Below are 115343 nucleotides of genomic sequence, written 5' to 3'. Positions count from 1 at the left end.
AGCCGGATGATGAAACAGGGATTAGACCCTAAAGCGCTCGACTTTGGCAACGAGCAAGCAGCATCGGGTAACATGATCCGTAAAAACATTAAAATTAAAGAAGGCCTGGATAAAGAGGCCGCTAAAAAAGTAGTAAAGAAGATTAAAGATAGCGGATTAAAAGTGCAGGCGGCTATAATGGATGACCAGATACGTGTAACGGCTAAAAAGATAGATGACTTACAGGCTGTAATAAGCCTTTGCCGAACGGAAGACTTTGGACAACCTTTACAATATATTAACATGCGGAATTAACCCTTAACAATTTAAACTAATGATAAACTCTCCCCAAAATGAAAAAGCTATTGTTTTTATTAGCCGTATTATCAATACAGCTAATATCCTCATGCAAAGCAGTTAAAGAAAAAGATGTTGTTGGCACCTATAATGCTGCCTTTTTACGGGCGCGGGACACACTAATAGTGAACCAAAACCACACGTACGTTTACCGCGATCAAAACCTTATTCATACCGGGAGCTGGGAATTAAAAGGCAGCTCGCTGTATTTTAACAACTTTAAATTCAGCACAAATGGTGATATAAATACCTGGGTTGCGGATGTAAAATTACAGGATAATGATGTGCGGATTATGTATGCCGAAGAAGATGGCTGTTATTACAAAAAAATAAAAAAAGCTAATTTGAGGACCGCTGCAACAAAATAAAAACAGCTCCCCATTACGGGGAGCTGTTTTAAACTAAACCAACACTGTTATGAAAACAAACTTTAATTATTTTACAGCGATTTCTCTTGCCTGAATTTTAGCTTCTTCTTTTTTAGCCACATTCAATTTCAAGATACCATCAACATATTCAGCTTCAATTTTTGATTGATCGGCACTTTCTGGTAAAGTGAATGACCTTACAAATGAATTGTAAGCATATTCTTTTTTACTGTATTTTTTACCTTCTTCAACGTTTTCAACTTTTTTCTCAGCCGAAACGCTTAAAACATTCTTGTCTAAGTTAATTTTAAAGTCTTCTTTGCTTAAACCAGGGGCAGCCAATTCAATTTCGAACTGATTTTCTGTTTCGGCAATGTTAACTGCAGGTGTTTTGTTAATTAAACGATCACTTATTGGCGAATCATTTAATAATGATTGAAAAACGTCGCTAAAAAATGGATTAACTGCGTTTCTGTGTCCGTTGTTGAATTTTACTAATGTCATTTTATGTTCCTCCAGAATTTTCTTTTATTATCTTCGTTACCTGTTAGGATCAACTCTTGTACCAATAGATAAAAACCGTTCATAAATGACTTTTTGTCGGTATAAAATAAACCAACAAGACAATTTGACGCATTATGCCTGAAAGAATAACCGATTATAACTTCAAAACGCCTATCCCCATCCGCTTCTCTGATATAGATGCTTATGGAAACGTGAGTAACACGATATATTTAACTTATTTTGAAATTGCCAGATTAAGCTACTGGAAAGAAGTTACCAACTGGGATTACTCTAAAGCAGGTGTGATACTGGGCCGTTCGGAGATCAATTACCTGAAACCGATTAACATTAACGATACCATTTATTGCTATGTACGTACTTCACGTATCGGCAACAGCAGTTTTGATATGGTTTACCTACTAACCCGCGAAACAGAAAACGGAGAGGAAATTTGTACCGTAGGCAAATCGGTATGTATCAGCTATGATTACGAAAGCAATAAATCTATCCCTATTCCAGTCAAAGAGCGTGAGAGCATGATTGAATATGATAAGCCGGGATTGATTACGAATACGCATTAAGAGAGAGCCAAGAAACGAGAATCAAGAGACAAGACAAAAAAGCACCGTCATTGCGAGGAACGAAGCAATCGCGAACTGTACAGAACGGCTCTTCAGATCGGGGATTGCTTCGTTCCTCGCAATGACGTGCTTTTTCTAAATCCGAAATCAAACATTCGAAATCCGAAATCAAAATATCTTCCCCGGGTTCAATATCCCATTCGGATCAAAAGTGTTTTTAATCCCTCTCCACAAGGCAAAATGCACATCGGTATATTTAATCTGCATATAATCTTTTTGTACCAGGCCGATGCCATGTTCGCCGGAGAGCGTACCACCGAGGCTTACCGTTAGTTCAAATATTTCACGGATACCATCTTTAAGCTTGGTGTTCCAATCCGCATCGCTCATATCGCCTTTAATAATATTTACGTGCAGGTTGCCATCACCTGCATGGCCATAGCAAACGGATTCGAAACCATAACGGCCGCCAATTTCTTTAATACCTTTTATTAATTGGGGTAATGCTGCGCGCGGCACTACAGTATCTTCTTCTTTGTAAACCGAATTTGATTTTACTGATACCGGCATGGTGCGCCTGATTTTCCAGAGTGCTTCTTTTTGATCAGTTGTATCCGCAAACAGAACATCTTTACATTCGAAGGTTTCGAGCACGGTATTGATTTGCTCACAGTTCTCCAAAATCACATCCTGGTTATTACCATCTACTTCGATGAGTAAAAATGCCTGGATATTATCTTTCAGATCGAATGCTAAGCCATCAAACTTAATCACCCACTCTATTCCCTTCCGTTCCATAAATTCTAATGTAGATGGAATCACACCGGCCTTAAAAATAGCAGATACAGCGCCACAGGCCAGCTCATTGGTTTCGAACGAAGCCAACATCAGCGCAGTATATTTAGGCTGAGGAATTAGCTTCACCACTATGGCCGTAACAATACCCAGTGTACCTTCCGATCCTATCATCAACTGGGTTAAATTATAGCCCGATGCATATTTGAGTGTATTGGCACCAGTCCATATCACATCGCCATTAGCTAATACTACCTGTAGGTTTAATACATACTCACGGATAGTACCATACTTAACAACACGTGGCCCGCCCGAACCATGCGATACATTACCTCCAATAAAACAACTCCCCTTACTGGCCGGATCAACCGGGTAAAGCAAGCCTTTTTCGGCAACGGCATCCATAAAAACTTCAGTAATTACGCCGGGCTCAACGGTTGCCTGTAGGTTATCTTCATCAATATTGATAATTTTATTGAAGCGCTCCATAGCTATAACCAAACCTTGATTTACAGGCAACGCGCCGCCACTTAAACCTGTCCCTGCACCACGTGGTGTAACCGGGATGTGATTTTCATTACAGAGTTTCAACAAAGCAGCTACCTGCTCGGTAGTTTGTGGTTTGGCAACTACCTGTGGGTAATAAACAAGATCTTCTGTTTCGTCGTGGCTGTATTTTTCCAGATCGTCGGCCTCTGTCAATACATAAGCTTCGCCCACAATGCTTTTAAATTGGCGTAACAGATCGGGGTTGATAGACTGATAATCCATACCCATTTATTTGGTATAAGTAATGGTAACCGATGATGCTTCTACTTTACCTTTTAAGGGAGGATTCAGTTTTTTTAACCGCACTTTAATAGTTTCGGCAAAGCTAAAATCAGTTTTAATTCTGTCGATGATCGATTGTACCACCGTTTCCAATAACTGGCGGGTAATTTTCATTTCCTCGCAAACTATGATGTACAACTGCTCATAGTTTAACGTATTGGCCAGTTCATCATCATTCAGATTATTGGCCGGGTTAAATCCTACCTCAACATCAACAACAAACTTATTGCCCATTAATTGCTCCTCCGGGTAATATCCGTGGCGGGCAAAAAACTCGGCTCCGTGTAATGCTACTTCCATCATGTTTCAAAAGTAAATTAAAGCATATTAATATAACCAATGAATATAAGCTTTGATTAGATTTGCTTTTGAAGTTATCCTAAAACTATGCCAAGAACCGACTTATTTGAATCGCCGGATTATTACCTGGTTGACGAGCTTTTAAGCGACGAACATAAACTGATCCGCCAATCGGTACGCGATTGGGTGAAGAAAAACCTCAGCCCAATTATTGAGGAGCATGCGCAAAATGCCACCTTCCCTAAACAACTACTAAAAGGATTGGCCGAAATCGGCGCCTTTGGGCCTACCATTCCCGAAGAATACGGTGGTGCTGGCTTGGATTATACCGCCTACGGTATTATTATGCAGGAGCTGGAGCGCGGCGATTCAGGCATCCGCTCTACTGCATCAGTACAAGGATCATTGGTAATGTATCCTATTTATGCTTATGGATCAGAAGAACAAAAACATAAATATCTGCCTAAACTGGCCAGCGGTGAATTGATGGGCTGTTTCGGCTTAACCGAGCCGGATCATGGATCGAACCCGGGCGGGATGGTAACCAATATTAAAGATACAGGCGATCATTATATTTTAAACGGTGCCAAAATGTGGATCTCGAACGCCCCGTTTGCTGATATTGCAGTGGTTTGGGCTAAGGATGAAAGTGGTAAAATTCGCGGAATGATAGTTGAGCGCGGCATGGAAGGTTTTACTACGCCCGAAACGCATAATAAATGGTCGCTCAGGGCATCGGCTACTGGTGAACTGGTGTTCGATAATGTAAAAATCCCAAAAGAAAACATACTACCCAATGTAGCCGGGTTAAAAGGTCCACTTGGATGCCTAAACCAGGCCCGCTATGGCATTTCATGGGGAGCGATAGGTGCGGCTATGGACTGTTATGACACCGCCTTACGTTATGCTAAAGAACGCGTACAGTTTGGTAGACCGATAGCAGGCTTCCAGCTGCAGCAAAAAAAACTGGCCGAGATGATCACCGAAATTACCAAAGCACAATTGCTGGTTTGGCGGTTAGGCACATTAAAAAGTGAGAACCGCGCAACAGCCGCACAAATATCAATGGCTAAGCGCAATAATGTAGATATGGCCTTACACATAGCCCGTGAAGCCCGCCAAATGCTTGGCGGCATGGGTATTACCGGTGAGTACTCGATCATGCGCCACATGATGAACCTCGAATCTGTAATCACCTACGAGGGCACACACGATATTCATTTACTGATAACAGGCATGGATGTAACAGGGCTTGATGCATTTAAATAATGAAACAAATCATTTTATAATGAAACACGTAATATAGCCTTACTTTTTTCTAATTATTATTATCTTGAAACACCGCAATCAGCATTTGTAATTAATTGATTTAAAGCCCTTGGGTTATAATAAAACATACAATATATTTTTTTCTAAGTATAGCCCTGCGCTGTTACTGGGCTTTATTTCTATTCTTTTTTTTATTTCATGCAAGCAGCAAGGCTATGAGCGCGATTATTCGGCTGGTTTTTCTAAATTATTGGATACCGCTAACCGTCAGAGCTATAAAGACCCTGAAGGCGCAGTAAAATTCCTGGATTCAGCATTCAGGCATCTCAATAACGTTACCATTAATGATAAATTCAGGCGCTTAGGCTTTCATTATGTGTTGGCTATGCGTATAAAGCATAACAATAAAGAAGGCCTTTTGTATGCCGACAGCATGCTGGATGTAATTAATAAAGACGGCGGCCAGCAAAAAAATCCATCACTTTTTTCTGAAGCTAACTTTGCCAAGGCCGACGCTTATTTTAATATGCACGATTATGCCAACGCTTATCCTTGCTATTTTACTGGTTACCAGATTGGCAAAAATCATCTCGATAAATTAGTGCTTACAGCTTATAGCTATCGTATGGGGATGATCACCTATCAGCAATCACATTATAACCTGGCTATTAATTACTTTAAGGACAGCTATAAGCAATCGCTTCCGCTCGATACCGACTTCGTGATATTTTATCGCAACCAGGAGATACTCGACAATATTGGATTGGCTTACAGGCATTTGAACAAGCCAGACAGTGCCTTAGCCTACTTTCAAAAATCAATTGATTATGTAAACCTTAAAGGCGGGAACTACACTAAAATTAAGCCCAATCTGATGGAAATTGCCAAAGCGGTAGTGTATGGCAACCAGGCCGATATTTATATTAAGCAACGCCAATACCCAAAAGCTACCGAACTTCTAAAGAAAAGTATAGCAGTTACCATTCAGAAGAACAATGATAACTATGATGCACTACTGTCGGAAATTAAACTGGCCAAAATATATGCCGATGAAAAGCAAGATGCTTTAATGCTCCCGCTTTTAGACAGTATCCATACACAGTTAAAAGTAATTGACAATAAACAAGCCGAATCTGACTGGAACAGCCTGATGAGTGATTATTATGCCAGGAAAAGCCAGCCAGTACTGGCATTGAGTTACAACAAACGCTACAATACGCTTAAAGATTCGCTGATAGAAAGTACCCGGCTGTTAAAAGAAACTAATGTTAACGACCAGCTAAATAATTACGAGAAAGAAAGGGAGATTATTAATCTCACTAATAACAACAAATTACAGCGTATCTATTTATCAGTTGCTATCCTGTTTGTGGCCATGGCGCTCATCATCATATTATTGATATTTGGTAACTGGAGGCGATCTAAAAACGAACTCAATACTGTAAATACGCTCAATGAGAAGGTAAACCAGCAAAAGATAAACCTGGAAAAAGCACTGGAAAGGCTCCACGAAAGCAACCAGGAAAAAGACCGTATTTTACACACAGTAGCGCACGATCTGCGTAACCCTTTAGGCGGTATTTCATCATTAACCAATATGATGATAAGCGATGATGATTTAACTGAAGAATTGAGGGATTACATCAACATCATTAAAGAAACAGCAGATAATTCGTTAGAGCTGATAAACGAAATATTTGAAGCTACCGACAGCACAATTGCAGACTCGAAGATGCAGTTGGTTGATATTAATACGCTCCTTAACAACAGCATTGAATTGCTTCGTTTTAAAGCAGCTGAGAAAAATCAGACTATTGAACTTACCGCGCTTGATTCACCTGAAATATTGTTAATTAGCCGGGAGAAGATCTGGCGGGTAATCAGTAATTTAATTATTAACGCCATTAAATTTAGCCCGGTTGGCGCAACCATAAAGGTTAATGTGGTGCGAAATGATAAAACCATTTGCATTGAAGTTAGCGATAACGGTATTGGTATCCCCGAAGCAAATAAAGCTAAAGTATTCAATATGTTTACCGAAGCCAAACGCCCGGGTACAATGGGCGAGAAATCATTCGGTTTGGGCTTATCAATCTGTAAGCAAATTGTAGAGAAACACGATGGCAAAATTTGGTTTGATAGCGGCGATAGCGGCACTACTTTTTATATGGAATTGAATAGAACGGAAGAAACGCCAGCTTCTACTTCTTTGTCATCCTGAGCGATAGCGAAGGATCTTCTTTGCCCTGTATAGTTATTTAACCTACTTCTTGAAGAAGATTCTTCACTTCGCTCAGAATGACAAGATCCTTTCAATAATGCTTAGCATTGACAAATCGACAAATTAGCTAATCGACAAATTAACTTCCCAGCAAATCCCTATACCAATACCCCGAATTCTTAACCGTTCGTTTCAACGTATCAAAATCGATATGTACAAGTCCGAAACGTGGATGGTAGCCTTCGGCCCACTCAAAGTTATCGGTAAGTGTCCATACAAAATAGCCTTTTACATTATAACTTTCGTTTTTAGCTTTCAGCACCTGCTCCAGGTAATCGTGTAAATAGGCAATCCGTTGCGAATCATCAACTTTGCCATCAACAAGGTTATCTTTAAATGCCACCCCATTTTCTGTAATAATGATTTTTTTTACCTTCGGATAGGAACCGAACTTTTTAATCATTTCATAAATAGAAGCAGGGTATACTTCCCAGCCCATCTCTGTAGTTGGCACGTTTCGTTTGGTTGCTTTTACCAAATTAGCGCCTACATAAGGTGTAAAAAAAGAATATTCAACCAACTCACGGGTGTAATTTTGTACGCCGATAAAATCAAAGTCGAAACTCATATTCTCAGCATCACCGGGTAACATTACTTTTTCGAGCCGCTTTAAAGCGGTAACCTCGCTGGTGGGATAACCCAAACCTAAAATAGGCTCAATAAATAACCGGTTAATTAAAGCGTCGGCTCGCTTTGCAGCAGCAATATCTCTCTTTGATTGCGAGTAAGGTTCAATAAATGAACAGGAGAATGTAGTGCCTATTTGTCTGTCGGCAGGTAACTTATCGCGTAATATTTTAGCCCCGGCAACAATACTTAGTACCGTGTGATGCACCGCAGGTACAAAGTTCTTTAAGCCACTCTTACCCGGCGCATGGATCCCCAGAAAATAGCCTGCACCGGTAAATACCGATGGCTCATTCATTACCATCCAGTGTTTTACTTTACTGCCGAAGGCCTCTGCACAAATAGTTACAAACTCAGAGAACCACTTAACAACCTCGCGGTTAGTCCAGCCGCCTTTGGCTTCTAAAATCTGAGGCAGATCCCAGTGGTAAAGCGTAACCCAGGGCTCAACGCCTTGTTGCAGGCAGTAATCAATAACCCGGTGATAGTAATCAATACCTGCTTGATTAACCTTGCCTGTACCTTCAGGCAAAACCCGTGTCCACGAAATAGAAAATCTGAAATTGGGAATATTAAGGCTTTTAACAATATCGATATCTTCCTGGTAACGATTGTAAAAATCGCAGGCAGTATGATGATGGTCGCCGTTTGAAATGGCGCCCTTTTTTGAAGAAAACACATCCCAGATGCTCTGGCCTTTACCTTCTGCGTCGCATGCACCTTCGGTCTGCAATGCAGCGGCAGATACCCCCCACTCAAAATCGTCACCGAAAAGCTTTCTGTTCAATTCGCCCATTTCTTAATATGCCTCCTTGTTTTTAGAGTACAACAAAGAAACAACAAACCAATGGAGCCACACTAAAGTTTTAAGAAAATATAAGCTATCGCTTAAATAAATTTTTAAGCGAGAAATGACAGGAAGCCTTTTTAAAGGCCCGGAAACAGAATAATAAAATAGCACCATTAATGCATGTAAACCGACTTAATGCGTTGCAGCATTACCCTTTCACGTAAACTGTTGAACAGTCTGTATATCCTACCAAGCAAGTTCATAACGTTGTATTTTGTTAATACTAAGTTACTGGTTGCCAGTTAAGTTAATGCGCGGTTAAGATGAAGTTTCTGTTAAGGATAAGAATGCAGAGAAATGGGTGTCATACTGAGCCCCGTCGAAGTATGGTGCAGAGAGCCGACGCTTATACTTCGACGGGGCTCAGCATGACAACGCTTTTTATCGGCATAAAAAAAAGAGACACAAAGTATTGTGTCTCTACGCATTTCATTGCTCCCTCCCCTTCGAGGAGGGGGTTATTCGCTATAAACACTCTCCACCTGATCGCGCAGGTTATAGTGCGATGCCATTACCTCACCATAAGCGCCCGCTGTACGCACAGCAATTAAATCGCCACGGAATGATTCGGGTAGTTCCACATCCTTACGGAAACAATCTGTGCTTTCACAGATCGGCCCTACAACGTCATATTGGGTTGGCTGTTGGCCTTCTTTTTCTTCTGACAACTGAGAACCGACAACTGACAACCGACTAATATTTTCTATTTGGTGGTATGCCTGGTACAACATCGGGCGGATTAACTCCGTCATACCAGCATCCAGGATTAAGAAGTTCTTCTTTAAACCATTCTTTACATATAGCACACGTGCTATTAATGAGGCTGATTGTGCCACCAATGCACGGCCAAGCTCAAAATGTACTTCCTGGTTTGGTTTTACATTCAGAAAATCGGCAAATACTTTAAAGTAAGCTTCGAAATTGGCAATATTATCCTGATCAGGCGAGTAATAATTAACGCCTAAGCCACCACCAACGTTAAGCACTTTTATGTTGAAGCCTTTTTGCTCAAACCATTCGCTTAACTCGTTAACGCGGGTACAAAGGGTTTTAAAAGTCTCCAGGTCTGTAATTTGTGAACCGATATGGAAGTGGATACCCAGTAAATTCAGATTTTTGCAATTACGTAAAGTATCAGCCACATCTGGCAGTTGCCATACGTTAACGCCGAATTTATTTTCTTCCAATCCGGTAGTAATGTAATGGTGCGTATGTGCATCAACATTAGGGTTAATACGGATAGCTACATTAGCAGTTTTTCCCTTCGCTCCTGCCAGGTCATTAATAACCAAAAGCTCTTGTTGAGATTCTACATTGAAGCAGAAAATATCTGCATCAAGGGCAGCATTGATCTCACGGTCCGATTTACCTACACCGGCAAAAACCACCTTATCTTTACCAAAACCGTATTCAATAGCAGCTTTAACTTCGTTACCGCTCACACAATCGGCACCAAAACCGTATGATTGAATGGTTTGCAGTACCTTGGGGTTAAAGTTTGCCTTCATGGCATAATGTACATGGTAGCCATACTTTTGGGCTGCGCTTTGGCAAGCCTGTAAGGTATTGCGTAATACATCAAGATCGTAGTAATAAAACGGTGTTTCTAATTGGCCAAAACGGCTTGTAATATCCTGGGTAAACATTAATTAATGCTTTAAAAAATCTTTCTAATTAAAATAATCTGCTGTGTAAACTTCTAAGAGCTTCTACCTTGTCTGCTGTTTTTACCAGCAAAGATAGGTTATGATCGCTGCCTCCGTACGAAATCATCCTGATAGGGATGTGCTTTACCGATTCCAGTACGCGTGCTGCATAACCATGCTTATCGGCACCAAAATCGCCAACCACACAAATAATAGTATGGTTAACATCCAGTTCTACTGATCCGAATGAGTTTAACTCTTTGGTGATCTCGCCCAAATGCGTGGTATCATCAATGGTTAAAGATACACCCACTTCCGATGTGGTGATCATATCTATCGAAGTCTTATAACGCTCAAATACCTCGAACACACGGCGTAAAAAGCCGTAAGCCAACAACATGCGGCTCGATTGGATCTTGATAGCTGTAATATCATCCTTAGCAGCTATTGATTTAATACCGTCTTTATCACTTTCATTGGTAATTAATGTACCGGGAGCTTGTGGGTCCATGGTATTTAATAACCTTACCGGGATCTTATATTTCTGTGCCGGGAACACGCTTTGCGGATGCAGAATTTTGGCACCGAAGTAAGCCAGCTCGGCAGCTTCATCAAATGATAACTGGCTGATTGGCTGCGTGCCTTTCACAATCCGCGGATCGTTGTTGTGCATACCATCAATATCAGTCCAGATCTGCACTTCTTCACTACGGATAGCTGCACCAATTAATGATGCTGTATAATCGCTACCACCACGGCGCAGGTTATCAATCTCGCCGAAAGAGTTTTTGCAGATATAGCCCTGGGTAATAAAGAGTTTATTGTCGCGATTCTTATTCAGTAATGGCGTAATATGGTCGTTAATGTAATCAACCATCGGCTCATGGTCTTCATCAACCTTCATAAAATCAAGCGCAGGCAACAGTACCGATGGTACACCAATTTCCTGCAGATACACATGATATAAAGTGGTTGATAGTAGTTCGCCCTGTGCCAGGATGATCTTATCTTCAATAGGCGTAAACAGATCGTTGCTCAGCATGCTTAGCAAACCGAAATGATAATCGATCACCTCTTTACCCCTGCTTAAATACTTTTCGTCGTTAAACAGTTCTTTAATAAACAATTCGTACTTATCCTTTAGTGCTGCAATCAGGGTTGCGGCCTTGGCCTTATCGCTTTTAAGATAAGCCTGCCCTATTTCGACCAGACTATTGGTTGTACCCGAAACGGCAGATAACACCACAATCTGGCGCTCATCAGCGTTTACAATATTCAGCAGCTTTTTCATCCGCTCGGGGCTACCTACAGATGTTCCGCCAAATTTTAAAACTTTCATTGTTTATTCTGTTTAAAAAGACAAATATTGATATTCTGCTGCCAATAAGCGGGTTTTGGATGCCCGAAGAAGTACTCAAATAATTGACCAGCTTAATTTTACGCAGCACCCGCTTTAGCGGCGCTAAAAATATGATTTTAAACAGGGAATAGCTAATAAAATCCAATTAAGTTCGTCATTGCGAGGTACGAAGCAATCCCCGACCTGCGGAACCGCTCAGTAAAGTTCGCGATTGCTTCGTACCTCGCAATGACGTAGTGTGAGTTTGTCTTGACTCTTGGTTCTCGATTCTTGACTCTATTTAGAGTGCTCTCCAATAGCCTTACCTAAATGCTGGATATGGTTTTCATCAAGCAATAAAGCGGCATTTAAATGCGGTTTATAAATCCATACATTATGTTCATTACAATACATATAACCGCATAAGCCATCGGCATAGTATAGATCATATACGCTGGCATTGGCTTCGGCACGGTGTTTAACAGTGATCACCAACGGGCGATCTATCATCGGGATTTCTACTTCGAAAGGATTCATATCGTAATAACTCATTTTAGGGCAAGTGGTTCTTGATAATTGCGCAAAGCACGTAAATTAGTTTAATGTTTTCAATAAATCATTGCTAAATTATGCAGGTCTCAAATTGCCTGACAATGATTACGTGATGTATCTTCGTAATAAATAATGATTTTAAACTGATTTTACTTTTGGTTGCTAATTGCGCTTAAATAGTACCTTTGGCAGCATAATACTTAATACTCATGAAAAAAGTTTGGTTAGCCGCCTTTGCATGCCTCACCGTTGTGGCCTGTAACAATGATAAAGCCGATGAGAAAAAACTGATGGACGATATTTTGGCAACACACGATAAAGTGATGCAAGCCGAAGATAAAGCCATGACCAACAAAATTGTAATTGACAGTTTGCTGAAGGTCGACAAGTTTGCACCCGTAGATGCTGTTAACCAAAAAGAGGAGTTTAAAACCCAAAGCGCCAAGCTTAGTGCTGCCGATGAAGCGATGGAGAACTGGATGCATAAGTTTGATCCCGAATATAAGGGTAAATCGCATGATGATGTGATGAAATATCTGGCGGAGCAGAAAAAACAAATCATGCATATCGATTCGTTGTTAAATACATCGATAACCCAATCTACCCAGGTATTGTCTAAATACAAAAAACCATGAGGAACTTATTTTACGCACTAATTTGTGTATTAACTATAAGCGCTTGCAGCAATTCTGCGAGTAACAAAACATTACCTATTCTGGGTAATCGCGAAGCTGATACCAAAACAGTTGATGGCAAAACAGTAACCGATACCATTTATCAAACCATACCCAAGTTTAATTTTATTGACCAGTATGGTGATAGCGTAAGCAATAAAACCCTGGATGGTAATATCTACGTGGCCGATTTCTTTTTTACCACCTGCCCAAGCATTTGCCCCGTTATGCACCGCAATATGCTGGCTGTTTACAAAGAGTTTAAAAATGTTGGCGACTTTAAAATCATCTCACACACCATCGACCCCAAACATGATAGTGTTGCTGTGATGAAAAAGTATGCTGATAATTTAGGCATCACCGGTAAAAACTGGCTGTTTCTGCAAGGGCAAAAAGAAGAAACCTACAAACTGGCCAAAAGCTACATGGTTGAAGCCCGTGAAGGAAACGTACACGATGGTTATTTTATCTTGATCGATAAGCAAAAACGCGTTCGTGGTTCGTATTTGGGTACAGACCCTAACGAGGTTACTAAAATGATAGCCGATATTAAAATACTGCAAGCCGAACCCGACCAAACCATTGTACAATGAAGCGGCAGCTAAGCGCCCTTATTTTACTAACTGCTTTTGTATCGATCATATCATCCTGTATGAACGATGAGGATATTGAATATAAACGCGCTTTCACAGCCGGTGCTGTGGTTTACCAAAACCATTGCCAAAACTGCCACGGTAATACCGGCGAAGGTTTATCTGCATTAATGCCCCCGCTTACAGATTCGGTTTACCTCAAACAAAACAAAGCTCAACTAGCCTGTATTCTTAAATACGGGCTCGCCGGCAAACTTATTATCGTGCATAATAAGCCCTATCAAAACCAAATGCCTCCTTCAGACCTTGCTCCTATTGAAATTGCGCAGGTATTAACCTATGTTAAAAATTCATTCGGCAACAAATTGGGTGGTGTTAAGGTTGAGGAAGTGAATAAGGATCTTTCAATTTGTCAATGAGACAATTCTAATTTAGCAATTAGATAATTTGTCGATTTGGCAATTAAGCTCACTCAGGATCATTGACAAATCAACAAATCACCTCATCAACAAATTCGCTTAAGCTGTTCGGCGGTAATGCAAATGTTTAACAACGCCCTTTTTCTTTTTTTCAACCTTTTCATCTATTTGCTCCTCCAATTGCATTAATTTTTCGAATGACTCCATAATTTCGAGGTCTGTTTCCAGGGAAGTACGCAGCTCTTCGGCATGGTTGTATGCCTCGGTCATTAATAATGATCTCATAATCCGATTGAATAAATCGAGCAGAATAACCGGCTTCTCATTTCCGGTAATTTCGCTCCGGGTTAATAATTTAGTTACTTGTTTAATTGGTATTTATAAAACGCTGTTTACTAAGATTTTGTTTACTATCAATACGATTTACTAAATTTATATTGAGATACCTTATTTGTTAATTTTTATAACAAAAACACGCCTATTTATTAGCGAAAACAAGCGCATTTTATTAACAAATCCACATTTCGTATACTTAACAAATTAAGAGTTGAGGCTTAACAAATTCAAAAAACGTATCTTTGTTGTTGCAAAACGTTCTATCGCTGCTTTGCCTTCGGGCGGGCGGAGGAAAGTCCGGGCAACACAGAGCGTCCTGCTTCCTAACGGGAAGGCATCGTACCAGCCGGTGACAGCAAGTGCCACAGAAAAAATACCGCCTCAACTTGTTGGGGTAAGGGTGAAAACGTGAGGTAAGAGCTCACGGCATTACCGGGCGACCGGGATGACGGTAAACCTCAGGAGTTGAAAAACCAAATAGGTCCCAAATTTAAAGCTGCTCGCTTTTATATGTTGCTTGCAACATGGTTGGGATGGGTAGGTTGTTAGAGCCTGGCAGCAATGTTCAGGAACAGATTAATGATAGAAATTGCCCATCAGGGCAACACAGAACCCGGCTTACAGCTTTGCTGCTGGTTAATACCCTTTCCGTTTTTCGGGAAGGGTTATTTATTTCAGTAAAACAAATAATCAAATTTTAAAACAAAAAGCGAAGTGTTTAATTTAGTATACAATAATATATATTAGCACCTCAATATAATACCTGCATACACCACAAATGGCTAAAGTTTTAATAATAGACGACGAGCGCGCGATCCGCAATACGCTCAGAGAGATTTTGGAATACGAAGATTATCAGGTAGAAGACATTGATAATGGCATCGACGGATTAGAACTAATCCAGAAAAACGATTACGACCTTGTACTGTGCGACATTAAAATGAACCGCATGGATGGCATGGAAGTACTAACCGAAGGTTTATTGATTAAACCCGACTTGCCATTCATTATGATATCGGGCCACGGTACGGTTGAAACCGCGGTTGAAGCCAGCAAAAAAGGAGCTTTCGATTTTATATCGAAACCACCGGATTTAAACCGCTTGCTGATTACCGTACGAAACGCCCTCGATCGTGGAAGTTTGGTAACCGAAGCCAAAACTTTAAAACGTAAGGTTTCGAAAGTACGCCCTATCCTGGGTAACTCACAAGCCATTGTAAAAATTAAAGAAACTATCGACCGTGTTGCCCCTACTGATGCCCGTGTATTAATTACCGGCGCCAATGGTAGCGGTAAAGAGCTGGTAGCCCGCTGGTTACACGAAAAATCTAACCGTACCAATGCGCCTTTAATCGAAGTGAACTGTGCTGCTATCCCTTCGGAGTTAATTGAAAGTGAATTGTTCGGTCACGAGAAAGGTTCGTTTACCTCTGCTGTTAAACAGCGTATCGGTAAATTTGAATCTGCCAGTGGCGGTACTTTGTTTCTGGATGAGATTGGCGATATGAGCCAGTCGGCCCAGGCTAAAGTATTGCGTGCCTTACAGGAAAGTAAAATTACCCGCGTAGGCGGCGAAAAAGAAATAGAAGTTGATGTACGCGTAGTTGCGGCAACCAACAAAGACCTGCTAAAGGAAATTGAAGACGGTAACTTCCGGATGGACTTGTACCACCGCCTGAGTGTGATCCTGATCCACGTACCGCCGTTGACCGAACGCCGTGATGATATCCCGCTAATCACCCAAAACTTCCTGGAAGAGATTTGCAGCGAATATGGCATGCCGGTAAAACGCTTCTCTGAACCTGCTATGGAGGCCTTAAAAGCCCTGCCATGGAGTGGTAACATTCGTGAACTGCGTAACATGGTTGAGCGTTTAATTATTTTAAGTGATAAAGTAATTACGGATAGCGATGTAAAAGCTTTCGCCAATCCATCCGCTCCGGTAGCCATTGGTGCAACAGGCACTACAGCTGCTGCCGAACCAAAAACAGATTTCGAACAGTTTAAAAACTTCCAGGAGTACAAAGATTTTGCCGAGCGCGAATACATCAAATTCAAACTCGAGAAAAACAACTGGAACGTATCTAAAACTGCTGATGACATCGATATACAACGAAGCCACCTCTACAGTAAAATAGAGAAATACGGATTAAAAAGGGGTGAATAACCCCTTTTTTTGTTAATGTTTTTAGGTAGAGAAAAGAGCTGTCACACTGAGCTCCGTCGAAGTGTCGCGCGCAGAGGCCTGCCCACCATGCTTCGACGGAGCTCAGCATGACAGCCTTTTATTTTCTTGCGCGATTGTATCTCCCTTGCGCGCGATTGCATCGCGTGCTTAAAACTTCATAGCGTTTGCAACGCCCCTACGCCCAGGTTGTAAAATAAACACAATTCCCTATTGCTTTTACTAAAAAAATTAGCAATTTTGTATTGTGAATCAAAACTCCATACATGCCAAAACCGAAGCCCGTGTACTCTTTGTAGACATGGACAGCTTTTTTGCGCGCTGCGAGCAGCAAACCAATTACTGGTTACGTGGCCGGCCGGTTGGGGTATGTGTTTATACTGGTAAATATGGTTGCGTAATTTCACTTTCAAAAGAAGCCAAAGCACTCGGCATCAAAGCAGGCACCCGCCTAAACGAGGTAATGGAACTTTGCCCCGATTTTGTGCCGATTGAAAGTAATCCTACCCGTTACCGCGAATTCCATGTAAAGATCATTTCTGTGTTGCAGGAGTACTGCCAGGATGTTGTGCCCAAAAGTATCGATGAGGCCATCATCAATCTCACCGATTATAAACTAGTGCATCCCGACCCGGTAGCTTTAGCCCGCAAAATAAAGCAGGATATTCTGGATAAGGTAGGCGACTTCTTAAGCTGCTCTATCGGCATTGCACCTAATGCTTTTCTGGCAAAGCTGGGTTCCGTGATTGGCAAGAAGAAAACAGGCGTGGATGCTGGTTTGCAATTGATAGATCAGAATAATATTGATAGTTTATTAGGGCAGCTTAAACTGGGACAACTGCCAGGTATTGGCAGGCAAATGTGCTATCGGTTAGAACGTGCAGGTATCAATACCCCATTAGAACTTCGTTATGCCGAGCCGCATAAACTGAAAGCTATATTTAAAAGCATTGAGGGCATTTACTGGCATTACCGGCTCAACTTTATTGAAACCAATATTGTAGCGCACGAATATAAAGGCATGCAGGCCATGCGCCAGGTATCAAAAGAAAAACGCGAAAATGCCGAGTATATGGAACAGCTTTTCTTAACACTATGCTGTACACTCGAAAAACGCATGGTTCGCCATAAATTCTACTGTAAGGCCATAGGCTTTAGCTGTCACTATGTAAATGGCACCCGTTGGGAAGATGGCTTTACCATTAGCACACCGATACAGGATGCCATTAGTTTAATGAACATGATTAAACTCCGCATCGCTAAGTTTGAGGAGACTACCCAATGTGCGCCGATCTTCAATAACCAGATCACCAGTTTGCGGCTATCAGTAACCAACTTTGTAAATAACGGCAATATGCTGTATTCGCTATTTGAGGATATGGACAAAATGGAAACTGCCCGCAAAACCATGCACGCCATTAAAGACCAGTTTGGCCATAATAAAATAATGCGCGCCGTTGAATTAACCGACAATAAAGTGATTAAAGATGTAATTGGTTTCGGCTCGGTGAAGGATTTGACTGATTTGGATTATGCAGCGATACCGAGGTATGATTGATTTTAAGAGAGGCAAGAATCAGGAATCAAGAAATCCGTAAGGCTTAAAAGAGCACGTCATTGCAAGGAACGAAGCAATCGCAAACTGTACAGAGCGGCTCTGTAGGCAGGAGATTGCTTCGTTCCTCGCAATGACGTGCTGGTGAAATTGTCCTTGCCGATCTGTATAGCTACGAGATTGTGCGTTATTGCAGGCAATGCTAATCGGTCTGAGATTGCTTCGTACCTCGCAATGACGTGAGTTATGAAAGAATTGTCATGGCCTATATTAATTCTCAAATATACTCCTCAACCCCTTCCCTAACCTGCTCCAGATACCCGGCACCAAACAAGTTTAAATGCAGCAATAACGGGTATAAGTTCCACAGATCAATCCGCTCATTCCAGCCCTTATTCAGAGGTAAACTTTCATTGTAAGCTGCATAAAATGATTCAGAAAAGCCACCGAACAAGGTAGTCATAGCTATATCGAACTCTCGGTTTCCGTAACTAACAGCAGGATCAATGAGATAAGGTTTTTCGTCTGTGCTGATGAGGTAATTGCCGCCCCATAAATCGCCATGTATCAAGGATGAAGGCTCTTCATTAAATAGGCGGCTTAATTTCGAATAAAGCTTATCAAAATTCTGAGCATCAGTTTTATTAAGCAACCTTTTATCAAAAGCTAATTTAACCATCGGTTGCAGGCGTTCTTCAATATAAAAGCCACTCCACGTATTGTGCTTCTTGTTACTTTGAGGCAATGATCCCATATAATTATCACTTTCGAAACCAAAGTAATCAGCGCTACTTTTATGCATTTGAGCCAATTGTCGCCCTAATAGTTCAGAAGCTTTTTCGGTTGGTTTTCGTGTTTCAATCCATTCCAGCACCAGGAAACTTTCATACTCCAAAGCATCCTGCAAAATTACTTCGGGCACAGCAATGGTATGGGTAGCTGCTATGGTTTTTAAACCAATACTTTCACAGGCAAACATCATTGGGTAAGCGCTTTTGCTGTTAAACTTCAGCATGTATTTACCGGTATTAGTATCCAGGCAATAAGTCTGGTTAATGCTGCCGCCGCTCACGGGTTTAGTACAATTGATTTGCACCGGCTGATTTAAAACCGACGAAAGTTTATCTTGCAAAAAGTCCTTTAAATCAGCTGATAAGCCCATATAACTAAGGTACAGCTTTTGTAGATAATTGATAACAAAATTCTCCGTCAAAAACCTTATTTTTGCGGCTGAAAATGCAGCACATACGTAATTTTTGCATCATTGCACACATCGACCACGGTAAGAGTACTCTTGCCGACAGGTTGCTTGAATATACCAACACCGTAACCAAGCGCGAATCGCAGGCACAATTGCTTGATGATATGGACCTTGAACGTGAGCGTGGTATCACTATTAAAAGTCACGCTATCCAGATGAATTATACACTGGATGGGCAGGAATATGTATTAAACTTAATCGATACTCCAGGACACGTTGATTTCTCGTACGAAGTTTCACGCTCTATTGCCGCCTGTGAGGGCGCATTGCTGATTGTTGATGCTTCGCAAGGTATACAGGCACAGACTATCTCTAACTTATATCTTGCTTTAGAGAACGATCTGGAGATTATCCCGGTACTAAACAAAATGGATCTTCCCGGCGCTATGCCAGAGGAAGTGAAAGACCAGATTGTTGACCTGATTGGTTGTAAACGTGAAGAAATTTTAGCTGCATCGGGCAAAACCGGTTTAGGTGTACACGATGTATTAAGAGCTATTGTTGAGCGTGTACCGCCACCTGTTGGCGATCCTGAAGCTCCGCTTCAGGCCTTAATCTTCGATTCGGTATTTAACTCGTTCCGCGGTATTATTGCTTATTATAAAGTGGTAAACGGCGAGATCAGGAAAAACACCCGTGTTAAGTTTATGGCTACCGGTAAAGAGTATTTAGCCGATGAGGTTGGTACCCTGAAACTGCAACCCGTACCTAAAGACGTAATTAAAACCGGTGACGTAGGTTATATCATCTCCGGTATTAAAGAAGCTAAAGAGGTTAAAGTTGGTGATACAATCACCTTGATAGAGCGTCCGGCTGCCGAAGGTATCCAGGGTTTCGAAGAGGTGAAACCAATGGTATTTGCCGGTATCTACCCGGTTGATACCGAGGATTACGAAGAACTGCGCGACTCGATGGGCAAACTGCAGTTAAACGATGCTTCGCTGGTTTTCGAACCGGAATCATCTGCTGCGTTAGGCTTTGGTTTCCGTTGCGGATTCCTGGGCATGCTGCACATGGAGATTATCCAGGAGCGTCTGGAGCGCGAGTTCGACATGACGGTTATTACTACCGTTCCCAACGTATCTTACCTCGCTTATACTACTAAAGGCGAAGAATTGCTGGTAAATAACCCTTCTGATTTGCCTGACCCAAGCAAGCTTGACTATGTAGAAGAGCCTTACATTAAGGCTAACATTATCAGTAAAGCAGAATTTGTGGGTCCGATCATGTCATTATGTATTCAGAAGCGTGGTGCTATTGTTAACCAGTCGTACCTAACGTCCGACCGTGTTGAGCTGATCTTCGAGATGCCGATGGGCGAAATTGTATTTGATTTTTACGACAGGCTGAAAACCATTTCTAAAGGTTATGCCTCGTTTGATTATACCCAGATTGGTTACCGCCAGTCGGACCTGGTGCGTTTGGATATACGCTTAAACAGCGAGCCGGTTGATGCCTTGTCGTCACTGATCCACCGCAGCAACTCTTACGATTTTGGTAAAAAGATCTGCGAAAAGCTGAAAGAGCTAATCCCTCGCCAGCAATTCGAAATTATTATCCAGGCTTCTATCGGTGCTAAAATTATAGCCCGCGAAACCGTGAAAGCTTTACGTAAAGACGTAACCGCCAAATGTTATGGTGGTGATATTTCGCGTAAGCGTAAGCTGTTAGAGAAACAGAAAAAAGGTAAAAAACGCATGCGCCAGGTTGGTAACGTAGAGATACCACAGTCGGCGTTTATGGCGGTATTGAAATTAGATTAAGAAATCCATTAAAGTTTAATGGATTTTTAATAGTACAAACACAATATTTGCACTAATCAAATGTCAATTACTGATTTTAAAAATGCTGTTAAAGCTGAGTTTGGTTCACAACAGAACTTAAGTAATATTATTGACTTAGATTCTTTGTATCCAATCAGTATGGCAAGTGCTCAACTTGATCCAACGCTAAAACGATTCTTTTGGTTAGATGAAAATGGGCCATTTAGTGAAATTACCCAACGTGGCCTACAATCTTTAAGAAAAGGCTTTTATAAAATAGTTAATCAACCTTACTATAGAACCACAATTACTCCGGGGACTTTTGCGGCCGATGTTTATTATTTGAATCAAGAAAATGACAACTTGATTAAATATCATGCTAACATTGGTCCGTTAACTAATACATCCATGGCTCCTTTTCCATTTGATAACACTATTAATAATTATTCTAAAATTCCAATTTTGAATAAATTTTATAATGATAAAGCACAATATGGATATGAAAAGGATTACTATGTTGCCAAAAAGAATTTTTATGATTCGGTTTATAAAGAGAATAGGATTTTCTTTGTAGCAGAATCTACTTGGGATCCAGCTTATCCAACTATAAATAAAAGAAAGCAAGTTAAATGGTGCTTCATTGATTATTGAGTATATGCAATTATTAGACGGAAAATACGTATCAGAAAAACTGAAGCTTGAAATAGCTGAAGAGGCAGCGAAAATATTAGCCAACACAGGCCGTAAACCACACCTGGTTGCAGTATTGGTTGGGCACGATGGCGGCAGCGAAACCTACGTAGCCAGCAAAATGAAAAATTGCGAGGCTGTAGGTTTTAAATCATCATTAGTACGTTACGAAAGTGATGTTACCGAAGAAGAATTATTGGCCAAAGTTGCTGAGTTAAACGCCGATGCTGATATTGATGGTATCATTGTTCAGCTGCCTTTGCCAAAGCACATCGACCCGGAGAAAGTAACCGAAAAGATTAATCCGGCTAAAGATGTGGACGGTTTCCACCCCGTTAACCTGGGCCGTATGCAGCGCAACCTGCCTTCGTTTATCCCGGCTACACCTTATGGCATTACTTTAATGCTGAAAGAGTATGGTATCGATACCGCAGGTAAACATTGTGTGGTAGTTGGCCGTAGCAACATTGTAGGCTCGCCAATGAGCATCCTGATGGCGCGCAACACCCAACCGGGTAACTGCACCGTAACTATTTGCCACAGCCGCACACCGGATATTAAGAAATTCACCCTTGATGCCGACATTTTGATCGTAGCCATCGGTAAAAAGAACTTCATTACTGCCGATATGGTTAAAGATGGTGTAGTTGTTATCGACGTAGGTATGAACCGCGAAACTTCAACCGTAACCAAATCTGGCTATAAGCTTTATGGCGATGTTGATTTTGAAGGCGTTGCCCCAAAATCATCGTGGATTACCCCGGTACCGGGCGGCGTTGGTTTAATGACCATTATCGGGCTACTGAAAAACACATTGGCTTCAACTAATAAGGAAGTATATCAATAGTTACTGGTTATTAGGTTATTGAGTTAATCAGTAAGATAAAAGCGAAAAGGGATCACAGTTGTGATCCCTTTTTGCTTTTACTGCTTTCGTCATGCTGAACTTGTTTCAGCACCCCACTTGCTAAGCTTTACAATTTTCCAAGTAGCAGACCTTTCCTGTGGGATCCTGAAACAAGTTCAGGATGACGTCATGGACTTAATAACTCAATAACCTAATAACTAAAAACTACCTTCCTATATGGTACTCATGCGGGATATGATAGTTTTCATTCTCATCCTGCCATGCCATTGACGCTATTAGCCATTTACCTTCGGTCTGGATGCATTGTACATAGTTAATACCGCGTGGTATCCGGCCCGATTCGTGATCGGTAAAAGAATATTCATAAACACTTACGCGCTGGGCAATTTTGCCGAATATCTCTGTTTTCGAGAATACCTCCCGCTGCATAAATTGTTGCATACTGCCATCGGCTACTTTGGTTTGTATGCCTTTGGCAAATTCCTCGGGTGTAAAACTTAATGGGCGGCCAAAAGTGTTGTTGATGAGAATTGCTTCATCAAAACAAAGGGCTTGTAATGCATTAAGATCGGGGGTTTCTCCGGGTTGGAAACTAAGGGTTTGATAAAAATCGGTTACTAAAAAGTCGATATCGCTGGTGCTCATAATTGTGTTATATACCTTTCAATTTATCCCAGAATGAGGGAATCCCTACATAAATATCATTGTTCCTGATTTCGACAGGATAAGTCGGAAGAAAATCATTTTGCCCCGCATTTCCCCGCCCCGTTTCCAGATCATAAGCATAACGGTGAAATGGGCATATCAGTTTTTTGCTTTCGCACCAGCCGTTGGTTAGGTCTGCACCGGCATGAGGGCATTTACTACCTAATGCAAAAAATTGGTTTTCATTATTTACTAAACATAACTTTTTACCGCCAGCACTAATTTTGCTAACCGGTACAGCAATATCACTTACCCCGGCAACTTTATACCACTTCATTTATCGTCTCAGAAATCAACCTTTAAATTCATTACCGATGGGTTTTTAATTACCTCATCCATACTGGTAACCAATGTAACAGTTTTCCTGTCTGCCGACAATACAGCTTTGTTATTATCTATTTTCTTTACCGGTTTAGCAAAGTTGAGGATTAGCTTATAAGGGGTTTCTATCAACAGGGCTTTAGCCATTACAAAGGTGGCCTGCGTTTTTTTGAGGAAGTTATTGAACTTGGTTTTATCGATAATACGATAAAATTTATGCGGGGTAATCTCATAATCGTAATAGTCCTGCCCTACTATCATCTGCCCGGCATCAATTCCCTTGATGCTTTTACTGTTTTTAGCAACGGCACTCAACTGACTATCAGTAGCTACTTTACTGATGTGTTCTACATAATATTTTAAATCGGCAGCATCTTTAGCCTGGTGGTTAATGCTGATTTTCATGATGCTTTTACGCAGGTTCATTTTAATATCCAGGTTACTGCTTTTAGCCAACTTAGCCTCTTCACTGCTTAGTTTACGCTGGGTAGAATCGGGTATGGCGCTATAAAAATTCATGCTGGTATCTTTCGCCATGGCAAACTGCGGGGTTGCAGCAACTGAGTCGGATACAAGGTTCATGAGCACAGCTACAGCATGGCTCATGTCGAAATTATAGACCACATTGCAGGAGCCATCCGTTTTAAAGTTGTATTGTTCTTCAATATCAACGCACGAACTAAGGCAGGTTATGCAGCCAAAAAGTATAATTAAAAAGTAAAGTTTTCTCATATACTGAATTTCAAGTAATTATAGCTATTAATATTAACATTTAAAAGCTCAAAAAGTTAAGGCATCAGTTTAGTTATTTTTATCTTTGCAGATTGAAAATGACAGCACAAGTTCCGGAAGATGGCACACTGCTCCCTTTGATGGAGGAGTTTTATACGATACAGGGCGAAGGGTATAATACCGGCAAAGCCGCATACTTTATTCGCCTTGGTGGCTGCGATGTTGGCTGCCATTGGTGCGATGTTAAGGAGAGCTGGGATGCGAGTATCCATCCACTTACCGCAGCAGATACCATCGTTAATAACGCCCTGCAATTCCCGGCTAAAACCGTAGTAGTTACCGGTGGCGAACCGCTGATCTATAACCTTGACTATCTAACCGCGCAGATGAAGGAAAAAGGTGTAACTACCTTTATCGAAACATCTGGCGCTTATCCCCTTTCCGGCCATTGGGACTGGATTTGTTTGTCGCCCAAAAAATTCAAAGCCCCGCAACCTGCTATTGCCAAACAGGCGCACGAGTTGAAGGTAATTGTGTTTAACAAGTCAGATTTTGACTGGGCCGAACAATATGCAGAGCTGGTTTCTCCTGGCTGTAAACTTTATTTACAACCCGAATGGTCTAAGGCTAAAGAGGTTACCCCGCTTATTATTGATTATGTAATGGCGAACCCGAAATGGGAAATTTCTTTACAAACTCATAAATATTTGAATATCCCATAAAAACTGTAAATTAGGCTCAACCGATACTAAACTTTAATGACCCGGGCTTTTTTTACAGTAATACTTTTTATCGCTTTTCCGTTGGTGATACTGGCTCAGCAACGTGCCTATACCACTAAAAACGAAACTGCCATAAAATACTATGCCCTGGCGGGATCAAGTTATGACTACCACAAATTTGATGAAGCCATAACCAACCTCCAGCAATCGATACAAGCCGACGATAATTTTATTGAAGCCCACATTTTTCTGGGAGATATGTACGGCCTTAAAAAACAGTATAAAGAAGCTACAGAGCAATACCAAAAGGCATTAACCCTCAATCCTGAATTTAGCCAGGCTGTTTATTTTAAAATAAGCGATGCAGAAATCAGTACAGGCCATTATAAAGATGCCCAGTTTCACCTGGTTAAATATCTAACCTACCAGTACATTACCGATAAAGACCGTTTCCGGGCAAAGAAGTTAATGGGCGATTGCGACTTTGCAATTCAGGCCTTGCAGCACCCTGTTCCGTTTACGCCGGTTAACCTTGGCCCCGAAATTAATACTGCCGACGACGAGTACCTGCCCACAGCCACCGCCGATGAAAGCACTCTGATTTTCACCCGCAAAATTAACAATAATGAAGATTTTTATAAGAGCAACAAGCTCAATAACAAGTGGCAAACAGCTACTTATTTAAGTAAGAACATTAACACACCAAATTACAACGAAGGCGCCCAATCGCTGTCGCAGGATGGCAAATATTTGTTCTTTACGGGCTGTAACCGACCCGATGGTTTGGGTAAGTGCGACATTTACGTTTCGCAAAAAAAGGGGGATGATTGGTCGACACCGTTTGACCTGAGCCGACCGCTTAATTCGCCGGGATGGGAATCACAACCCTCTATCAGTGCCGATGGCCGCACGCTTTATTTTGTGAGCAACCGCAAAGGCGGCTATGGTGGCTACGACATCTGGAAATCGACCTTAACTGCCAAAGGCTGGGGTGAGCCCGAAAATTTAGGGCCCAACATCAATACCGTTTTCGATGAGCAATCTCCCTTCATTCACCCCGATGATAGTACCTTATACTTTTGTTCAAACGGTTGGCCGGGCATGGGTAACAAAGACCTTTACATCAGCCGGTTAGGCCAGGATGGTAAATGGCAGAAACCACAAAACCTGGGCTACCCTATCAATTCCAGCGGTGATGAAAATGGTTTAACTATTTCTACCAATGGCAGTTACGCTTACTTTGCCTCTAACAACCTGAATAATGGTATTGGTGGTTATGATATTTACATGTTTGAATTACCCGCGGCGCTAAAGCCTAAACTGGTTACGTATGTAAAAGGGAAGATCACTGATGCTTTAAATAAAAAGCCTATTGAGGGTATTGTAGAAATTATCGACCTCGAAAAAAATGAGATTGTTTATCATGATGTAAGTTCTGCAACCGACGGCGACTTTTTGGCTACCCTTACCAGCGGTAAAAACTATGGCCTAAACATTTCTAAACAGGGTTATTTATTTTATTCAGAGAACTTCTCGTTAGAAGGCCATGCACCTACGCAGCCTTTTATTGTCAACGTAGCCCTGTCCCCTATTGAAATTGGCAAGAAGGTAATTTTGAAGAACATTTTCTTTAACAGCAATCAATACGAACTCAAAGCACAATCGAAAGCCGAACTCCAAATCATTGCCGAGTTCCTGAATGCTAATCCTACCGTTAAGATTGAGATCTCAGGTCATACAGATGATACCGGCAACGATCAACTAAATCAAACCCTCTCAGAGAACCGTGCTAAATCTGTTTATCAATATCTGGTAACTAACGGTACAAACCCGGCTAAACTGGTATTTAAGGGCTATGGTAAAACCCAGCCTTTAGCACCTAATACATCGGAGGAGAACAAGGCTAAAAACCGCCGTACCGAGTTTAAGATTATAGCCAAATAAAAAGGCTTCCTGATTGTCTCAGAAAGCCTTTTGATATGCTTGAATTGTAAAAGCTATTAGTTACCTAATTCACTCATAAACTTAATACGCATCAGCTGAACTTCTTCCTGGGTATAATCTTCATTCCCAAGCTCTGCCATGGCATGTTCAATTGAATCATCTTCGGCCGATCGGAAATAATCAAATACTTCGTCCTGCCTGTCTTCATCAATTACTTCGTTAATGTAGTAATTGAGGTTCAGTTTGGTACCAGAGTTTACAATGGTTTCAATCTCCCGCAAAATATCTTCATACGATAAGCCTTTCGAGCTGGCAATATCTTCGAGGTCCAAATGGCGGTCGATATTCTGAATGATATATACCTTCAGTGCCGATTTATTGGCAGCGCTTTTAATCACCAGGTCAATCGGGCGATCAATATCATTTTCCTCTACGTATTTCTTAATCAGTTCGATAAAACTTGCACCAAACTTGGCAGCCTTACCTGCACCCACGCCCGAGATCTGTTTCAGCTCATCCATTGTAATTGGATAATGCGTACACATTTCCTCCAGAGATGGATCCTGGAAAATAACAAACGGAGGTAAACCCTTTTGCTTAGCCAGCTTTTTACGCTGGTCTTTCAGCATTTGCAGCAATTGGGTATCCAATGCGCTGCCGCCGCCTTTGCCGCCTTCTTCACTATCATCATCATCCGCATTTTCAATCGGGCGGTTCATGATAAAGCGGATACTGTGCGGGTTATCTATAAAATTTTGGCCTTTTGCCGTTAAATGCAATAAACCATATTGGTCAATATCTTTCGATAGGTAATTATCCAGCAAAGCCTGGCGTAACAGCGATTTCCAAAGATTTTCGCCTTGTGCCTTGCCTGCACCAAATTCGGGAATTAAATGATGCTCATAATGATGCACCTGCGGGTTATCTTCGCCCAATAACACACCCAAAATGTGGTGGTCATCAAACTTCTCACCCAATTGCTTAATCAGGCTTAATGCACGGTGTAAGTGTTCTTCACCATCAAAGTGCTCTTTAGTTGCAGCGCAGTTATCGCACATGCAGCTACAGCCGGCCTCGTTAAAGTTCTCGCCAAAATAATGCAGGATCTGTTTACGACGACAAACCGACGACTCAGCATAGTCAATCACCTCCTTCAGGATCTGCGTACCGATTTCGCGTTCAGAAACCGGCTTATCTTTCATAAACTTCTGCAGTTTATCGATATCTTTTTCTGAGTAGAATGCCACGCAAACACCTTCGCCACCATCACGGCCGGCACGGCCGGTTTCCTGGTAGTACCCTTCCATGCTTTTAGGCACATCGTGGTGTATTACGTAACGTACATCCGGTTTATCGATACCCATCCCGAAGGCAATGGTAGCCACAATAACGTCTACATCCTCCATCAGGAATTTATCCTGTGTATCGGCACGTACTTTGGCATCCAAACCAGCGTGGTAAGGCAATGCCTTAACACCGTTCAGGCTTAACGCCTCTGCAACCTCTTCTACCTTTTTACGGCTCAGGCAATAAACAATGCCCGATTTTCCCTGATGCTGTTTAACAAACTTGATAATCTCTTTCAGTACGTTACGCTTGGCACGTACTTCATAAAATAAATTGCTGCGGTTAAATGACGATTTAAAAACCGTCGCGTTATTCATTTGCAGGTTTTTCTGTATATCATGCTGCACCTTAGGCGTAGCAGTTGCAGTTAAAGCGATGATCGGGATATTCTCACCGATATTGCTGATTACCTGGCGTATTTTACGATACTCGGGGCGAAAATCGTGCCCCCACTCAGAGATACAGTGTGCCTCATCAACGGCCACAAATGATACCTGGTTTAATCGTAAAAAATCTACATTTTCTTGCTTGGTAAGTGACTCGGGGGCTACGTACAGTAATTTGGTTTTACCGTTCAGCACGTCTTCCTTCACTTTCAGTATATCAGCCTTCGTTAATGACGAATTTAAGAAATGGGCAATGCTGTCTGATCCGCCAAAAGCCCTTAGCTGATCTACCTGGTTTTTCATTAACGCAATAAGCGGGGAAATCACAATCGCTGTGCCGTCGCTCATGAGGGCCGGTAACTGATAACACATTGATTTGCCCCCACCAGTAGGCATAATTACAAATGTGTCATTACCAGCCAGGATGTTGGTAATAATCGCTTCCTGCTCTCCCTTGAAGTTATCGAAGCCGAAAAAATTCTGGAGATTATCGAAAAGCGACTTTTTTGTCTCAATCATTTTTGGTGTATTGTATGCAATCTATTTAAACGGACAAATTAGCAAATTTTTTCCATATCGCCTATTAAAGTAACATTAAGACAATAAAATGATATTTTATTGAACATTTATCATACTTTAGTTGTCGTATAGTGGAATTAAAAACTAACACTTAAGATACGTTAAAAAATTAACTTTTATTTCATGTGTTAACAAATAATTTGCTTTTAACTTTACTATCAAATATTGCGTAGCTTATATCTTTAATCTCTTATGAATAAAAATTATTATGCCATCATCATGGCCGGTGGCATTGGGAGCCGGTTTTGGCCCATCAGCAGAACATCATATCCTAAACAATTTATCGACATTTTAGGTACAGGAAAAACACTGATCCAAAACACGTATGACCGCTTCATAAAAATTTGTCCGCCAGAGAATATATACATCGTTACTAATGAAAATTATGCCGACCTGGTAAAAGAACAATTACCGGGTATTGCAGACCACCAGATATTAACCGAACCTGTAATGCGCAACACCGCGCCTTGTGTGGCTTACGGTTCGTACAAAATTGAGAGCATGAATGAGGATGCAATTGTAGTGGTTGCCCCTTCTGATCACCTGATATTAAACGAACAAGCTTTTATTGATAGCATCAATAATTCATTAAATACCGCTGCCGAGCATGATTGCTTAATCACTCTTGGCATTAAACCATCGCGCCCCGACACCGGTTATGGCTACATACAATACACCGATCAGCTTTTAAATAACGATTTCCACAAGGTTAAAACCTTTACCGAAAAACCAACCCTGGAGATTGCCAAAAGCTTTATCCAAAGCGGCGACTTTTTATGGAATGCCGGTATTTTCGTATGGTCGGCTAAGTCAATTGTAAAAGCATTTGGTAAGCACTTACCAGACATGCACGATATTTTTGCCGATGCACGCAGTGTTTACAACAGCGAAAAAGAACGCAGTCACATCAACACGGCTTACCAGCAATGTATTAATATCTCGATTGATTACGGTATTATGGAGAAGGCCGAGAACGTTTACGTTTTACCTTCTGAATTTGGCTGGAGCGATTTGGGTACCTGGACCTCTGTTTACCAGCTGGCCGAAAAGGATTATGTAGGCAACGCCGTTATCCCAGCCGAGAAAGTGATTATGTACGATTCATCAAATTGCATGGTGAACGTTCCCGAAGATAAGCTGGTTGTACTGCAAGGGCTGCACGATTTTATCGTTGTAGAAGCCAATAACACCCTGATGATCTGCCCGCGCGACCAGGAGCAATCTGTGAAACAGATAGTTGCAGATGTAAAACAGAAATTTGGAACTAAATATATTTAAAATAGTTGCGTGTTTTGAGTTGTGAGTTTCGAGTGGATCGACTTACAACTCAAAAACATGTTATACTCGCAACTCAAAACTCACTACTCGTAACTACAATCCCCTCTGCCTGATCGCTTCGTAAACAATAACTGCAGTTGAAACTGATACGTTAAGCGAGGCTATCTCACCAAACATTGGGATCTTGGCCAGATGCTCGGCTGTGCGGATCAGTTCGTTACGGATGCCATCTTCTTCAGAACCCATAATAATTACAGTTGGAGGGGTATAATCAACGTCGTAAATACTGTCAGCTGTTTTCTCGGTACAGCAAACTACCTGTAAGCCCGATTCCTGTAGAAATTTAACAGTTTGCACTAAATTATCATGGCGACAAACCGGGATTTTAAATAATGCCCCTGCCGAAGTTTTGATAGCATCCGGCGTAACCTGTGCCGAACCCTTTGAGGGGATAACAATAGCATCAACACCGGCACATTCTGCTGTACGGGCAATAGCGCCCATATTGCGTACATCGGTAATACTATCCAGCACCAGCACCAAAGGCACCTTGCCGGCTTCGAAAACCTGGGGGATAATATCCTCTATTTTTTGATAAGTGATTGGCGAAATAACACCAATAACGCCCTGGTGATTTTTGGTGGTAATGCGGTTCAGTTTCTCAATCGGAACCTGCTGTGCAGTAAGGTTATACTCCTGCAAAAGGCTTTTCAGTTCCAGGAACAAGCCACCACCTAAACCACGTTGTATAAACAAAGCCTCGATCTCTTTACCAGATTTAATGGCTTCCATTACCGCACGGATACCGAACACCATCTGATTGCTTTCGCGCTTTGCTGAATTTGAATTACTAAAGGACATTTATTGATAAATATTCAGCAAAAATAGAAATTTTAATTCAGTAAGGCCATTTATGTGGATAGATAGGTCGCCTGCTTTTTCAATTAATTAACAATTATGGCAATTATTAACACATTTGATAATCAGTTTACTATAGCCGTTACTCACATGTTATTAACAATCAGTGTTAATATCCACCTTTATTTTTTAACCCGTAGAAGTACATTACGTTTTTGGCAAATTTTGAAATGTTAATTTTATTGGCGGCTAATTTGTATATTTTTGTTCCCCCGATAAAGGGAGAATGAGGCCGATAAATGGAGAACGAAAACCAACAGTACAATAAAACAAATTCAGACCGACGCAACAGGGGATTTAATGCGCCACAATCAAACGGACTTGTTGGTAAACTCCCTCCACAGGCCCGCGATTTAGAAGAAGCCATACTGGGTGCCTTAATGCTCGAGAAAGATGCCCTGTCATCTGTGATCGACGTATTAAAGCCCGAGATCTTTTATGTGGAAGCACATCAGAAAATCTTTAAGGCTATTCACACCCTGTTCGAGAAAACTTCTCCTGTAGATATTTTAACCGTTACAGCCCAGTTACGGCAGCAAGGCGAGCTGGAAATGATAGGCGGCGCTTATTACATTACCGAGCTCACTAACCGTGTAGCCTCGGCAGCCAATATCGAGTTCCACTCCCGTATCATTATCCAGAAGTTTATTCAACGAGAGCTAATCCGAATTTCTACTGAAGTAATCAGCGCAGCTTATGAGGACACTTCGGATGTTTTGGACTTACTGGATAAAGCAGAGAAAAACCTGTTCGATATTGCCCAGAATAACCTTCGCCGCGATTCGCGTAAAATGGATGAGATTTTGCACGAATCATTAAAAGAGCTTGAAGCACTAAAAGATAAGAAAGACGGACTAACCGGTGTACCATCGGGCTTTACCGATTTGGACAGGATCACATCAGGCTGGCAAAAATCGGATCTGGTAATCATCGCGGCTCGTCCGGCGATGGGTAAAACGGCATTCGTACTAACTTGCGCGCGCAACGCTGCTGTTGACTTTACCAAACCTGTTGTGGTGTTCTCGCTCGAGATGTCATCCGTACAGTTGGTTAATCGTTTGATTTCCGGCGAAACCCAGATTGAACAGGAAAAAATCCGTAAGGGTAATCTCGAAGAATGGGAATGGCAACAAATCCACTCTAAAATTGGCCGTTTGGAGCAAGCGCCGTTAATTATTGACGATACACCATCATTAAATATTTTCGAGTTCAGGGCAAAATGCCGCCGTCTGAAATCGCAATACGACATCCAGCTAATCATCATTGACTACCTACAGCTGATGCACGGTAAATCTGATGGTAAAGGTGGTAACCGTGAGCAGGAGATCGGTAGTATCTCACGTGCACTCAAAACCGTTGCTAAGGAGCTTGAAGTACCCGTACTGGCACTATCGCAGTTAAGTCGTGCGGTTGAGAGCAGGCCAGGTGGTTCTAAACGACCAATGCTGTCCGATTTACGTGAGTCGGGATCTATTGAGCAGGATGCGGATATGGTACTGTTCCTTTACCGCCCTGAATACTACGGACTGGAATTTGATGAAGACAACAACCCTACCCAGGGTGTCGGTGAGGTAATCATAGCCAAACACCGTAACGGTGAAACCGGCCGTGTACGCTTGAAATTCGTTGGTAAATATGTGAAGTTTACCGATTTGGATACCAATATCGATAGTTTCGGCGCCGCGCCAAACGCATTTACCGGTTTAACCCCATCACAAGATTTCGAAAAGCCAAACAACTTCATTATCCGCCCATCGCGCATGGATGATATGGAGGATGATGCACCACCTTTTTAATTTAGTTGTGAGTTTTGAGTGGTGAATGAGTGAGTAGCCGTTCTATCTAATAAAATTTTGAATGAGTAAGTGATTGATATTTTTAATTACTTGCTCATTTTCTTTTTCCGCCCGTCATGCCGAACTTGTTTCGGCACCCCACAGGACAGGTCTAAAACTTTGCATTCGCCTACATAGCAAGTGGGTTGCTGAAACAAGTTCAGCATGACGAGTAGGTTAAAAGAACCACCCCACCAAAACCCCAATCACAATAATAACAGGTGTTTTAATCCGAGTAAACTTCAGTAACAGGAAAGTAGCTACCATAATCCCGTAAAAAAGCCAATTTACGCCAAACGGTTTAACCAGTAATATAAAGGCAGTTATCATAAAGCCTACTGCAACGGCATTAATACCGCTTAGCGAATTACGGATCCGGGTTATCTTTTTCAGATCTTCCCAAAAGGGGACGATGAAAAGGATGAGAATTAAGCCAGGCAAGTTTACCCCTATCACGGCCACAATAGCCCCGGTAATTTGCCCCCAAAGCCCGAAGCCTTTATTAGCCATGGTAACCGTACCCAGAAACGATGTAAACGCAAACGTTGGCCCCGGTAAAGCTTGCTGAATAGCATAGCCGGATAAAAATTCGGTATTAGTGAGATAATGCTTCAATTCTACAAATTCAGTGAACATCAGCGGTACCAATACCTGCCCTCCCCCAAAAATCAGGATACCGTTACGGTAAAAGTTCTCGAATAAACGGATAGGTAAACTGAATGGCGAGGTTCTATTAATCAAAGCACCCAATGCTGCAAATAAAAGCAGGATACCAATGAAATAGGCAATTTTATTCGGGTTAACGTTTGAGAATAACTTTACCCGCAGCTCATTTTCTTGTGGCTGGGTTTCGAGGGCTGAAGAGACTATCCCTCCCATCAAAACCAATAAAGGAAAGGCATAAGGGTTTTGCAAAATCAACGTAGCAATAACTGATGATATAGCCAGCATAACACTTACCCGTGTTTTTAAAATCCGCTGTGCAAAGCTAAAAGCGGCATAAGCCACAATACCTACTGCAATGGGCTGGATGTAGCGTATAATTTCGTCAAAATGGGTACCCTGAGCAAGCGCTTTAAAACTAAGCCCTGCTATGCACATTACAGCGGCAGAAGGTAACACCCAGATTAAGAAAGTTATTAAAGCCAGCGGCAGCTTACCCACCTTCCAGGCGATACCTACCAGCGTTTGGGTTGATGACGGGCCTGGCAACATTTGCGACAGGGCGTTGAGCTCCATCAGCTCGGCTTCGGTTATGTATTTACGTTTCTCTACAAATTCGCGCAGCAAAACGGCTAAATGCGCCTGCGGACCGCCAAAGGCCGTAAACGTATATAGCAGCGCATCGCGCATAAAAAGTAGATGTCGTTTGGTCAAAAATTTATAGGCTAATAGTCGTCATCATCATCGTCGTACAAGCCACTGGCCTGCATATAGGCCGAATTTAGCTCAGATAGTGCATGGTTGTTTTTTGCGGCACGCGCAGCCCCCATACCCTTCTGATAAGTGGCCACAGCGTCTTCCTTGCGGTTAAGGCTTTCGTAAAGCTTGCCTAAATGGTAGTAGGTGCCAACATAATCCGGGTGATTGGTCACCAGGCCTTCGTAATAGTTCAGGGCTGTTTCCTTATCATCTAAACGCAGGTATTCGGTGGCCAAAGCATACTGCAAAAACTCGTCATTGGGCTCATTTTTAAGAAATTCCAACAGCTTTTCTAAACGCGATTGCTCCATTTTAAACTCTTCCTTTTTTAATTACCTTTGTAAAAACCTATGATATAATGAACATCTTAGTATGTATTAGTAACGTACCAGATACCACTACAAAAGTAACCTTTAACGCTAATAACACCCAATTTAATACAGCAGGCGTACAATTTATTATTAACCCGTATGATGAGATTGCTTTGGCCCGCGCTATTGAGTTAACAGACGGAGGTAATGGCACAGTAACAGTGATACACGTTGGCGAAGCTGCTAATGAGCCAACCATCCGCAAAGCACTGGCTATTGGCGCTACAGATGCCGTACGTATTAACGCCCCTGCGCATGATGCTTACTTTGTAGCCGTACAAATTGCAGAGTACGTAAAGCAACACCAATTTGATCTGATACTAACCGGCCGCGAATCTATCGACTATAATGGTTCTAAAGTAGCCGCTATGTTGGGTGAGTTATTGGATCTTCCATCGGTGTCTATTATTAAGAAGCTGGATGTGGACGGCACACAAGCAACTGTAGAACGCGAAATTGAAGGCGGTAAGGAAATCCTGACCATCCCCTTCCCATTTGTAGCCGGTACTGCAGAAGGTGTTGCCGAACCTAAGATCCCGAATATGCGCGGCATTATGTCGGCGCGTACCAAACCTTTGGCCGTGGTTGAACCTGTTGAGGTTAAAACTTTCTCTGAGATTATCAGTTATGAAACGCCTGCCCCACGCGGACAGGTAAAGTTGATTGCCGCCGATGATGTAGCCAAACTGGTTGATCTGTTACATAACGAAGCCAAAGTCATCTAATCTATCTATTTAAACAAAAAATCAACCCTATGTCGGTTTTAGTATATGCAGAAAATGCGGGTGGAAAATTCAAGAAATCGGTTTTCGAAGCCGTTTCTTATGCCCGTGCCGTTGCAGATCAAAATAATACAACGCTTACAGCCATCTCTATCGGCGACGTAAGTGCTGACGAATTAAACACGCTCGGCAACTACGGAGCACACAAAATTTTAAACGTATCGGCAGATAACCTTAAAAACTTTGTGAACCAGGCCTACGCTTCTGTGATTGCCAAAGCTGCCGAAGCAGAGCAGGCAGATGTTATGGTTATTTCCAATACATTTTCTGGTCGCGGCCTTGCCCCTCGTGTGGCTGTAAAACTGGGTGCTGGTATTGTTGATGGCGCAGTTTCCCTCCCAGAAACAGCTAACAACAAGTTCACAGTTAAAAAAACTGCATTTTCTGGTAAAGCTTTTGCCACCGTCGAACTAACTTCGGCCAATAAAGTAATTGCCTTAATTGCAAACAGTTACAAGGTTACAGAAAACCCAACAGGCGCTAAAGCAGAAGTTTTTTCGGTAGAAAGCAAAGAATCTGACTTTAAAGCGATGCTAAAAGAGATCATAAAATCGGCAGATAAAGTATCTTTACCTGATGCGGAGATTGTGGTATCGGCTGGCAGGGGCTTAAAAGGCCCCGAAAACTGGGGCATGATTGAGGAGTTGGCAGATCTTTTGGGTGCTGCTACTGCTTGTTCAAAACCGGTATCGGATGCCGGATGGAGGCCGCATAGCGAACACGTTGGGCAAACAGGTATAGCTGTCAGTCCAAATTTGTATATTGCTATTGGTATTTCGGGGGCTATACAGCATTTGGCAGGTATCAGCTCATCAAAAGTTATTGTTGTGATCAACAAAGACGCCGAAGCACCGTTTTACAAAGTAGCCGACTATGGTATTGTTGGCGATGCGTTTGAAATTGTTCCAAAATTAATTGATGCGGTAAAAGCATATAAAGCTTTGGCATAAAAAAGGATTTTTTGTTGTGATGGGTAATAACATGAAGAAAATTAAGCTCGATATTGTTGGTCTTTCTTATAGCCAAACGCAGTCGGGCGCGTATGCTTTAGTTTTGGGCGAAGTTAGCGGCCGCCGCAGGCTGCCTATCATTATCGGTAGTTTTGAGGCACAAGCCATAGCCATCGAGATTGAAAAGATGACCCCAAGCCGCCCCCTCACCCACGATCTGTTTAAAAGCTTTGCACAAGCTTACCACATCAACATACAGGAAATTATTATCTACAACCTGGTCGACGGGATCTTTTACTCTAAACTGATTTGCTCTGATGGTAAAAAGGTAATAGAAATTGATGCGCGTACCTCTGATGCCATTGCCATGGCTGTAAGGTTTGACTGCCCTATTTACACCTACGAGTTTATCCTCTCTACCGCAGGCATTGTGATAGAAGGTAACGACTTTGTATACCTCGAAAATCTGAACGAACCACAGGAAGAGAAAACCCCAGGCTCGGTAACTGGCAGCTATGGTTCATTAAGTGAAGATGAATTGCGCACCAAGTTGCAGGATGCATTAAGCGAAGAAGCGTACGAAAAGGCTGCCAAGATCAGGGATGAATTGAGTAGAAGAAGGTCTTCGTAAAAACATATTAGAACGTCATTGCGAGGAACGAAGCAATCGCGAACTATACAGAGCGGCTCTGTAAGTCAGGGATTGCTTCGTTCCTTGCAATGACGCGCGTGGGGCAAATGCTTTAATAGACGACTTATTCCTTTAATCCCTTCACATACTCACTAATACCCTTCAAATAATCAGGAGTCGACCCTAAAAACTTAACGAAGGCTGTACCTACGATAGCACCGTTATTATATTCACAGGCTTTTTTGAAGGCTTTGCTATCTGCAATACCAAAACCAACAATGGTTGGATTTTTTAACTCCATAGCTTTAATACGCGCGAAATAGGTATCCACCTGATCATTCAGTTGTAAGGCTTTACCGGTAATTGATGCCGATGAAAGCAGGTATATAAAGCTGTTACTCAAGCCATCTATTTTGCGGATTCGCTCTTCCGAAGTCTGAGGTGTTACCAGGAAAATATTGCTGATGTTATATTTGGCAAATACATCCTTGTAAAGCATTTCGTACTCGTACATTGGTAGGTCGGGTACAATAACACCGTCTACCCCTACTTCGGCAGCTTTTTGGCAAAAACGTTCTACACCATATTGCACCATTGGGTTGGCATAACCCATCAGGATAATCGGGATGGTTACACGTTGACGAAGCTCACCCAATTGCTCAAACAACAGATTAAGCGTCATGCCAGCATCCAAAGCCACTTGTGAGCTATGCTGAATAACCGGACCATCAGCCACTGGGTCTGAATACGGGAAACCTATCTCCAGGAAATCGGCACCGGCTTTCTCCAACGCTTCGGCAATGGCTACGGTATTGTTTAAGTCCGGGTATCCGGCAGTAAAGTATACGGATAACAGGTCTTTATTTTTTTCGTTGAAAAGTTGGTTTAATCGGTTCATTTTTTGTGTTCATTGGTTCATTGGTTCATTGGTTCATTAGTCTTGTTTGATGCATATACACCAATGTACTACTGAACTAATGAACAATTGAACTATTTAATATCCAAAGTGCTTTATGTAAGTATCTAAATCTTTATCGCCACGGCCTGATAGGCATACCACTACATTATCGCCTGGCTTAAAGGTCATTTTCTCTAAATAAGCGAATGCATGCGCCGATTCAATAGCCGGTATAATCCCCTCCAGTTGCGACAGTAATAAGCCTGCATTTAAGGCTTCATCATCGGTAATACTCACATACTCGGCACGCTTAACTTTATGTAAATGTGCATGCTGTGGACCAATGCCCGGGTAATCCAAACCCGCAGAAATTGAGTATGGCTCGATAACCTGACCATCATCTGTCTGCATCAATATAGTACGGCTGCCATGTAATACACCTTCTTTACCCAGTACAGAAGTAGCAGCAGAATGCCCGCTATCTACACCTAAACCTGCAGCCTCTACAGCAATTAGCTTAACTGATTCATCATCCAAAAAATGGTAGAACATGCCCATAGCGTTACTGCCGCCACCTACACAAGCCAGTGCATAATCAGGCAGTTCATTACCGGTTTGCTCCAGTAATTGCTTTTTGGTTTCTAAAGAGATAATCGATTGAAACCTTGCCACCATTTCGGGATACGGGTATGGGCCTACTACCGAACCTATGATGTAATGCGTATCAAGCGGGTTGTTAATCCAGTCGCGCATGGCTTCGTTAGTGGCATCTTTAAGCGTGCGGCTGCCTGATGTTGCCGGAACCACTTTAGCGCCCAGCATTTTCATACGGGCAACGTTTGGGGCCTGGCGTTCCATGTCAATTTCGCCCATGTAAACAACGCATTCAATACCTTTAAGCGCACAAACAGTGGCTGTTGCCACACCATGCTGCCCTGCCCCTGTTTCGGCAATTATGCGTTTTTTGCCTAAACGTTCGGCCAGTAATATCTGTCCTATGGCGTTATTGATCTTGTGCGAACCTGTATGGTTCAGATCCTCACGTTTAAGATAAATATTGGCGCCATACTTTTCAGATAACCGTTTAGCCAGGTATAATGGCGAAGGGCGGCCAACATAATCTTTCAGCAAAGCATCAAACTCGGCTTTGTAAGCAGGATCATTGGTGATGGCATTGTATTGCTGCCTTAATTCTTCGATATTGGGGTACAACATTTCAGGGATATATGCCCCGCCGAAATCTCCGTAATAGCCCTGTTCGTTTACGCTATATTTCATTTGTAGCAGATTGTCTTAATAATTCAAATGCTTTGCTTAGTTTCTCTAGATCTTTTATCCCCGGCGAGGTCTCAAACTTGCTGTTGAGGTCAACACCATAAAACTGCGGATGTTTGATGGTTAGTACCTGTTCAATATTATCGGGACTTAATCCCCCGCTTAAAAAAAACGGTACATCCAATGTATATTTATGCAGGATTTGCCAATTAAAGGTTTTCCCCGACCCGCCATGTTTGGGCGTTTTGGTATCGAATAAAAAGTAATCAACGTGGCCAACGTAAGGTTCTAATTGTGCAAAATTAAAATCCTCCTCCATCCCGAAGGCTTTTATAACTGTTACACGCTTTTTAAGCACCTCACAAAACTCGGGGTTCTCATAGCCATGTAACTGTACCACATCAAAGCCATATTCTTTAATTAACCCACCAATATTCTCGAGCGAATCATTTACAAACACACCCGTTTTTTGGATTGATTGAGGCAAACCTTGCAGTACATTTACAGGCAAATTACCGATAAACCTTGGCGTTAGGCCGTAGTTAATAAAGCCCATATAATCAGGCTTTAAAGCAGCTACGGCTTTAATATTTTCGGGGTCTTTTAATCCGCAAACTTTAATTTTCATTTTAGTTAGCGTTTATCAGGTTTTTGAAACTTGCCAGTGCCTTTTTGCCCAGTAATGATGATTCGGCTTCGTAAAAACAATCGCCAAATGATTTATCGGGATTGATGGTCCGGATAGCCAGCGCAGCATTACACAATACTACATTATGTTGAGCATCGGTACCGTCGGCATTCAGCACAGTGGTGAATACAGCAGCCGAATCACTAACGGTACGCCCGCCAGCAATAGCCAGTGGATTTAGTTTATCAAAGCCCAGATTTTCTATGCTATTGATCTTTTCGCCTTCGGCAGAAAATGTTTTGAAATCACCTGTTAACGAAACTTCATCATAACCATCCAATGCATTTACGATGGTGTAATTGGCATCAGATTTTTGATACAGATAAGCGTATAAACGCGCCAGGTCCAGATTATAAACCCCTACCAGTTGATTCTTTGGTTTAGCTGGATTTACCAGCGGACCCAGCATATTGAAAAACGTTTTTACACCCAACTCCCTGCGGATAGGCGCAACAGTTTTCATAGCCGGATGAAATAATGGGGCATGCAAAAAGCAAATATTAGAGCGATCCATGCTATGCTTAATTTCATCGGCATTACTAGTGAAATTATAGCCTAGATACTCCATCACGTTTGATGAACCACAGCCTGATGACACACCATAATTACCATGTTTAGCCACATGATAACCTGCTCCAGCCACCACAAAAGAAGCCAGGGTAGAAATATTAAAAGTATCCTTACCATCGCCACCGGTGCCGCAAAGATCTATCAGGCTATCTTGTTCAAGAGTAACCGGTAAACATAAGTCAAGCATCGCATCGCGGAAACCTTCCAATTCATCAACAGTGATACTGCGCATGCAGTAAGCCGTCATAAATGCAGCCATTTGCGAATTATTGTATTTACCCTGCGCAATGTTGGTCAGGATATCTTTTGACTGCTCGCGGCTGAATGTTTTGTGTTCGAATAAATGATTTAGTATCGCTTTCATGCCCCCTAACCCCCTAAAGGAGGAATTTGGTTTTTAGTGTTATAAATATATTCCCTGGTTAGTACTTCTGCTCCCCCTTCAGGGGGCTGGGGGGCAGTCAAAAAAAAAGGTCGCCATTTAGGCAACCTTTGAAATATTTTATAAAATATACACAAACGGGATTGCCTTACGATCTCTCGTTAAGCCACCACCAATTCATGTTTAAATTTTTCATTATCTGTTTTCTGTGCAGCAAATATGAATATAGTTTTCATAAAAACAAACAGAATAATAATTTTACTTAATTTCATCACACAATAATTACATCTGCATTAATGGCCATCAAAAAACAAGCTGTAAACCCCGAAGACGATCTTGGTTTTGGTACCCAGGCCGTAAGGCAGCGTATTATTAACCGCGATGGCAGTATTAATGTTAAACGCCTTGGTATTCCGTTTTTTAGCACTACCAATACTTACCATAGGCTCATTACCATGCGGTGGCCCCTGTTTTGGCTTAATGTTGTCGTGGCCTATATTATAGTTAACGTTTTTTTTGCGACCATTTACCTGTCCATAGGCATCAGTAACCTGCATGGCACGGAAGACAATAATGTAACTACTCCCTTTTTAAACGCATTCTTCTTTTCGGCGCAAACATTATCTACAGTGGGTTACGGGCATATTAGTCCGGCAGGCGCCGTTACCAACTGGGTGGCAGCATTTGAATCCATGATCGGCTTGCTGGCTTTTGCACTGGCAACAGGTTTGTTATATGGGCGGTTTTCGCGGCCATCGGCCAAGTTTGTGTTTAGCGATAATATATTAATTGCACCTTATGCGCTTACCGGCGGCCGTGGGCTAATGTTCAGACTAGCCAATATGCGATTGAACATTTTGCTGGATGTAGCTATTGAAGTCACCTTCTCTTTTAATGAAGTTGTGGACGGCAAAAATGTTCGCCGGTTTTATACCCTGCCTCTGGAACGCAGCAAGGTGAGTATATTGACACTTAGTTGGACAGTAGTGCATCCACTGGATAAAGACAGCCCGTTGTATAATATTACTGCTGAAGATCTCACATCATCAAACGCAACCTTTAATGTTTTGGTGCAGGCTTTTGACGATACCTTTTCGCAAACAGTACACTCACGTACATCTTATCAGCATAATGAAGTTGTATTCGGCGCCAAATTTACCCCGGCATTTACACATGACCGGGATGGTTTAGTACAGTTGCATTTAGGAAAGATCAGTGATTTTGAGGAAGTGGAGCTGCCTGAGATTGGATAATAGTACTATATGTTTGTCATTGCGAGCGATAGCGTGGACAACCGACCGCAGGGAGCTCATTAATACCGATGAAAACAAATACATCATTAATAATCTCGTCGCCAATGCCTATTCGATCTGTATAGCTACGAGATTGCTTCGTACCTCGCAATGACAAATTTGGGATAATCACCAAATTAAAACAGCGGATCCTTCTCCTTCGCAAACTTATTATAAACCAGTTTATCCAACAAACCCGGTAAAAACTTACTCAACAAAACGGTCAACTTACCTTGCCCTGTCATAACCAAAGTACGTGATTGATTGGCTACTCCATCAGCAATGCGTTTAGCAACTTCTTCCGAGCTCATCATTTTTTGCTCATCCAAACTGCTTTCACCTTGCGAAACCCCGGCTTTATTAAGGGCTGTGTTGCGGATGTTTGATGCTGTAAAGCCTGGGCAGGCCGTCATTACGTGTACGCCTGTTTTCAGATTTTCAACACGAAGGGCATCCAGGAAACCATTCATGGCAAATTTTGAGGCAGAGTATCCGGTACGTCCAGGTAAGCCTTTGTAACCCGCAATAGATGATACACCGACCACGGTGCCTTTACTGGCTAACAGCGCAGGCATGGCATATTTGGTGCAATTTACCGTACCCCAAAAGTTAACATCCATTAGCGAACGTAAAACCTTAAGCTCGGCATCTTTAAATAAAGCACGCATAGAGATACCTGCATTATTTATCAAAACATCTACCCTGCCATAAGTAACAATGGCTTGCTTAATTAAATGTTCGCAATCAGCTTCGATGGTTACATCGCATTGCACAGCTACGCATTTTATTCCGTAAGTTTTTTCGATGTTTTGCGATATTTCGCATAAGGTAACGTACTGGCGTGCGGCCAAAACTAAATTTGCACCGCGAGCGGCAAATTCTGAGGCAAGCGCTTTACCAATACCTGATGATGCGCCTGTTATTACAACAATTTTATCCTTTAAGTTCATAAGCCGGGTAGAGTTCCTGCGCCGGCTTTTCGCCTAAGGCAGGTAACCTGAAAATGTATTTTACCGCGAATATAAACATCGCGCCATAAAAACTTTTCAGATTGTTCCAGCTAAATTTTCCCGAACGGTTGTATTGCAGATTAATGATATAGGTTTTAGGGAAATAGTAATTCCTGAAACCTGCCAAACGAATTCGATACGATAGATCGATATTAGCACCATAGCGGTTAAAACGCTCATCAACCAAACCAACAACATCCATTACAGACTTGCGGATCAGCATAAATCTGTCGTGCATCACATCTGTTTCTGTAGTATCAAATTCATCATCGTGGCGGGCAATGTAATGATCAGTTAAGCGTGATTTTGAGAACTGTTTTAGTAAGCCTGTCAACTTTAAAAGCGTTACCCAGCGGCGTGGAACCGTTTTTTTAGAAGCCTGCATATAGTTGCCATCAATATCGAGCATACGTACGCTTAACCCGCCTGCGGTGATGTGGCTGTCCATAAACTGTATGGCTTTGCTAACCGTTTCTTTCTTGGTAATGGCATCGGGGCTTAAAAATAACAAGTACTCCCCCTTTGCCATTTTAATTCCCTGGTTTACACAATGCGACAAACCGCCTGTTGTGGTGGTTATTTTAACATCAGGAAATTCTCTGGAAATGGTTTCGACAGTGTTATCGTCGGAGTTATTGTCAACGAGAATAATTTCGGCATCGAGGTGCTGCACAGATCTTTTTAAGGCCGCTAATGACTGACGCAAAAGCTTGCACATATTATCGCTTACCATGATCACAGATACTTTCATACGCTCTATCTCGATAGTGAATTTTCGTACGGTACACGCGTTGCAATTGACCTGCCTAAGGTAATCTCGTCTACGTACTCTAATTCACCACCAAAAGCTATGCCACGAGCTATGGTTGAGATATTTATCTTAAAATCTTTTAGTCTTTTGTTGAGGTAAAATATGGTAGTGTCGCCCTCCATAGTAGCGCTAAGGGCAAAAATAACTTCCTTAACCTCTCCCGGATTAATCCTGGCCAGTAAAGAGTCTATTTCGAGGTCACTTGGGCCGATTCCGTCCATCGGCGATATTAAGCCGCCCAGCACATGATATACGCCATTAAACTGATTAGTATTCTCTATAGCCATCACATCCCGTGTATCTTCCACTATACAGATAGTCCCACGGTCGCGTTTGTGAGATGCACAGATTTCGCATATTGGCTGGTCCGATATATTATTGCATACCTTGCAAAAAAGTATTTCGTTCCGAAGCTTGGTCATGGCTGTGCTGAAACGCTCCACCTCATCTTTATCCTGGTTAAGCAAGTGCAGCACCAAACGCAAAGCTGTTTTTTGCCCTACACCGGGCAGCTTCGAGAATTCGGCTACAGCATTTTCTAACAGTTTGGACGAAAAATTCATTCTTCAAATTTAAAAAAATACGGCTTATTTCTTGTCAGGATAAGGTCAACAGCCTATCTTTCGCTTTGTGTGGTTTTAACCGCATATTTATCAAACTAAAAAACACCTATGGCGCCGGGCGTATTGCTTTTATTTATAATCGGTTACTTTTTTGTGCTGATCCTTATTTCGTTTTTAACCACCCAGAAAACGTCGGACAACGATACCTTTTTCGTGGCCAACCGTAACTCGAAATGGTATTTAGTTGCCTTTGGGATGATTGGCACCGCACTAAGCGGTGTAACCTTCATCTCAGTACCCGGCAAGGTTGGCGCAGCCAGCGGTGACCAGTTTGCTTACTTCCAGTTTGTACTGGGCAATGCTGCCGGTTTCATCACCATTTGCCTGGTGTTACTGCCTTTGTATTATCGCCTGAAACTCACATCCATTTATGGTTATATAGAAAGTGCTTTAGGCACCTGGAGTTATAAAACTGCTGCCGGAATCTTCCTGATCAGCCGCACTATTGGCTCGGCATTCAGGCTTTACCTGGTGGTTATTATTTTGCAGAAATTTATTTTCGATGCCTATCATATTCCTTTTGCGGTTACTGTGCTGATCTGTTTGATACTGATCTGGTCGTACACATTTAAAGGCGGGTTAAAAACCATTATTATTACCGATAGTTTGCAGACGCTATTCCTGGTAGCATCGGTTTTTCTGTCGATCTATTTTATCTGTCGAAGCCTTAACCTCGATGTAATCCAGGCCTTCGAAACTGTGAAGAACAGCAACTATTCGCAGATATTTTTCTTTAACGATTTTATGGCGAACAAGCTGCACTTCGGCAAGCAGTTTTTGGGTGGTATGTTTATTACCATTGCCATGGTAGGCTTGGATCAGGATCTGATGCAGAAGAACCTGAGCTTAAAAAATATCCGCGAAGCGCAGAAAAACATGTTCAGCTTTACGTCGATCTTTGTGGTGATCAATATCTTTTTCCTAAGCGTAGGTGCTTTACTTTACATCTATGCATCACACCACAACGTTAAGGTTGAGAAAACAGATTATCTCTACCCTACCATCGCCCTTAATTACCTGGGCGTAGTGCCGGCCATTGTGTTTATGCTGGGCTTAACGGCTGCCACATTTGCTACTACAGATTCGGCTTTAACTGCATTAACCACTTCGTTTTGTATCGATTTTTTAAACTTCAATAAACGGGCTGATACTAATACCAAAAAGATGGTAGCCACACGTCATTACGTACACATTGCCTTTTCGGGATTGATGTTCCTGACCATTATTTTATTTAATGCCATCAATAACGATGCTGTGGTAAGCGCCATATTTAAAATTGCCTCTTATACTTATGGCCCGTTATTGGGCTTATATGCCTTTGGTTTACTGCTGCAAAACAGGCAGGTACGCGATAAACTGGTGCCTTTTATCTGCCTTATTTCACCGGCGATATGTTTCTTTTTAAGTACCGAATCAAAAAGGCTTTTGGGTGGTTATGTTTTCGACAATGAGTTAATCATTATCAACGGATTGCTTACATTTACCGGCTTGTTGCTGACCTCAACCCCGAAACAAGAGGTCGCAACACTTTAATAAACACGATTTAAACAGAATACAGAATAGATTATGACAGGCGACGAAAAAATTAGAAAAGCCTTTACCAACAACGATTGGCATGAAATTAAGGTAACAGACTCATGGCAGATCTTCAAGATCATGGCTGAGTTTGTGGACGGATTTGAGAAACTGGCTAAGATTGGCCCATGCGTATCCATCTTCGGATCGGCACGTACCAAGAATGATAATAAATACTACAAGATGTCGGAAGATACCGCCCGCCTGCTTACCGAGCATGGTTATGGTGTAATTTCTGGCGGTGGCCCCGGTATTATGGAAGCTGCCAACAAAGGTGCTTACGAAGCCGGCGGTAAATCAGTAGGTTTAAATATTGAATTACCGTTTGAGCAGTTCCATAACCGTTACATCGACCGCGATAAATTGCTGGAGTTCGATTACTTCTTTGTACGTAAGGTAATGTTTATGAAATACTCGCAGGGCTTTATTATCCTGCCGGGTGGTTTCGGTACAATGGATGAATCTTTCGAGGCGATAACCTTAATTCAGACCGGTAAAATTGCCCGTTTCCCGATTGTGTTTGTGGGCGTAGATTACTGGAAAGGCTTGTTTGAATGGGTTGAATCGAAAATGCTGAACGACGAACACAACATTAACCCGGACGATTTGAACCTGTACCGTGTGGTTGATACCCCTGAAGAAGCGGTTGACCACATCTTCAAGTTCTACCAAAAATATGTGCTTAAACCTAACTTTTAATTGGTTGATAGTTATTGGTTATTAAGTTATTTTTCCTTGTTATTTTAGAAGGCCAACTTAATAACCAATAACTTAATAACTAATCCCCCATGTCAGAACAACCTAAACGCCAGGCGGCTCTCGGTTTTATATTTGTTACGCTGCTGATTGATATTACCGGCTTTGGTATTATTATCCCTGTACTGCCTAAACTGCTGGAGCACCTGATCCACGGCAACCTGAGCGATGCGGCACGCTATGGCGGCTGGATGACCTTTGCCTATTCGTTTATGCAATTTTTGTTTGCACCGGTATTGGGTAACCTGAGTGACAAATATGGCCGCAGGCCGGTTTTATTAGGGTCGTTGCTGGGTTTTGCTGTCGATTATACTTTCCTGGCCTTTGCGCCTACCGTTTGGTGGCTATTTGTGGGTCGAATTATTGCCGGTATTACAGGGGCAAGCTTTACTACGGGCTCGGCATATATTGCGGACATTAGTACACCCGAAAAACGGGCACAAAACTTCGGGATTATTGGTGCAGCATTTGGACTGGGTTTTATTATAGGCCCTGTACTGGGTGGTGTTTTAGGGCAGTACAGTACTAAGCTTCCCTTTCTTGCGGCGGCCGGACTGGCATTAATTAATGCTATTTACGGTTTCTTTATCCTGCCCGAGTCTTTAGCTCCCGAACATCGCAGACCTTTTGAATGGAAGCGTGCTAACCCGGTTGGCTCATTAATGCAGTTGAAAAAGTATCCGGCAGTAAGCGGATTAATTGCTTCACTCATTTTGATTTACATTGCCGCACATGCCGTACAAAGCACTTGGACATTCTTCACCATGTCGCGCTTTAGCTGGACGGAATCATTGGTAGGCTATTCATTAGGACTGGTTGGTTTACTTTCCGGCTTAGTACAGGGTTTACTGATCCGTGTTACCATTCCAAAACTGGGGCAAAAGAAAAGTATTGTTTTAGGCTTGCTTCTCTATACCATTGCATTAACCCTTTTCGCTTTTGCTACCCAAAGCTGGATGATGTTTGCCATACTTGCCTTGTATGCACTTGGCGGTATTGCGGGGCCTGCTATACAAGGCTTAATCAGCGGCCAGATCCCGCCAAATGAGCAAGGTGAATTACAGGGAGGCTTAACCAGTTTAATGAGTGTTACTTCGATAATTGGCCCTCCTTTAATGACTACCTTATTTGCCTGGTTTACTGGTAAAAATGCACCTGTATATTTCCCGGGCGCATCATTTTTAATGGGTGCTGTGTTGATGCTAGCCAGTACCCTGCTTGCTGTGCGCAATTTTAAACGCGCTAAACAAAAAGTTCAGCCCGAATAAAAACTTTAAACAGCTTTATTGTTGTATTTGCGGATGGAGAACCAAACTGAAAAAGAACCGAAACGCCACGCCGCATTAGGGTTTATATTTGTTACTATTTTTATTGATGTGCTGGGCCTGGGTATTATTATCCCTATCCTGCCCAAACTGCTGGAGCAACTCATTCATTCAGATATTAGTACTGCTACCCAATACAGCGGTTATTTAACCTTTGTGTATGCCTTTATGCAATTTGTATGCTCGCCTATATTGGGTAATCTGAGCGACAGATATGGTCGCAGACCAATCTTACTGGGCTCTTTGTTCGGTTTCGGCATCGATTACTTATTTATGGCCTTCGCCCCCACTATAGCCTGGCTGTTTGTAGGCCGGATAGTTGCGGGGATGGCCGGGGCCAGCAGCACAACAGCCACCGCTTACATTGCCGACATTAGCACGGGCGATAAACGCGCCGCCAATTTTGGATTAGTAGGCGCAGCAACGGGGCTTGGTTTTATATTGGGCATTGGCTTGGGTGGTTACCTCGGCGCTATCGGCATAAAAATACCATTTATGGTAGCAGCTGGCTTGGCTTTACTTAATGCCATTTATGGTTTTTTTGTATTACCTGAATCATTAGCGAAAGAAAACCGACGTGCCTTTAGCTGGAAACGTGCCAATCCTATTGGCTCGTTAGTACGTTTAAATGCTTATCCGGTATTGGCCGGCCTAATCAGTGCCTTCACGCTCGTTTATGTAGCCCAAAAAGCGGTAGAAAGCGTACTCGCCTTCTACCTCATCGAGAAATTTCAATGGACACTGCCAAGTATAAGCAGCCTGGGGATATTCATAGGCGTGCTGCTGGTTTCGATACAGGGCGGATTAATCCGCATCATTATCCCTAAATACGGGCAACAAAAAAGCATTGTAGCGGGCATGCTATTTTATGCCATTGGTTTAGTCCTAATTTCCTTTGCCGGCTATGGTTGGATGATGTACCTGTTCATGATCCCCTATTGCCTCGGCGGCATCTCTGGCCCGGCATTACAAGGAATTATTACCGAAAAAGTAGCGGCCAATGAACAAGGAGAACTACAGGGTGCATTAACCAGCCTGGTTAGCGTTACCACTATTATTGGCCCGCTTTTGATGACATCCATATTTCATCACTTTACCAAAAAAGATGGCTCGGTTTATTTCCCGGGCGCACCTTATTTGCTGGGTTCGATATTGATGCTGATTAGCATGTTTATTGCCATCAGGAGTTTTAGAAACCAGCGGGCTAAAGCTTTACTTTTGGAAAAGAACCCAATATAAGTTTAAAATAAAAGCTCTCCATCTTCGGGCACAAAACACCTTTCGGTTAAGCCGTTAGCTTCTATTGCTTTTCTGATATCTGCGCGGTTTTCAGTACCGTGGTTTACGGCCTCGAGGTGCACAACATAAACTTTTGCTCCGGGTGCATAGTTGCAAACTGTTATTATACCGTTTATATCCATCACAATAGCATCGCCTTGTACAAAACGGGCTGCACCGCCGTTAAGCACAATCTGTGAGGGCTTATACTGATCGATGGCTTGTTTTACATCATCGCACCATATCGTATCTCCAGCAATGTAAACAGATTCATCTTCGAACGAAATTACATAGCCGGATACGATACCCATTCGCTTTTCAATTTCGCCTGTGCCGTGTTTGCCGTTTGTTCGATCAAATCGGATGCCTTCCCATATTAACTCATCGGCAACAGGCTGTATATTGGTGAAACCGACGTTTTGTATGGCCTCCACATTAACCTGCTGACAGAGTACAAGAATATCTTTAGGTAATAGTTGCTGAGCTATAGGGTCCCAGTGATCGAGGTGAAGATGGGTAAGCAATACGGCATCAATGCTGGCAATAAGCTCGCTTAATTCTTGTTCGTTCAATGGCAAATCAACTAATGGATTTTTGCGATCGTTACCAGTCTGCTGAAACGCATCGTAACTACCTTTCGGCGCCAGCATCGGGTCTATTAATATTGTTTTATTGTTTATCGTAAGCACCTGGGTGGCATTACGTAATAATTGTAATTTCATATCGGGAGGTATTAATTTATACCCAAAGGTGATACTATCTTTGTGTAACTTAAAGATGGTTACTTTTTAGTAACCGACATTTATCTACATGAATTATAATCAGTTTAAACATTGCGGACTTAACGTTGCCCTTAATATCCTCAGCGGCAAATGGAAGCCCATTATCCTCTATCATTTGTTTCACCAGGAAGAGTTACGTTTTACAGAACTCTGGCGAATTATCCCCAAGGTAACCAAGAAAGTTTTGATGGAACACCTGAAACAAATGGAAAACAATGGACTGATTATTCGCGAAGAAAAGCACACTTTTCCACCAGAGGTTTATTACAGCATATCTGAAAAGGGAAAAACGCTCGGCCCCATATTAGCATCATTAGAGCTTTGGGCTAATGAAAATGAGACTGATGCTGTTAATGAAATGAAAGCGATGAAGAAGGCTGCTTTGGATAAGAAAAACCAAACGATAACTATTCCAACCCGCTAACCCCACCCGAAATCACAAACTTCATAATCTGCGCGGCGCTCTTATCAATCGGTTTTACTTTATCGGCGGATACTATCACCACCTGCCCTGCAAATGAGTAAGACCAGGGGAAATAGATGGCCACTTCGCCGGGTAGGCCAATGCTGCTTAAATCGTGCTGGGTAAGGAAGCCTATGCGTTTGCTGCCATTCATATCAACCAGTACGGGTTCGTTAAATTTCTTCTCCTCGCCTACAAAAGCTTCGGTTAAATCTTTGATTGATGAATACAGAAATTTGAATAGCGGTAACCTGTTTAGCCAGCGGTTGAACCAGTTTTTTATCGGGTCGGTAATAATGGTGGTTACTATAAAACCGCAAATAAAAATGAAAACCACAACGCTTAAAATCCCCATACCGGGTATGTAAACCGGCTTATGCGTTGTGGGGCTAATCCACAATAAATCACTGAGGTTAAGAGCCTTATCAATACCGGATACAGCCCAATAAATTAAGAAACAGGCAGCACCCAAAGGCACTACAATCAGTAAGCCTTTAACAAAATAATTAAGTAAAGCGCGGGCAATTTTGTTCATGGCGATGGGCTAAATTTCTACTCATAAAAGTACACTCTTTTTACCCGCTGTGAAATATTTGTTAATATTTCGTAAGGGATGGTGTTAACCTGTTTCGCCATGGCCTCTATACCTTGCCTGTCGTTAAATATAATTACCTCGTCGCCTTCCTTAACATCAATGTCGCTAACGTCAATCATGCACATATCCATGGCAATATTTCCCACCGTTGGGGCAGCCACACCTTTGATCATCATTTTGCCCACGCCGTTGCCAAAGGCACGGATGTAACCATCGGCATAACCGATACGTACGGTTGCAATTTTACCGTCTTTATTTAATTTGCCCAAACGGCTGTAGCCCACAGTTTCGCCATTAGGGATCTTTTTCACCTGCGATACACTGGTTTTTAAGGTAGCCACGGTTTGTAAGCCATTCAAATGATCGGGTACGGCCGAATCTATGCCATACAAACCAATGCCCAATCGCACCATATCATATTGTGCCATTGGCCAACGGATAATCGCCGAAGTATTGGCAATATGTCTGATAAACTTATAACCCAAAGCCTGTTCTATCTGCAAATAAGCCTTCTCAAAACGTTTCATCTGGGTTAGCGTAAAGCTATCGTGTTCGGGCTCTCCGCTGGCTGCCAGGTGCGAGAAAACAGACTTTACTTTGATGTATTTTATCTCTTCGAGGAAATCACACAGCGTATCAATCTCATAACCTTCGAAACCAAGGCGGTGCATACCGGTATCAATTTTAAGGTGAACCGGGTAATCAATTATTTCCTGTTGATAAGCAAATTTCACAAATTCATCCAGTAGTGTAAAGCTGTAGATCTCTGGCTCCAGATCATTATCCACCATTTTATCAAAGGCAGATGGTTCGGGATTTAACACCATAATAGGTAGTTTAATCCCGCTTTCGCGCAGGGCTACGCCTTCATCGATATATGCCACGGCAAGGTAATCTACCTTCGCATATTGCAGCACATTGGCTATCTCAAAAGTCCCGCTGCCGTAAGAAAACGCTTTTACCATCACCATTACCCTAACACCAGGCAGTAATTTCGACCTGTAAAAATTCAGGTTATCAATCATCGCATTGAGGTTGATCTCCATCAAGGTTTCGTGCGCCTTTTGTGATAAAGCCTTGCTGATACGCTCAAATTCGAACGTACGTGAGCCTTTTATCAATATCGTTTCGCCGCTAAATTCCAGGTTACCCAGATCTTTTAATAATGCGGTAGTATCGGGATAGAAATGTTTCTTCAGAATATCAAAATACTCCTGATGCGCCGAAATAGCTTCGCCCACCCCTATCAGCTTGTCAATCTTCTTAGTCTTCACCATATTGGCAACCTGTTTGTACAACTGGTCTTGCGCCAGGCCAGACTGATAAATATCCGACAGGATCAATGTTTTGGTTTGATGCTGATTTTGCTGACTCAGGTAATCTAACGCTATCTCTAATGATTGAATATCAGAGTTATACGAATCATCAATTATAGTACAATCATTTATACCGGTTTTCAGCTCTAAGCGCATACTCACGGCGGTAAGATGCTCAATGCGGTGATCAATCTCCACCGGATCGTAGCCCATGGCCAGCATGGTAGACCAGCAAACAATCGCATTCTCAACCGAAGCCTGGTCGAGGAAAGGGATTAAGCATTCAATCTCTTTTCCTTGGTATTTGGCCCGCAGATAATACTTTTTGGCGATAATAGTTTCGCTAAAAACATACAGATCGGCTCCCTTAAATTTCTGGCTCCAGGTAAATTGTTTTGGCGTTGGGATGTCTTTTTTATAATCTAAAAGTTGATCGTAATTATAGATCAGCAGTTCCGAATTTTTAAACAACTTTAATTTTTCGAGTACTTTTTCGCGCCTGCTTTTAAAGCCCTCATCATGTGCAGACCCGATGTGGGTAAACACACCGATCTGTGGTTTAATCATTTTCTCAAGGTCTTCCATTTCGTCGACGGTTGAAATACCAGCTTCGAAAATACCCAGATCATGATCCTTATTAATTTGCCAAACAGAAAGCGGCACCCCTACCTGCGAGTTGTAGCTTTTAGGGTTACGCACAATATTTTTATCGGGCGACAAAAGCTGGTACAGCCACTCTTTAATAATGGTTTTGCCATTGCTGCCCGTAATGCCAATTACCTGTAAATCAAATTCATTACGATGGTAAGCTGCCAACACCTGTAAGGCTTGAAGCACGTTATCAACCACCAGGAAATTAGAGCCCGAATAACGCTCTGCAGGTTCATGAGTTACCACAAAACTGCGTACCCCGGCATTATAGGCTTCAGGGATAAAATCGTGACCGTCGCGGCGGCCGCTCAGGGCAAAAAACAGGGCTTCCGCGGCATTAATAACTCGGCGGCTATCGGTTAACAGCACACTAACTGTGGCCTCTCGTATGATGGGGCCGTGTGCATTTATTATTTGCTTAACTTCTTTGATGGAATATAGACTGCTTAGCATAGCACGAATTTGAAGATATTTATGCCAATAGAAGAAATTTAGATTACTTTAGTTTTGATGGACGAGCCAAAACCACGAAAAAAGATTACAGATGAAAAAGCAGGTCTGGCCAAAGCCGAACACTACTGCGCCTACCAGGAACGGTCGCAACAGGAAGTACGCGATAAACTATATGAATGGGGCTTATACCCCGATGCTATTGAACGTATAATTGGCCTACTGATTGAAGGCAATTTTTTAAACGAACTGCGTTTTGCCCAGGCTTATGCACGTGGAAAAATGAACCTAAAACACTGGGGCAAAGGCAAAATAAAACAAGGGTTGAAGCTAAAAAGAGTATCAGATCCGCTGATAAAAAAAGCTTTGTTAAGCCTTGATGGCGACGATTATCTAGCCGTTTTGCAAAAGGTAATTGATAAGAAATTAAGGGAGACAACCGAAAAAGATGCGTTTAAACGCGATTACAAGGTAAAACAGTATGCTTTGAGCCGTGGATTTGAGATGGATTTAATTTTATCTATCATGAAAAACAGCGACTTATAAAAAACTTTTAAAAAAATTAAAGCAAGCCCTTGCAGAACTTTTAAATCTCCCTATATTTGCATCACCAAAACAAACGGTATTAGCCACGGCGAAATACTTAATGCGAAAGTAGCTCAGTTGGTAGAGCACGACCTTGCCAAGGTCGGGGTCGCGAGTTCGAATCTCGTCTTTCGCTCCAACAAAATCCTTCCTCACGGAGGGATTTGTTTTTAAAAGGTGAACACCTGCTCAGATGGTGGAACTGGTAGACACGCAGGACTTAAAATCCTGTGCCCGTTAAAGGCGTGCGGGTTCGATTCCCGCTCTGAGTACTGGACGGGAAAGGCGTTTTAAAAGACGTTCTTTCCCGTTTTTTTTGTGACCTAACTGATTGTTAATCTGAAAGATAAGAGTCACTACTTCATTCAAATCACCGGTTCGATATTCACTTTTTTCAAATCGTAGTTTTTTCCGAAATATCGAACCAAGTATTTCTCTCTTTTTAACAACGTCACTTTTCAAATAAAGATTTTTAAGGTCTGAAAGGGCCTCAATTGCCTTTAGAATCATTGTATCAAGGCTCGCAAAGCTTGAATGTTGAACTTTTATCTCGGTAAGACAAATCTCCAATCTTTTAATTTTCGCTTCACAATCCTTCTTCATAATTACAAAATCTTCCGGCTCCACCTTCCCGTCAAATAAAAGTCCCCTTGCGTTAGCCAACTTATCATTGAGCCTTTCAATCTTATCCATTAAATCTTTTCGCTCATCCTGAATTGAACCTCTATTATTCTTGTAAATATCCATGATCACCATCTTATAAAGTTCAGCCATACCCGGTCTTGGAATGAATTTTTCTAATTCCATTATGATAGAATTGTTTATTTCATCTGCTTTATATCTACACCCGCACCCATAACTTGCTTGCGCATGATAATAGAAATAATATCCTGAACGACCTTTTGATGCGCTGCCAGTTAACTGTCGGTCGCAGGTAGCACACTCCATTAACCCTTGCAAAGGCAGCGCTTCGTGAATCTTAAGCGCCTGTGCGCGCATCACAATTTTATTCCCTTGTAGAATATCCTGCACCTTATAAAATAACGCCTCTGAAATTAATGCCTCATGTAATCCGTTAACTAAATGTTCCTTTTCTTCTTTATATTGCTTGATGACGATTTTTCCACAATAAACAGGGTTTCTTATTTCTCTGTAAAAATTTGCTCGGCTTATCATAAAACCTTTTTCATTAGCCAATTTCCGAATCTGGTCAGGTGCGAATATTCCGTCAGCAATAGCCGCAAAGATCCATTGCATAAATGGTGCTTCTTCTAAATTAGGAGCTATGTATTTGGTTCCGTTTTCCCTCGTTTTATTATTATATCCTATAGGCGCTACTCCCATATACCGACCTTCTTTGCGTGCACGTCTCATGCCATGTTTAACATTTAAGGCACGCCTGTCATTTTCTACTTCCGGAGAAGCTAAATAAACCGCAAGCATGATTTTACTTTCCGGTATCTCCATGTTTAGAGGTTGCTCTATTGCTTGAGGGTCGATTTCCAATTTTCTAAGTGTGGCAATCATTTGGTATGCATCACCTGCGTTACGACTAAATCTATCCCATTTTGTGAATAGAACTAAATCAGATCCTCTACCCTTCTGCTTTTTAATTTCGGAAAGATATTTAGCCCATTGAGGACGGTTAAATGTTTTAGCTGAATGATCCTCAAAAATTATTTTCCTTACTTTAATCGAGTTGGATTCGCAGTATTTGATCAACCTTTCCTCTTGGTCCCTTTGCGAGTATCCCTTATCTGCCTGCTCGTCAGTGCTAACTCTAACATACAAATCAGCGTTTTTCATCAGCTTTAATTAATTTCAATGTATTGATTAACAGACAATTTACCTATTTTATAAAGAAAATCCAATATTTTTTGAACTTCCTCAATTGTAACATTTGTCCCATGCTCTTGAAGAATTTTAATCGCTTGCTCTGGGGTAATATTGCGTTTCTCGTCAACCATCTTTTAGTTCTTAGCGACCAAAGATGTCTATTTAGAAAGCAAGCTTTTCGCAGGGAGTTCGCAACGTGCGATTAATAAATTTTGGTGTTCTTAAATTTGACAATCGCGCGATTACTAAAACCATTGCAAGATGTATTTACCCATAGAAATTTTAGTAAACACCCAACCTTCTTTGATTGTATTTGTGCAAAGCGAAAAATCGCTTCTAATTTTTGTCAATTAAATCACCAAGTGCTCCCTACTGGGCGCTTCTCGAACCATTTTATGGAAGATTTGAGAAAACTGGCGACAATATCATTGTAATCGCGGGCACCAACGAAGGGGCGTTAAACATTTAAATTAAAGACAGTACGCACTTCAATATGTTTGAAGCAATTCATTTGCAATTTTTACGGGAGGACTTTAAGCGGTTAGCTGAAAAACAATTTTTCTAAGGAGCTCATCCAGGTCGCAAGGCTGGCCAGGAATCATTCGGTTAGGTCAAATCATATAAAAATACTCTTTACTACTTCGTGATTTAGTCCTGCTTGTATGAAATCAATAAGTTAAAACATCACAAGCGATTTGCAATAGCGTCGCTTAGAGCGGCTGTAGAGATTTCAAATCCTTAAAAACCTTACTGCTAAGGGGGCTTTCATGGATTTGCAATCATATTTTATAAATCACCATATTTTAAAATGGCATTGTTTGTAATGGTGTGCATTGATTATACGCAATTGATGCACACCTTTTAGTTTAATATCTTTATCCTGGTAGGTAAACTCAATATCACTCTTGTTGGATGTATCATTTAGTCTTACTCCCTTTTCATAAGATGAATCGTCGATATCACGCGACTCCCCGTTGCTTACCAGCCTACCAACTTCGTAATGCAACACCACAATCATTACGATATAGAATAAATATTTAGGTTTCATGACATTCTCTTTTAACAACTCTTTTAAAATACGATTAAAGAAAGTCAGGTCCGTGGGGACCTGACTTATAACCTATGAAAACATGTGTTTAGCTTTACCCCTAAATACTAAGCACATTACCAAATTTGGGAAACTTGTATGACGAGGTCAATTAATTATTGGGCTTTTAAGTAGCAAATTGAAATTTGAAACTTTAAAAAAACGATCTTTAAATTTTATATATCCAGTTGATAATCTTAGCTACCGATATTTCTTATTCATGTCGTCGTAAATCAAAGGAAATTAGTGTTCAAGGCACTTTCCCATTGTCTCAAATTTATTTTAATTACAAAGCGCAACAAAATCAATTGCATTCCTCTCCCGTCTTCACTAATTATGCCATCACTGTTATTGAATCTCTGGTCACGCCGCAAAACAAATTGACTGAATAAGGCAAAAATCCTCTGCAATATTTTCGTGGCAGAGCAGGCCAAATAAGTTATAGAATCTACTCGAATAAAATTTGGTGTCAAATTGCAATATGCGCCTTTGTCAGCTCTTAGTGAAGCCGTAATCCACCGTCTGTATGATAACATTGTAGTAGATTTTCAATAAATTTTAAATAATGATTGCTGAAAATAAAATTGTGTTAAAACGGTCGCTTTACTGCATGTTTCTCTTAGTATGCCTTGGTGTGTTTCATGGGAACCTTTATGCCTCCACCATAACTAAATCAGGAACTTTTAAATACATATCACTAAATAGACCTATTAGGGATACCGCTCTTTTGAAGCGGGCTGGGGATACTGCAATTGTTAAGAAACACTTTTGGCGAGCATCGGGCGAATGGACGCTGGCGCAGATCATACCATGGTCTTACAATTATTATGTTCGGGACGCTGAATTTGCCCACATAACCTTTGCCAGTATTGGTCATAATTTGAAACCTAGCAGTTGGGAGTGGGACGACAATAATTTTACGACGAATCAAATAGCTCATCCTTATCACGGAAATTTATATTTCAACGCCTTCAGGTCTAATGGCTATTCTTTCTGGCAGTCGGCATCGGCAACTGTTGCCGGAAGCCTGATGTGGGAAATAGCAGGCGAAACGCATCCACCGGCGCCTAATGACCTAATTAATACAAGTGTTGGTGGTATAATTTTGGGAGAGATGACCTACCGGATATCAAACCGCATTATTAACAAAAGACAGCGGGGTGCAAAAAGGCAGGCAAGTGAAATAGCCGCATTTTTAATTGATCCGATGAATGGGTTAAACCGGCTGTTGGACGGCAAGTGGGGGAAGGTATCGACTATACCGGGCACTGATCTCGACACCGTGTCAACTATAGGCGAAATTGATTTAGGCGCCAGGCAAATCAATGAGCGCAGTGGCAATCTGTTTACGAAAGGCAAGACGGGTTGGTATGCCCGGTTGAGGCTGTTTTATGGAGACCCGTACACGGCTTCAAAAAAACCATTCAATAATTTTGATATTAAGGTAGAACTGGGTGCCGATGATACCGCAAAATTAAATAATGTAAGTGTAAACGGGCTGCTCTCTTCCTGGGAGATTAAATCTAATAACCGCGAAGATCAAATTATGTCCCTAACCGCTAATTATGATTTTTACCATAATGCCGCATTTGAATACGGGGCACAATCCGTAACCTTTAGCCTGTATTCCAGATATTTCAATGAGAACAAAGACGTTAAGTTTAACACCAGGTTTGGTGCAGGTGCGGTAATATTGGCCGCTGTGCCAGATGCATATTTACATTATGGCGAGGGCTGTGATTATGATTATGGCCCAGGGTTCAGTTTGTTGGGGCAAGCCGGAGTAACAATACACAACAGGTTCGCTATTTTGGGCAATTATAGGGGCGGATGGTTTGCAACCTTAAATGGCAATGAATCTACTCATTTTTTACACGAGTTAGCCGGAGAAGCCCGATACAGAATTGTTAAACAGCTCTCATTTGGCGCCGAAGGGGGGTATTTACTCTTACACGGTTATTACAAAAACTATCCTGATACGAATAATAAATATCCTTATGTCAGAATCTCACTGGGATATAAAATTTAATTATCACGTTATAAAAGTATCTGCAGCGCAAGACAGCCAATTGTTATTTATTTAAGAAATTTACTTTCCTGCACTGCAGATGCCGAGATTTCATCATTGCAATGACTGTTATGTCATGTGATGAGCCTAAAGTTTTATAGCGAACATTTACTTTTTCGCTTCCCTTTCCTTCAACACTCCATCAAAAGATATGGCACTTTTATTTGTAATGGTAAATCGCGTATTAATGTAGCCATCGGCAGAAATGGACATATTAATGGCCGTAACATACTTAACATCCGAAGGCTTGATCACTACGTCCCAGCCACCTTTTTTACTGGCAGTTGCAGTGTAGGTAAATTTGGTTGATGTAAATTTTATACCACTATCATTGGAACTGCCGTAACCCGCATCAAAATGAGCGCGGCCAAAGTATGGGAGGTAAGCAATCACCGAATCCTTTCTCACCTTCAAATCGTAGTCAGAATTTAAATAACGACGGCTGCCACCTATGGGATTAGCATACTGCGCCACAAAAGTATAATGTTGCGACTCCACCAGTTGTTTGACAGCCGCTTGCTTGGCTTGTTTTTTTTCTTCTTTAGTTTGGGCAAAGCTAAAGGCAGATATCACAATACCTGCAGCCAATAAAAAGAATTTTAAGTTTTTCATTTTATACATTTTAAGGATTATAGCTTAGTTAGTTTTAGTTTCTGTGCATATATTGGTTAGCTAATAATGAACGGGATTAATTTCCCGCCCGCCAAAATATTCTGGACATTTTGTGCAGGGCTATTGTTGATAGGTCATAGTATAAGACGGCAATGAGGATAAGCGGTATAAAATAAAATATTGCAAAGTTAAAACGGTCAAAAAAATAGCCGCCCGCCACACCGCCTATAAAGTAAAATGTTAAAATAGTAACACGTATGTAGATCTTATTTTTAATGATTTCACTCTTGCCGGTTTTAGGGTGCAGCCATTTGGAGAGTTCTCCGCCCAGGTCTGTAAATAAGCCGGTGAGATGCGAGGTTTTTATTAAACCTCCTGATATGATAGATACCAAACTATTCTGTAACCCGATGGCAAACAACAGTGCTGCGATTACCAATTCACGCTCTGTTCGTGTTTCTTTATAAAAGTTATTACCATAAATAGCAACAAGTACGAGAATAACAATTTCTATCATTACGGGCGTAGCATGTGCCCTGTAAAGGCTCTTGTGCTCCAGCGAGCGGATAATAAAGTTTGATGCAAATGCCCCCATAAAAAACATAAGCAGCCAAATCAAAAAAACAACCACTTCCCTTAAGTTCTGTTCTACAATATGATTAGCCAAGTTAGCTACATGACCTGTGATGTTAGAAGTAAACGCCAAAAAGGCAATCATCCCAGCCACATTGATAATCCCAGACACAAATGCCGTGGATGATGCAAGCATCAAGTTTTCCTGAAGCGATCTATCGTCTTTTGATTGCCTTAGCATAACAGTACTTATTATTTAAAACTACTTGTTGACCAACTATTGATTGACCAGAAACAACCAGGCTATTTTGGAAATAGGAATGCTAAACTGGCCCTGACACCAAAATCCGACTTAATTTCCGAAGGTGCAGCAATGTTAAACCTGGGCCCGACACTTAACGCCACGGGCAGTTTACCTAATCTTGTTACACCTCCAACTGTTGGTGTAAATGCAACTATGGTTTGATTATTTTTCCAATTCTGCGTCCATTCGAGGTTCCCTCCGCAACTTGCCCCGCTTTTCCAGTTATAGCTGAAAAATGGTTGTACGAACATTTGGCTTATGCTTTGTCTGGTGTTGCTGCCTGCCACACTCCAGCTCTGAGTTAATAGCGAGCCGTAGGTGAAGCCATTGATTTGCCTTAAAATTATTGCGGAGGGGCCAATAGTCAGTTTCTTAGTTGCAAAGAAATCGTTGGTTGCAACGGGTATTGTAAGTGCTGGCCCGAATCCCCAAATGACACCGTTCTTAGTCTTCACAGGACTAAAAAAGCCGGTAATTGATATATCTGCTAATCCGGTTTGAGTTTGCCCTACGCCGGTGATGTTTGACTGCGTGATAATTGGTATAATGGTTCGGGTCAACAAGGTAAGATTTGTTCCAAGACTAAAAGGTACGACCGGTTGAATGTTCACCGTATTCCGGCTGCCATCCAAAGCGCCAACGCCAAAATCACTATTATTCCGGATAGGTATATTAATCAGGTTAGAGATAGGGTTGGCTACTTTTTTCGCCAGCTCTGCCATATCCTGTTTTGTCGAGTCCTGAGCTTGAACGGTTAATCCGAGACCCAATAGGATCGATGAGATAAAAGCAACTTTAAGCTTATTTAGATGCATAAATAAAATCAGTTAGATTTTTCTTCCAGCTTCTCGGCGATGCTATTTCTTTTAAACCTCATGCCATTTTTTATTAAATAGTAGCTGGTAGAGAGGGCTATAATGATAGAGCTTACACATGCGATATTAAGTGGCTCTATGTGCTCTACATCCAGATCAATAACATGGCGCGAAACACCGATAAGAGCTACCAGGATTACTATTTCTACATGCACCACATCTTCTCTCAAATACATTTTAATAGTATGCAAAAGTTCAATTCCGATTAACACAGAAAGAAATCCCCCAAATACCCGGTGTAATTGAGTTAGAATGTGATTTTTTGAGAATGAGTTTTCTATACCGGATATGATGCCGGAAAACAACAAGCCCAAAAACACAAATGTGGTGTAAAGTATAACCAGCAATAAGGAAAAGAGTAATACGATGATTATTATTCGTTCCACTTTTTCGGTAATTTTTAAAATCATTTTTTTATGGTAAAAGGTTTTTCATTCGCTTCCGGTAACTCTATTATTCACAGATCGTCTCGGGAAGATTTTGTTAAATTAAACCCTGTGCATAAGGCTTAGATGGCCTGTATTTTGGGTGATCAAACTTGATAAGTAAATCCACAAAATTACAAGCCATCTAATTCCTAAGCTTATTTGTCCCCTTCTTCTACCTGCGCCACTTCGTAAGCGTTATTTTCAATTGGCTGGTATAAGGTATCGCCAATTTTAACATACTTCTGAGAGCCCATCGTAACTTCTTCGCCTCCCGCAGGTAAATTCTTCACAACTGCGCCTGCAGGCGGGGCAACTACAACGTATTTGCTGCCGCTCTTCACATAGTAAGTGCCTCCATAATAATAATTTGTTACACTACTTACAACCACTGTTTCCGCACCGGTTGGGATAACAGTTACAGTAGCACCAACAGGTGCCGCAACAACAACATAACCACCATTATTTGGCTGGTACCAAACGCCCTCGTCATAATGGTAATGCGTATTGTGGATACTAATTAATATCGCAGTTCTTGTAAGTGTTGCGATAAAGAAGCCCCATGGGTGCCAGTGTGGCCCCCAAACGAACGGATGGTATGGATGGAAATGATATGGGTGGTAACTATAATATCTTCTTCCTCCATAATGGTATGGCGCACGGTGATAAGTATGAATATTGTTTCTTCTTACAACCGTGTTATTCCGGTTGTGGCTATTGTTAATATTTACTTTCTTGCTGTTATCAATATTAATGTTGACATTCTTTTTACTGTTATCAACTTTTACCTTGTTACCCGAATTTTTGTTTCCGGATCTTGAGGTTGTTTTCCTTACCTCCTTAGTTGTTCGGCTTCCTCTATTGTTGCCATTTTGTGCCTTGGCATGATCGAATGAAAAAAGCATTGTCAAGCACACTACGGCACATAGAATACCCTGTGTGATTTTGTTTCTGTTGAGTTTCATTATTTAAATTGCTATGTTATATAATTATATAAACTACCTGTATCCTCTCTTTACGAGTATGATTTGTTTTTAGGGTTCGATGATGTTAAACCAGAAATTAAAGTTGTCAATATTGGCCAGGAATTTTTTGAATGCATCGGCATCACCGGCAATTTTAATCTTTCCATTTTTGATGTAATCATCAACCTTTACATCTTCGCCGCTAGTTAAGATTATTAAATCCTTCCTGCTCATCGTTATCGTTGCAGTGACATCCTTTGTAATCAGGCTACCAATTCTCGGATTAACAACACCATTACCTACAATAAGGCCTATCTTTTCGTTCCTGTCAGTAAGGTTGATATTGAAATTTGATTTACTGGTATTTTCCTCAGTTCCTTTGTACCGCATAGCGATATAGTTAAACAATAGTTCAGAAGACATCGCATTGAGTACATCCGGGTTAGCTGACCCCATATTATTGGTTGTTTTAAGGCCATTTCTTAACTCATTTGCCCCAGTCAGATAAAAATTTCTCCATGGTCCGGATTCAGCGATATACCCTAATTGTTGGTAAGCATCCGCCAGTAAATTTCTGGCCGCCTGGTTTTTAGGATCTGAATACACCAAATGCTTTAAAACTTCTGCCACCCAACGGTATTCTCCTTTTTCATAATATTTTTTTGCTTTGGTTAGTACTTCATCTGCGCCGCCCATCATTTCAACATATTTAGCACCCGCCTCAGTTGGTGGTAATGGATTTAGGTTAGATGGATTGCCGTCAAACCAACCAAAGTAGAGTTGATACTGACCTTTAACATCATGGCTAACCGATCCGTAATACCCGCGGTCATAAAATTCTTTGTCCAATGATTCAGGGAGTTTGATCATTTCAGCAATTTCGTTCGGCGTATAGCCTTCATTAGCTAACCTCAGCGTTTGATCATGGATAAATCGGTACAGATCGCGCTGGTTTGCCCAAAATTTATTGATGGCCGAATTACCCCATGTTGGCCAGTGGTGTGAACCAAAAGAAACTTGAACATCTTTACCATATCTTTGAATTGCCCTGTCGATATAAAGGCTCCATTTTTGTCCGTTGCGTACCTGGGCACCTCTTAAAGTATATAAATTGTGTAGGGTATGGGCAATTTCTTCAGACTGGCAAAATGCTTTCATTTCCGGAAAATAAAACATCATTTCAGCCGGGGCTTCTGCTTCAGGTGTGTAGAAAAAATCGACTTTCACACCATCAATGATTCTTGATTCTCCGCCCTCTTTTGAAATGATATCCGACGCATCCAGTATGCCGGTATTTCCTTTGGCGGTTGTTGTCCCAAGACCAGATCCCAAACTACCTGTCGCTCCTTTTGGAATAAGATTTCCATACATATATGATGCCCTGCGGCTCATGGTATTACCGCCCATTACGTTCTCGCTAATCGAATGTTCAAAAAAGCCGACTGGTGCGTACACCCTAATTTTCCCGCTCTTTATATCTTGCTCATTAACAACGCCACGCATACCGCCAAAGTGGTCGCCGTGACTATGGGTTAGGATAACCGCTTTAACAGGAAAATTCCCCAAATGCTGTTTTACCAGTTTCATACCCGCAATTACCGTTTCCTTAACCGTTAAAGGATCAATAACTATCCAGCCGGTTTTACCTTTAATCAAGGTCATATTGGCCAAATCAAACCCTCTGATCTGGTAAATATTATCAGCAACTTTAAATAATCCGTTAATGGCATTTAATCTGCTTTGACGCCACAAACTTGGATTTACCGTATTTGGTGCAGGAGCCTTTAAAAAATCAAAAGATTTCATGCTATAATTAACATTACCTTTATCATCCTTAATTTCTCCGCCAGGGATAGTGGCTATAAAACCCTTCATGGCATTTTTAAAATCAGTAGAGTCTGAAAATGGTAAATAAGATAATAAGGCCTCGTTCGCCTGCACAGTAAATTTGGTTGGCACATTATTTACCGGGGCTGTTTGCGCCTTTATTTCTTGTCCACCCTCGAAACCTGCAATTGCAATAAAGCAAATGAGCATTTTTGTAGTTGATTTCATCGATTATATTTTTTGTTTGTAAAATTTGTTGTTAGTTTATTGTTGTTGAGCCTTTGCTTTCATGGCACGGATTGTTTGATCCATCTTTGCGCCAAATAAAAAAGAATATTTAAGGGCAAACATGTGCCCGTTTGGTGCATCAGAATCACCTGCGGCGCGGCCCATATAACTAAATCCGATCTGGTGATGAATACCGGGAGAATAAGTGGCGGAACCGCCTAAACCGAGCAAAGACTGCGCATTATTCTCAGCAATGTCATTTTGTGTTGTTTCGCCACCAAACCTGCTCGCAGCGTCAAATGAAATCCAGAATTTAGTATTCAGGTTATAGATACCATGAAAAGTAGCGCTATAAAATGCATTTTGCTTAAGCGACGAACCCGGTTTTAATGCGATTAATGAAGGCGTTTCACTATTGGTGGTAAAAAACTTCGCTGCTGCATAAACTTCTATATCAAATTTTTTAATTGGCTTGCTAAATGCCAGTTCGGGTTTAAACTGCCACCTGTTACCCCCCGGGTTTAGCAACTTATTGGTCGAATAACTTCCTGTAGGTGCTGTTACGGCCAGAGACCATGCAAAGATGGTTTCTTTGGGTGTTTGAAGGAATTTAGCAAAAGATAATGGCTGGCCGCCTATAATATTTGATCCAAGTACCACCATCATATCGCTAAAACCTGAGTTTTTTCTATTTACTCCAAGAATCTTCGCATCAATACTGGCGTAAGGCACTACAAGTTGTACACCTGCAGTTTTATTGAAAAAATTAAAAAAGGTAGCGTAACGTAGGTAATAAAGCGAGACATCGATTTTTACATCTTTGTTTGGTATGGTAACAGCGCCGTCAACAGTTGAATTTGTATTTTGCATTCCATATCCCGCTTGCAACATTTGCAACCCTACCGGATAATTTTGATAGATTTTTGCTTCCGTGGCTTGCTGAGCAAAGCTTGGCATTGTAGAAGCAGCGCACACCATGGTTAATAAGACTAGTAAGGTTTTTTTCATGCTTATGTATTTAAATGTTAAAAGAGATTGTCCAAGTCGTTTTATTTATTGCCCAATCTATCTTGTAAAAATTTACTATGTGCCTGGTTTATTAGGAACTTTCAGTCCCTCCAAATACAATGTAAAACAGGATAAATGTCTATAAACATTTCTAATTAGAATTGGCGCATGCGTTGCATATTGCAATTTGAGACCGCAATTGGCAAAAAGATCAACGATGCCGGTTTACATTTAACCGTTACTATTATCCATGAAAATGAGAGGTAAAAATACGTTCGCCTGTTTATTGCTTTTGATTAGCATTTGCTGTATTTCGATTTCGGCGGTGGCTCAGCAAACGCATGTTATTGCATTTGCAAGCGATACCCAAGCCCCATTGTTTTTTGAGAAAGTTATACGAGAAACCAATCACAATAAAAAAGCGACCGAAATGATTTTTAAGGATATACTTACCGCCCATCCATCTGCTTTATTCCTACTGGGTGATGTAGTGTCGCTGGGGTATAGTGAGCCCACATGGAAAAATATAGATCGGTATTTGAAGTGGTATGACCACGAGGCCATCCCTGTTTATGCAGTGTTGGGCAATCACGAATTACTGCTGAATGCAAAAAAAGGGAAACAAGAATTTCAATCGAGATTTCCTGCGCATAGCCCTACAGGTTACACCAAGGTAATCGACTCTATCGCAGTTATATTACTAAATTCTAACTTTAGTGAAATGACCAGATCTGAACTAAACGTGCAGGATGTTTGGTACGCAAAAACAATAAATGACCTTGATGCAGATCCGGCTATAAAATTTATAATCGTAAGCTGTCATCACTCCCCCTTTTCAAACAGCACAGTGGTCGGCCCATCTTTAAATGTGCAGCAAAAATTCGTTCCTGCATTTATTAAATCGAAAAAGTGTGCGCTGTTCCTATCAGGCCATTCGCACAATTTTGAACGGTTTAAGGTACAAGGCAAATATTTTCTGGTGATAGGTGGTGGCGGTGGGCCGCATCAGCCATTACTCAAAGAAGATTTAACACCCGATCTATCGCCCAAATATAAACCGATGTTCCATTACCTTGAAATACAACGAGATCACGATTCATTGCAGATTATATCCCGTGAATTGAAAAGTGATTTTTCAGGTTTTGACGATGGGTTAAGATTTTATCTATCAAAAAATTAGAACCTGTATCCGCCAACAAACAACAGGGCAATATTCCTATCTACGTAACCACTTGAATAATAATATTTAGCTTCTGTACCAATAGAAAATCTGCTGCTCAATCGGTGCCGGTAGCCAACCGTGCCTGAAAAATCGGCCACAGAAAAACTGGAAGCGTTAATATCGCCCGAATTTTCTGTATGGATCTTATTCAGCAATACAGCCTGCCCCATGGCGAAATTCACATAAAAATTTTGCAGGAACTTCATAGACAATACAATCTGGATTGGAATAGCAGTGTTTGCAATATGAACCGGGTTAGGCTGCGGAGTATTGAAGGTGTACAACCGGTAATAACCTGTTTCGATGCCCAGGCTTAATAAATGCCCTGGCTCCCACATCACCCGGCCTGTCCATGAATAGTTAAATTTATTGATATAACCCTTCCCTATTTCGAGGTTGTTAAAGTAATAATTAGGCCCTAAGCCTGCATAAACAGCAAAATTGCTCTTCTTCGGTTTACTATAGTCCGGTGTCTGGCCTACGGCATTTACCGTGCAAACAATTAACACCATCACCCAAATTATTTGTTTTACATTCATAGTTACCTTATTGATAATCCAAATCTTAATAGAGTGCATAATAATCATAGACCACATAAGGGGTGTTGTCGGAGAGAAATCCATCAAATTTCCCGTTCTGCAAATAGCTTAGTATAGTGGTGTTATCACTTAAAGTCCAGGTCAACGATTTTATGCCGAGGGTATGCCCTTTGTTAACATCATCCAGTAACAAACCCAATGTATACCGTGGGGCAAAGAATTGACAATGGTTATCAATAGCGTCCTGGAGACTCAACTCGCACATACATGGAAAACTGGCTCCATAAGTTGGCTGTTTTTGATATTCTGCCATTACATCCTCAGATGGCAGGCCGGCAAATATAGTTACGTCCCGGTTTACCGCACGGGCATGGGCATAAGCATCCCGCACAACGGGTTCCATATACTTAAATATGTCCGGATCACCCTTCACATCCATCCAAACATATTTCATCGTTGTAGAATCTACAAACGTTCGGAGCGCTTGCGCTAATGACGGGATTTTCTGCCCGTCAACCAGACTTACATATTGCTGCAGGAAGTCAAAGTTAAAGTCGCTGAATTTACCGTACAAGGGGCCTTTTTGCGTGAGCCTGTTATCAAATGACGGATCGTGCATACAAATGGGCACATTATCTTTGGTGAGCTGGATATCAATTTCAATACCGTTAGCTCCATAATCTTCAGCATGCGAAACGCCACTTAATGAATTCGTTGCAAATGGTGGATTAGTCTTAACCGGAATACCTCCGTGTGCTAAAATTGAGAATTCATGAGTTAATACGTACTGGGAAAAAGGGCGTTTATATTTTATGCTGATGGGCTGTGCGGGAGAATTGAAATTGCCTTTTAATTGAATATTGGTTGCTATACCATTCTTAATTAAGTCTAATGCGCCATCCGCTGTAGCCACGGAGAAATTAATCGTACCCTGATCTGCGTTTGCTGCGTTTCGCCAGAATCCTGAGAATTGAATAGAGCCATCTGAGTTGTTTAGCCCATAGCTCAAAATAAAGAACAAACCACTTTGGTTACTAAAGAAAGATACTTTAGTTTTAGATACTTTACATACAAATTCAGTACCCAAGCCAATGCTTCCATTACTTAAGGAATACACCCCTTCCATATTCTTCATCACAGTTGCCGCAATTGTTTGTGTATTTGCCAGATTGTCGTTGGAATTTACAGGAGGCACAGTGAGCTGATTCTTATTACAGGAAAAGAATACCGGAAGCATCAGGAACAAGTATATAAATTGATATTTCATATTGACGATCATTAAAAACTAAGACCTAAATCAAACTCAGGAACTGAATAGCGGTATTTGTTAACCGGGAATGCCGGCCAGGCTATGATGTGATATTTCAGATAGTTAAACTTAAATCCAAATGACATCAGATGGTTTTTCCATAACCGTTGTTCAATGGTGCCGGTTACACTATACCCATTTAAAAAAGAAGGGTAAGAAATGGTATGGCCAGCCTGTGTTTCTTTGAGCGAACTGGTAAGATACATATCCCCTCTTAACACAACTGCCATTGTTTTAAAACTATAACCAACTGTAAGTGAAGGCTGCTGCTCCCAGATATTAAGCGTTGTATTAAAGCCGAATTGTTTTAACCACCCGAGGTTATAGGCTACCTGATAACCCGCTCCAAAATATAGATTGCCTGATGAATAATTCCAAAATGGCCCAAAATTAAGCCGGTTTGAAACAAATAGCGTGGCCAAACTTGCCTGTAAATTAAACCCATAAGGCAGTGTATACTTTCCGGTATAACTGAACATTGGGGCAGTAATCTGTTCGGTGGTCCAATCCTTTGGTACAACTACATACTGTATCCCAATCTGCTGAGAGTACTTGCCTTTTGGTAAAGGCTGAGGTAAAATGAAACTGTATTTTTTAATGTCAAAGTTATCATTTACAGAATCCGCCTTAGAAATTGAAGAAATAGCCTGGGCGTAGCTTTGTCCTGTTTCTATAAAAAAGGGCATGATTAAAATAACCCCTAATCGTATGATATTTAACAAAGCTTTCATAAACTACGAGTTATCGGTTTTACAATAATTTTCAGCGATTATATTTACAGCAAGATCATGTCTTCTTTGTTGACATGCGAATCAAAATAGCCGCGATGTGTTGCATCTTGCAATTTGCATCCATAATCCCTGAGAAAGGCGTTATAAACGGTCAAATTAAGATTGATAAACTGTTGTGGATGATCAATGGATGTGATCGGGATTGAATTTGGCCATCAACACATTTAAGGCGGAGGGTGGCATAATATGGTATCAGGACGTGTAATTCACTTGAATGAAAAAGCGCAATCATAGTATGATTGCGCTTTTTTCTCGGTTTTACCGAACGAATAACATAGCCATTCGAAAACTGTCTTATCGTTCAACAAACCTCCTACTTTTCATTAGTTTGGGTAAGAAAAGCAGGAGATGGAATACCTAACTCCTATTAAATAAGTGCGTTGGTAAATGAAGACTTATTGATGAGCGTCTGTTTCGCCGATATATGGAATCGTATCCTGCACACGCATTCTAACTACGCTTTGTACATAATATTCCAATTGATAAAATTTAGCTGCATTTAAGCCACCTACAGCAGTTACAAATTTGTTAAAAAATGATTTCTGTAAATCCAGCAGCGCTTTATCATTTGCAAACAAACGTCCTGTAAGTGCAGTGGCTTCCTGACCTGTAAGCGTGTGATACCCCTTCAGATAGTCGTTAATAATGGCGATACGTTTATTGCTGATCGCCACTCGCTTTGCTTCATAGGCCTCATAAACCGGCCAAAATGCGTGGCCTTGAGCATCGCTCAATTTTAGGACATCGTGCACCAAAGCCTTTTTGTCCTTTTTAAAATAGGCCTGGGTGATAGCCACATCCTCTTTGCTTACCTGCGCAAAGGCACCGAAAGTAAATCCGGCAAGAACCAGTGTTAAAATGATACGTTTCATAATTTTAATTTGTTGTTTGTTTATTTATTATTTTTTTATTGATGGCTATAAATTGGTTGTAAAGACTTTGCTGGTAAATGATATCAAGAGTAAAAGCAGGTACTCCTATCCTGCTTTATATTATTTTCTTCGTGTTAATAGCATTATATTAATTGAAGTAGTATCTGCAGCGTAATCGTAAGATTTGATTATTTGCATAGCCAAATTCCCCATCGATGGTATTCCTTGAAAACTGATATGCGTTAACCGCCTCATAGCGCCAGTGATTATTGGGCTTATACCCTACTCCCACCCTTATCATTACTTGATTTGAGTACTTTTCTTGTACCGATTTACCAAGGGTCAAATAAAACTCCTGATCAGCCAACCCGTACCATACATGGTTATCTGCCATAGATTTTCGATTAAACAGATAATTTTGCTCCAGTCTAAACCTCGACCGCATGCTTTCTTTCCATGTGCTTACCTCCGTAGTATATTCTTCCCGTGATTCCAGCCTTGTCAAAAGGCCAAGTGTTAAACGCTGAGTAGGTTTAAGGTAATATTTGGCACCAATCCCAGGCCTCAATTCTCTTGTATTATAATCTGCTTCTTGTCGCGTAGCAATGAACCCCATATAAAACATTATATCCCAGTGGTCGCCAAGCGATTTTGTAATTTTAGGGGTCAGATTCAAGCTTCTCCATTTTGTGTCATTTCCAAAGATTGTTCGATAAGAAATTTCATTATCTAACGTATATCCTTTATTTAACCTCAAATTCTGAGTAAAATCCGTCCATAGTTGAAACGTTGAACTTTGTGCAGAAGCATGAAAAGATATACTCAGCAGTACCAGCGTATAAATTATCGGCCTTACAAATTTCAAACCGTCGATAAATCTTGCAATAATTTTCAGGGGCATTTCAACGTGCTGGCTTAGCTTTTTATAATCAGATTTTGCTATTGCCTACGCAAAGAACATTAATATTACAAATGCCAATGGAGCATTAGATTAGTATTGGGGCGCATATCGCAATTTGAGACGCAATATTGCCGACCTTTTTCGGACTATTTATCGAACTCCGACCATTTAAATTATTTTATCAGACTGTAATCAACGTAACAAACGAGATAATTTAAAATGATAATGGCTTATCATTTAAAAAAATGGAACGTATTTTCCTTTAACAATAAACGAAAATATGCAATTCAAGGATCAGCCTGAATTATTGAGAAATTAATGCAATAGCCGACTTTTGAAAGGGGTGAAACTAATAATAGATAGTTGTTTTGGTTAAAATTTAAAACCAAAAAGAATGCAGGAATGCTGATAGAGTATGGCTCTTTAAGATATCGGCTCCGAAAAGCTTATATAGATTTAGTTGGATTAGACTGCGTTTTTTAACGACTCGAAATAATCGGAAGGCGAAACACCGGTATGTTTTACGAACGCCCTGAAGAAGGTACTTCTTGATGTAAAACCGACCTCCCAACAAATTCCCTCTAAGGTTAAATGTTCCCAATCAGAATTACCAATATGAGTTTTAAGATATTCTATGCGTTGCACATTAATATAATCCTGAAAAGGCATGCTATATTCAATACTAATCAAATTAGATAAGTGATGAGCAGGAATGCCGCTTAGCTCTGCAAGCTTTTTTACAGTAAGCCCTTTATTTAGGAAAGGTCTTGAATTAAGGAGGTATTCGTTTAGCATATTTAAATACCTTGCTTTCTTTTCAGAACTAAATAATTGTTTTACATCCTGTTCATAAACATCTTGTGTGGTTGCTGAAGTTGTTATTATCTCTCTGTGCTCTTCGGGTAAAATTGTTTCTATGTTTAATTTTTCTGAGCCTGACGAAACTGGTTCCAAACTATAGAGAACATGCGGCCGAGCGCTCAAAATTATCACGACAAATAATAACACAAGAGACATATTAATATCGCTCACAAATTCAAGGCTGATATATGAAACATTAGCAATAAACTGCACTAATAAAGACGTAAACAGAATGATTACGGTAATGTTAAAAATCTTAACCCAATTAATTAGACGATGATTAAAAGTTAGATTACCTATCGATCTTTTACCTTCAAACTTTATGATCATTAACGTTTGCATACAGGCATAAAAGAGCCACAACAATATTTTTGCTATAGAGAAAATGTAATATAAGCTGGAATGGCTAACATCAACAAACCAAGTAATAGAGCTATCCGACAATGCTTTTTGAATAGTTACAGGGCTACGTAAGCTTGCATTAGCCAAAATAAACAAAACCGCAACAAATGGCATAAAATTCAATACATCAGTCAGCCGATAGGGATTTTCTGGATGTAAAGTATTTCGAATATATAAATAAGAACAAGGTGCGATCAGATATATGATCGATTTAGCCATTATGAACAAAAATGGAAAATCGGCAATCGCCCCGTATAAATACAAGAAATTATAAACCGCGCAAAATGACAAACTGGATATACATAGCGCTAAATAAAAATTCTGAGATAAAAGTCTTTTTGATGAAATCAATATGATAGACGACCAAAATCCAACCAGTGCAGTAGAGAAGAAAAAAAATGGTAAAAGTTTAGCGTCCATATGTGTAAATTTTAGGGTTGATTTAATGCATACGTAAATATTTACGAGAACAAAAAGACTTTGGTTTTTTTAACATATCTAAAAAAACAATTATTTTTTTGCTGTTTTATATTTAATCGTTCTAATTAAATTTCCAAAATTAATCAATATGGCCAGGCTTTGTACACGCGAAACAGATTCGATACTTAGTTTAGGTTTAGGGCTTCCCGATATATAAATACACGTTAGACAATTGCCCTTAAGTTTTCGTTGAATGAAATAAGTACAGCGTAGAATTCTAATTCTACGCTGTACTTATTTGTGTTATTTCGATGCTGGCGCAATAAGGTGATCTTTCTCAATTTGCTTAATAATGGCTTTTTCATAACCTGCCAAAAAGCTATCTAAAGAAGAAGGATTATATGTTTCAGATTGTGCTGACCATATTAACTTTTCTGAAGCCGCATCATATAGATTAGTTTCAAGATAATACACTTTGTCATTGCTGTAATATCCCGGGGTGTAGAATGTACCATAGCCATATCGGTAATAAGCCCCAAATGAACCATAATAACCTACACGATATGGATAATAAGCACCACTACCGGGTACATACCTGGTTTCGGTTTCTTTTTTAACAAGGGCAATAGTTAATATTGCGTCGCTATTTGTTCCGCGTATTTTACTTAAAACAACGTTGTTATCTTTATCCTCGCCACTGGAGTGAAAACTTGGAAGAAAAACGTCCGAACTTTTTACTGATTGGTAACCTTTACTCCCAAGGTAGTCAGAAATGTGGCCTTCTACAGAATTTTTAATGGTAGCACTTTCAGTAAGCACCGAAATAAAGATTTTCTTATACGATACCTGCGTCACATCCGGAGCTTTATAAGAACCCGTTATAGAAGTGGTGGTGCCACAAGAAGTTGCGAATACAATTGCGAGAAGTATCCAATTTGCTTTTCTAAACTTTTTCATGATTTTAATTTTATTGTTTGTATGATTAATCTAATTTGTACAGATCGTGCTGTTTAAAAAATTTATTTAACCCAAATAAAAGGCTGATTTTACGAAGTATTACATGCTGTCACGCTCAATTGTGTCTCAAATTGCAAAATGAGACCCAGCGATTAAAAAAAGATAAATTATAGAAACAGGGATTAATAAGATCTAATGAAAAGAAAATGGATTTTCTTTAGCGAGGTAGACGGAGGTTAGATACTATAAAGATTAATCGGCCTTACGTTTATATATAACTCTCATGGCATAGTTTTTAATTTGACTATTTGGTTGTTTCTGGTTTTTGTTTTCAGGCCTTTCACTATCCCTGTCAGAAACCTCACTTTGAAATTTTTCCTTTGTAGGAAATGCAAAATATAGTAGTTTCCAGTATTTTTTAAACCGAATCAGCAAAAGATCAAGTTTTTTCTTTGATGCCATTTTCCGATATTTAATTTAAAACAGTCTTGTTTACCAATTCAATTAAGTTTCCCAATGGAATAACAGTCCGATAAATCAACATTCATATTTTTGATTTTAATCAGTTTGTTCAGTATTAAATTATAGGGGTTGTATGCAAACTTATTTTATATTTTGGCTTAAAATGGCTAAGGAATAAAATTTGAGGTTGCATTTTAAAATATCGCACGTCTCATTTAAAAACGAAGTGCTTTTGGGATATTGAAGATGACTTAAAGCGGGCAATTATGGCATGATCGTCTATTAATGGATTTGTTAGCCTGGAAGATGAAAAACCGAACCGGGAATTGATTGGTTCGATGTACCCCGGAAAATTCACGCTTGAAAAATTGATAGATCGAACCGCTCGCGTCAATGAAGTTGCGGACTTTAGTATTAGATTAACAGCCTATTACAAGAGAAAAAAGAAAGGGCAAGAACCTTGGGGCGCCCAACCGGGTGCTTCTCGAACCATTTTATGGATGATTTGAGGAAATTGGCGACAATATCATGGTAATTGTAAAGTCTAACGTTTATTTTAACCCACTTCTCTAATAAGCCAGCGACTGATGATTAACAATACGCAACACCGTAGCTACCATATCATCCACATCAAATGGTTTTCTGATATGATCGTTGGCTTCACATTCGGCCGCAATCAGTTCAATATCCTGGGCCGTAGAGATAATAATTATAGGTACATTTTTTAAGCCGTTAACCTGTTTAATTTTGCGGCATAAACGGTGGCCTGGGCGGCTATTAATAAATTCGTCCAACAAAATCACATCCGGCCGAAAAGGAATTATTTCTAAAAGATCCAAGGGTTCAGGAATACTTAGCGTCTCAAAACCTCGTTCATTCAAAATATACTCCACGATAAATCTGATATCGTTATCGTTTTCAATAATCAATACTCTCTTCTTCACGCTGCTTTTTTTGCAATGTAAGTATTTTAAGATCAGATGTTGACACTGTGGTGTCAACATCTGATTGCAGCTCTATTCATATACTTATCTATCAGGTTGGTTCCACAATGATGGGTTATCGCGAATATCGCTCAAGTGTTCAATCAGTTCAGTAGTTTCCTCAGAAGTAAGCTCCAGTTGGCCATCTGCGGTATAAGTAAATATAGAACCCGGCAGTTCAAAGGTGATGAATCCATAATATTCCGGATCATTAATCCTTTCCAAATGCAGCGTACTTTCTTTACTACGTGATATAAGCGGGTTGCCCGCTCCTATATCACGAAATACGCTATAAGTACGTGTAATAATAGTATGCCCGTCCAGGTGCGCCTGCGTATCTGGGATTACCATAAGTTGCAATCCGTTGTCTATAGTAAAGTATAATGGTTTCATTTGTTGTTAGTGAAAACTTTAAAAGAATAACCCAATGCGGTCTGTTCAATAATAGGCTGAAGGCCAGGATCATTAAGTTTGGTATTAACATTTAATAGCCAGGGTGATGTTGCATTCATTGTAAAAAAATTAATTGTTTAACAACTTTAATTACTCCGTGAACGCTTCGGATAGCGCTAATTATAAAAATGTGTACCAATAACCTGGTCGATAATATTTTGTTTTAATTAATTTTTTTTCAATATATAATATCAAACATAAAGCCAACTCAAGTACGGGTCGAAGGTTGAAATGCGTCATTTAAGTTCCACTTTCTTGTAGGCTACCCCAATATTCCTTATTTGTTTTAAATTAATTTGTATTTAATTTATTTAATTAGAAATAAAAGGCATTGTAATTGTGTCCACAATACAAAGCGCCTACATGAAAATTAAAGGGATTAAAAAGAAGCACCACGTTTATGCAGATTACACCTATGCACCACTGGTTTTTGCAGCGCCTTTGCTGGCAGGATTTAGTGCAAATAAACCTGCCCGACTTACCTGCGGCGTATTTGCCTTTTCTGCATTAAGCTACAGTTTATGCACAAAAGCCAAATGGGGTGTAGTAAAATTAATACCCTACAGGGTACATGCTGTATTAGACATTGCCTCGGGCGCATTAGCACTGGTGGCAGCCTGCTTGCCCGCTATCCGCTCTGACAAACGCGCAAGAAATACTTTTATCGCCATGGGCATTACCGGTCTGGTAGTCGGCAGCCTTTCTTTGATCGGTGCTCAAAAACGCAAAAAACACATCAAAATATAAATACCAGTTAAAAACAACATTATGTTTCATCACGTCAAATCATTACAATTTAACGCCCGTGTATCACGCCCTGATCCACGCTTTGCCAATTTATTATTAGAGCAATTCGGCGGCGAAAACGGCGAACTTGCCGCAGCTATGCAGTATTTTACACAGGCTTTTGGTGCTAAGGTGCCGCACCCTGATAAATACGATATGCTGATGGATATTGCCACAGAAGAATTCAGTCACCTGGAAATTGTAGGCGCAACTATACAGATGCTCTTAAAAGGTGTTAACGGGGAACTGAAAGATGCTGCCGACCAAAGCGAAATTATGCAGGTAATGGAGGGCAAAGCTGCCAAAGAAAGTATTATCCATGCAGCGTTATCAGCCAACCCACAATTCCCAATCATCACTGGTGGCGGGCCTACACCAAGAAATAGCCAGGGTGTGCCATGGTGTGCATCTTACATTCACTCTAACGGCGACCTGACTGTGGATCTGCGCAGTAACCTTGCTTCAGAATCGAGAGCAAAACTGGTTTACGAACACCTGATGAAATTTACGGATGACCCATACATCCATGAGACTTTATCATTTTTAATGACGAGGGAAGTAACCCACTATAAAATGTTTGAAGCAGCGTTAGATAGCATCCAGCCCAATTTCCCTCCGGGTGTGTTAGCCGCTGATCCACGTTTTCTGCAAAATGTTTACAACCTGTCTGACGGAACTGTTCGCGGCCCATGGAACGAAGGTGAGATTAAAGGCATGGGTAAAGAATTTATCTATGTTGAGAATCCTTTACAACAAGTACAGGAAACAGAAGGCCAAACCAAGTTACCTGATAATTTTAGCAAGGAACTAAAAGCCAGCGAAAATCTAAACAAGAAAATGAGTGAAGTAAAAAGTGCTGAAGTAAAAAATGCGGAACCGGAAGGTGTTGCGCAGTGGAGCATTTACAGTAAAACTACTACTAAAGCCTAATGAAACCTGTAAAAACAATTAATAACGGGAGCATTTTGCTCCTGTTATTTATACTGTCCTTTAGTGCTTGTGATTCAAATGCCAGTCAAAAACAGATTGGCAATAGCCAGGATACAACAAGTGTCAATAAAAGCGGCGGACCGGCCATACGGGATACGGCTACTATTACTAAAGACCGCAGGGATTCGGCTAACCTGCCTGCCAAATCAAACTCAGCCAAAGGCAACGCAGATCCTACAGGCCACATGAGTCCTAAATCAAAATAATATTAAAAATGTACCAAGGCTTATGAAAAAGTACATATATACAGCAACCATTCTATTGCTGCTGGCTTCAATGAGCAGTTGCTCGGTTGTAACCGGCATTTTTAAAGCAGGTGCAGCGGCAGGTATTATCGCTGTAATCGTTGTTATCCTGCTTATAATTTGGATCATTTCATTTTTCCGAACTAAAAAATCATAACCGCAAAAACAATTAAATATGTTAGCCATGAATTATCGCGGGCCATACCGCGTACGGACAGTAGAAAAACCGATGCCGGAGATTTTGCATCCCGAGGATGCCATCATCCGGGTCACCCGAACCTGTATATGCGGGTCCGACCTGCATTTATATCATGGCATGGTACCCGACACTCGTGTCGGCTCAACCTTCGGCCATGAGTTTACCGGCGTTGTTGAAGAAGTTGGCCCACTGGTACAAAAACTTAAGGTTGGCGACCAGGTACTGGTACCATTCAACATAGCTTGCGGTAAATGTAATTTCTGCAAACAGGGATTATTTGGTAACTGCCATGAATCAAATTCGATGGCTACAGCCGTAGGTGGCATTTTCGGCTATTCGCATACAGCCGGCGGCTTCGACGGTGGCCAGGCAGAATATGTGCGCGTTCCGTATGCTGATGTTGGCCCTACGGTTATTCCAGCAGAAATGGACCCTGATGATGCGGTGTTACTAACGGATGTTGTGCCAACCGGTTATCAGGCTGCAGAGATGGGCGGTATTAAACAAGGCGATACCGTAGTGATATTTGGCGCGGGGCCTATTGGTATTATGGCAGCACGATGCGCCTGGTTCTTCGGGCCTTCCAGGGTAATTATTATTGACCATATCGACTATCGTCTTGAATTTGCGAAGAACTATGCCAAATGCGAAGCTTATAATTTTAAAGATATGGCTGACCCCGTTGTGTTTCTCAAAAAAACAACGGACTCGTACGGAGCTGATGTTTGCATTGACTGTGTAGGCTGTGAGGCCGAAGGCAATACACTACAAACTTTTAGCGGAAGAGTCGCCTTAATGCAGGCTGGAGCGGCTACTGCCTTGCAATGGGCGGTCAATTCGGTAAAAAAAGGAGGTATCGTTTCGGTGGTTGGTGTTTATGGCCCTCCATTTAACTTGGTTCCATTCGGAAATATCGTAAATAAAGGGTTAACAATACGTGCTAACCAGGCTTCGGTTAAACGACTGCTGCCTAAACTTATTGACCATGTCATGTCGGGCAGGCTTAATCCTAAAGGGCTTATTACACACCGCATCCCATTAGAAGAGGTATCTGACGCCTATCGTCTTTTCTCTTCTAAACTGGACAACTGTATTAAAACCGTGCTGATCCCATCGGCCAAACACTAAACATCATGGAAGAAAATAACGAAGATTATAAAAATATACCGGGCTGGGGTATGGACGCTGACGCGGAAAATGAACCTACCTACCCGATGAAAAATTATACGGGAGACGATCATAACCGCATCAATTACGAGCGTTCGGTCCAGCAGCCGGAAGACGTAGAAATACTAATGTCAATTGAGCGGCCTGCTATCACCCGCGTATTCGGCACCTCTGTGCCACCATCCGGTTTAAGCGGCATGATCCGCAGGTACGCTTTTCAGCATAGCGAAGACCGTTACCGCCACTGGATACCGTTAATTCTGGCCGATCGCATTAATGTGTTTGAAGGCCTTGTTGAAGATATTAAAGCAGGTGAGTTTCCTGATATGATTAAAGAACGTGGGCTGGCAATGGAATGGAAACATAACAAAATCGGCATACTTAAAAAAGCAGCTACCATAGCCGTAGTTGGAACTGTAATATTCACATTAACGCGTAAAAAAAAATAATCTGATATGGAACCACACGAAACAAACCGGGTCAAACAGATCCATACCGATTTTAAGCAAAGCATCTGGCTGGATTTTATAGACCGCGAGATTATGCGTTCGGGCAAGCTTCAACAATTAATTGATGAAGATGGCATCAGGGGTGTTACCTCTAATCCTGCAATTTTTGAGCAGGCTATTAGTTCAAGTGCTGATTATGATGCAGGCATTCTTGAACTGTCTAAAACCAACACAGACCCCGAATATATTTTTTTCCAATTGGCCATCACGGATATTCAACAAGCGGCTGATTTGTTCCTGCCTGTGTATAATGAAGAAGTTAGTGGTGCTGATGGTTATGTGAGCCTGGAGGTATCGCCCCTATTGGCACTCAATGAGGCCGAAACAATTAAACAAGCGCGTGAGCTATGGCAACAAGTAGCACGCCAAAATGTAATGATTAAAATACCCGGCACTTTACCCTGCTTGCCTGCAATACGCACAGCAATTAGTGAAGGTATTAATATCAATGTAACCTTACCATTTGGGCTCGAACGATATGAAGCCGTGGCTAATGCCTATATAGAAGGGCTGGAAGATCGCCTGGCGTCTGGACAAGATATTAGCAAGATTGCCTCGGTTGCCAGTTTTTTCCTGAGCAGGATAGATCTATTGGTTGACCCTCTGCTGAGCGATAAAGGACAGAACGAATTAAAAGGCGAAGCTGCAATTGCCGCAGCTAAAGCGGCTTATGCTTTGTATCGCCGCATTTTCAGTGGTGATCGCTGGCAAAAACTGGCTGATGCAGGCGCCAAACCCCAACGTTTACTTTGGGCCAGTACAGGCAATAAAAATCCCGCTTATCGCGACACGCGCTACATAGAAGAACTAATAGGCCCTAACACAGTAAACACTGCACCTCTGGCTACCATTGAAGCTTTCCGCGACCATGGTAATGCAGCAGCCCGCCTGGAGGCTGGCCCAGAACAAGCCATTTATTTATTGGAAGCCTTGGCCACCGCCGGGATAAATATGACCGCAATTGCTTTGCAGTTGGAGATAGAAGGCATTCATAAGTTCGAAGCGCCTTATCAAAAGTTATTAGCAGCTATAACAGAAAAAATAAATACATCCCAGACAAATAAACAAATACCTATGGAAATTTCTCAACAAGCAATGGAAACGATCAATGATTTGATCCGCATTAACAACGACAGGGTTGAAGGCTTTAATAAAGCTTCGCAGGACCTGGAAGAACAATACAACGGCGTAGATGCTGTATTTAGTAAACTTGCCAGTGAAAGCCAGCAATACGTAGTGGAGCTAAGCGATATTATGCAGCAGTATGGTGGCGAGGTAGTTGAAGGCAGCAGTACTTCCGGGCTCTTGCACAGAACCTGGCTGGATATTAAAGCCGCGTTTACCGGCCATGATGCGGAAGCCATTCTTAACGAATGCGAACGCGGCGAAGACGCGATCAAGGCAGCTTATCTTGATGCTTTAAGCCCGGAAAATGAATTGAGCCCGGAATTGGTTCAGGTATTGCAAATTCAGCAAATGGGTGTTATAGAAGGCCATGACCTGATTAAAGCGATGCGCGATGAAATGGAGGCTATTGAAGATGATGATACCGAAGAGGATGAAACTGATGAAACAAGTGAAGAAGCCGTAAGCGAATACCAGGGCCAGAACGCTTATGCACCAGAACCGGAAAACGTAGAACAAGAGGAAGAATGGCAGGAGGAAAAGAACGCAGGCAGCGGTTATTCTAAACTTACCGAATTTTTTATCAATGAATTAAAAGACCTGCTTTGGGCCGAACGTGAATTGGTTGAAACACTTCCGGACATGGCCGACGCAACAACTTCTATCGAGTTGAGAAATGCTTTTACAATGCACTTAAAAGAAACAGAGATACATGTGCAACGTTTAGAACAAGCATTTGCCATATTAGGCCTTGAGACTGATACCCGCAAATGTGAAGCAATGTCGGGTATCTTGGATGAGGGTGATGAGATAATCAGCGCAACCGAAGAGGGAACAGCACAACGCGATGTAGGCCTGATCTTCGCCGGCCAAAAAGCTGAACATTACGAGATTGCATCTTATGGCGGCATGATTGCCCTGGCCAAAACACTGGGTTATTATGATATTGCGGAATTGTTTGTACTAACACTAGATGAGGAAAAAACAGCTGATGCTAAACTAACAGAAATTGCAGAAACACGCTCCAATTATGCTGCCAGCACAGAACCGGCAAAAGATTAAACAAAGAGTTTGAGGTAATATAAGTTAATTGTAATTCAGAAAAAGCCGCTTAGTAATAAGCGGCTTTTCCATTTTCGACCTATAAAATTCATTATACAAATACCATTATATACACTAGCCTGGCTTATAAAATATGGTAAGTATAGAGTAACATAATTACCCAGGTAAATATAAAAACGAGCGGTATCAATGTTGGTGAGATATGCTGAAATATACGATCTATCGGGCGTCCATAAACGGGCGGATAAATGGCATCAGAAGCAATGCCTGAAGCTGCATTTTCGTAATAGCCCCTTAATTTGCGCATATATGCCAATGTGGCAATTACATCAAAAAAGGTAAATATTGCGGCGAGCAACGCAGCAAAAGGGAGCAGTGTAGCCAGCATTTGTTGTTTAGATAACAAGTCTGGCGAAGGGGCTTTAATACTTACCAGTGTTGCATATACCCCAAAAAAGAAGGACTGCCCTATTGAGAGCCAAATTACGCGTTGATTAATGGCGTTATCATAATGTTCAATTTGGCCTCTTGTGGTTTTATAAATTTCTGTTGAAGGTGTAATTTCTTGTTGATTGTTTTCAGTTGCCATGTATAGGGGATTAATGATTATATATATAAATTGTTGTTTATTTATTGGTGTTTAAATACTAAATAATTAGTCATTTGATTTAATAATGCCCCTGCAATTCGGCTGGCCGCATAAGCAAGCTGCTTGCCACGGTGTATCATATAATAGGTTGCAATAATCTATTGTAATTTCTTCTTCGTTTTTAAGCTTTTCGATGTTAATCAGGCAACCGGTATCATTTAAAAATGCGTTTGGATGGCAGGAATGATTTATTTTTTTAAATATCACATCCTCTGGTATCGCAGGGTCTAAACCGTCAATGCCGATAATAGCGCGTTTGTCCCTGAATGATAATACTGACCGCAGGCCCAGCCTTCTGCAAAGGATGGTATTCGCCGGCAGATCGTCGTTTGTAAAAAGGCCATAACCGTGTATGGGCGAAGCTTTTGTAAACAAAACTCCCCTGCCATTGTCCGCGAGTGCCAAGTCAAACAACTCATTCATTTCAGCCAACTAAAAAATGATGAACAGGTAATAGAGCCGGTATTTCTTTGTGCAATGCGCCATTTCCAGTTGTCCTCCAGTTTCCGGATTCTCCATCGATAAAAAGATCGAGTCCTGCATTCAATGAGCGATATAGATCATCCCCGTTTAATGAGATGATTAGATCAGCTTGTCTAACACTGTTAATTTCCATGTATTCATTAACCTGAATTGAGGCCCAGATTGCTGCATCAACTATGGGTTCAGTCTCAGATCCTGTCGTGTCTATATAATTAAGACCGCGGATACCACATATTTTGGATAAAAGCGAAGAGTGTGTCCCACTAATAATTAACAGTTTGCCTGGTGGAGTTGGTTGTACAAAAAAGCTATCCACGCCGTAAACTACCCGGCAAGCGGTCTCCCACCAACCCGGACTGTAAATTGCTGGATGATCAAATCTTTCCCCCTTGCTGTAAGCACGAATCATATTTGCAAGGATAGTGGGACGGGGATAACCACCGCTGAGATCAAAAACACCAGATTCATAAGTTCCAGATCGTTGGGTAAGCAACCTGTCCCAACCGAATGAGCCCAATAGCGCCCAGGGCGTTATAGCCAGGATAGGAACATTTTCATTTCGTAATATATTGGCTGTATCCCATGTTTGCTTCAGCCACCGCATTTGCTCATCACGCGTACAATGTAAATGCACTTCGGTTACCGCAATTGGAATCTGGTAGCGCATCCAGGTTTCTTTTAATATTTTTTTAAGCCCATCAGGGCGCACTTTGCCTACACGTACCACTTCTACATCGGCATACGTTTGCTTGCCGTTACCTCCATGTGTATGCAACGGATAATCATCCTTACCTTCATCAATGTAACGCTCACTCGTTAAATAATAATTAATACCGATAATATCAGGCGGGCATGCATTATGCGTAAAAAACTCAAGTTCGGCCGTTGTGATACCTTGTTCAATCAGGTAATCCCATAAAATATGTTCGGGATTAACCTTTCCGCAAAGCAAATCGTAGCTTAACCAGCGGCGTTCATTTTCAAATACGGCCTGATAGGCCAAAGCTGGGGTACTATGTATCTTACCCATGTCATCCGTTTGCACCAGTTTGGCATTAGGATTATACATCCTTATTGCCGCCATTGCCAATATCGTTGCTTTACACTCATTCACCAGGATACGGCAAAAACTTACGTCGTTCTTTTGATGTGGATACCACAGCCCATATAACCCGCAAAAACGCGCGGTAGTTAAGGGTTCATTTACAGGGGTATAATAATTTATCCAGGGAAATTTCTGAGCTACTTCTCCGGCATATTGAGCAAGGCCTTCAGCAAAACTGTCGTCGCACATATTTACAAACGCGGGGCCGCTTCCATGATGAACCAGGCCTGCAATTATATCAATGTCGTTGAAACGCATCGATAGAAGCCTTGATTCAGTTTCTTGCCAATCAATTGGTTCACTTTTAACTGGTTGATGCTTCTCCCAAAGCACCGGATAACGCATTTTTTTCAATCCAAGTCCTGCAAACAGATCGATGTCACCCTCTCTGGTTCGATGACCGGAGTAACTAAGCTGATCAAAATACTCATCGTTGACCCGATTGATGGTACATTCCATCCCTCCCCAAATCTCAACTTGCTGTTCAGGCTGTAACCTCATTGATAGTTGGTTTGTAAGTTGCACAGGCTTGTATTTTAGAAATATCTTGCATAAAGGCTAATCCCCAATACATACTATACAACCTGTAACTAAACATTAGATTTAGCTATAGTATTATAAACAACTTCTGTTGATTTAATGGTGTTGTTCATCAGCGTTGTCATAGCATCACAGGTCTCATCCCACGAATTATGGGCCAGGAAAAAGTCTACTTTTTGCAGCCATTCCTTATTATCGGCCCTATTTAACTCGTTTTCTGCGCAAGCAACAAAATCTTCAGCATCATGACCGATAGATACCAAGCCGAATTTTCCGTATGGATTAATTACATCCCGTATAGGTGTTGAGATAACCGGCAGGCCGGCTGCTAAATATTCGGGCGTTTTTGTAGGACTGATAAACCGGGTTGATTCGTTTAGCAAGAATGGTATCAAAGCCAAATCCCAGTCCGCAATCAGCTCAGGCAGTTCTGCGTAAGTTTTGGCACCTTGATAATGTATATTGTTACTTATGGGCAATGTGACAGGATCTATTTTGACTACAGGACCTATTAAAAATATTTCCCATTCAGGGCGCAACTTAACTATTCCCCGAATAAGTTCGATGTCGAACCTTTCGTCAATAACTCCATAAAAACCAAGTTTAATGGTTGTTTTACGTTTATTGTGTTTTAAATCCCTTGCCTTGGCAAAATGTAATTTATCAATACTGCTTGGGAAAGCATGGATGTTATGATGCTGTTTTTTCTTTGCTTCATATAAAGAATGCCCACCGGTAAAAACGATATCTGCCTTTAGCATCAACTCTTTTTCTAAAGCTTTGAGGGATTCAGGAGCAAATCTAAACGCAGACAATTCATCCATACAATCAAACACAGTTATTTCTGGCTGATAACCCCTGCTAAACTCAAGGGCCATAGGTGTGTAATACCAAAAGCCGTAGTCAGCTATAACACGGTTGGCCATAAATTCAGTAAAAAGTTGCTTTTGTACCTTTAATGAATCAGCCTCGTTAAGTCCTTCGGGTAGCTGTGGTGTAACTATGGTTATCTGATGACCACGTGACGAATAAGCATAATGAGGAAACTCAATAGCAGCTGTAACAGGTTCCTCCAGATAAAAAATATTCATGGATTTAGCCATCCGGGTTAACAGATGCTGTGGCCTTTGAAAAACGAAATCCCAGCGTAAATGCGAAAAGCACACCAGGTTATCCGGCAAGCGGTTAAAAGTATGTTCTGTAAGTTGCGCGGACGATGTACTAATTAATTGCATATAATTGATTTGTATATCAATACAAGCAATTTGCGTTAAAAATGTTTTAGAAGTAAAAAAAATAAACTACAATTTAATTATTTTATATAATCAACTTCCGTATATTATTAAAGCCCCCAAAAGAGGGGGCTTGGGTGTCGGCTTTTACGGAGAAATCAGCAAATAATCTCCAATATAAAATAATCAATTAGTATTTTTTTAAAACTGGCTTGAATATGCAGATTGAGGAGATCCTTCATATTTACAAATTCTATCCTATTCACCGGTACCTGTAAGAACGGGTTTCTTTTTAATCGTGAGCTTTTTTGCAAGTTTGTTCTGTTTGTAATCTTCATCACCGAGAATTATTCCCCATGATTGCAGACTTTCTACCCGGTCGAATATAATTTTGAGAACCGCAATTACAGGGATAGAAAGAAACATACCCGGGATACCCCAAACCATTTCACCTATAATAACACCGAGTACCGTAACCAGCGCATTGATCCTCACCTTAGAGCCTACAACCATAGGTAACAATACATTACTATCAATCAGGTGGGTAATTACCAGTGTAATCATTACATAAATTACAGTTCCTTGCGATGGCGATGTTGCCAGCGTAACCGCCGAGCTAACCACCAATGCTGTAAAAATCCCTAAATAAGGAATGATGTTAAATAGTCCGGTAATGAGGCCTAAAAGAATCGCGTATTTAACCCCCAATAACATAAAGGCAACACTAACCACCGTGGCCACAATGGCCATTTCTATCAATAAACCAATAATGTATTTACGTATAATGAACTGCACTTTTTCTATAATATCGTGCACAAGTTTTTTATTCTCTTCCTGAAAAACAGATTCGAAAAACTTCATAATCAGTTTTCGGTAAAGCAAAAAGAAAAACGTATAAATAAATGTAAAGACGAGGAATAACAAAACTGATGATAGTGATAATAGCGTTGCCCCTACTACCGAGCCACCTGAGGCTACAACTTTATTGGTTGTGTTGGCCACAAACGTTAGCTGCTTATGTTTAGTTACATGAAAGCTGGATCTGATCCAGTTCATGATATCATCTTGAGTTTTATGTAACTGATCCTGAAACTGGGGCCAGTCGCTCGCCAAATTTGATATCTGTGAACCTATCACATACAATAAACCACCTATACAAGCCAATAGGCAAAGTACCGCCAACATAGAAGCAGCACTGCGTGGCAAATGCAGTTTATTTTCAAGCCATGCAGCAAATGGTAATAATAAGATAGAGAACAGACAAGAAAAAATAACCGGTGAAAGGATTTCTTTAGCAACAATTACAATGTAAACCATTGCAATCAGGCTGAAGAGGACGGATGCCAGTTTTAAATAAAAAGGCAGCCCTTTAAATCGTTGAATATCCATAGGCTATCTGAGATTATGGTTCTTAATACTAAAAGCAGATAATAAGATTCGAAAGTAAATTTGTTTCATGATTGATTAATATTGGCAGAAATGAAAAGATTGTGAAGAGATTCTTACTCCCGGTAATTGCTAGGATCAGACAAACTTAACGCCAAAGGCACATCAAAGTTTGGAAAAAATGTCTGTTAAAATTAATTAAATAAAATTTTTGAAATGTGCAAAGCATAGGGAATTGCAGCTCATCAATACCAGGTTAGGGCAGCATGTTATCTTGAATGTAACCTATACAGTTTTTCATACAAAATTCTTGCTTTCCGTCTTTTACTATAAAACGTTGTTGCGATGATCACAGGGAAAAGAAAAAGAATTAACTTATTTTCGGAGCTCAAATAACTTACTGAATAAAAAACAAATGCCAATAGCACCAATACTGAAAATATTGATAGCAGATAGGTTAATAAACTTGAGGCAAAAAAGCCAGGTAGCAATAAGATTTGATTTTGCGATAGCTGCTGCTTGTTGTAATCATTAATATTTTGGGTGAGCTTAAATATTAATGAACCGGGGTTTTGAATATTGTAGTCATCCATCAAGCTTACTCCAATAAATGACATTTTTCGATTTGGCCCTTTTTTGGGGTGAACTGTTAATGTAAAACCACTCCCATACAAGCTTTCAAACGCATGTATCTGATAACTTTTCATCGCATCCCAATCAATAAAATCAACCATACCTTGATCGGCCTGTTGTTTTATAAGCCTTGAATCTGAAAAAAACAGCGAAGTTTGTGAAGTATAATATTTTAGGATAAACGGATAACTGCAGTATGATACTATAAAGGCAATTATACTCCCCAATAATATAATCTTAAAGGGATGTCCTGCACTAAAAGATAATAAAATTGCCGCCGATAAAATTAAGCAGATTAAAATAGCTACAATAAATAGTCCTCTATCAAACCTAACTGTTTTAATATTTATCATTTGCTTGTCCGCCGTATTCATTGTTGGAAATCAAATCTGTATGCAATAATAAATTCATTAATAATTATTGGTTATTGTAGTTTACTCAGAGTAATGTTGATATCACTTTTACCTATTAATAAGCTAACATTATTTGCCCTTCCCTTGTACCATAACTTTTACAGTTTTCGCAATAATCGAGATATCCGAGTTCAAGCTTACATTTTTGAGATATTGCATATCATAGGGTACGCGGTCAACCATTTGATCAACGTTTTCTGCATATCCATAATGTACCTGTCCCATAGAAGTTAATCCTGGTTTCAAGTATAGTAGAGTTTTATAGTTAGGTGTCCTTTCAGCAATTTTTTCTATAAAATGCTGACGTTCTGGCCTTGGGCCTACAACGGACATATCGCCCTTTAAAACGTTCCAAAACTGAGGTAATTCGTCGAGCCGTGTTTTTCTTATTATCCTCCCCCATTTAGTAATTCTTGGATCATTATCAAAAGCTAATTGCGGACCCAGCTTTTCAGAATCTATATACATGCTCCGAAATTTGTAAATATTAAATGGCTTTCCATTTCTGCCGATTCTTTCCTGCTTATAAAAGGCCGGGCCATTAGAGGTAGTTTTAGTTACAATATATAATAGGAAAAACACCGGTAGCCCACCAACCATAACCAAAGACGAAAAACAAATATCAAAAGAGCGCTTCAATAGTTGAATTTTTAAACCAACCTCGGCCTTCGAGGTGATGTGCAGTACAGGCACATCGTGATAGTTAACTAAATGAACGTAATTGTTATTCAGGAATAGATCAGATACTAATTTGATTTTAATAAAATTAGTATCTGCGAAAAGAATCAGTTTTTTCAGCCATTCGCTGTCAATTTGTTTATAGCAAACAAAAATTTCATTGGGTTCTTTTGACAACAGGTGGCGAAAGATTTCCATCTCAGGTAGCGCGGTTATTTCTTCTTCAGGTATCAAATCAACGAGGCTGTACCCATATTCAGGGTGATCAGCAAATGAACTTATCAAACGTTTCGCGATACTGTCATCCCCGATAACAATTACTTTTCTGTTATTGAAACCATATTTCCTGATATAATCTAAGACGGCAAATAAAACAGATCTTAAAATAAATACAGAAATAAAAAAAAGCCCATAACTCTCAAATATAAAAACCGGCGAAACCTGATTGATTTTTAACGCGTAAACAACAGCAAATACGATGAACAAATGATAAATCAGTGTCAGCATATATTTGTTGATGTTGTCCTGCAGAATTAAAGGCCGTTTAATCACATAATTTTTAGATAGCGTAGATAAAGCAATCCATATTAAATTGGCTATTACTATAAAAATTGATGAATTGTAATTAAAGTGAAAAGATTTTGTAGTTAAAAACTGGCCTAAATGAAACGCCAAATTCAACAAAACAACATCTAATATAAATACTAATCCCGGAAGATATTTTGAGTAACGTATTGACATATTTTATTTAATTATAAAATTTGTTACTCGGTCTTAATAACCACCTTAATAATTAGGATAGTTTTTTAAAAAGAAGTAAAATTTTATAACATCAAAAGCAATACCACGATAAAGAGCTTTAGGTTGTAAATGATGTTAAAACATCATTTTTAATGAAATCATAAAATTGTTGCCTGAAACGACCTGTTGAATATTGATTTGCATGTTCAGCGATCAGTTTATAATCAAAATTACTTTCTGTTTTTTCAAATTCATTCACAGCATTTACAATGGATTGTATCGACTGCTCATTAAAATACACACCTGTCTTGTATTCAATTACAGTTTCCAGTACACCACCTTTTCGGTAAGCTATTACCGGTGTTCCGCAAGCTTGCGCTTCTACCGGCAAAATGCCAAAATCTTCCTCTGCCGCAAATACAAATGCTTTAGCTTTCGACATATATTCTTTCAAATCTTCGAAAGGTCTGTAGCCCAGTAAAACTGTGTTTGGCGTAGCCATTTTTAAAGTTTTTTCAAACTCGGGGCCATCGCCTATCACTATTAATTTTTTATCAGGCATTTGGGCAAAAGCCTGTACAATCAGGCTTATTTTTTTGTAAGGTACAAACCGCGAGCATGTGAAATAATAATCGTCTTTACCGGTCACAAGTGTAAAATTTTCTGTAGCCACATTAGGATATATGACTTTGCTTTCTCTCCTGTAAACTTTTTTAATACGTTTGGCTATATAGTTGGAGTTAGCTATAAAGTAATCGACACGGTTTGCGCTGATAATGTCCCAGGTGCGCATTTTATGCAACACCAACTTCGCTATCATACCTTTTATACCCTTGTTTAAATTTGATTCAGTTAAATACTGATGGTATAAATCCCACGCATACCGCATGGGTGAATGGCAGTAACAAACATGAACCTGATTTGAAGTAACCAGAACCCCCTTTGCCACAGCATGTGATGAGGAAATAATTAAATCGTATTGACTTAAATCAAAACTCTCTATAGCTAATGGAAAAAGCGGCAGGTAAGAACGATATTTAGTTTTGGCAAATGGTAACGACTGGATAAATGAAGTAGTTAATTTATGATTTTGCAAACCTAACTTGGTTACTGTTTCCGGCTGTGCTACCAAAGTAAAAATATCAGCCTCTGGGAATAATGACGTAATTTCTTTAAAAACATTTTCAGACCCACCGATAATGGTTAGCCATTCATGTACTAAGGCTACTCTCAATTTTTCATAGATTTAATATTAAATAAAACTTTTATGCTCATAAGCTATTGAACAACCCGATGTGTATTCTACCCGATTTCTCCCAGCTAAATTTCGAAGCGTGCTGAATGCCTCGCTCAATGAGCTGAGTGGGCAATGTCCGACTTTTTAGTACAGTTGAAATCTTATTGCTGATTTCCCGTTCATCAAAAGGATTAAAATATAAAGCTGCATCACCACAGATTTCCGGCAAACAGCTTTCATTGGAAACTATCACCGGGCATCCATTCGCCATTGCTTCTAAGGGAGGCAATCCAAAGCCCTCATATATTGATGGAAATACAAATACAGAAGCATAATAGTATAATGTATCCATGTCTTCATGGTCTGCAAATCCGGTAAATATTACATTATCAGCTAACCGTGGGGTATTATCGATCCATTTGATTAATGCTAAGTCGCCTGTAATAAATCCGTGTTTCTGACCCACAATAACAACTTTGTATTTTTGATATAAAGAGGGATCGAGTAATAAATAGGCTTCTAAAAGTTTTCTTAAATTCTTATGTGGTTTAACATTTCCTACGTACAAAATGTATTTGTCGGGAATTTTATATTTTTCTTTTAAATCTTCAAAACTGTTGATTTTTACATGATGATCAACACCGTTATAAATAACAGTAATTTTATTGTCTTCTGATTTCGTATACTTTAACAGTTCTTTTTTCGAAAATTCGGAAACTGTAATAATCCTACTACTTAATTTCACTGCTACATTCATTACCATTCTGGCATATAGGCGCTTTAGCAAGCCAAGTTCCTGGCTAAAAGCCAAATGATAAACATCATGAATTGTAGCCACCCGTTTTTTAGCCTTAATAGAAAACAAAGGGACATTATAATGCGGCGACCAAAAAATATCACACTCAGGAATAATATTCTTAAATGCTATCTGTTCTTTGATGGAATAGATGGGTGCGAAAAAAGGTATAATTTGTGCTGTATGTTGATAAGCGGCTAATTTATCCGGATCTCCTAAAAGTATTACTTTATAAGCTGATACGATTTGTTCCAGTATATTTTCAAGATATACACCTATTCCCGATGCATCGATCATTCGGGCATCAATTGTTATACTTACCATAATATGCTTAAGCCTGATATGACATTATATTCCTTGTTTAATTGTTGTAGCATTAATACGAATAGATTTAAATGATTTAAAGAAAAGCCTCACTACATAGAGCAGGCAAATGATAATGGCAAAGGTGTACACGGTAAAAAAGCCCGAGGTAATAGAAAGATTATTAATGACCATAACCCCTACCCCTGCGACAAAAAATTCGAGTTTATTGTTAGAAGAGGCAGCAATTTTTGATTTGTAGTCCATATACCTGGTGCCATATCCCAATAATATACCTACAAGTATTACCCCGAACAGACCCAAATTGAGGTAAGATTCTCCAAACATCCCCGGCCTAAGCCCCGGATGTTCTTTGGGATTAAAGCCACCCAGTTTAGCCGTAATTCTGCCAATCCCATATTCTGTACGAAATGGTGACAGTGTAGATGGCACAAAAGACATAAATGCCGACAAATAGGTTTTGCCGTAATAGTAATCCCCGTTCCATGCAGATAAACACCATGCAAAATCCCTTAGATCTGAAAAGGTATTACCGTATAAAATCTCTGTCAACGGGCCTCCTTTTAATTCTTTTGCATGTGACTTTACGGGTGTGCTACCCGCTCTAAAATTGCTTAGTACAACAACGAGGGCAAGAATTACGCCCCCATAGATTGCCATTTGCTTTATTTTTATCCTGCCTTTCCAAACCAGAAATATGGCCAGCGTAAACATGCTTGCCAAGGGGCTCAAAGCAAAACTCCTTGATCCAATAAACAGATTCACAAACATGAATAAACCCAGATATACCTTATCTGAAAGCAAATTGAATTGAAATATCCTCGCTATGATGATACCACTTACTATACCACTAAGTGATACCGTTAAGTTATAATAGGCACGGATGCTATCATCTTTATAGAAAAACGCACGGGGATTGTTAAAACTTCCTGCCTTGTATGCCGCAGCGAGCATCATAGCTAATGCCGCACAATAAATAAGGAAGATAATTTTTGTAATATCCTTGTTTAACAGAACACGCTGATAGGCTTTGCCTACTGTATTTTTCAATGGCAAAATCAAACCCCAATAAATAGGGGTTTTAAACTTAAAAAGCTTAAAAATACGGCTACCCAGAAAATAAGACATATAACCAACCAGCGAAATAAAATAAGCTTGGTTAATACTCCCCCTAATAGCCTTAACGTGTGTACCAACCGATATAACATTAAAAATTGATGATGCGAAGGGATATAAGACTAAAAACGGAAAAAAATAAGTCATCAATAAGGTAAGGTTCCATACATCAATAGCCCAACCTGTTTTTTTATAGGATATATACCAGGAGACGAAGAATTGAATGATCAATAAGACATCAATGGTTATCATAACCACATTAAATCTCATCGCCCCTAAAAAGTAATCGTAATTCTCCATCAATTCACTCAACAACTAATTGTAAACAAACTATTTAGATAAATGATTCAAAACTCCGTTATAATTATCGGCCATCGAAATAATATTAAATACGTCGATCACCTTTTCACGTGCCGATACTTTAAGTTGATCCAGGTTGCCGCGATCATCTATGCAATATTGAATAGCAGTATCAAGCGCCCCCTCATCTTCTGCTTTAAAAACACGTCCGTTTTTTAAATGGTCAATAATCTCTTTACTCCCACCGGTATCAGATGCCAAAACTATTTTTTCGCACGCCATGGCTTCGTAAATGGTTGTCCCCAACGGTTCGCTGCCGGCTATGTTGCTGTTGTTGACGATGACATCGCAACCATTGTAAAAAGACAACATATCTTTAACCTGACCGAGATATTTGGCGGTGTGTGGATGTAGCGATACCAAGCTTATAATTTGATCTGAATAGTCCCGATCCTCGTCTGTTAGCCCCCCTGCAATCAGTAGATAAACGTTATTTTTTTTTCCCCTGATGCGGATTATACTCTCCAGCAATTCTAACTGGCCTTTACGTACCGATAAATTCCCGGCTATACCAAACACCAATATTTCAGGATCTATTTCGTGTTCATTTCTAAAATGATTTCTGATTGAATGATCCGGTTTAAAATGATCTACGTCCAAACCATTGTACAGCACTGACGCTTTGGATTGATCTTTTTTATCTTTATACTTATTCTTAACGGCGTTTGAAACGGTTAAGGTAGTATCATACCACTTAAGGTTAGTACTTGCAAAAACATGATCCAGCTTTGAAAAAAAGTTAATATCGTGATCGCTCCATATCCATTTTGTTTTACCGGAAAAAACCTTCGACCAAATCAACGCCGGGATTAGGTACGATGCCGGAACTACGGTATTAGCATGTACTATATTTATTTGATGCTTTTTAATGTATCTCAGCACTTTGGCAGATAGAAACAAATAATTCCTAAGCGCCATCCACATAAACGCAAAAGAACCGGCATTAACGCGGTTTAATTTCTTTAAATATTGACTCGGCGTTATGATATACGGATGTTCATTAATTAGCCTGTCGGCATAATCGCCTGGCGAAATAAATAAATGAGGTTCTACCTGCTTGTTATAACGCATCAGCCTATCCAGAACTATTTCAGCCCCCGAAGCTTTTTCGCCACCAAACACATAAAGCACCTTTTGCATATCCAACCTAAATATTTCCTAAGTATTAAATACTCAATTGTTTTTCTACCATCTCAACTGCAGTCTTAAAGTAGTCGCCTTTAATAACCTGACACCTGATTTTAAGGCAGTTATTCTTCATCATCCTGTATTGTTCAGGATCGATAGTAATATTATTTAAATCATGAAGACTGTCTATCAAAAAACCTATCTGCTCTTCGGTAATCATTTTGCCGATGGCAGAATTACGCGGGGCAATAACCGGCAAGCCCGCGGCCAAATACAATGAAAACTTATGCGGGTTATTATATTTTAAGTAATTGCCCCAAATTTCATCTCCCTGCTCAATACTTTCACCATCCCATATCAGGCCAAAATCACCTGTTAAATGCTGCACAACCGCATCTGGCGAGTAAACGCCTTGCCAATTGGTATTACCCTGCACCATTAAATCTTGCTTAAGATTCGGGCCATACAGATTGAACCTCCAATTACCCACTTCATTTAAATCATACACGAAGGTGCTTTTAGAGAGGTTCCCGGCAAATACAATGGTATTAGACAAGATTGGCTCTTTAACTACCTCATCATTACTTAAATAATCAAACAGTTGCAAGGGCACCATTGGCGATTTAATGCCCTGCTCTTTTAACCAGCCCAGCATCTTGTAGTTGTGTACAATAAGGCAATCGTAAAAGTTAAGATTTGTAATTTCCTTGCTTACCAATTGTTTATCTGTGCCGCCCAAACGCAGGGACTCTATATCATGTGTTATACCGAAAAACTTAATGCGTTTTAATTTGGCAGCCTTAATAAAATATTTGAATACATTGTTAAGCATAGGATATTGTATACCTATTACCGAACCGCGTTCTACCTTAATTAAGAATTTAATTATGGCAAAAAAGGCATTCAGATAAAATTTCGCTTTTCTGCCCGCATCGTTATTTACGGTAAGTGTAAAGTCTTTATATCCGCATGCTGTAAATATTTTATTACAATCTGCCACAGCTTTTGTAGCGGCCGAATTATTGATCTGATCGCTGTATTCAAAAATTGTAAACTGATATTTATGCTTCAACATCTTACTGTCTGTCTTTCTTAATCGTTAAAAACATCCTTTACAGTCTTTAAAGCAGAGCCAATGATTTGGTGCATGTCGTAATATTTGTATTCGGCCAAACGGCCACCAAATATTACCTTGTCTTCCTGATCAGCTAAAGCCTTGTATTTTTTAAAAACTTCGGTGTTACGGGTATCATTAATAGGATAGTAAGGCTCTTTATCCAAAGTCCACTCCTGCGGGAATTCCTTTGTAATCACAGTTTTAGGCTGGGCACCAAACTCAAAATGTTTGTGTTCAATAATACGGGTATAAGGTACTTCGCGCTCGTTATAATTAACAACGGCGTTACCCTGGTAGTTCTCCGTATCCAAGGTTTGATGTTCAAAATTTAAACTGCGATATTCCAGGTAACCGAACTGGTAACCGTAATACTGGTCTATATTGCCAGTAAATACCACATTGTCTGCAATACCTTCCCAGTATTCGCGATCTTTAAAAAAGTCGACATTGAGTTTAATTTCAATTCCTGCTACCAGTCCTTCAGTAAGTTTGTTATAACCTCCTATTGGGATGCCCTGATATTTATCATTGAAATAATTATTGTCATAAGTAAAACGAACAGGCAAACGTTTAATAATAAATGCTGGAAGTTCAGTAGCGCTTCTGCCCCACTGTTTTTCTGTGTAGCCCTTAATCAATTTTTCATAGATATCCCGGCCAACCAAATTTAAAGCCTGTTCTTCGAGGTTGGCGGGTTCGCTAATGTTCTCTTCGTCTATTTGCGACTGGATTTTTGCTTTAGCCTCTTCGGGAGTGCGCACGTTCCATAACTGATAAAACGTGTTCATATTGAACGGCAGGTTGTACAACTCGTCTTTATAAACAGCAACCGGACTATTGGTATAACGGTTGAACTCAACAAATGAGTTCACATAATCCCAAATGCTTTTATCATTTGTGTGGAAAATATGCGCGCCGTACTTGTGTACATTAATTCCCTCCACATTTTCGCAATGGATATTTCCGCCCGAATGAGCACGTTTATCTATTATAAGGCAGGTTTTACCTCGTTTACTTGCTTCGTGCGCAAATACACTTCCAAATAACCCTGCGCCGATGATTAAATAATCATATTGTTTTGATGACATAATAGCTTGTTAACAATGCCGCTTTTGGCATTAATAAATATTTAAAAATGGCCTTGTCGAGCCGATGTTTTTCCCGGAGAAGTCTTCTATCTCTCTCTTTACAGGTGTATGTACCAATTGCCCTTTAAGCTTTTTGAATTCTTTATAAGCTTCAAAAAACCATGGGATAGTATGGAGACCATATTTATAAACCCCCTTAATATTGTTTAATATTACCCGGTTCATATACTTACCGCGGGTTTCTTCAGAAAAATACTTGTAGACTATAGCCAACTCATTCCGGGTCGAAAAAACCTTTAACCGTTTAGGTGTGCGATTCAAAGCACTAGTGCGATGAATTATATGACAGCTGGCATAATATCGTACTTTGTACCCTGCATCCAGACATCTTAGACCATATTCCCATTCGTGGGTATAAATAAATAACCACTCGGCAAATCCGCCTATTTTGTCATACAACTTTTTTCGGATTATTGCACCGCAACCAATAAAGTCTGTATAGTCCTGCAGATCTATATGGTCATCAGTTTGAAATGCACCGCCTGTAATATTTAAGCCCAGTACACCAACTTCATCATGCAGATCCATGTAGTGAATTGCTGAATCGAGCCCGCTTTCTACATTACTGTCATCATCCAACACAACCATATATGCTCCTACAGCGTGAGCGAAACCATCGTTCCATCCGGCAACACCGATATTTTTGGTACGTTCAATCAGTTTCACAGCTGGAAATGCTGCTTTTACTGCACTAATACTTCCATCAGCAGAGGCGTTGTCAACAACAATTATTTCGTAATCATACTTGCCCTGCATTAAATCATAAGTCTTTTTAATAGTATGCAGCAGCTCTTTTTCGCGATTAAAATTGAGGATGACAAAAGAAATTTTTATAGTTTGAGGTATTTCCACTGCATTTATGATTTAGATGATTTATTCAGAAATGCAAATACAGAATTGCGGGTACCAGGAAAAGCTTTTACATATAATGCTTGTGCATCAGCAGATACCGGGGTGCGCACCAATGATGATCTCATTTTTAAAAACTGCAATGCACCCAATACAGACCACCAGGCATCTTTAAAACTCAAGCCCTTAATTACTTTAAGGTTGGTAAACATAATACGCCCCATGTATTTCCATCGATGGGTAGAGAAGTGTTTATAAACAATACCCAGTTCGTGCTTGGTTACCAATACTTTTAAACGCTTGGTTGTACGATTTAAACTACTGGTACGATGTATCACTTTGCAGTTATCATAGTACTGCACGGTATAACCTGCATTGGTACAACGCAAGCCATAATCCCACTCGTTTACGTACAGAAAAATCCAGTCGGCGTATCCGCCAATTTTTTCATAAGTTTCACGTCTTAATACAGCACCACAACCAATAAAGCCGATGATGTTTTTATCTTCCTGCATGTTCCAGCCTGCACTTGTATAAGGGCCGGTTAAAACGTTGAGCGCTAACACACCTATTTTCGGATGGGCATCCATATAATACATGGCATCTTCCAGGCCCGATTCTATGTGGCTATCATCATCAATGATAATAAAGTAATCACCTTTGGCAGCATCAAAACCATAGTTCCAGGCCGGTGCGCCGGTATTTACTTTTTGGGCTAACAAAACTACGTCCGGGTGTTGTGTAGCAACGGCTTCAGCACTTCCGTCTGTTGATCCATTATCCACGATAACGATCTCATATTGCTCCTTGTAATTGGCTACGAGGTCTTTAGTTTTCTGAATCGTAATTAACAACTCATCTCTACGATTATAATTTACAATTACAAAAGATGCTTTCATATCTTATTACTCCTGATGCGTGTTACTCAATTTCTTTTCAAACAACATAAGCGCGCGTGCCACAACCTGATCCATGTTGTAATATTTATAGTCGGCTAAGCGGCCGCAAAAAATCACATCGTCAAGTTTATCGGCCTCTGCTTTGTATTGCTTGTACAATTCGTGGTTGTCTTCTTTTGGTATCGGATAATATTTTTCCATGCCCTCTTCTGCCAGTAATGAATATTCGCGGGTAATGGTGGTTACCGGGCTTTTCTGACCGGTGGCATGTTTCCACTCCACTATACGTGTAAAATCGTAATCATTAGGATAATTGATCTGCTGATGGCTTTGGTAATTTTCCTGGTTAAAAGTCTCATGCTCGAAGCGTAAAGACCGGTATGGCAGCTTTCCAAACTTGTAGTCAAAAAAGGAATCAATCGGACCTGAGTAAATCATTTTACCAAACTCTATTTTTCCGATAATATCCTTGTAGTCGGTTTGCAGCATTACAGAGATATTAGGGTGATCCAGCATTTTGCTAAACATTTCTGTATACCCATGCTTAGGTACGCCCTGGTAAGTGTCTGTAAAATAACGATCGTCCCTGTTAGTGCGTGTTGGTATACGGGCTGTAACGCTGGCTGCTAAATCTTTAGGATCTATTTCCCATTGTTTTAAAGTATAACCTTTAAAAAACTTTTTGTACAAATCCTCCCCCACCTGGCTGATCACCATTTCTTCCGAATTGGCAGGATTACCGGTATCAACCTTAACACCATCAAAAAATGCCTGCACTTCTTCCGGTGATTGTAGTTTAAGCCCGTACAGCTCATTCAATGTATCCATATTAATAGGGATAGGCAGCAAACGGCCATCAACATAAGTTTTAACCCTATGATAATTAAACCTCCATTCTGTAAATTCGGAAAGGTAGTCGAACACCTTTTTATCGTTGGTGTGAAACCAGTGAGGGCCATATTTATGTACCAGAATGCCATCCTCATTATAATGATCATAGGCATTACCGGCAATGTGGCTTCTCCGGTCTACTACTAAAACTTTTTTGTTTAGCTCTTTGGCTATCCGTTCTGCTAAAACGCTTCCAGAATAACCGGCACCAACAATTAGGTAATCAAACATTTGTAATTAATTTATTAGATATCTTTAAAAACAGCCTGCGGCCGTAAATGGAAAAGGTTCAGTATTTTTATATAGCCTTTCCGGATAAACTCTTTAAAGCTATAGTCTTGGTATTTTGTATTTTTAAATGGGGTTAGTTTGAGGTATTCCCAATATAAATTCTTGTACGGATGCTCATGGATATACAACCACGGCTTTGAAGGGCCCGCATAATGCACAACAACAGGGAGTTGTGGCAGCTTTTTACGTAAGTGGATAGCATTATATTTCGGGTTCATCGGTTGCCAGCCATTGTAGAAATACATGTTTAGTATATCCTGGTCCCACCATTCTAACTTATCCATATATTGATTGGCTAAACCGATAAACTCACCGGCTACACCATCGGCACGCCATGCTTTAAAATTAATCAGCAGCACACCCGCGTTAAAGTATCTTTTTATAGGAAACCCTAACTTGTTTAAGCGTTCAACATGGCTGGTTACCTCAGCATCATCAACAGCCAATAGATATTCATCTTTAAATTGATACTCAGCCAGTTCTTTTACAGAGCCAGTAACAATCAGATCGGAGTCAAGAAAGAGGGCCTTGTCAATTGTTTTAGGCAGAATTTCTGTGAACAATAAACGGAAATAAACCGCTTTCGAATAATGCAACGAAACCCGGTAATTTTCAAATATTGAATTATCTAAAAAGATCAGGTTTAAACGAACGTTATATTTCGACTTAATAAATTGAACCAGATTATCGAGTGTTTCCGTTTTTTCAATATCATGAATAATAAATACGTTAAAATCAATATCCCTGTTATTCTCCAGCAGGGATACAATTGCTGCTGAAAAATGCTGTAGAAATTTCTGATCTATTGTAAAAATTACGTTTAAGAATGGTTTCATTAACTGCTTTGATATTGTGTTTTTACTGGCATTAACGGAAACAAGGATTTTTTGATCCTTTTTAAAATTTTATCTAAAACCAAGATGTAAGTCCTGATTTGCATTTTTACCGGAAAACCGGGTATAAAATACTGGAGCGTGCCTTTATAAGCAGACCGATGTTCGAACCAAAAGATCAGCATCCAGTCATAGCGCTTGTCAAATACAGAATAACTGTCCTGATCAACAAATAAGCTCAGCTCTTTAACCCGTTGCTTTTCTTTTTCCATGCTGAGCAAATGCCTGGTAGTTTGAGGATGCATCCTGAAAAAATTTAGCACTAGTTGCGAAAAAGCAATTTTCCCCCCGCGGCTTAATTGTCTTTTCCAGAATAACCAATCCCCGCTAAATTTCATCCCTACGATATCATCAAATACGGATAGGTCTTTAGGTTTCCTAAATACAACTGCACTCGCATTAGGGATTGTATTCCTATATCTCAAATAGCTGTCGAGTTCCTTTTCTGCATCTTCAATATGGTCATGTTTCCACTTATCTTTATCCAATGGATCTGCCCAGTCGCATAGAAATAATGCATCATTATTTTCATCTACAATTAGCGACTGGCAATAGGACAACAAGACGTTTTCATCAGTTTCCAATGGTTTCATCAAAGTATCCAGTAATACATCTCCGGCATAATCGTCACTTTCGGCAAGCCATATATAATCGCCCGACGAAAGCTCAATACCTTTTTTCCATTGCTTAAATGTGCTCCCGCTGTTAACCTCATTAAAAACGACATGGCTAACCTTCGGATGATTACGGTATTGCTCAATAACCTCCCTGCTACCATCTGTAGAAAAATCATCTAAAATAATGAGCTCAAAATCCTGATAAGTCTGATTTAAAACAGAATTAATCCTTTGCGGTAAATAGCGAGCATGATTGTAATTAGGAATGATAACTGAAACGAGCGCCATTGATTGATTGTATTTAATTTAAGTGCCCGTTTTTACAAGTACTGTAAACATATAGTTGGCGATGGTTATTCATTTCAGATTAAAGGATTTTAAGAAAATCACCTACCTCTTTGAGGTACACCGCTTTTTCATTATTTAATATTTCTAAATAACTATTGAACTTGTTAGACTGGCTCTTGTAGTTGCTGAAAATCTCCCTGATTAGAGCAATGATAGCAGGAGCCTCTGTTTCATCTAGTTTGTATTTTGCAGGGATGGCTACGTCGTATGGATTGCCTGCAGAACCTTTTTTCCCGGTAATTAAGCAGCAACCTGCCAAAGCAGCTTCACGGGGTATCCTGTCTTTTCCGGGGTGATTACCAAAATCAATATATACCTTGGCCTTAGCTAACAGCTGAAAAACCTCTTCATTAGTCATTTTTACAATGGGTACCCAACGAATATTGGGGGCCATAGCTTTTAGCTTAGCTGTAAACTCATAGCCCTTTGCCGGATTATAGGCTACTATATCCTCTTTCAGGTCGAGGTTAATCGACTTGGTTTCTGCTATATAGTTTTCGTGGATATAATCTGGTATGGAATAGATATTCTTAATATTCAATTCTTTTAAAAATTGGGCTGCATAATAAGATTGTACCAAATGAAAATCGGCGCTAAACTCATTAAACATTAGTTTCTCATATTCAAGCGATGTTTTTCCAAGTACCTTTTTTAAGTAATGTTTGATGTAAAATAGTGGCTTTGATTTAGGTGCCGTGTTGTATACAAAGAAGTTGTCGACACTTAACCACCAGATGCATTTCCTTATTTTTTTAAAGTTCTCCAGATAAGGAGTTTCCATTTCAGGTATAATAAGCAAGTTCTTTTCCGAATCTTCTACGCCTGATGCGTCCACCCATTCGTCGGAACCCACATAAATTGAGAAAGCATCTGCTGTGGGGTTTTCTGTTTTTTTGGGGTTATAATTTACGTAATAAACGTATGTTTTGATCCCAAAAAACTTATTCAAATTATAAACAAGCTGATGTATAGATTCAGTTCCGCCGGTTTTAAAACTTGCCGGGCACGCCACGTAGATTTTTTCTACCATATTTTACTAATCGATTAAGTGTATTAAGTATGCTTATTATTATACCAGATCTCTGCTCTAACGGCACCTCAAAAATCCAATCCGGTAAATCGCATAATTTGGCAATCCACTTCTCATCGATCAGTTCGATATTCGTTTTATCTCCTTATACCCAACAATCTCCCCATCACATGGTTTTAATATTTATGAAAATTTTTAAACTATTATTATTAAAATTTTACTGTGATAAAAATTTACAATAGTTGCAATCTTGTTAAACTTTAGAGGCTGTTAATTTCTTAAAATGTAAAAGGGAGTCAACAAACTCATTCTTAAAAATGGTATATTGTAGTAGAATAAATATGATAACATAAGACGCGCAGGAAGTTGATAATACTACAATTTCATGCAAATGCCCGCGTAATGCTACTCCTGCTAATACGCTTATTGTTAAGCTTACTCCTATATGCAGCAGGAGCCGGTAGTCTAATTGTATAACCGTGCGCTTGCGTGCCGAGAAATAGATGTATATACAAACCGCCGTTTCGGCAGCAAGGCAGGCAATTGAGGCACCGATATGTTTTAAATGTGGGATTAGTAAGAAGTTTAATAATAAGCTAATAACCAAACCGATGATGGTAGCGTGCAAGATCTTATTTTCTTGCCCTATAGGCATAAGAAATTGTGTGCCGAGTACACTACAAAAACCGATGATAAGCGGCACTAAAGCCAATACCCTTAATGCGCCTGCCGACATCAAATACTTTTGGCCCGACAGCACAAAAAGTATCTCTTTAGGAAAAACCATACAAAAAACAGAGAAAGGTATGGTTAAGAGAAAAATGATGTTGAATGATTTCTTAATGAGATTTGTAATGGCGTCTTTATCGTCATTAACAAACAAACTCGCTATTCGGGGTATCATCACTACGCCAATGCCACTTACTACCATTAAAAACATTTTAACGAGTTTTAAGGGTACGCTATATAAACTAACAGTTGCCGGATTGGTAAAAAGCCCTAAAATAATAGTGTCTAATACCGTGTATACACTTACTGATACATTAATGCTAAAAAGTATAAGCAAAGGCTTTATATGTGGTTTTATACTTAGCCGCTCATCAAACTTGGTCGCAAATTTTCTAACAAAATAATAAAAGTTCCAGCTGGAGTTGATCAATATGGTTAACCCCGATATTAAATAATAAACATAATGATCATCGGAGGCCTTGACGAAAATGAGAATGCTGATTACATTTAACGTTTTTGTAAACAATGACCTGCTGGTGATATAAGTGAAATTTTCAGTCCCCTGAAAAAACCAGTCAATCGAGAATGCAGAGCCGATAATAATCAGGCAGGATATTTTAACCAGGTCTACATTACGATGTATGGCCGGTATAAAAAACTGCATGATCAGAAACATGGCCGAAAAAATGATAGCCAGGCTTAACTGCAGGCCGGCGAGTTCAATAACAAGCTTGGTATAACGGGGCGGATCATTTTTAACTTTTGCAATTTCTCTAACACCGTAATACGGTATCCCTAATGAGGAGAAGATTAAAAAATAACCTGTAAATGCGTCAATAAATGAAATTCTGCCATAACTATCATTTGAAAGTATGCGTGTAACGTATGGAAACGTTATTAGCGGAAACAAAATATTTGAAGAAGTTAAAATTGAATTAACTATTAAATTTTTCCTTAAGCTCATGTACTTATTTGGATATAATATTTAGTGATTTGTCCGCACTATTCTGATCAGAGAATTAATTCGTTTTGTCAGCAGTATTTGTAATGCTTATTAAGCTACCAGGTCTTCATAGCCATCGTTGAAACTCGGTTTACAGGACTTAAAAGAAGAAGCAAAGCCGATGGCTTATTCCATCGTTTTCTTTATAAACCGGCTAACTAATAATGTAACAATTGTTAAAACTGCCCCCATAAGTCCGCCGACTATCATTCCTTTAAACTTACTGAAGACCTTGATGTCAAGTGGCAATTTCGGCCTGTCGATAATCTGGATTAAAGGTGTTTCTTTTCGCAATGTTACTTTTGCGGTTTGCAGATTTCTAACTAATTCTGCCAGAATAGTTTGATTTACCTGCACGTCGAAATTTTTTCGCTGAGCACCTACATGCAGCACCTGCATATTAGGATTGGGATTAGGGTTCTGGTCGCTGCTGCTTGCCACGCCGCTTATGGCCATGTTCATTTCTCTTCGTACAGAATCTGTTTGGTGTTGAAGTATCAGCACATTTTCTACCGTTTTTTGGGTCTTGGTTTCTATATAAAACTTTGACACCTCGTTGATCAACGCTTCAGAAAATAACTTTGAAAATAACTGATCGCCGGTATTAACAGTCACAGATATGATATTGGTCGCCTCATCAACTTTTTCAATGACCAAATTATTTTTGACGATAGATTTATAAAAAATCTTCATCACGCTATCTTGCTTCAAGCTAAACTTATCTTCGTTAGAATTTGCCGGGAAGTTTATGCTCTTAAGCTCAGGGTCTTTCTGCCATTCCTGGCGAAGTTCATTGAATTGTATATAGCATTCGGCCAAAGTCATATCTTTCCCTTTGTAGTTCACCGTAGTTAAAAGGGTTTTTTCTATCATCGAATTTGACTTTAAAAGGCTTAATACGTTGTCGCCCGCAAAGGGGCCACTGCCGGATGTACTCATATCCATGCCCAGCTGGCTGGCCAATCCGGTGTATAATCCAGCTCCACCCTGTATCTGATCATCTTGCAGAGCAAAAGTTACCACGGCTTCATAGAGCGCTTTTTTTCTTAGTGCATACATTAGACCGCATATCGTCCCAATTAAAGTAAATATGACAATCCAACCCCACTTTTTTTTAAGGTAATAGAATGAGCCTTGTAGCTTATAAATAACTTCTTTAAGGGTTATACCTTCGTCATTAACCGGCGCCATGTCAACTGTTTCTCTCACGGTTATTTAGCTAAATTTGCAAATCCTATTATTATGGCAGCTATAGAAGCTAATGTTCCTCCAATGCCTAAGATTTCGGCAAGTGAAATTTTGGGCTTATCAAGTGCCTTGGGCACAAAAATCTCACTTCCGGGTTTCACATCAGGGCGGGTAGTAAATATTAAGAATTTGCGTGATCCTTTTACCGTGCCGTTAGGGTACACCACATAAGCCCCGCGTTTTAAAGCCGATGATGAAAAGCCACCGGCATTAATAACATAATCTTTAAATGATTTGGATGAACTGAAAACAACCACACTTGGATATAGTACCTCACCGTTTACACGTACTACCTGCTGTTGTTTAGGCACCCTAATTAAATCGCCATCTTCAACCAGCAAATCTGTTTTTGACCCGGGGTTACTGATGATCTTTTCTAAATCAATACCTACATAGTCATTCCTTAACTGATCATCGCTAATAATCGATGTGCCATTAACATTTTGCTGGAGCGATCTTAAACGTTGCACCCGCTCTTTTTCCAATGCTATCGTATCGACCTTAAATTTATCAACACCAAGTATCGCCGCATTCGTTCTTTTCAAGGTTCCGCCAGATGCATCGGAAGATGCAATAAGCCCCCCCGCTCTTGCAATAATGTCTGAAATCTTTTCATCCTTTTTAGTAATGGTATACGAACCTGGATATAAAACTTCGCCTTCTACCTTTACTACCCTTAATCTCTCGAAGCCGGGAAGTGAAAACACAGAAACAATATCAAAAGGTTTAAGCACAAAGTTGGCTGTAGAAAGGCTTAACGGATCTGTAACATCTATCGTAAATACCTGCGAAACTGGTGAGTTGAGGTTCATGGGGTCGCCGGTGGTAATGCGACGTGCTACCTGAACACGTTTTGCACTGGCTCCTTGAGTAAAGCCTCCCGCCTTTTCAATCAGGCTTTCAACTGTTAAATTTTCACCATACGAAAAATCGCCTGGCTTACGTACCTCACCTTTAATGCTTACAAGATAGCGATCGCGCAGGTCAAATAAAGAAGGAATGGTTACACTATCTTCCCTGCTTAAAGTTATATCAGCCGCCGTTTTAGCGTGTATAGCGTTCAAATCAAATGCTATTGATTCGGTAGTATTGTCTGACCGTAGACGGTTTATATACCCCCTTGTGAGGTAAGCATCTTCTTTTAAACCGGCTGCGTTAGCTATTAATTGTGTAAGCGTTAACCCTCTACTTAATTCGTAATCGCCAGGGCGAAAAACAGCGCCACTTATCGTTACCCTGTTTTGGTAACGTTCCAAAATAGCATCAACAGTGTAGCGATCACCCCTTAACGGGATATAATTTTTATAATCATTTTCTATAATGTCCGAAATCTTACGTTCCTGATTATCAATTTGCAGAACTTTAATTTTGCTGGTATAGGCAAGATCAGTAAATCCGCCTGCGAAGTTGATTACATCCTGCAATGTTTCTCCCGGCAGTACTTCAAATATGGCAGGTCTTTTAACCTGGCCAGCCATCTGCACACGTATCCTGTAGGTGGGTACACGTATAATATCCTGATCGCGCAATGAAATATTATCTTTCTGATCTGCTTTTAATAAGAAGTCATAAATATCCAGTCGCTTAATTACCCTGTTATCCCTGATGATCTCTATTTGTCTGAAAGATCCGTTTTCATTTGGCCCTCCAGATTCATATAAGGCATTAAATGCAGTTGCCAGAGATGGCAAAGTATAAGTACCGGGGCGGGTTACCTCACCTACTACAATCACTTTAATACTGCGGATATTGCCTAAGCTAACATTAACGTTAGTGCCTTTGCCAATCAGGTAATTTTTTGCAGCCAGGCGTCTTTTAATAACAGCCGTAGCCTGCTGTATAGTCAGGCCGGAAACACTTACAATGCCTACTCCGGGTATGTTAATGTTTCCATCGGGCGAAACTACCAAATGCCAGTCAACTAATGATTGTCCATAAACGTTAATTACTATCTGGTCATCAGGCCCTAAAATGTAATTAACCGGTGTAGCTAATCTTAGATTTGGTTCGAAGCTTACATTTTTTCCATTAAATAGATCAGCACCAAATATTCTGATCCCCGATCTTGAAATTGTACCCGCTGCCGTGCTGGTATCTTTTTGATAATTAAGCTTGCGCGTACCCTCGCCGGTAGTGCTATCCTGGCCGGTTCCAAATTTAGCGTCGGATGCTACTTTAAGGCGACTCTGAAACTTTTGCAGTTGGGTTCCTGTCACCCCTTTAGATTGAAGGTATGTAGTAACATCCTGCCCTGTATTATTGGCATCAGCTATGATCTTATTGATTTGGGCATCAGAAAGCTGCTCAACATTTACTGTAGAAAGGCTTTGGGAAATACTCTGTCCTGAAACATCGCCCGAGAATAATAAAACCGAAATGAATAAAATCGGGAGTAGTGATCGTAAAAAGTATTTCATGAAGTATGTTAAATAACGCTATATCCGTTAGTTATGGATGCATCTTTAACAAGGTAGACTTGATAAGGTTTACCCAATCGAAAATTTAATTCAAAAATACATTTATTTAATCTATAATTATATTAAATATACTAATTATTAAATCAAAAGCGCCATTTTAATTATCATCTCACTAATTACCAACATTTAGCTACATTTATATTATAACTTTAAGTTATAATATAATACTTCATTCAGAAATCAAATTGCCGGATCTATCTTTCTCAAAACTGAAACAATTTAAAGAGATATCGGGTTGCGGCTATACACTTCATTAATATGCTTCACAAAACTTTCTGCGCTCTTGTAATACTTAGTTGCTTCATTGTTTTCCCCATTGCAGCTCAAGATATTGACTTTCAAAATTGGTCGGCCGGTGTTAATACAGTCCAGCCATCAGTAGCTATTATAGGTCAATTACATGTTGAAAGTTTTGGAGCTATTGGTGATGGTATTGCCGATGACACCCAAGCTTTTCGGGCCGCATTTACTTATGCACGCGATCATGACTTGTCGTCTATCGATTTATCCAGTGGCAGGAAATACAAAATTAGCGGCCAGATAGATATTGACTACCGCGGACAAGGACAACTGGAGCGACGGGGAATACAACTTAACGGCAATGGTGCATCTATCTTCTTAGCGGTTAAAAATGGTGATAGGGGTTATTATGCCTTTAACATTTTAACAGACCCACGCCCACAGCAAAACACAAAATTCAATATCAATAACGTTTGGTTTTATACAGATAACCAAAGCCGCCCAAACGGCGTTCATAATAGTTTTGGCAACTTTGTAACACTAAGTAATTGCGTATTTTACCAGTTGGCTACCGCTGTTTTTTTCGAATATGCCGGGATGTGCCGGTTTGATAATTGTTATTTCTGGGGTTGTGTAGAAGGCATAAGAGCTTATAGATGCAAAGACAGCTATATAGACGGTTGCCACGCCTTTGCCTGCGACAAAGCATATACCATCGAAGGTATTAATAATGCAGGTTCGGATGGTAATGTTTGTATTGTAAATAGTGTAGGCAACGGTAGTACGCAATATAATTTAAGGATGAAAGGTTTATACACGCCCATGATTGCCAATTGCGTATTTGAACAGTCGCCAATGAATTTATCCATAGAATCTTGTCAATTTGGTAAACTAAGCAACGTATTTTCCGGACCTGGTGATATTGAATTTGTATCCACAGGTACCGATCTAACCAATGACTATTGGAATATAGCTAACCTGGATGCGCAAGGTAAGGTTGAGCTTAATGGATTAAAATTTAGCAATGTAACCGGTTTTAAAGTTCACGGTGTGGGTTCTGCAAATAATATAGCCAATGCCGCTGTAATTCTCAATAATTGCAATGAAGTAAATTTCGCGGCACTAACTATTCGTGATAGCAGGGACCGCCTGGCATGGTCGATGGTTGTCTCGCCAAACTGTTCGTCTATCACTATTTCAAACTTGATTGCCGACAGAAGTTTACTTCTTAAAGGAGCTATAAATCAGCGACAGGGGCTATTTTTGTTATCCGTCTCGATTATTAATGGCAACGTATCAACAGATGATAAAAAATATAAGCGGACCGAAATCTTCGAATATCTTGATTCTGGTAATGGTACTTTCCATAGTAACAAACCAGTTAATAGATAGCCTACATTAATTAAAACCTATAGCTCACCCCTAATTCTGCATGCATGTTAAACACATCATTATGTGGAATGTAATAAGCACCGTTCGGATCGTAATCTTTCAATATCCATTCATAATTCAGTGACTTGATGCCTTGCAATTTGGCGTTAAACAATAAGTTCTTGTAACTCCAGTCGCCTTGTAAACCTACAGCAAAATCTACCCAGTTGCGGTCATTTCCATTAATCGGAATAAAACCATATCGGGCAAAATCGGCATCATGCTCGTATCGTTGAAACAGTACACCGAACTTTTTAAGGCCATTTACCCAACTTATATCTATCGTTTGTAAATTGCCACCAGAACCTGTGCCTGCCCCTAATATCTGGCCATCATTAGTTTGCCCCTGCCTTACCTGCGAGTGTATATACCAACCACCAGAATCGCGGATGATATAATCAACAGTCTGCGATAACTGATCGATCTCAACACCGAATAAAATTCCCTGATCTTTATGAGCTGCCAACGGGAATAACTTTCTTAACCCAAATATGTAAGCCCTGGAATGTTCGGGCGAGCCAAGGAAGTCTTTATAATTATACGAGTTATCGCCAATGCCATATTCAAAGTAGATTTCAGCCTTTGCTTTGGTAAAAAGCCAACGCGCGTAAAATGAGGTCTGCTGGTCACGATCAAAAGAGTCGCCGGCACCGTTATTGGCATCAGCCTTTTGAAAAGGTGTTAAGAATGGAAAATAATTACTAAACCCGTGCACGTCGTTATGATAGGCATCAAATGTCCTGATCCAGCCCAGAAACAATCCAGGCACCCAGCGTGGCTGGTAACTTAAGTTATAACCGGTATAGTAGCGCCAATCTGTTCTTTTGGGGACATACAGATCCGTACCATCTGAAGTAGTGGTGACTGAAAGAGCCGGCATATTAGTGTTTTCTAACCGCCCAGCAATGATCTGGCCTTCAAAAGAACCAATAAAAGTGTGTATTGGGCGTACCGTGTTTAAAGTTATATGTTTGAACCCTGCAGCATTATTAGATAAAACCAAAGCATTCTGAATGCCTGGCCCCCACCATAAATTTTCATTAGATAGCCCTGCCGATATTGGCCCAAAGGTTAGACGGATACTACTTTGCCCCAATGACGCCTTGGTATAAGTGCCGTTACCAAATTTCTCAGGCTGATCTATTAAGTTATGATAGCCATAATAATTCGCTAAATCAGCATCATTATGCCCTGAAGCGTATCCGGCGAAATCCGAATTCTGTGCATATACATATTCGGGCCTGAACTGAATGCTTAATGGACCTATCTTAACAAAAAAACCACCGCTAATCATTGTTTGATATCCTTTGGCAGGTATCATTAAACCGTCATTCCACCCATAGGGATGATCGGAGTTGTATTGTTGTTGTATTGTTAAAGGCAATATTTGGAATGATCCATACCCTTTAGCAAACGAAATCGGGCCTATACTTGTCCAGCTATCCTTTTTTAATGTACTATCCGGATCATATACATCATGTATATGAGTAGACTTTGCTGGGTATAACGGCCGCAAAGTAAATGACACTGTTGAATCAACCCCACCGGTAAGTTGTAATCTCCGATAATAATCTTCCAGTACGGGCGTACCGACAGGTATAGTTTGCGCTATCGTTTTTTCTGACGATAGAAATAAGGCGGCTATACTTATTGCTAAAAAAAGCTTCTTCATGTTCTATTAAAATCTATAAGTTAAACCTGCCTGTACTTGTAAATTAAATTTGGTTTGGCCTGGCACATAATATGGCCCGCCTGGTGCTGATTCTGTTGCCGGATCGATATACCACTGATAATCTAATGAGTATACACCCATTAACTTGGCATTGAATATGAAATTGTTGTAATTCCATTCGCCGTTTAATGCAGCGCTCAGGTCAACCCAATGCCGTCTCCAGTCCCCTGTGTCGTCAAAAGTATAGTAGTAAAAATCATCGTTATGCAAATAACGTTCAAGCTGCAAACCCAATCGCTTTAAACCCTTCACCCAGCTCACATCTAATGTTTGTGAGTTGGCGCCCGGCCCTATACCGGCCCCCAGTGATTGACCTAAGTTGGTATATCCTTGCCTGATATACGGATTAACATACCATTCGGTAAGACCCAACGTCTTAGCGGGGTTAGTTTCTCCCAATTGTGTAGCCTCTATACTCACTAAAATACCAGCACCTTTGTCGCCGCTTAATGGCATAAGTTTCCTAAGGCCAAATATGTAGGCTCTGCCATCATTAGGTTGCAATAAACTGTTACGTACGGTATTGGTGTTATTATCTATCCCGTATTCAAAATAAACTTCGGCATGTTCTTCAGGCCATACCCACCGTGTAAACCACGAACTTCTGGTGTCGCGCTGGTTTATTGGCTCATAGGCACTTACCGGTTTAAATGGAGCAAAGAAAGGTAGGTAACTTCCTAAACTTCCCAGGTCTTTGCTGTAAGTTTGGGCACTACGCGTCATCCCTAAAAATAAACCCGGAACCCATTTGGGTTGCCATGACACAGTAAAACCTGTTATATAGCGCCAGTCTGTAGGTTTGGGTACATATAAAGGATTATTAAAATAAGAAAGGCCGGGTGTTAAAGGTTCGTAACCCGAATTTTCTAAACGCCCAATAATAAACTGGCCTTCAAAACAGCCAATAGCTGTTTTAACGGGTTTAGTTGTATTTAAAGTGAAGTGCTTAAACCCCGGTGCATCGTTACTCATTAATAAAGAATTGCGAATGCCTGGGCCCCACCATAAATTTTCGGTAGATAAACCGAACGAAAATGATTTATAGTTTAACCTGATACTACTTTGGCCCCAGTATGCTTTGGTATAACTACCGGTGCCGAATCTGGCCGGTAAATCTACATTGTTGTATACGTCGTAATAGCGGGCGCCAATAGTGGCATTGGCTTTATTATAAAAATCTTCGAAATAGCTGTTAGCGGCATATACAAACTCGGGCCGGAACTGGATGGTTAAAATACCATATTGCGCATATACGCCGGCACTGATTAATGTTTGAAACCCTTTAGCCGGTATCATCGCGCCATCATTCCATCCGTATGGATGATCGCTGTTTATTTGTGTTTGGATTCCTAATGGCAGTAAATAGCCATTAAAACCATCTTTATTTCTCCATGAGGTTGAGGCATCTCGTTTATTATAACCCTTTTCTGTAGAATCGGGATAAAATACATTCTTGTTTTTAGTATCAGGGAAAAACGGACGGCTTGTAAACGAGGCCGAAGAATCAGTTTGCCCGAGTAATTGTAAACGACGGTAATAATCATCTAAGGCAGGTGAACCTACAGGTATCGTTTGGGCATTAACTGTCAGCTTTATCAGGGTAAGCACTACAAATAACAGTGCACATCTTCTCAACATCATAATGCGATAGCTTTTATAACAATATTATCAACAGACCAGCTTTCATCGCACATGGGGTCGGCAACGTTTTTTTGTACCAAATCGCCAATACACTGCATTAAAAGTGTATTATCGGTGTGATTAATTTGTTTACTTATTTTATATTCAGTAGTACCATTGGGCTTGCTTGCCCAATAACATGCCCCCGGAAGGTTTGTGTTGTATGCCCCCGCTTTGGGGTTATTGTTGTTGTTGGGGTAATTATTAGGATAGGCCTGTGGAGTACAGAAAACCCCGGCAGGGCAATCGGCATTTGAAAATGAGGTATGGATATAGCTACTACCATCAACTAAAAAACTCCACAGATCAGGCCCGGAATAACCATTGTCAATATTATTTCCATCCCAGGTATCATGGATATATAAATCGAAGGTCACTTCTACAAGATCATGTTTGGGGAGATTGGCAACCGTTAAAGCAAAACCATTTGAATTGTAACGGCCGAGCACATGCGTACCATTAAAAACAGTGATTGCCCCATTGGCAATATTTTTAACATCGCCCGACTCGAAATCGTTACTATAAACAACAGTTTCACTTTTTACCTGTGTCTTTGTACACGCACCCAAGAATGTCATGACAGAGAAGAGCAAGGTAAAACAGTAATATTTAAAATGTATGGAAATATGTTTCATAGAATAATAACAAAAATTAATCGTCACAGATTATTAAACTCATTGAATTAATGTCGCTGATATATGCATAATAATTAGCAGCACGTGCAAGTACGGCTATTACCAGTTAATTAAATGTTTGATTCAGCAGTGCAGTGGGATATGTCAATGATAGTAGTTAACAATTTTATAACTAAACCATTGTAGGGAAATACCGAACTAACAATGTAGAATCTTACGTTAGCCGGTTTTAAGCAAAAATCAGATTTGTATATTATAACACCGAATAATGGATCTTGTTTAGAGAATCAACTCTTTATTCCAACAAATTATGCCAATTCGTAAATACTT

General features: G+C 40.4%; 108 protein-coding genes, 2 tRNA genes and 1 other RNA gene (1 of these 111 running past the window's edge). 40 read left to right on the top strand and 71 right to left on the bottom strand.

Going from position 1 to position 115343, the window contains the following annotated elements; translation table 11 throughout:
• Positions 1-294, top strand: the 3' portion of a protein-coding gene (locus PQO05_RS13790; protein ID WP_273633498.1) for a YajQ family cyclic di-GMP-binding protein. It extends 198 nt beyond the left edge of the window; 294 of the gene's 492 nt are visible here — the last part of the coding sequence; the start codon falls outside the window, past its left edge; its stop codon occupies positions 292-294.
• Between the two features lie 38 nt (positions 295-332).
• The gene (locus PQO05_RS13785; protein WP_273633497.1) at positions 333-704 is read left to right on the top strand and encodes a hypothetical protein; all 372 of its coding nucleotides are present in this window, start codon (positions 333-335) and stop codon (positions 702-704) included.
• Positions 705-770: 66 nt separating this feature from the next.
• Here PQO05_RS13785 and PQO05_RS13780 read toward each other — a convergent pair whose 3' ends face one another.
• Positions 771-1208, bottom strand: coding sequence for an Hsp20/alpha crystallin family protein (locus PQO05_RS13780; RefSeq protein WP_273633496.1), 438 nt, complete (start codon positions 1206-1208; stop codon positions 771-773).
• A 134-nt stretch (positions 1209-1342) separates the two neighbouring features.
• On the opposite strand from PQO05_RS13780, the gene PQO05_RS13775 reads away from it, so the two are divergent.
• Complete coding sequence (locus PQO05_RS13775) at positions 1343-1789, top strand: acyl-CoA thioesterase (RefSeq protein ID WP_273633495.1); 447 nt, start codon at positions 1343-1345, stop codon at positions 1787-1789.
• 168 nt (positions 1790-1957) lie between these two features.
• Here PQO05_RS13775 and PQO05_RS13770 read toward each other — a convergent pair whose 3' ends face one another.
• A complete protein-coding gene (locus tag PQO05_RS13770; protein WP_273633494.1) occupies positions 1958-3361 on the bottom strand; it encodes an FAD-binding oxidoreductase in 1404 nt (467 codons plus the stop codon).
• Positions 3362-3718, bottom strand: a complete 357-nt coding sequence (folB, locus tag PQO05_RS13765) for a dihydroneopterin aldolase (RefSeq protein WP_273633493.1) — start codon at positions 3716-3718, stop codon at positions 3362-3364.
• Positions 3719-3802: 84 nt separating this feature from the next.
• On the opposite strand from folB, the gene PQO05_RS13760 reads away from it, so the two are divergent.
• Positions 3803-4984, top strand: a complete 1182-nt coding sequence (locus PQO05_RS13760) for an acyl-CoA dehydrogenase family protein (protein WP_273633492.1) — start codon at positions 3803-3805, stop codon at positions 4982-4984.
• A 109-nt stretch (positions 4985-5093) separates the two neighbouring features.
• Complete coding sequence (locus PQO05_RS13755) at positions 5094-7205, top strand: tetratricopeptide repeat-containing sensor histidine kinase (protein ID WP_273633491.1); 2112 nt, start codon at positions 5094-5096, stop codon at positions 7203-7205.
• Positions 7206-7344: 139 nt separating this feature from the next.
• Here the strand turns inward: PQO05_RS13755 and PQO05_RS13750 are convergent, their stop codons facing one another.
• From PQO05_RS13750 to PQO05_RS13735, 4 genes are all read right to left on the bottom strand, one after another.
• On the bottom strand, positions 7345-8688 hold the full coding sequence (locus PQO05_RS13750; protein ID WP_273633490.1) for a GH1 family beta-glucosidase: 1344 nt from the start codon (positions 8686-8688) through the stop codon (positions 7345-7347).
• A gap of 512 nt (positions 8689-9200) precedes the next feature.
• Positions 9201-10388 (bottom strand): diaminopimelate decarboxylase, encoded by a 1188-nt coding sequence (gene lysA / locus PQO05_RS13745; RefSeq protein ID WP_273633489.1) that lies wholly within the window; start codon positions 10386-10388, stop codon positions 9201-9203.
• A gap of 28 nt (positions 10389-10416) precedes the next feature.
• On the bottom strand, positions 10417-11727 hold the full coding sequence (locus PQO05_RS13740; RefSeq protein WP_273633488.1) for an aspartate kinase: 1311 nt from the start codon (positions 11725-11727) through the stop codon (positions 10417-10419).
• Between the two features lie 297 nt (positions 11728-12024).
• Positions 12025-12279, bottom strand: coding sequence for a hypothetical protein (locus tag PQO05_RS13735; protein ID WP_273633487.1), 255 nt, complete (start codon positions 12277-12279; stop codon positions 12025-12027).
• A gap of 209 nt (positions 12280-12488) precedes the next feature.
• On the opposite strand from PQO05_RS13735, the gene PQO05_RS13730 reads away from it, so the two are divergent.
• From PQO05_RS13730 to PQO05_RS13720, 3 genes are read left to right on the top strand one after another with little or no spacing between them, the layout of a single operon-like run.
• Positions 12489-12914, top strand: a complete 426-nt coding sequence (locus tag PQO05_RS13730) for a hypothetical protein (protein ID WP_273633486.1) — start codon at positions 12489-12491, stop codon at positions 12912-12914.
• Positions 12911-13546, top strand: a complete 636-nt coding sequence (locus tag PQO05_RS13725; RefSeq protein WP_273633485.1) for an SCO family protein — start codon at positions 12911-12913, stop codon at positions 13544-13546. The genes PQO05_RS13730 and PQO05_RS13725 overlap by 4 nt, the downstream gene beginning before the upstream one ends.
• Positions 13543-13965 carry a c-type cytochrome gene (locus tag PQO05_RS13720; RefSeq protein WP_273633484.1) on the top strand — a complete coding sequence of 141 codons (423 nt, stop codon included), beginning with the start codon at positions 13543-13545 and terminating at the stop codon, positions 13963-13965. Before PQO05_RS13725 ends, PQO05_RS13720 begins: the two co-directional genes overlap by 4 nt.
• Before the next feature lie 99 nt (positions 13966-14064).
• On the opposite strand, the gene PQO05_RS13715 is transcribed toward PQO05_RS13720, so the two are convergent.
• Positions 14065-14250: a hypothetical protein gene (locus PQO05_RS13715; protein ID WP_273633483.1), complete on the bottom strand. Its 186-nt coding sequence runs from the start codon at positions 14248-14250 to the stop codon at positions 14065-14067.
• 298 nt (positions 14251-14548) lie between these two features.
• Here PQO05_RS13715 and rnpB point away from each other — a divergent pair.
• From rnpB to PQO05_RS13700, 3 genes are all read left to right on the top strand, one after another.
• Positions 14549-14938, top strand: an RNA gene (gene rnpB / locus PQO05_RS13710) — RNase P RNA component class A.
• Between the two features lie 141 nt (positions 14939-15079).
• Positions 15080-16468: a sigma-54-dependent transcriptional regulator gene (locus PQO05_RS13705; RefSeq protein ID WP_273633482.1), complete on the top strand. Its 1389-nt coding sequence runs from the start codon at positions 15080-15082 to the stop codon at positions 16466-16468.
• A gap of 265 nt (positions 16469-16733) precedes the next feature.
• Positions 16734-18044, top strand: coding sequence for a DNA polymerase Y family protein (locus PQO05_RS13700; protein WP_273633481.1), 1311 nt, complete (start codon positions 16734-16736; stop codon positions 18042-18044).
• Between the two features lie 274 nt (positions 18045-18318).
• Here the strand turns inward: PQO05_RS13700 and PQO05_RS13695 are convergent, their stop codons facing one another.
• Entirely contained in the window at positions 18319-19203 is an 885-nt protein-coding gene (locus PQO05_RS13695; RefSeq protein ID WP_273633480.1) for a fructosamine kinase family protein, read from the bottom strand.
• A gap of 74 nt (positions 19204-19277) precedes the next feature.
• Between PQO05_RS13695 and lepA the strand changes: the two genes are divergently transcribed.
• Genes lepA through PQO05_RS13680 form a run of 3 tightly spaced genes read left to right on the top strand, consistent with a single transcriptional unit; the run spans position 19278 to position 22602 of the window.
• Positions 19278-21065, top strand: coding sequence for a translation elongation factor 4 (lepA, locus tag PQO05_RS13690; RefSeq protein ID WP_273633479.1), 1788 nt, complete (start codon positions 19278-19280; stop codon positions 21063-21065).
• Between the two features lie 60 nt (positions 21066-21125).
• Entirely contained in the window at positions 21126-21716 is a 591-nt protein-coding gene (locus PQO05_RS13685) for a hypothetical protein (RefSeq protein ID WP_273633478.1), read from the top strand.
• 4 nt (positions 21717-21720) lie between these two features.
• Positions 21721-22602 (top strand): bifunctional 5,10-methylenetetrahydrofolate dehydrogenase/5,10-methenyltetrahydrofolate cyclohydrolase, encoded by an 882-nt coding sequence (locus tag PQO05_RS13680; protein ID WP_273633477.1) that lies wholly within the window; start codon positions 21721-21723, stop codon positions 22600-22602.
• 225 nt (positions 22603-22827) lie between these two features.
• Here the strand turns inward: PQO05_RS13680 and PQO05_RS13675 are convergent, their stop codons facing one another.
• The 3 genes from PQO05_RS13675 to PQO05_RS13665 are packed head-to-tail and all read right to left on the bottom strand — an operon-like array spanning position 22828 to position 24381.
• Positions 22828-23268, bottom strand: coding sequence for a hypothetical protein (locus tag PQO05_RS13675; protein ID WP_273633476.1), 441 nt, complete (start codon positions 23266-23268; stop codon positions 22828-22830).
• Positions 23269-23275: 7 nt separating this feature from the next.
• Complete coding sequence (locus PQO05_RS13670; RefSeq protein ID WP_273633475.1) at positions 23276-23605, bottom strand: Rieske (2Fe-2S) protein; 330 nt, start codon at positions 23603-23605, stop codon at positions 23276-23278.
• Positions 23606-23613: 8 nt separating this feature from the next.
• The gene (locus PQO05_RS13665) at positions 23614-24381 is read right to left on the bottom strand and encodes a hypothetical protein (RefSeq protein WP_273633474.1); all 768 of its coding nucleotides are present in this window, start codon (positions 24379-24381) and stop codon (positions 23614-23616) included.
• Between the two features lie 98 nt (positions 24382-24479).
• Here PQO05_RS13665 and PQO05_RS13660 point away from each other — a divergent pair, with 98 nt between their 5' ends.
• Both PQO05_RS13660 and PQO05_RS13655 read left to right on the top strand, forming a co-directional pair.
• Complete coding sequence (locus tag PQO05_RS13660) at positions 24480-25103, top strand: 7-carboxy-7-deazaguanine synthase QueE (RefSeq protein ID WP_273633473.1); 624 nt, start codon at positions 24480-24482, stop codon at positions 25101-25103.
• A 36-nt stretch (positions 25104-25139) separates the two neighbouring features.
• Complete coding sequence (locus PQO05_RS13655) at positions 25140-27047, top strand: OmpA family protein (RefSeq protein ID WP_273633472.1); 1908 nt, start codon at positions 25140-25142, stop codon at positions 27045-27047.
• Positions 27048-27103: 56 nt separating this feature from the next.
• On the opposite strand, the gene recQ is transcribed toward PQO05_RS13655, so the two are convergent.
• Positions 27104-29296, bottom strand: coding sequence for a DNA helicase RecQ (gene recQ, locus PQO05_RS13650; protein ID WP_273633532.1), 2193 nt, complete (start codon positions 29294-29296; stop codon positions 27104-27106).
• A 255-nt stretch (positions 29297-29551) separates the two neighbouring features.
• Between recQ and PQO05_RS13645 the strand changes: the two genes are divergently transcribed.
• On the top strand, positions 29552-30637 hold the full coding sequence (locus tag PQO05_RS13645) for a mannose-1-phosphate guanylyltransferase (protein ID WP_273633471.1): 1086 nt from the start codon (positions 29552-29554) through the stop codon (positions 30635-30637).
• A gap of 93 nt (positions 30638-30730) precedes the next feature.
• Here PQO05_RS13645 and rlmB read toward each other — a convergent pair whose 3' ends face one another.
• Positions 30731-31498 carry a 23S rRNA (guanosine(2251)-2'-O)-methyltransferase RlmB gene (rlmB, locus tag PQO05_RS13640; RefSeq protein ID WP_273633470.1) on the bottom strand — a complete coding sequence of 256 codons (768 nt, stop codon included), beginning with the start codon at positions 31496-31498 and terminating at the stop codon, positions 30731-30733.
• Positions 31499-31794: 296 nt separating this feature from the next.
• Here rlmB and dnaB point away from each other — a divergent pair, with 296 nt between their 5' ends.
• Complete coding sequence (dnaB, locus tag PQO05_RS13635) at positions 31795-33351, top strand: replicative DNA helicase (RefSeq protein WP_273633469.1); 1557 nt, start codon at positions 31795-31797, stop codon at positions 33349-33351.
• Positions 33352-33567: 216 nt separating this feature from the next.
• Here dnaB and chrA read toward each other — a convergent pair whose 3' ends face one another.
• Together chrA and PQO05_RS13625 are read right to left on the bottom strand one after the other, a co-directional pair.
• Entirely contained in the window at positions 33568-34743 is a 1176-nt protein-coding gene (gene chrA, locus PQO05_RS13630) for a chromate efflux transporter (protein WP_273633468.1), read from the bottom strand.
• A 35-nt stretch (positions 34744-34778) separates the two neighbouring features.
• Positions 34779-35123 carry a tetratricopeptide repeat protein gene (locus PQO05_RS13625; protein ID WP_273633467.1) on the bottom strand — a complete coding sequence of 115 codons (345 nt, stop codon included), beginning with the start codon at positions 35121-35123 and terminating at the stop codon, positions 34779-34781.
• 47 nt (positions 35124-35170) lie between these two features.
• On the opposite strand from PQO05_RS13625, the gene PQO05_RS13620 reads away from it, so the two are divergent.
• The 3 genes from PQO05_RS13620 to PQO05_RS13610 are packed head-to-tail and all read left to right on the top strand — an operon-like array spanning position 35171 to position 37546.
• Entirely contained in the window at positions 35171-35908 is a 738-nt protein-coding gene (locus tag PQO05_RS13620; protein ID WP_273633466.1) for an electron transfer flavoprotein subunit beta/FixA family protein, read from the top strand.
• A gap of 29 nt (positions 35909-35937) precedes the next feature.
• Positions 35938-36915, top strand: coding sequence for an electron transfer flavoprotein subunit alpha/FixB family protein (locus PQO05_RS13615; RefSeq protein WP_273633465.1), 978 nt, complete (start codon positions 35938-35940; stop codon positions 36913-36915).
• Between the two features lie 31 nt (positions 36916-36946).
• Positions 36947-37546 (top strand): bifunctional nuclease family protein, encoded by a 600-nt coding sequence (locus tag PQO05_RS13610; RefSeq protein ID WP_174314666.1) that lies wholly within the window; start codon positions 36947-36949, stop codon positions 37544-37546.
• A gap of 124 nt (positions 37547-37670) precedes the next feature.
• Here the strand turns inward: PQO05_RS13610 and trpA are convergent, their stop codons facing one another.
• The 4 genes from trpA to trpD all read right to left on the bottom strand — a co-directional run bounded on the left by trpA (position 37671) and on the right by trpD (position 41341).
• On the bottom strand, positions 37671-38444 hold the full coding sequence (trpA, locus tag PQO05_RS13605) for a tryptophan synthase subunit alpha (protein ID WP_273633464.1): 774 nt from the start codon (positions 38442-38444) through the stop codon (positions 37671-37673).
• A 96-nt stretch (positions 38445-38540) separates the two neighbouring features.
• Positions 38541-39722, bottom strand: coding sequence for a tryptophan synthase subunit beta (gene trpB / locus PQO05_RS13600; protein ID WP_273633463.1), 1182 nt, complete (start codon positions 39720-39722; stop codon positions 38541-38543).
• Entirely contained in the window at positions 39712-40347 is a 636-nt protein-coding gene (locus PQO05_RS13595; RefSeq protein ID WP_273633462.1) for a phosphoribosylanthranilate isomerase, read from the bottom strand. Before PQO05_RS13595 ends, trpB begins: the two co-directional genes overlap by 11 nt.
• A gap of 1 nt (position 40348) precedes the next feature.
• A complete protein-coding gene (trpD, locus tag PQO05_RS13590) occupies positions 40349-41341 on the bottom strand; it encodes an anthranilate phosphoribosyltransferase (RefSeq protein ID WP_273633461.1) in 993 nt (330 codons plus the stop codon).
• Positions 41342-41655: 314 nt separating this feature from the next.
• Here trpD and PQO05_RS13585 point away from each other — a divergent pair, with 314 nt between their 5' ends.
• Positions 41656-42612, top strand: a complete 957-nt coding sequence (locus PQO05_RS13585; RefSeq protein ID WP_273633460.1) for an ion channel — start codon at positions 41656-41658, stop codon at positions 42610-42612.
• 176 nt (positions 42613-42788) lie between these two features.
• Here PQO05_RS13585 and PQO05_RS13580 read toward each other — a convergent pair whose 3' ends face one another.
• The 3 genes from PQO05_RS13580 to recR are packed head-to-tail and all read right to left on the bottom strand — an operon-like array spanning position 42789 to position 45035.
• A complete protein-coding gene (locus tag PQO05_RS13580) occupies positions 42789-43601 on the bottom strand; it encodes an SDR family oxidoreductase (protein ID WP_273633459.1) in 813 nt (270 codons plus the stop codon).
• Entirely contained in the window at positions 43585-44412 is an 828-nt protein-coding gene (locus PQO05_RS13575; RefSeq protein ID WP_273633458.1) for a glycosyltransferase, read from the bottom strand. Before PQO05_RS13575 ends, PQO05_RS13580 begins: the two co-directional genes overlap by 17 nt.
• Before the next feature lie 5 nt (positions 44413-44417).
• The gene (gene recR, locus PQO05_RS13570) at positions 44418-45035 is read right to left on the bottom strand and encodes a recombination mediator RecR (protein ID WP_273633457.1); all 618 of its coding nucleotides are present in this window, start codon (positions 45033-45035) and stop codon (positions 44418-44420) included.
• Positions 45036-45143: 108 nt separating this feature from the next.
• Here recR and PQO05_RS13565 point away from each other — a divergent pair, with 108 nt between their 5' ends.
• The 4 genes from PQO05_RS13565 to PQO05_RS13550 all read left to right on the top strand — a co-directional run bounded on the left by PQO05_RS13565 (position 45144) and on the right by PQO05_RS13550 (position 49990).
• Positions 45144-46628, top strand: coding sequence for a sodium:solute symporter (locus PQO05_RS13565; RefSeq protein ID WP_273633456.1), 1485 nt, complete (start codon positions 45144-45146; stop codon positions 46626-46628).
• A gap of 33 nt (positions 46629-46661) precedes the next feature.
• Positions 46662-47369, top strand: coding sequence for an LOG family protein (locus tag PQO05_RS13560; protein WP_273633455.1), 708 nt, complete (start codon positions 46662-46664; stop codon positions 47367-47369).
• A gap of 89 nt (positions 47370-47458) precedes the next feature.
• A complete protein-coding gene (locus PQO05_RS13555; protein WP_273633454.1) occupies positions 47459-48694 on the top strand; it encodes a TCR/Tet family MFS transporter in 1236 nt (411 codons plus the stop codon).
• Positions 48695-48727: 33 nt separating this feature from the next.
• Complete coding sequence (locus PQO05_RS13550; RefSeq protein ID WP_273633453.1) at positions 48728-49990, top strand: TCR/Tet family MFS transporter; 1263 nt, start codon at positions 48728-48730, stop codon at positions 49988-49990.
• Between the two features lie 2 nt (positions 49991-49992).
• Here the strand turns inward: PQO05_RS13550 and PQO05_RS13545 are convergent, their stop codons facing one another.
• Positions 49993-50751, bottom strand: a complete 759-nt coding sequence (locus PQO05_RS13545) for an MBL fold metallo-hydrolase (RefSeq protein ID WP_273633452.1) — start codon at positions 50749-50751, stop codon at positions 49993-49995.
• An 88-nt stretch (positions 50752-50839) separates the two neighbouring features.
• Between PQO05_RS13545 and PQO05_RS13540 the strand changes: the two genes are divergently transcribed.
• Positions 50840-51235 carry a winged helix-turn-helix transcriptional regulator gene (locus tag PQO05_RS13540; RefSeq protein WP_273633451.1) on the top strand — a complete coding sequence of 132 codons (396 nt, stop codon included), beginning with the start codon at positions 50840-50842 and terminating at the stop codon, positions 51233-51235.
• Here the strand turns inward: PQO05_RS13540 and PQO05_RS13535 are convergent.
• Complete coding sequence (locus tag PQO05_RS13535) at positions 51219-51809, bottom strand: DUF502 domain-containing protein (RefSeq protein ID WP_273633450.1); 591 nt, start codon at positions 51807-51809, stop codon at positions 51219-51221. The genes PQO05_RS13540 and PQO05_RS13535 overlap by 17 nt on opposite strands.
• A gap of 17 nt (positions 51810-51826) precedes the next feature.
• Positions 51827-54289, bottom strand: coding sequence for a bifunctional UDP-N-acetylmuramoyl-tripeptide:D-alanyl-D-alanine ligase/alanine racemase (locus tag PQO05_RS13530; RefSeq protein WP_273633449.1), 2463 nt, complete (start codon positions 54287-54289; stop codon positions 51827-51829).
• 57 nt (positions 54290-54346) lie between these two features.
• Here PQO05_RS13530 and PQO05_RS13525 point away from each other — a divergent pair, with 57 nt between their 5' ends.
• The 3 genes from PQO05_RS13525 (at position 54347) to PQO05_RS13515 (ending at position 55143) form a co-directional block, all read left to right on the top strand.
• Positions 54347-54832, top strand: a complete 486-nt coding sequence (locus PQO05_RS13525; RefSeq protein ID WP_273633448.1) for a regulatory protein RecX — start codon at positions 54347-54349, stop codon at positions 54830-54832.
• Between the two features lie 102 nt (positions 54833-54934).
• Positions 54935-55010: transfer RNA gene (locus PQO05_RS13520), tRNA-Gly, on the top strand.
• A gap of 48 nt (positions 55011-55058) precedes the next feature.
• Positions 55059-55143, top strand: a tRNA-Leu gene (locus tag PQO05_RS13515).
• Here PQO05_RS13515 and PQO05_RS13510 read toward each other — a convergent pair.
• The 3 genes from PQO05_RS13510 to PQO05_RS13500 all read right to left on the bottom strand — a co-directional run bounded on the left by PQO05_RS13510 (position 55109) and on the right by PQO05_RS13500 (position 57755).
• Positions 55109-56677 (bottom strand): recombinase family protein, encoded by a 1569-nt coding sequence (locus PQO05_RS13510; RefSeq protein WP_273633447.1) that lies wholly within the window; start codon positions 56675-56677, stop codon positions 55109-55111. The two genes, PQO05_RS13515 and PQO05_RS13510, sit on opposite strands and share 35 nt — an antisense overlap.
• Positions 56678-56682: 5 nt before the next feature.
• A complete protein-coding gene (locus tag PQO05_RS13505) occupies positions 56683-56838 on the bottom strand; it encodes a hypothetical protein (protein ID WP_273633446.1) in 156 nt (51 codons plus the stop codon).
• A 662-nt stretch (positions 56839-57500) separates the two neighbouring features.
• Complete coding sequence (locus tag PQO05_RS13500; RefSeq protein WP_273633445.1) at positions 57501-57755, bottom strand: hypothetical protein; 255 nt, start codon at positions 57753-57755, stop codon at positions 57501-57503.
• A gap of 766 nt (positions 57756-58521) precedes the next feature.
• On the opposite strand from PQO05_RS13500, the gene PQO05_RS13495 reads away from it, so the two are divergent.
• Entirely contained in the window at positions 58522-59823 is a 1302-nt protein-coding gene (locus PQO05_RS13495) for a DUF3943 domain-containing protein (protein ID WP_273633444.1), read from the top strand.
• Positions 59824-59970: 147 nt separating this feature from the next.
• On the opposite strand, the gene PQO05_RS13490 is transcribed toward PQO05_RS13495, so the two are convergent.
• The 7 genes from PQO05_RS13490 to PQO05_RS13460 form a co-directional block, all read right to left on the bottom strand.
• Entirely contained in the window at positions 59971-60474 is a 504-nt protein-coding gene (locus tag PQO05_RS13490; protein ID WP_273633443.1) for a DUF4251 domain-containing protein, read from the bottom strand.
• A gap of 76 nt (positions 60475-60550) precedes the next feature.
• Positions 60551-61288, bottom strand: coding sequence for a YoaK family protein (locus PQO05_RS13485; protein ID WP_273633442.1), 738 nt, complete (start codon positions 61286-61288; stop codon positions 60551-60553).
• Positions 61289-61350: 62 nt separating this feature from the next.
• Positions 61351-62166, bottom strand: coding sequence for a hypothetical protein (locus PQO05_RS13480; protein ID WP_273633441.1), 816 nt, complete (start codon positions 62164-62166; stop codon positions 61351-61353).
• Positions 62167-62174: 8 nt separating this feature from the next.
• Positions 62175-62612 (bottom strand): phosphate-starvation-inducible PsiE family protein, encoded by a 438-nt coding sequence (locus PQO05_RS13475; RefSeq protein ID WP_273633440.1) that lies wholly within the window; start codon positions 62610-62612, stop codon positions 62175-62177.
• A gap of 197 nt (positions 62613-62809) precedes the next feature.
• Positions 62810-63556, bottom strand: coding sequence for a DUF6515 family protein (locus PQO05_RS13470; RefSeq protein WP_273633439.1), 747 nt, complete (start codon positions 63554-63556; stop codon positions 62810-62812).
• A 129-nt stretch (positions 63557-63685) separates the two neighbouring features.
• The gene (locus PQO05_RS13465) at positions 63686-65671 is read right to left on the bottom strand and encodes an alkyl/aryl-sulfatase (protein WP_273633438.1); all 1986 of its coding nucleotides are present in this window, start codon (positions 65669-65671) and stop codon (positions 63686-63688) included.
• A gap of 36 nt (positions 65672-65707) precedes the next feature.
• Positions 65708-66679 (bottom strand): transporter, encoded by a 972-nt coding sequence (locus PQO05_RS13460; protein WP_273633437.1) that lies wholly within the window; start codon positions 66677-66679, stop codon positions 65708-65710.
• Positions 66680-66929: 250 nt separating this feature from the next.
• Here PQO05_RS13460 and PQO05_RS13455 point away from each other — a divergent pair, with 250 nt between their 5' ends.
• Positions 66930-67859: a metallophosphoesterase family protein gene (locus tag PQO05_RS13455; RefSeq protein WP_337943167.1), complete on the top strand. Its 930-nt coding sequence runs from the start codon at positions 66930-66932 to the stop codon at positions 67857-67859.
• Here the strand turns inward: PQO05_RS13455 and PQO05_RS13450 are convergent.
• The 10 genes from PQO05_RS13450 to PQO05_RS13405 all read right to left on the bottom strand — a co-directional run bounded on the left by PQO05_RS13450 (position 67856) and on the right by PQO05_RS13405 (position 76791).
• Positions 67856-68440 carry an outer membrane beta-barrel protein gene (locus tag PQO05_RS13450; RefSeq protein ID WP_273633436.1) on the bottom strand — a complete coding sequence of 195 codons (585 nt, stop codon included), beginning with the start codon at positions 68438-68440 and terminating at the stop codon, positions 67856-67858. The two genes, PQO05_RS13455 and PQO05_RS13450, sit on opposite strands and share 4 nt — an antisense overlap.
• Positions 68441-68465: 25 nt before the next feature.
• Entirely contained in the window at positions 68466-69707 is a 1242-nt protein-coding gene (locus PQO05_RS13445) for a glycerophosphodiester phosphodiesterase (RefSeq protein WP_273633435.1), read from the bottom strand.
• An 11-nt stretch (positions 69708-69718) separates the two neighbouring features.
• On the bottom strand, positions 69719-70435 hold the full coding sequence (locus PQO05_RS13440; protein WP_273633434.1) for a hypothetical protein: 717 nt from the start codon (positions 70433-70435) through the stop codon (positions 69719-69721).
• A gap of 500 nt (positions 70436-70935) precedes the next feature.
• Positions 70936-71412: a hypothetical protein gene (locus PQO05_RS13435; RefSeq protein WP_273633433.1), complete on the bottom strand. Its 477-nt coding sequence runs from the start codon at positions 71410-71412 to the stop codon at positions 70936-70938.
• A 148-nt stretch (positions 71413-71560) separates the two neighbouring features.
• Complete coding sequence (locus tag PQO05_RS13430; RefSeq protein ID WP_273633432.1) at positions 71561-72313, bottom strand: DUF2490 domain-containing protein; 753 nt, start codon at positions 72311-72313, stop codon at positions 71561-71563.
• 465 nt (positions 72314-72778) lie between these two features.
• Positions 72779-73996 (bottom strand): helix-turn-helix domain-containing protein, encoded by a 1218-nt coding sequence (locus tag PQO05_RS13425; protein WP_273633431.1) that lies wholly within the window; start codon positions 73994-73996, stop codon positions 72779-72781.
• 303 nt (positions 73997-74299) lie between these two features.
• A complete protein-coding gene (locus PQO05_RS13420) occupies positions 74300-74953 on the bottom strand; it encodes a DUF4136 domain-containing protein (RefSeq protein ID WP_273633430.1) in 654 nt (217 codons plus the stop codon).
• 252 nt (positions 74954-75205) lie between these two features.
• On the bottom strand, positions 75206-75415 hold the full coding sequence (locus tag PQO05_RS13415; RefSeq protein ID WP_273633429.1) for a hypothetical protein: 210 nt from the start codon (positions 75413-75415) through the stop codon (positions 75206-75208).
• A gap of 569 nt (positions 75416-75984) precedes the next feature.
• Positions 75985-76359, bottom strand: coding sequence for a response regulator (locus PQO05_RS13410; RefSeq protein WP_273633428.1), 375 nt, complete (start codon positions 76357-76359; stop codon positions 75985-75987).
• 84 nt (positions 76360-76443) lie between these two features.
• Entirely contained in the window at positions 76444-76791 is a 348-nt protein-coding gene (locus PQO05_RS13405; RefSeq protein ID WP_273633427.1) for a hypothetical protein, read from the bottom strand.
• Positions 76792-77214: 423 nt separating this feature from the next.
• Between PQO05_RS13405 and PQO05_RS13400 the strand changes: the two genes are divergently transcribed.
• From PQO05_RS13400 to tal, 7 genes are read left to right on the top strand one after another with little or no spacing between them, the layout of a single operon-like run.
• Positions 77215-77598 carry a hypothetical protein gene (locus PQO05_RS13400; RefSeq protein WP_273633426.1) on the top strand — a complete coding sequence of 128 codons (384 nt, stop codon included), beginning with the start codon at positions 77215-77217 and terminating at the stop codon, positions 77596-77598.
• 21 nt (positions 77599-77619) lie between these two features.
• Positions 77620-78567 carry a manganese catalase family protein gene (locus tag PQO05_RS13395; protein WP_273633425.1) on the top strand — a complete coding sequence of 316 codons (948 nt, stop codon included), beginning with the start codon at positions 77620-77622 and terminating at the stop codon, positions 78565-78567.
• The gene (locus PQO05_RS13390; protein ID WP_273633424.1) at positions 78567-78833 is read left to right on the top strand and encodes a hypothetical protein; all 267 of its coding nucleotides are present in this window, start codon (positions 78567-78569) and stop codon (positions 78831-78833) included. Before PQO05_RS13395 ends, PQO05_RS13390 begins: the two co-directional genes overlap by 1 nt.
• 22 nt (positions 78834-78855) lie before the next feature.
• Complete coding sequence (locus PQO05_RS13385; RefSeq protein WP_273633423.1) at positions 78856-79029, top strand: hypothetical protein; 174 nt, start codon at positions 78856-78858, stop codon at positions 79027-79029.
• Between the two features lie 18 nt (positions 79030-79047).
• Complete coding sequence (locus tag PQO05_RS13380) at positions 79048-80199, top strand: zinc-dependent alcohol dehydrogenase (protein ID WP_273633422.1); 1152 nt, start codon at positions 79048-79050, stop codon at positions 80197-80199.
• 5 nt (positions 80200-80204) lie between these two features.
• Positions 80205-80687, top strand: coding sequence for a hypothetical protein (locus tag PQO05_RS13375; protein WP_273633421.1), 483 nt, complete (start codon positions 80205-80207; stop codon positions 80685-80687).
• Between the two features lie 6 nt (positions 80688-80693).
• Entirely contained in the window at positions 80694-82934 is a 2241-nt protein-coding gene (tal, locus tag PQO05_RS13370) for a transaldolase (RefSeq protein WP_273633420.1), read from the top strand.
• A gap of 124 nt (positions 82935-83058) precedes the next feature.
• Here tal and PQO05_RS13365 read toward each other — a convergent pair whose 3' ends face one another.
• The 22 genes from PQO05_RS13365 to PQO05_RS13260 form a co-directional block, all read right to left on the bottom strand.
• Complete coding sequence (locus PQO05_RS13365; RefSeq protein WP_273633419.1) at positions 83059-83523, bottom strand: hypothetical protein; 465 nt, start codon at positions 83521-83523, stop codon at positions 83059-83061.
• A gap of 66 nt (positions 83524-83589) precedes the next feature.
• Entirely contained in the window at positions 83590-84006 is a 417-nt protein-coding gene (locus tag PQO05_RS13360; RefSeq protein ID WP_273633418.1) for an SET domain-containing protein-lysine N-methyltransferase, read from the bottom strand.
• A gap of 1 nt (position 84007) precedes the next feature.
• A complete protein-coding gene (locus PQO05_RS13355; protein WP_273633417.1) occupies positions 84008-85672 on the bottom strand; it encodes a glycoside hydrolase family 1 protein in 1665 nt (554 codons plus the stop codon).
• An 89-nt stretch (positions 85673-85761) separates the two neighbouring features.
• Positions 85762-86814 (bottom strand): glycosyltransferase, encoded by a 1053-nt coding sequence (locus PQO05_RS13350; protein ID WP_273633416.1) that lies wholly within the window; start codon positions 86812-86814, stop codon positions 85762-85764.
• A gap of 387 nt (positions 86815-87201) precedes the next feature.
• Positions 87202-88332 carry an AI-2E family transporter gene (locus tag PQO05_RS13345; RefSeq protein WP_273633415.1) on the bottom strand — a complete coding sequence of 377 codons (1131 nt, stop codon included), beginning with the start codon at positions 88330-88332 and terminating at the stop codon, positions 87202-87204.
• 266 nt (positions 88333-88598) lie between these two features.
• On the bottom strand, positions 88599-89336 hold the full coding sequence (locus PQO05_RS13340) for a hypothetical protein (protein WP_273633414.1): 738 nt from the start codon (positions 89334-89336) through the stop codon (positions 88599-88601).
• Positions 89337-89444: 108 nt separating this feature from the next.
• Complete coding sequence (locus PQO05_RS13335; RefSeq protein ID WP_273633413.1) at positions 89445-90794, bottom strand: sugar transferase; 1350 nt, start codon at positions 90792-90794, stop codon at positions 89445-89447.
• A 118-nt stretch (positions 90795-90912) separates the two neighbouring features.
• On the bottom strand, positions 90913-92028 hold the full coding sequence (locus tag PQO05_RS13330; RefSeq protein ID WP_273633412.1) for a glycosyltransferase family 4 protein: 1116 nt from the start codon (positions 92026-92028) through the stop codon (positions 90913-90915).
• Between the two features lie 37 nt (positions 92029-92065).
• A complete protein-coding gene (locus PQO05_RS13325) occupies positions 92066-93151 on the bottom strand; it encodes a glycosyltransferase family 4 protein (RefSeq protein ID WP_273633411.1) in 1086 nt (361 codons plus the stop codon).
• A 24-nt stretch (positions 93152-93175) separates the two neighbouring features.
• A complete protein-coding gene (locus tag PQO05_RS13320) occupies positions 93176-94567 on the bottom strand; it encodes a hypothetical protein (RefSeq protein ID WP_273633410.1) in 1392 nt (463 codons plus the stop codon).
• Positions 94568-94597: 30 nt separating this feature from the next.
• Positions 94598-95767 carry a glycosyltransferase family 4 protein gene (locus tag PQO05_RS13315; protein ID WP_273633409.1) on the bottom strand — a complete coding sequence of 390 codons (1170 nt, stop codon included), beginning with the start codon at positions 95765-95767 and terminating at the stop codon, positions 94598-94600.
• Positions 95768-95792: 25 nt separating this feature from the next.
• Positions 95793-96830 carry a glycosyltransferase gene (locus PQO05_RS13310; protein WP_273633408.1) on the bottom strand — a complete coding sequence of 346 codons (1038 nt, stop codon included), beginning with the start codon at positions 96828-96830 and terminating at the stop codon, positions 95793-95795.
• 17 nt (positions 96831-96847) lie between these two features.
• Positions 96848-97960, bottom strand: coding sequence for a UDP-galactopyranose mutase (gene glf, locus PQO05_RS13305; RefSeq protein WP_273633407.1), 1113 nt, complete (start codon positions 97958-97960; stop codon positions 96848-96850).
• Positions 97961-97990: 30 nt separating this feature from the next.
• Complete coding sequence (locus PQO05_RS13300; protein ID WP_273633406.1) at positions 97991-98872, bottom strand: glycosyltransferase family 2 protein; 882 nt, start codon at positions 98870-98872, stop codon at positions 97991-97993.
• 5 nt (positions 98873-98877) lie between these two features.
• Positions 98878-99768, bottom strand: a complete 891-nt coding sequence (locus tag PQO05_RS13295; protein ID WP_273633405.1) for a glycosyltransferase family 2 protein — start codon at positions 99766-99768, stop codon at positions 98878-98880.
• A gap of 6 nt (positions 99769-99774) precedes the next feature.
• Complete coding sequence (gene glf, locus PQO05_RS13290; RefSeq protein WP_273633404.1) at positions 99775-100890, bottom strand: UDP-galactopyranose mutase; 1116 nt, start codon at positions 100888-100890, stop codon at positions 99775-99777.
• A gap of 14 nt (positions 100891-100904) precedes the next feature.
• Positions 100905-101786, bottom strand: coding sequence for a glycosyltransferase family 8 protein (locus PQO05_RS13285; protein WP_273633403.1), 882 nt, complete (start codon positions 101784-101786; stop codon positions 100905-100907).
• Positions 101786-102748 (bottom strand): glycosyltransferase family 2 protein, encoded by a 963-nt coding sequence (locus tag PQO05_RS13280; RefSeq protein ID WP_273633402.1) that lies wholly within the window; start codon positions 102746-102748, stop codon positions 101786-101788. Before PQO05_RS13280 ends, PQO05_RS13285 begins: the two co-directional genes overlap by 1 nt.
• A 79-nt stretch (positions 102749-102827) precedes the next feature.
• Positions 102828-103838, bottom strand: coding sequence for a hypothetical protein (locus PQO05_RS13275; RefSeq protein ID WP_273633401.1), 1011 nt, complete (start codon positions 103836-103838; stop codon positions 102828-102830).
• Between the two features lie 253 nt (positions 103839-104091).
• The gene (locus PQO05_RS13270) at positions 104092-105477 is read right to left on the bottom strand and encodes a flippase (RefSeq protein ID WP_273633400.1); all 1386 of its coding nucleotides are present in this window, start codon (positions 105475-105477) and stop codon (positions 104092-104094) included.
• A 219-nt stretch (positions 105478-105696) separates the two neighbouring features.
• Positions 105697-106779: a GumC domain-containing protein gene (locus PQO05_RS13265; protein WP_273633399.1), complete on the bottom strand. Its 1083-nt coding sequence runs from the start codon at positions 106777-106779 to the stop codon at positions 105697-105699.
• Between the two features lie 2 nt (positions 106780-106781).
• Positions 106782-109235 (bottom strand): SLBB domain-containing protein, encoded by a 2454-nt coding sequence (locus tag PQO05_RS13260; protein WP_273633398.1) that lies wholly within the window; start codon positions 109233-109235, stop codon positions 106782-106784.
• Positions 109236-109553: 318 nt separating this feature from the next.
• On the opposite strand from PQO05_RS13260, the gene PQO05_RS13255 reads away from it, so the two are divergent.
• Positions 109554-110927 (top strand): hypothetical protein, encoded by a 1374-nt coding sequence (locus PQO05_RS13255; RefSeq protein ID WP_273633397.1) that lies wholly within the window; start codon positions 109554-109556, stop codon positions 110925-110927.
• 10 nt (positions 110928-110937) lie between these two features.
• Here the strand turns inward: PQO05_RS13255 and PQO05_RS13250 are convergent, their stop codons facing one another.
• Genes PQO05_RS13250 through PQO05_RS13240 form a run of 3 tightly spaced genes read right to left on the bottom strand, consistent with a single transcriptional unit; the run spans position 110938 to position 115013 of the window.
• Positions 110938-112638 (bottom strand): capsule assembly Wzi family protein, encoded by a 1701-nt coding sequence (locus tag PQO05_RS13250; RefSeq protein ID WP_273633396.1) that lies wholly within the window; start codon positions 112636-112638, stop codon positions 110938-110940.
• Positions 112639-112644: 6 nt separating this feature from the next.
• Positions 112645-114339 (bottom strand): capsule assembly Wzi family protein, encoded by a 1695-nt coding sequence (locus PQO05_RS13245; protein WP_273633395.1) that lies wholly within the window; start codon positions 114337-114339, stop codon positions 112645-112647.
• Positions 114336-115013, bottom strand: a complete 678-nt coding sequence (locus PQO05_RS13240; RefSeq protein ID WP_273633394.1) for a hypothetical protein — start codon at positions 115011-115013, stop codon at positions 114336-114338. The genes PQO05_RS13245 and PQO05_RS13240 overlap by 4 nt, the downstream gene beginning before the upstream one ends.
• Between the last annotated feature and the right edge of the window lie 330 nt (positions 115014-115343).

It is taken from the genome of Mucilaginibacter jinjuensis, assembly GCF_028596025.1.
In the GTDB taxonomy this organism is placed as follows: domain Bacteria; phylum Bacteroidota; class Bacteroidia; order Sphingobacteriales; family Sphingobacteriaceae; genus Mucilaginibacter; species Mucilaginibacter jinjuensis.
This window is presented reverse-complemented; position numbering and strand designations above follow the sequence as displayed.

What these genes read in the sequence shown, in the direction of transcription:
- PQO05_RS13345 (WP_273633415.1), bottom strand. Translation starts at nt 88,332, where the DNA reads ATGGATATTCAACGATTTAAAGGGCTGCCTTTTTATTTAAAACTGGCA.
- chrA (WP_273633468.1), bottom strand. Translation starts at nt 34,743, where the DNA reads ATGCGCGATGCGCTGCTATATACGTTTACGGCCTTTGGCGGTCCGCAG.
- PQO05_RS13310 (WP_273633408.1), bottom strand. Translation starts at nt 96,830, where the DNA reads ATGTTGAAGCATAAATATCAGTTTACAATTTTTGAATACAGCGATCAG.
- PQO05_RS13670 (WP_273633475.1), bottom strand. Translation starts at nt 23,605, where the DNA reads ATGAAGTGGTATAAAGTTGCCGGGGTAAGTGATATTGCTGTACCGGTT.
- PQO05_RS13560 (WP_273633455.1), top strand. Translation starts at nt 46,662, where the DNA reads ATGACAGGCGACGAAAAAATTAGAAAAGCCTTTACCAACAACGATTGG.
- PQO05_RS13435 (WP_273633433.1), bottom strand. Translation starts at nt 71,412, where the DNA reads ATGAAACGTATCATTTTAACACTGGTTCTTGCCGGATTTACTTTCGGT.
- PQO05_RS13775 (WP_273633495.1), top strand. Translation starts at nt 1,343, where the DNA reads ATGCCTGAAAGAATAACCGATTATAACTTCAAAACGCCTATCCCCATC.
- PQO05_RS13240 (WP_273633394.1), bottom strand. Translation starts at nt 115,013, where the DNA reads ATGAAACATATTTCCATACATTTTAAATATTACTGTTTTACCTTGCTC.
- PQO05_RS13615 (WP_273633465.1), top strand. Translation starts at nt 35,938, where the DNA reads ATGTCGGTTTTAGTATATGCAGAAAATGCGGGTGGAAAATTCAAGAAA.
- PQO05_RS13620 (WP_273633466.1), top strand. Translation starts at nt 35,171, where the DNA reads ATGAACATCTTAGTATGTATTAGTAACGTACCAGATACCACTACAAAA.
- PQO05_RS13760 (WP_273633492.1), top strand. Translation starts at nt 3,803, where the DNA reads ATGCCAAGAACCGACTTATTTGAATCGCCGGATTATTACCTGGTTGAC.
- dnaB (WP_273633469.1), top strand. Translation starts at nt 31,795, where the DNA reads ATGGAGAACGAAAACCAACAGTACAATAAAACAAATTCAGACCGACGC.
- PQO05_RS13450 (WP_273633436.1), bottom strand. Translation starts at nt 68,440, where the DNA reads ATGAATGTAAAACAAATAATTTGGGTGATGGTGTTAATTGTTTGCACG.
- PQO05_RS13375 (WP_273633421.1), top strand. Translation starts at nt 80,205, where the DNA reads ATGGAAGAAAATAACGAAGATTATAAAAATATACCGGGCTGGGGTATG.
- PQO05_RS13275 (WP_273633401.1), bottom strand. Translation starts at nt 103,838, where the DNA reads ATGGTAGAAAAAATCTACGTGGCGTGCCCGGCAAGTTTTAAAACCGGC.
- PQO05_RS13705 (WP_273633482.1), top strand. Translation starts at nt 15,080, where the DNA reads ATGGCTAAAGTTTTAATAATAGACGACGAGCGCGCGATCCGCAATACG.
- PQO05_RS13325 (WP_273633411.1), bottom strand. Translation starts at nt 93,151, where the DNA reads ATGGTAAGTATAACAATTGATGCCCGAATGATCGATGCATCGGGAATA.
- glf (WP_273633407.1), bottom strand. Translation starts at nt 97,960, where the DNA reads ATGTCATCAAAACAATATGATTATTTAATCATCGGCGCAGGGTTATTT.
- PQO05_RS13555 (WP_273633454.1), top strand. Translation starts at nt 47,459, where the DNA reads ATGTCAGAACAACCTAAACGCCAGGCGGCTCTCGGTTTTATATTTGTT.
- PQO05_RS13470 (WP_273633439.1), bottom strand. Translation starts at nt 63,556, where the DNA reads ATGCTTTTTTCATTCGATCATGCCAAGGCACAAAATGGCAACAATAGA.
- PQO05_RS13550 (WP_273633453.1), top strand. Translation starts at nt 48,728, where the DNA reads ATGGAGAACCAAACTGAAAAAGAACCGAAACGCCACGCCGCATTAGGG.
- PQO05_RS13505 (WP_273633446.1), bottom strand. Translation starts at nt 56,838, where the DNA reads ATGGTTGACGAGAAACGCAATATTACCCCAGAGCAAGCGATTAAAATT.
- PQO05_RS13285 (WP_273633403.1), bottom strand. Translation starts at nt 101,786, where the DNA reads ATGAAACCATTCTTAAACGTAATTTTTACAATAGATCAGAAATTTCTA.
- PQO05_RS13420 (WP_273633430.1), bottom strand. Translation starts at nt 74,953, where the DNA reads ATGAAAAAGTTTAGAAAAGCAAATTGGATACTTCTCGCAATTGTATTC.
- PQO05_RS13365 (WP_273633419.1), bottom strand. Translation starts at nt 83,523, where the DNA reads ATGGCAACTGAAAACAATCAACAAGAAATTACACCTTCAACAGAAATT.
- PQO05_RS13380 (WP_273633422.1), top strand. Translation starts at nt 79,048, where the DNA reads ATGTTAGCCATGAATTATCGCGGGCCATACCGCGTACGGACAGTAGAA.
- PQO05_RS13315 (WP_273633409.1), bottom strand. Translation starts at nt 95,767, where the DNA reads ATGCAAAAGGTGCTTTATGTGTTTGGTGGCGAAAAAGCTTCGGGGGCT.
- PQO05_RS13535 (WP_273633450.1), bottom strand. Translation starts at nt 51,809, where the DNA reads ATGAACAAAATTGCCCGCGCTTTACTTAATTATTTTGTTAAAGGCTTA.
- PQO05_RS13355 (WP_273633417.1), bottom strand. Translation starts at nt 85,672, where the DNA reads ATGAGGTTACAGCCTGAACAGCAAGTTGAGATTTGGGGAGGGATGGAA.
- PQO05_RS13260 (WP_273633398.1), bottom strand. Translation starts at nt 109,235, where the DNA reads ATGAAATACTTTTTACGATCACTACTCCCGATTTTATTCATTTCGGTT.
- PQO05_RS13350 (WP_273633416.1), bottom strand. Translation starts at nt 86,814, where the DNA reads ATGGCTAAATCCATGAATATTTTTTATCTGGAGGAACCTGTTACAGCT.
- PQO05_RS13500 (WP_273633445.1), bottom strand. Translation starts at nt 57,755, where the DNA reads ATGAAACCTAAATATTTATTCTATATCGTAATGATTGTGGTGTTGCAT.
- PQO05_RS13625 (WP_273633467.1), bottom strand. Translation starts at nt 35,123, where the DNA reads ATGGAGCAATCGCGTTTAGAAAAGCTGTTGGAATTTCTTAAAAATGAG.
- PQO05_RS13255 (WP_273633397.1), top strand. Translation starts at nt 109,554, where the DNA reads ATGCTTCACAAAACTTTCTGCGCTCTTGTAATACTTAGTTGCTTCATT.
- PQO05_RS13730 (WP_273633486.1), top strand. Translation starts at nt 12,489, where the DNA reads ATGAAAAAAGTTTGGTTAGCCGCCTTTGCATGCCTCACCGTTGTGGCC.
- PQO05_RS13490 (WP_273633443.1), bottom strand. Translation starts at nt 60,474, where the DNA reads ATGAAAAACTTAAAATTCTTTTTATTGGCTGCAGGTATTGTGATATCT.
- recR (WP_273633457.1), bottom strand. Translation starts at nt 45,035, where the DNA reads ATGAATTTTTCGTCCAAACTGTTAGAAAATGCTGTAGCCGAATTCTCG.
- trpD (WP_273633461.1), bottom strand. Translation starts at nt 41,341, where the DNA reads ATGAAAGCGATACTAAATCATTTATTCGAACACAAAACATTCAGCCGC.
- PQO05_RS13400 (WP_273633426.1), top strand. Translation starts at nt 77,215, where the DNA reads ATGAAAATTAAAGGGATTAAAAAGAAGCACCACGTTTATGCAGATTAC.
- PQO05_RS13660 (WP_273633473.1), top strand. Translation starts at nt 24,480, where the DNA reads ATGACAGCACAAGTTCCGGAAGATGGCACACTGCTCCCTTTGATGGAG.
- PQO05_RS13465 (WP_273633438.1), bottom strand. Translation starts at nt 65,671, where the DNA reads ATGAAATCAACTACAAAAATGCTCATTTGCTTTATTGCAATTGCAGGT.
- PQO05_RS13455 (WP_337943167.1), top strand. Translation starts at nt 66,930, where the DNA reads ATGAAAATGAGAGGTAAAAATACGTTCGCCTGTTTATTGCTTTTGATT.
- PQO05_RS13415 (WP_273633429.1), bottom strand. Translation starts at nt 75,415, where the DNA reads ATGGCATCAAAGAAAAAACTTGATCTTTTGCTGATTCGGTTTAAAAAA.
- PQO05_RS13785 (WP_273633497.1), top strand. Translation starts at nt 333, where the DNA reads ATGAAAAAGCTATTGTTTTTATTAGCCGTATTATCAATACAGCTAATA.
- PQO05_RS13645 (WP_273633471.1), top strand. Translation starts at nt 29,552, where the DNA reads ATGAATAAAAATTATTATGCCATCATCATGGCCGGTGGCATTGGGAGC.
- PQO05_RS13740 (WP_273633488.1), bottom strand. Translation starts at nt 11,727, where the DNA reads ATGAAAGTTTTAAAATTTGGCGGAACATCTGTAGGTAGCCCCGAGCGG.
- PQO05_RS13425 (WP_273633431.1), bottom strand. Translation starts at nt 73,996, where the DNA reads ATGGACGCTAAACTTTTACCATTTTTTTTCTTCTCTACTGCACTGGTT.
- tal (WP_273633420.1), top strand. Translation starts at nt 80,694, where the DNA reads ATGGAACCACACGAAACAAACCGGGTCAAACAGATCCATACCGATTTT.
- glf (WP_273633404.1), bottom strand. Translation starts at nt 100,890, where the DNA reads ATGTTTGATTACCTAATTGTTGGTGCCGGTTATTCTGGAAGCGTTTTA.
- PQO05_RS13655 (WP_273633472.1), top strand. Translation starts at nt 25,140, where the DNA reads ATGACCCGGGCTTTTTTTACAGTAATACTTTTTATCGCTTTTCCGTTG.
- PQO05_RS13735 (WP_273633487.1), bottom strand. Translation starts at nt 12,279, where the DNA reads ATGAGTTATTACGATATGAATCCTTTCGAAGTAGAAATCCCGATGATA.
- PQO05_RS13445 (WP_273633435.1), bottom strand. Translation starts at nt 69,707, where the DNA reads ATGAAATATCAATTTATATACTTGTTCCTGATGCTTCCGGTATTCTTT.
- PQO05_RS13540 (WP_273633451.1), top strand. Translation starts at nt 50,840, where the DNA reads ATGAATTATAATCAGTTTAAACATTGCGGACTTAACGTTGCCCTTAAT.
- PQO05_RS13580 (WP_273633459.1), bottom strand. Translation starts at nt 43,601, where the DNA reads ATGAACTTAAAGGATAAAATTGTTGTAATAACAGGCGCATCATCAGGT.
- PQO05_RS13675 (WP_273633476.1), bottom strand. Translation starts at nt 23,268, where the DNA reads ATGAGCACCAGCGATATCGACTTTTTAGTAACCGATTTTTATCAAACC.
- PQO05_RS13405 (WP_273633427.1), bottom strand. Translation starts at nt 76,791, where the DNA reads ATGAAACCATTATACTTTACTATAGACAACGGATTGCAACTTATGGTA.
- PQO05_RS13280 (WP_273633402.1), bottom strand. Translation starts at nt 102,748, where the DNA reads ATGGCGCTCGTTTCAGTTATCATTCCTAATTACAATCATGCTCGCTAT.
- PQO05_RS13385 (WP_273633423.1), top strand. Translation starts at nt 78,856, where the DNA reads ATGAAAAAGTACATATATACAGCAACCATTCTATTGCTGCTGGCTTCA.
- PQO05_RS13595 (WP_273633462.1), bottom strand. Translation starts at nt 40,347, where the DNA reads ATGAAAATTAAAGTTTGCGGATTAAAAGACCCCGAAAATATTAAAGCC.
- PQO05_RS13750 (WP_273633490.1), bottom strand. Translation starts at nt 8,688, where the DNA reads ATGGGCGAATTGAACAGAAAGCTTTTCGGTGACGATTTTGAGTGGGGG.
- PQO05_RS13395 (WP_273633425.1), top strand. Translation starts at nt 77,620, where the DNA reads ATGTTTCATCACGTCAAATCATTACAATTTAACGCCCGTGTATCACGC.
- PQO05_RS13695 (WP_273633480.1), bottom strand. Translation starts at nt 19,203, where the DNA reads ATGGGCTTATCAGCTGATTTAAAGGACTTTTTGCAAGATAAACTTTCG.
- PQO05_RS13335 (WP_273633413.1), bottom strand. Translation starts at nt 90,794, where the DNA reads ATGTCAATACGTTACTCAAAATATCTTCCGGGATTAGTATTTATATTA.
- PQO05_RS13665 (WP_273633474.1), bottom strand. Translation starts at nt 24,381, where the DNA reads ATGAGAAAACTTTACTTTTTAATTATACTTTTTGGCTGCATAACCTGC.
- PQO05_RS13360 (WP_273633418.1), bottom strand. Translation starts at nt 84,006, where the DNA reads ATGAATGAGTTGTTTGACTTGGCACTCGCGGACAATGGCAGGGGAGTT.
- PQO05_RS13510 (WP_273633447.1), bottom strand. Translation starts at nt 56,677, where the DNA reads ATGAAAAACGCTGATTTGTATGTTAGAGTTAGCACTGACGAGCAGGCA.
- PQO05_RS13295 (WP_273633405.1), bottom strand. Translation starts at nt 99,768, where the DNA reads ATGAAAGCATCTTTTGTAATTGTAAATTATAATCGTAGAGATGAGTTG.
- lysA (WP_273633489.1), bottom strand. Translation starts at nt 10,388, where the DNA reads ATGTTTACCCAGGATATTACAAGCCGTTTTGGCCAATTAGAAACACCG.
- PQO05_RS13715 (WP_273633483.1), bottom strand. Translation starts at nt 14,250, where the DNA reads ATGAGATCATTATTAATGACCGAGGCATACAACCATGCCGAAGAGCTG.
- PQO05_RS13485 (WP_273633442.1), bottom strand. Translation starts at nt 61,288, where the DNA reads ATGCTAAGGCAATCAAAAGACGATAGATCGCTTCAGGAAAACTTGATG.
- PQO05_RS13680 (WP_273633477.1), top strand. Translation starts at nt 21,721, where the DNA reads ATGCAATTATTAGACGGAAAATACGTATCAGAAAAACTGAAGCTTGAA.
- PQO05_RS13530 (WP_273633449.1), bottom strand. Translation starts at nt 54,289, where the DNA reads ATGCTAAGCAGTCTATATTCCATCAAAGAAGTTAAGCAAATAATAAAT.
- PQO05_RS13245 (WP_273633395.1), bottom strand. Translation starts at nt 114,339, where the DNA reads ATGATGTTGAGAAGATGTGCACTGTTATTTGTAGTGCTTACCCTGATA.
- rlmB (WP_273633470.1), bottom strand. Translation starts at nt 31,498, where the DNA reads ATGTCCTTTAGTAATTCAAATTCAGCAAAGCGCGAAAGCAATCAGATG.
- PQO05_RS13780 (WP_273633496.1), bottom strand. Translation starts at nt 1,208, where the DNA reads ATGACATTAGTAAAATTCAACAACGGACACAGAAACGCAGTTAATCCA.
- PQO05_RS13770 (WP_273633494.1), bottom strand. Translation starts at nt 3,361, where the DNA reads ATGGGTATGGATTATCAGTCTATCAACCCCGATCTGTTACGCCAATTT.
- PQO05_RS13460 (WP_273633437.1), bottom strand. Translation starts at nt 66,679, where the DNA reads ATGAAAAAAACCTTACTAGTCTTATTAACCATGGTGTGCGCTGCTTCT.
- lepA (WP_273633479.1), top strand. Translation starts at nt 19,278, where the DNA reads ATGCAGCACATACGTAATTTTTGCATCATTGCACACATCGACCACGGT.
- PQO05_RS13440 (WP_273633434.1), bottom strand. Translation starts at nt 70,435, where the DNA reads ATGCCCTTTTTTATAGAAACAGGACAAAGCTACGCCCAGGCTATTTCT.
- PQO05_RS13585 (WP_273633460.1), top strand. Translation starts at nt 41,656, where the DNA reads ATGGCCATCAAAAAACAAGCTGTAAACCCCGAAGACGATCTTGGTTTT.
- PQO05_RS13720 (WP_273633484.1), top strand. Translation starts at nt 13,543, where the DNA reads ATGAAGCGGCAGCTAAGCGCCCTTATTTTACTAACTGCTTTTGTATCG.
- PQO05_RS13430 (WP_273633432.1), bottom strand. Translation starts at nt 72,313, where the DNA reads ATGCCCCTGAAAATTATTGCAAGATTTATCGACGGTTTGAAATTTGTA.
- PQO05_RS13525 (WP_273633448.1), top strand. Translation starts at nt 54,347, where the DNA reads ATGGACGAGCCAAAACCACGAAAAAAGATTACAGATGAAAAAGCAGGT.
- PQO05_RS13340 (WP_273633414.1), bottom strand. Translation starts at nt 89,336, where the DNA reads ATGAATACGGCGGACAAGCAAATGATAAATATTAAAACAGTTAGGTTT.
- PQO05_RS13390 (WP_273633424.1), top strand. Translation starts at nt 78,567, where the DNA reads ATGAAACCTGTAAAAACAATTAATAACGGGAGCATTTTGCTCCTGTTA.
- PQO05_RS13725 (WP_273633485.1), top strand. Translation starts at nt 12,911, where the DNA reads ATGAGGAACTTATTTTACGCACTAATTTGTGTATTAACTATAAGCGCT.
- PQO05_RS13610 (WP_174314666.1), top strand. Translation starts at nt 36,947, where the DNA reads ATGAAGAAAATTAAGCTCGATATTGTTGGTCTTTCTTATAGCCAAACG.
- PQO05_RS13250 (WP_273633396.1), bottom strand. Translation starts at nt 112,638, where the DNA reads ATGAAGAAGCTTTTTTTAGCAATAAGTATAGCCGCCTTATTTCTATCG.
- folB (WP_273633493.1), bottom strand. Translation starts at nt 3,718, where the DNA reads ATGATGGAAGTAGCATTACACGGAGCCGAGTTTTTTGCCCGCCACGGA.
- trpB (WP_273633463.1), bottom strand. Translation starts at nt 39,722, where the DNA reads ATGAAATATAGCGTAAACGAACAGGGCTATTACGGAGATTTCGGCGGG.
- PQO05_RS13320 (WP_273633410.1), bottom strand. Translation starts at nt 94,567, where the DNA reads ATGGAGAATTACGATTACTTTTTAGGGGCGATGAGATTTAATGTGGTT.
- PQO05_RS13545 (WP_273633452.1), bottom strand. Translation starts at nt 50,751, where the DNA reads ATGAAATTACAATTATTACGTAATGCCACCCAGGTGCTTACGATAAAC.
- PQO05_RS13565 (WP_273633456.1), top strand. Translation starts at nt 45,144, where the DNA reads ATGGCGCCGGGCGTATTGCTTTTATTTATAATCGGTTACTTTTTTGTG.
- PQO05_RS13575 (WP_273633458.1), bottom strand. Translation starts at nt 44,412, where the DNA reads ATGAAAGTATCTGTGATCATGGTAAGCGATAATATGTGCAAGCTTTTG.
- trpA (WP_273633464.1), bottom strand. Translation starts at nt 38,444, where the DNA reads ATGAACCGATTAAACCAACTTTTCAACGAAAAAAATAAAGACCTGTTA.
- PQO05_RS13685 (WP_273633478.1), top strand. Translation starts at nt 21,126, where the DNA reads ATGTCAATTACTGATTTTAAAAATGCTGTTAAAGCTGAGTTTGGTTCA.
- PQO05_RS13480 (WP_273633441.1), bottom strand. Translation starts at nt 62,166, where the DNA reads ATGCATCTAAATAAGCTTAAAGTTGCTTTTATCTCATCGATCCTATTG.